The organism is Methylobacter sp. (assembly GCF_023227905.1).
Classification (GTDB): Bacteria; Pseudomonadota; Gammaproteobacteria; order Methylococcales; family Methylomonadaceae; genus Methylobacter_A.
In genome coordinates this window covers 57,672-142,436 of the sequence record NZ_JALOCF010000006.1, presented here as the reverse complement: position 1 = coordinate 142,436, position 84,765 = coordinate 57,672, and the positions used below count along the sequence as shown (strand labels likewise).

The following is an 84,765-nucleotide window of genomic DNA, read 5'->3' as shown; positions in this document are numbered from 1 at the left end:
TCTTTTTGGAGTTATTGCCGTTGCTTTTCCATGGCAATTTCCCCATGTTGCCCGGATTTATTTCTTCAACGACGCCAGCAGGAATACCTGAATATAATCCCAGCATCCAGACCATAAATACCGCTAAACAGCTTGCGAAGAATTTCACCTATACCCGCACCGCTTCGCATCTTTACCCTATTGAAGGGCTGTTTTTAATGGGTAGCGTCGGCAGTATCGCTTTTTCCAAAACCAGCGACATGGATATCTGGTTATGCCATCAATCCAATCTGTCGCTCAATGCCATTGATGAATTGCAAAAAAAAGCTACGGCCATAGAAAACTGGGCGGCATCGCTGGGGCTGGAGGTGCATTTTTTCCTAATGGACAGCAGGCAATTCCTGCTCGGCGAAAATACTCCGATTTCTACAGAAAGCAGCGGCCAAACCCAGCATTATCTATTGCTTGAAGAGTTTTACCGGACAGCCATTTATATTGCCGGAAAAAGCCCTGCCTGGTGGCTGGTTCCCCCTCATGAAGAAAGCAACTACACGGGCTATATCAAACATTTAATAGATAACTTATTCATTCCCGAACATGAGTTTATCGATTTTGGCGGCTTTGATGCGGTTCCAGCTGAAGAATTTATCAGCGCCACTCTTTGGCATCTTTATAAAGCGCTGCATTCACCGCACAAATCGCTGTTGAAACTGCTATTAATGGAATGCTATGCCAGCGAATATCCTCAAACTGAATGGCTGTGCCAGGACATAAAAAAGTCCGTTTATCAGGGCAATTACATGACGGTCGATCTTGATCCGTACTTGCTCATTTATCAAAAAGTCGAAAAATATCTGCAAAAAGCTCACAGCCATGGAAGATTGGCCTTGGCTCGTCAATGCTTTTATTTAAAGGTGATGGGGGCATCCGATAACACTATGGACTCTCGAACAAGGACGCTCAGGGAAACCTATATGCAATCTATTGCTAAAAACCAGAACTGGTCCACATCCACTATTGATAACTTTAAATATCAGCGGCTCTGGAATATAAAAAAAGCAACGTCCGAACATGCCGTTATTGTGCAGCAACTGACCCACTGTTATCGCATGATCATGGGATTCGCCAGAGATCATGTAGCCCAGAACCAGGAAAGCAGTAATGACCTGAAGTTAATCGGCAGAAAGCTTCATTCTTTTTTGGAAAAAAAGCCAGGCAAGATTGAAATCATCACTACGCGCGCTGACGTCCATACAAAAGAAACCACATTATCTATCGTAGAAAATCGCCTTCCGGGCGGAAACGATAGCTGGACCTTATACCTGAAAAGCGTACAGGCGACTAACACTGCGGATTTTGAGCCTATACAAAAAAGCCGGACTTTAATCGAGATCCTTTGCTGGCTAATCATCAACGGCCTCTATAACAAACACTTACAGCTCCAGTTCAGTTCGCATTCACTCGAAATATTGAATGAAGAGCTGCATTCCATCCTGTTCCAAATCAATCTTTTCTTAACCCGAAATTTTAATGATGACCCTTCGCTGGAGACTTACCAAACTCTCAAGACACAGCTTAATTCGCTGCTTATTGTCAATATGGGTATATCGGATGGCGATAACCTGTGCGTTATGAGCGAACGTTCTGATGCGTTGAGCTACGGCATGGGTCGCCAGTGTTTTATCCAAACCATAGACAGGGTTTCACTGTCCAGCTGGGGTGAAATCACAACCAGTCAGACCGAGGGCGCGGAAGGGCTGTTTAACTGCCTAACGGATATCATCAATAACAGCAAAAAGCCGCTGTCTTTAAACGACCTGAAACTTATTTGTCACACTCCGGCTCGAGCCAAAGGCATTCTCCTCCGTATTGAGGTGGTGTTCAGCACCTTGGTTAAACTTTTTGCCAAACAACATCACAATCACTCACCGCGTTATATTTTACCGGGCGGAGCTTCGTTTTATGTCTTTCAGTCTGTAAATAAGGTATTAAGTTACAAAGAAATAAAAACAAAAAAACTACTATTAAACGAATTAGCCAGCCCCCAGGAACAGTTCAGTCCTATTCATTTTGATCCAGCCGTACTCGAAAACACGCCCATCCACCTTATTTACGCCGTAAATAAGCCCCAGGTAATTCAGTTTTTTTACCATGAAGGCAAGGCGGACACGCGCGTCTTTATTGTTGATGAAAAAGGAGCCTTGTACACGCAGATACATAGCAAAGCAAACTCTAGCCATCTGCTAAAGCAATATTCCACTTTTTTAGAATCGCTTATAAACCGCAATCTTTTTGAAACGCTTCTGACTATTGAATATTACGAAATCAAGAAAAGCCCAGCAGGCGTTTATTCTTACAATCCGGTGCAACTGAAGACGGCGTCTTCAAATCAGGAATTAAGTTTACGCATCGCTGGGGAAGATACCCCAAAGGGCATTATCTATTCAATCTACTGCAATGAAAAAGAATTTTCCTCGCTAGATCACGGCAATCAGGTTTTTTATGCCGTATATCAACATATACTTCAATTTAGAAACAGCAACATTAGTTATCCGATTCATATTACCGATATTGACTTGCCGCTTTCTGCATTCCACATCGATAGCCCGGAAAAACTACAGACCATCCACTATTTAAAATATAAACAAAAAATAGAAGATAAATTCAATGTTTAATCTCATCCGGCATTTTCTGTTTGCTCGTTGAATCGAATCGCCTGACTAGAGTAGTGCATCAATTTCAGCATTTGCAAAGAACCTCTCCCCTTCTACCAGCGCTTTTTAAATCTTATAAAATTGCGCACAAATGACACGAATTTTGGTCGGGTCACGATGAGCTTACGCTCGGTAAATTCCAATCACTTCTACTATTAAAGCACTTGGAAACTTGTCCGGATTAGCCTTCAATATCAGCACTGAAACGCTATGTCCGACATAGCGTGAAAACGGGCTTTGTGCTTCAGCATCGCCTTGTCATGCTTAATTATATACTCTACCAGGAATAAAAAGGCTGTGAAATGGCCCCGAAGCAAATGGCAGGCTCCACGGAACCGATAACCTCGAGGTTCTCCACAATACAAAGAAAAACAAGGAGTATTGGTTTTACATAATTTTCGATTTTAATCTTTAAATCCAGCAGTGCATTATCTCTTCTTGGCTTCAGGCCAAACCCTGAACATGGACAATCGCTGGCAATTATTTGTTTTTGTAGCGGCACTAATATCCGCAGCAGCTGTTTTACGTCAATAGACTAATCACCCTAAATTTTGATATAATTAGGCGGTTTCTCGGAAACCTGAGGGTTATCCGTTTTTGTAAGTTTCATTTCATCACTCTGGAGAAAATCTATGCCAATTAAAGTTGCAATCAATGGCTATGGCCGTATTGGACGTAATATTGTTCGCGCATTATACGAAGCAGGCCGTACTAATGAAATTCAAATTGTTGCAATTAATGATTTAGGCGACGCAGCAACGAATGCACATCTGACTCAATATGACTCAGTGCATGGAAAATTTCCTTTCGAAGTAAGTGTTGATGGCGACTGCATCGTTATCAACGGCGATAGAATTAAAGTTTTCTCAGAAAGAGACCCATCAAAACTGCCATGGGCAGAACTGGGCATTGACGCAGTTCACGAATGCACTGGCTTATTCACCAGCAAAGCCAAAGCATCTGCTCATATTACTGCTGGCGCAAAAAAAGTTATCATTTCTGCGCCCGGCGGCAACGATGTTGATGCGACTATCGTTTACGGCGTAAACCATAATGTTTTGAAAGCATCAGATACTGTCATTTCTAATGCGTCATGCACAACGAACTGCTTGGCACCATTAGTTAAGCCTTTACACGATGCCATCGGCATTGAGAAAGGCTCAATGACCACGATTCACTCGTACACCAATGACCAAGTTCTGACTGACGTCTATCACAGCGATTTACGTCGTGCCCGCTCAGCCACACAATCAATGATTCCTACAAAAACAGGCGCAGCTGCGGCTGTTGGTTTGGTATTGCCCGAACTGAATGGAAAACTGGATGGCTTCGCGATGCGTGTACCAACTATCAACGTTTCCGTTGTCGATTTTACCTTTGAAGCTTCTAAAAAAACCAGCAAGGAAGAGGTTGATCAAATCCTGAAAACTGCATCCGAAGGCCCATTAAAAGGCATTCTTGAAATTAACACCTTACCACTGGTTTCAATGGACTTTAATCATAATCCTGCATCGTCAATTTACGAAGCATCGCTGACTAAAGTTATGGATGGCAACCTTGTAAAAGTCTTATCCTGGTATGACAACGAATGGGGCTTTTCAAACCGTATGCTGGATACGACAATTGCTTTAGTCAACGCAAAATAACGGATTCCCCACATAAAATGTTAAGAAGAACCAAAATTTTAGCAACACTGGGCCCCGCTACGGATAAGCCCGGTGTACTTGAAGGCATGTTTGCAGCAGGCCTTGACTTTGTTCGCATGAACTTTTCACATGGCTCTGCTCAAGACCACATCAACAGAGCCAACGCCGTTCGTGAACTTAGCAAAAAAACCGGCAGATTAGTTGGCATTTTGGGCGATTTACAAGGCCCTAAAATCCGCATTGCCCGCTTTAAAGATACCAAAGTGTTTTTAAATGAAGGACAAGATTTTGCGCTGGATATCAATCTTGACCCTATGGCTGGCGATAACACTCAAGTTGGCATCACTTACGAACCGTTGGCTCTTGAAGTCAAACCCGGCAGCAGACTGTTACTGGATGACGGCCGAATTGTACTTGATGTAGTCAATGTTAAAGATATGCGTGTTAACTGTACCGTTATCGTTGGCGGCGACCTATCCAATAATAAAGGCATTAACCTGTTAGGTGGAGGCCTTTCTGCCGCCGCGCTAACTGACAAGGACAAGGAAGACATCAAAACAATAGCGCAAATAAAATGCGACTATGTAGCGATCTCCTTTCCCCGCACAGCAGAAGATCTTCATGAAGCACGCCGCTTGTTACTTGCCGAGGGCTGTCATGCCGGCATCGTGTCTAAAGTTGAGCGAGCCGAAGCCTTGGATGTTATTGACGAAATCATCTTGGCATCGGATGCCGTCATGGTTGCTCGCGGCGACCTCGGCGTTGAAATTGGCGACGCCAATCTACCTGCCGTGCAAAAAATGCTGATCAAGCGCACCAGAGAACTCAACCGTGTTGCTATTACCGCTACACAAATGATGGAATCAATGATCGATAATCCGATTCCTACTCGTGCCGAAGTATTTGATGTCGCCAATGCAGTATACGATGGCACCGATGTTATTATGCTTTCTGCTGAAACCGCATCTGGCAAGTACCCAATTAAAGCAATTGAGGCAATGGATCGCGTTTGTATTGAAGCCGAAAAGCAACCTAAAGTTCGTGTTTCCGGACATCGTGTTGAGCTTCAATTTGAGCGCGTCGACGAAGCCATTGCAATGTCTGCCATGTATTTAGCTAACCACTCCAAGATTCATGGTATTGCTGCACTTACCGAGTCAGGCTCTACAACATTATGGATGTCCAGAATCAGTTCCGGCATTCCAATCTTTGCACTCAGTCCTCGACAAGAAACACTTGGTAAAGTCACTTTATACCGCGGTGTCTTTCCAGTGCTTTTCAATCATGATCAAAACGATCATGTTGAAGTAAACAAAGCTATCATTGCAGAATTGAAGAAACGCGGAGTTGCCGTGGACGGCGACACATTCATTATTACTCAAGGTGATCTGAAAGGAATACCGGGCGGCACTAACGCTTTAAAAGTTATCACTATTGGACAAGACTAACTCCTTAGAAGCTTTTTGGCTAACTACTCGACTAGCCTTAATCCAAGCCCGAAATCGCGTTTACAAAGAGGATAACATCCTAATTAATAGCCTGGAAGCTTTTGCTTTTCAGGCTATTTTTTTAACAAAAATTTTCGACCTACTCAAAAGTAAAATTGACACCAGTAGCAAAGCTTTTCTGACATAGTTGTTTAGCAAACTCTGAATAAGATTTTTAATGAATTACGTGTGGCAATTGATTAAGAAGTACTTGATAAAATCAAACTATGCAACCTGAGTTCGGGATAAGCCAATAAGCTGAATGCAAGAGATTGACCTTGGACAGAGACAACGTAGGCTTGTTGTCGGACAGGCAATGGCCGTAATGCCCGCCATCAGGTTGACCGCAAAATTAAAGTGGGGGCGGTGCCGCGTGTGCTCAATCTGGCAGAGATTCTTTAATTCATCAAAAACGGTTTCAATCAATGAGCGACGGCGCAGGATAGCTTTCTCAAAGTCCGTGCGTGGCACGGGCTTCCTATTTTTCTTGAGGGTCGTGATCAGTTGCAGGCCTTGCTCGATCAATACTTCGGGTGAGCCATTGCGCGATATAGCTTGGTCGGCAAAGCCTTGCCCGAACAGCCCTTAGCACAACTCAGGCATCGGCTTGCGGTCATCGATATTGCCAGGCGTTAGCTTGAGCCGGAGCAGTTCGCCTTTCGAGTTAATGATGGCGTGCAGCTTAAAGCCGTAAAGCCAGCCCATCGACGTCTTACCCCACTCGACACGTCCTTTGAAGACCTTGTGATGCGGAATACGCTGATTATTGCAAACCGCTAAGGTCGTGGCATCGGCGATGGCAATGCCGTCGCAGGACCCTTGAGGTTATCGAACAAAGCCGCCAGCGGTGTGCCGCAGCTCCACACAGCGTGTAACTCGGCAGTTTGGGAAATTCGGCGCGCAGATGGCGGCAGACATAACCCAGGTAAAAGGGCTTGAACTGGCGGAAACGCAACTGATGGAACAGAATGGCGAGCGTCATCAACTCCGGTAGACTCAACAGGCTGGGCCGCTGACGCCGTTTCGCCCGCGTCGCCAGTAAATGCCATTCCCATGCCGACTCAAACGCACGGCAAAAATCATCGATCAGGCAATAAAGTTCGGTTAAACTGTCCATGAGCGTCACCTGGTTAGGTTGATATTTGTTTGCGGAAACAAAATCTTACACCAAAAGGGCGGCGCTCATTCTCAGTTTTCTTATCCCGAACTCAGGTTACTTAGGTTTTTTCGAGTTTGTGCATAACGCAAAAAAACGTGGCAAAGCCTTGTTAAACTCGCTGTTAGAACTGATCATGAGCTAGAGCAATTATCTATTACATATAAACAACTCTATTGTTAACACAATTAGGTACTGAGTAGTAAAAAGAGGCACCTTGCTATGCCCAGCCCTTATTCCGAAGGTTTACGGCACCGTGTAGTGAATGCCGTAGCCAATGGCAAAACCACTCGCGAAGTCAGCGCCTGTTTCAAGTGAGCCCTACTTTCGTTTCAATTATTTATCGACACTTGCTCCAAACCGGCCATGTCCACCCTAAGCAGATCGGCGGTTACCGACGGGCTTTTCTGGAGCCTTATGTGGCCTTACTGGGCTGAACAATTATCAGCCCACCCTTCGATGACGCTGAAAGAAGTGCAAGCTTGGTTAGCAAGCGAGCAGGGATTAAGCGTTTCCCTATCCTGTGTCGACAAATTTCTTCGCCAACAATTGGGCTATCGCTATAAAAAAACCGTAGTCGCCAGTGAACAGAAACGAGAGGATATCGCGATGACCCGAGAACAATGGCAAGCGTGGCAACAGAGCTGTGATTGGTCGAAACTGGTTTTTCTCGATGAAACCGGGCTGTCTACGTCTACCGACATGATCCGTCGTTATGGCCGAGCCCTGGGAGGTGCCCGTTGCCAAGATAGCGCTCCAGCCGGTCATTATTGGCAGACCCTGATTTTTATAGCCGCGTTACGTGCGGATAGAATCATGCCCCCCTGGTGTGTGGGTCAGGCCATGAATGGCGAAGCGTTCAAGGAATAGTGTCGCTCTCAGCTGAGGCCGATGTTAAGCCCCGGCGATATCGTCATCTGTGATAATCTCCCGGCTCATAAAGTGGCAGAAGTCCAAGAGACATTATTCAGGCACAAGGCGCTACGCTGAAATACCTCCCGCCTTATAGCCCTGATCTGAATCCGATTGAACAGGTGTTTGCCAAACTCAAGGCCTTGTTACGTAAGACGGCTGAGCGTACATACGATAAACTCTGACAAACCACCGGCCAATTACTTGATCAGTTTCCAGCTAATGAGCGCCTAAACTTCTTCAAGAATTCAGGCTATGTTTACAGGTAAGTGCTCTAGCCCCTGGAATCCAATAAGAACCTTTATTTATTCCAAAAAAAACCCCCGTTCCCTATTGGAAACGAGGGTCTCAATTCCTTAACTGACAACCGAAGTTGTCAGTTAATTATTTCATTTAGATGAAAGATGGAATTAATGGAGCATCTACCATAACCATTTGACGGTTGCCAGCTTCATCAAAGAAGAATAACAAACCAGCAAAACGGCTGTCTGGATCATAGATCAAGTCAGCTAAACGGTAAACTTCCCAAGCTGCGTCAGAAGCAGTAACTTGTACAGTTCTTGAAGTGCCTGGAGCGATTGGGCTATTATCGCTAATAGTCAAACCGTCTTCAGCCAACAAGTCATCTGGATAGCCTGTTTCATCAACATGAACTTTTGAGTCTAAGAAACGAACACCAGCAGTGTTGAACTCACCCAAACGTACAGCTGAATCACCATTATTAGTGATAGTCAGTGTCATTTGCATAGCACGACCTGGTACACGATAAGTTGCATCTTCAACTTTAACGTTGACTGTTTTAGCAGGCATTTCAATTGGTTTCATGCCACGCAACAAACCAGCTTGCAAAGGAGTTGTTACAGGATAAGCTGCGTTTGTGCTGCTCATACCGAAAGCAACAATCGCCATAGTACCTGCTGCAAAACCCATAGCAACTTTCTTGTCAAGAGCAGTAATCAAAGAGTCTGCCTTGCCAGCTTCCATAGCAATATGACGTGGTATGAACATTGGTTTACGAGCCCAATATGCCAACCAAGCCAAACCTAAGGCATACCAAAAAGCGTGCCAGAAGTAAGTGTTGCTCAGATTATACGTTTCCAGGTTGATAGTATCACCTAATAACGTAGTAACTGGGTTAACAAATGATCCCATAGAACCAGTAACAGTTACCCATTTACCTGGACCGATGATTGGACCACCACCTTGTACGTTCATCATAGTGTGTACGTGCCAGTCACCTGGACGACGTGCTTTCAACAATACTTTAAACTCATAAGTTTCACCCAGTTCCAGAGTAACTGAACGAGGAACTAATTGACCGCCGATCCAAGAACCTTGACGAATAAATACAGGTCCAGGAATACCGATGTTCAAGAAAGAAACTTCTGGTTTATCAACAGTTTCAGGCCATCCCGCGAAAACGTGGAACTTACCGGAAATTGTCATAGTGTCGTTAACAGCTACTGTATCTTTTGACCAGTTCAGGTCAAACCAGTGAATTGTACGCATACGCATAAATGCAGCTTGCGACTTTTCACCATGAGCAGATGCAGTTGGTGTGTAAAACATCGCTGCCGTAACAGTTATCAGCAGTGCGACAAAGGATAATTTAGCAACCTTGTCTTTAATTAATTTCATATATCCTCCTCTATAATAGAGAATCTATAGTTTTTAGAGTATCTAATGTCAACAGCCTAATTAGCCTAGCCAACATCAGTCTTTTTGTGTGTTTCTTAAAACCAAGTGCTTACGCGCTTTGGGTGAATCCAGTACCCGCAAACCACTTGCCGAAAAAATGCCACAAGAAGTAGATCAAAATACTCACGAAACCAGAGAAGAACGCTGATACTGGAGCAACGTCTTTACCGAAAGTTCTTAATGTACCTTTTTCAACCATTCTGATGTACTCAGGAGTACCAGTTCTTACGTAGTGGTAACCTTGCAAGTCAGCAAGTGTCATCATCATGCCATTGTATTCAACAGGAACATGTAATGGAGCAATGATTGGCCAGTTGCCAGGATAGAACAACAGACCCCAAGCCAAACCGCCAAGAACAGCAGTCAATGTCATGCTGCCTGACAGCATTAAGATTGCGTCAAGAACGATAGCACCTGGCATCAAGTTTGATGGGAAGCAGAAATTTACTGGGAAATAAGTCCAACCCCAGAAGTTCAAATATCTGTTGACCCACTCACCTAAGAGAAGACCCAGTACACAAACAACAGCGCCGAATGGCAAACGGTAACGCCACCACAAGCACGCTTGAACAGCAGCAGGGAAAGTGATTGAAACGATTGGCGCTACAGTTACCCATAGACGTCTATCTTTCCAGTCAGTCCAGAAATCCCAGTCACCACCGGTTAACATGTAGTGAATGTGATAACCACCTAGTACAACGAAGAACAATGTAAACAGAACTAGCCAGTCGAACGTGCGTGAAACTTTAACGGCTTCAGCGCGTGAACGTACAGCTGATTGAGATGCGCTCATTAGCTTACCTCCTAAAGGATTTAAATTATTTTTATTAATTGACTATCTTCACTTTAGCTGTTTCACTCCGAAAAAAGCGAAACAGCCGGGAGGAGATAGTAATTACAACCAAGACTTAATTAAGCTAAGTCTTTTTTCAGAAGCTTAGCCATTGCTGCAACTTCTGTGTTCACAACCCCTAATATACCTAAAGCAGCCCATCCGAAGAATACGAAGCCGTAGTGTAAAGGAGCAACAAACAGTTCTTCCATAAACCAGAAAGTGTGACCCCACTCATTCAAACCAACATTTGGCAGAATCATGAAAGGACCAACGATCGCAACCATATATTGCAGGTGCAAACCTTGCTGATAAGTAGGAAGTCTGGTTTTTGCATACAAGAAAGCAGCGCCACCAGTGATGATGTAGATTGGATAGCTCAAGTAGAATTCGATGATGTGACTTGGTGTAAAGTCAGTGTCACGAACGATAGTTTGATGCCATGTACCATCTTGCTCTGTAAAGTAGCTAGCGCCGTAGTAAATAGCGAAAGCATACATTACCAACCAAGTCCAATGAGTAAAGTGTCTTCTCAACTCTTCTCTTGGTGTGATTGACATTACTTTACGGTCACGAGTTTTCCAGATGTAACCCCACAGGATACCTGCAGTTGCAACTTCTAAAACGAACTCGATATAAAGAAAGTTCATCCAATATGTTTCGAATTCAGGTGCGAATGAATCCAGACCAGCTGACCAGCCATAGACGCCTTCATACCAACGAACCCAAGCATAGAACACTACATATAACAGTGATCCGAGGATCATGTTTCTTTTGTTTAACAGCGGTGCTTCCGCAGCATCAGCTCTCACTGATTCAGTTGTAGCTGCCATTTCTACCTCCAAAAATTATCAAATCCCCAACTTGTGATAGCTAGGGGTTATAGTTACAACTCCTTTTTTTCACCGGAACCATAAAAACTTTAAGGACCAATGACACTAAGTCAATTTAGTGAGCTGTCAGTCTACCAGCTCAATTAGCCTTGTCAAGTCAAAAACAAACACCAAATTAATTTCCTTGACCTCGGACTTTGCCTGGTAAATTCCTCTACACTTAAAACATTGATTCCTGTTAGAATTAATTTCAATTTTACTTTTTCGAAACCGAATCCATGAAGAAATACACCCTCTTATTTTTTATCGTTAGCTTAGGAATCTTGCTTTTAGTGCAAAGCAAAGTTGTCATGCCCCTCGTTTATAAAGTGATTCAATCAGACTTATTTCTTGTTGACAGCAAAGACCAGGGCGGACAAGACCCTATATCCAACTCATTAACTAAGCTCGCTTTCTCACACTGCAATAACTTCATCAGATCCAAGCTTGGTTCTGATGTATCTGTTAATTTTCCAGAAAAACCTCTTAATGCATGGAGCCTAGGAAATTACCAATATGTCGTTAATGCCGAAATCGACATCACAAGCGCCACCGCAAGCACTGTTACTAAAAAATATGTCTGCCGCATTAATTATAAAAACGGCGATAATGAAGAAGGCTCTGTTGATTTTGCCAACTGGTCTATTGAAGGTTTGTCTGGCTTAGATTCTTTTTAAAATAGTTCTTTGCTGGCATCACCACGCAACAGCACTTCCCCTGCTTTAACAAATCAGCTATTGCATGGACTCTTTACTTAAGCCCAATACATAAAGAAGAGCCGGGAAAGGAGTCGTGAAACCAATATCTCCAAAAGCTAACAGCCATAAAGCAGAAAGCCAGTGCAACATTTGTTGCACTGGCTTTCTGCTTTATGGCTGCCTACAAAATCAAAACGGTTAACATACCTTTTTGCATATATGCATCAAAAATACCAATCCATATATTTACTAAATTGCGGCATAACGAACTTTTTGTGGCAATGCTAGGATCAGCTGCCCAGCATAAGTCCACAAAATTTATTTGCCGTATTTTTTACGGAATTTATCTACTCGCCCCGCTGTATCAACAACGCGCTGTTTTCCTGTATAAAAAGGATGGCATGAAGAGCAAACCTCAACCTGCAAATCCTTACCCAATACAGAACCGGTTTCAAATTTATTACCGCAACCACAGGTTACAGTAATTTGTTTATATTCTGGATGAATTTCTGGTTTCATATCACTTTCACATTACCCACAAGGGCTACGACTTATTAGAGAACCCCGTATAATACGTATTTCATTTAAAGTTCGCAACTCAATTATATTTATGCGTATTATTACTTTAGATGCGAACGGCATCCGCTCCGCGGAGCACAAAGGTTTCTTTACATGGATGCAGCAGCGAGACACTAATATTATTTGTATATAAGAAACGAAATGTCAGCTGGATTAACTTAGCTTTGATCCTTTTTCCCTTCAAATTATCATTGTTTTTATCATGATTCTTAAAAAGGCTACAGTGGAATTACTTTATATTGCAAAAAAGAGCCCGATCGAATTATCAACGGCAGACTGACAAGGAATCGATATGAAAGGTCGCTTTATTTGCTCTCCGACTCACCAAGAGAACTCCAAACCTTAAGGTGTAAATTCATGGAAAAACTTGCGCCTTATTCACAAAATCACCGCAACCACATAATCTGAGATAGCTGGAGCATAACTCATAAAAAAATCGACTTAAGAAACTCAAGGCAATTGCTTTTTACCGAAAGAAAGAGCCTGGTTGGACCAATTATTAGCTGATAGTCAATGGATAGATACATCCAACCCCTTATAACCAAGGGGCTGAACAAGACGCATGGAGATCAAACAGAGGCCACTCTTGGGTAAAAATTGCTGGCTGGCACATTGGTTATCAAATAACCAACCCTGTCTTTAAAGATAGAATAAACGCAACATCTATTTATAAAGATGAGCGATTCTCCGATCACGCTCTACTGATTATGGATTATAGCCATGATCAGTAGAGCGGCTTTGATAACGCATCAATAAAAGCACCAGCACGATTGCCGGTAGACCTACTGTTGACGCATAAATAAAAAAAACCGTGTACCCATAGCTATCTACAACTATCCCGGAAAATCCGCCTAATAGTTGTGCCGGCAAAGTCATCAACGAACTGAACAACGCATATTGAGTAGCAGTGTAAGCAGTGTTAGTTAGACTGGAAAGGTAAGCGATAAACACTGCCGTGGCGATACCGCCGCTTAAATTGTCCGCACTTATAACACCTGACAGCAGCAGCAAATTGGGCTCGCTGACCGCCAAAACGGCAAACAGCAAATTAGTAGCCGCCACCATAACCGCACCCAGCAATAAAGGGCGCATAACCCCATACTTGACAACCAATACTCCACCTATTGCAGCGCCGGCAATAGTCATAAAAAAACCAAAAATTTTGCTAATATCTGCAATATCTTTTTTACTAAAGCCTAAATCAAGATAAAACGGATTGGCCATAACCCCCATCGTGATATCGCTCATTTTGTAAAGAGCAATAAGCATCAAAATCAATAAACCGATTTTGCCATTGCGCTCAAAAAACTCTACAAAAGGATTCAATACAGCACCTGCGATAGCTGTCGACAATCTCCGCCAAATACTCCACTGACTTGCATCAGCATCTTTGCGCAGTCGCCCGTCAAATTGTTTATGCTCTGGCTCTTTAATACAAAGAGTTGCAATCAACCCCACAGACATGGCAGCTGCCATCACAAAGTAAGACACTTTCCAACTGGCATATTCCGCAATATAAAAGGCGCCTGCGCCCGCCATCAGTAACGCAATCCGATACCCCAGCACGTAGGTCGCCGCCATAGCACCTTGATATTCAGGATCCACAGATTCAATGCGATAAGCATCAATAACCACATCTTGCGTAGCTGAACAAAACGCTACCCACACTGCAAACAATGCGATCTGCTGCAATTGACTGTGCGAATCCGAATATCCCATGCCAATCAAGCCAATAATAATGCCTAATTGCGCAAGCAGCATCCAACTGCGCCTTTTACCCAAAAATTTAGTTAAGAATGGCAAAGGCAACCTGTCTATAACGGGAGCCCAAAAGACCTTTATTGAATAGGTAACCCCGACCCAACTGAAAAAACCTATAACGGATCTCTCCACACCCTCATCCCGCAACCAGGCTGATAACGTCGAAAAAACCAATAAGAAAGGAAGCCCGGCGGAGAAACCAAGAAAAATCATGCCGCGCACTTGCGGCTGAATATAGATTGAAAAGGCTGAGCGCCAGCTTTTATTGCCAGCCATTGACCTCACCCAACAACCGTGACCGCACTGACAGAAATATTTGGCGAGAACTGCCTGCATAATCCACATGGATTATGCAGGTGTCGAAACCACGTCCTGAGCAGCTGCCGAGCACCGCACGAAACGTGCAGTGCATGCTTGAATTATCAACCATTAATTAGATAGTGAACAACAATACTTGCTACGTAACCGCCAGCAATTGCAGGCGTCCACTTTAAATGGCTAAAAAATGTATATTTATGGTCAGACTGCCCCATCAACGCCACACCGGCAGCAGAACCAACAGATAATAACGACCCACCAACACCAGCAGTTAACGTCACTAATAACCATTGATATAAATCCATATCCAGATTCATGTTCAGCACCGCAAACATAACAGGAATGTTATCAACAATTGCTGAAATCACACCCACTAAAATATTTGCCGTTGTCGCACCTAATCCGTCGTACATAGCACTGGACAGCAACTCAAGGTAACCGATATAGCCTAATCCGCCAACCGCAAACACTACGCCGAAGAAGAACAACAAGGTATCCCATTCCGCATGACGCACCTTATCGAAAATGTCAAACGCGTCATCACCTTCAACACGGAAAACTGTTTTTAAGCGATAGCCATAAAGCATCAACGCAGAAAGTCCGACCATCATTCCCATAAACGGTGGCAAATGCAGAGCTTGTTTAAAACTTACCGCCGTAACGATAGTCAACAAGAACATCACGCAAATCTGTACCGCACCTGGTTTTAACTGCACGGCCTCTTCTGTGGTGGCTTTAGGTTGCTCATCAGGAACCGCAAAATACATCACCGCTGCCGGCACAGCGTAATTCACCATCGATGGAATAAACAACTTGAAGAAATCAAAAAACTCAGCGTACTCAGCCTGCCACACCATCAAGGTTGTGATATCGCCAAAAGGACAGAACGCCCCTCCCGCATTAGCTGCAACCACTAAATTAACAAAGCCGATACTGACAAATTTAGGATTATCAGCCCCTACCGCCATCACAACCGCACCGACTAATAAAGCCGCCGTCAAGTTATCAGCCACAGAGGACAAAAAGAATGTGATAACGCCGGTAATCAAAAACAGCTTGCGATAGCCAAACTGCTTTCTTACCAACCAAGAACGCAAGGCCTCAAACACGTTACGTTCGGCCATTGAATTAATATAAGTCATGGCAACCAGCAGGAATAACATTAACTCTGCATATTCTTTTAAGTTGTACTCGAAAGCCTCATGCATATCCTCAGCAGAAACACCGGCTTGAGCAGCCAAAACAGCCGCATTCGCCCAAATAATGCCAGCGGCTAAGATAACCGGTTTGGATTTACTTAGATGCGTAAATTCTTCTGCCATAACAAAGCCATAGGCAATGATAAAGATCAGAACCGTATAAATACCCCGCTCTGTTCCTGTCAAGCCGAGACTTTCAAAACCACCTGCCATTGCCATTCCAGGCAACAGCAATAGAGACAACACCACAAACAATGACCGTAACAAAATAACCCCCTAACTTTTATCTCAAAAATTAACCAAAAAACACCCAAAATTCAGCCGACAATCTTAGCATCATACAATAACCTTTGTCATTTTATGACCCACAGTATATGATTAATGGTTGTAATTAATTGCCTATACAAGCGCTCAGCGCTCACTTATGTACCAGTATAATAACAACGACCAAACACTCATTGAAGAACGGGTATCCCAATTCAGAAAGCAAACCGAAAGCTTTTTGAAAGGCGAAATTTCAGACGATCAATTTCGCGCATTGCGCTTAATGAATGGTCTTTATGTGCAGACTCACGCTCCGATGTTGCGGGTAGCCGGCCCTTACGGCCTGATTAACTCCAAGCAATTCAGAAAACTGGCTCACATTGCCCGTACCTACGACAAAAACTACTGTCACTTTACGACTCGGCAGAATATCCAGTTTAATTGGCCTAAATTGGAACAAGTGCCCGACATTCTTGAAGAATTGGCCAGCGTCCAAATGCACGCCATCCAAACCAGCGGCAATTGTCTTAGAAACACCTCAACTGATCATTTGGCCGGCGTTTGCATCGATGAAATTGAAGATCCCCGACCCTATTGCGAAATAATCCGTCAATGGACAACCCTGCATCCGGAATTTGCTTATTTGCCGCGTAAATTCAAGATTGCCGTCAGCGGCGCAAAGCATGACCGTGCGGCGACTCAACTTCATGACATCGGCTTGCATCTGGTAAAAAATGATGCCGGAGAAATCGGTTTTAGAGTGCTGGTCGGCGGCGGATTGGGACGCACGCCTATCATTGGGCAAGTCATCAAGCCCTTTTTGGAAAAGAAACACCTGCTGTCTTACCTGGAAGCCATACTGCGCATTTACAACCTGTTCGGACGCCGTGATAACAAATACAAAGCGCGTATTAAAATTCTGGTTAAAGAATCCGGCATGGAGCAATTCTCCGAATTGGTCGAAAACGAGTGGCTGCTGATCCGGAATAACCTGGAACTTGACGCCGCGCGCATTGAAGCCATCAAAGCCCAGTTCGCATTACCCCCCTACGAAGCAGATGCAGCGCATGATACCGGATTTGCACAGCACCAACTCGAGAGCAAGGCTTTCGCAACCTGGGTTAAATACAATACAGCCGATCACAAAGTGCCCGGCTATCGCGCTACATTTTTGTCGTTAAAAGCACCGGACTCACCTCCCGGCGACATGACCGATACGCAACTTGACGCTGTTGCTGACCTAGCTGACCGCTACACCTTTGGTGAAATCAGAAGCACGCACAGGCAAAATCTTGTTTTTGCCGACGTCAAACAGGCCGATCTGTTCGAGTTGTGGCAACAGCTAGATGCATTGAAACTGGCTACGCCGAATAACGGCACTGCAACCGACATGATTTGCTGCCCCGGCCTCGATTTTTGCTCGCTCGCAAACGCCGGTACAATCAGCATCGCCAAAGAAATCAATGAAGCGCTCGATGACCTGGACTACCTCCATGACATCGGCGATGTAAAAATCAACATGTCCGGCTGCATGAACGGCTGCGCGCACCAAAGCGTCGGCCATATAGGCATCCTCGGCGTTGATAAAAAAGGCGTGGAATGGTACCAGCTGACTTTAGGCGGCTCCTCTGAAAACGAGGCAGCTATCGGCGAACGGCTCGGCCCTTCCATTGCCAAAGATCAAGTCACCAAAGCCGTCACTACCATACTGGATGTTTACATCAAGCAACGCCTGGATGACGAGTCTTTTTTGGACATGGTAAAACGCGTTGGCATCACCCCATTCAAAGAGCAAGTCTATGCAAATAATTAAAGACAAACAGATTGTTGACGACAACTGGAGCTATGTTGCCGATGACGCCGATCTGAAAAACGGCGACATCAGCGTTTCCTTAGCCCGATGGAAAAAAGACAAGCAACAGCTGCTTAAGGCTAACGGCAAAATAGGCGTCAGGATCGGCCCCGCCGACTCGGTTGAAGACATTGCTGCCGACTTGAAAGACATCCAATTAATCGAGCTGAATTTTCCCGCCTTTGCTGATGGCCGCATATTTTCCCATGCTTGGCTGCTCAGAGGCCGCTATAACTACCAAGGTGAAATCAGGGCAACAGGCCACTTCATGCGGGATCAGGTGTATTACTTATCTCGCGTCGGCGTTAATGCCTTTAACCTGGAAAAAACCGAAGATTTGCCTGCGGCTCTGTCTAACCTGAATGACTTTAGCGTCAATTATCAAAAATCGATCCGTTAATACGCATTAATTCACCACGAAGACACGAAGAGCACGAAGTGGTGTAGGATGAGTAGAGGCGATAGCCGAAACTCATCCCATCCAACACCCATCTATGTAATGGGTTTCACTATGCTCGACCCCTCCTACCACGCCTCACCGCTTTGTTATGTCAAACCTGCCCCTTCTTTAAACCAACTAGGCATTGACTCACCCCATACCTCCCCAGAAACTTTTTCAATGGCGTCTATAACCCACTTCACTCCTTCGGCATTCAACTTTTCACCAACAAAGCGACTTCTTGAATTGTGAGGTTCAGAGTGGGCAACAGCTATTCTTGCATCCCAAATTGACCTAACTTCCGAAGACTCATACCCTATAAGTCTTTTAAATTTGTCAGGTGGGCCAACCTTTAAATAACTTCCTCTCCCTCTTTGTTTATATAACTCTGGTTTTAGCACATAAGCAGCCTCTGACAATAAAGCCTCTAAAGCTGCCGCCCCCATCAATATGGTTGCTGTTGCCAGCGCAACAACTTTATATTCGTTTGTTTCTTCTTCAGTCATCCTGACCAGCATTTTTGCATGCGCCACAAGTCCGGCAGACTGGAATACTGTAATTATTATTTCCTCTGTTGCAGTTACTGAATCATTTGTTTGCATGCTTTTTCAACTCTGCCCATCTAAAGGCATAACATAAAAGTGCTGTATCTTATCGTATTAAAGAACTGCACGATTAAAATCGTAATCTTCCCCAACAAATTCAATGCATAAAAAACCCGGATTCCAGCAAACATTTACATTTGCTGGAATCCGGGTTTGGGATTGCCGTTATAAACTATAAGCTTATTTTTTCATAATACTAATGCCTTTCAGCAAGGTCAGAGCCTGATACAAAGGATAATCTTTTTCCAAGGCTTCCTTCTCTTTCTCCTGCGCCGCTTCCTTACTCTCCTTGCCTTTTCCGTTTTGCAAATGATGCGACAAATCGGCTTCCTTGACCGGCTTGAACTCGGATTTTTCCAACTCCTCCAATTTGACGCGAGCTAAGGCAATATCCGGCTCGATACCCTCAGCCTGGATGGAGCGTCCTGAAGGCGTGTAGTATCTAGCTGTGGTCAACTTGACTGCAGAACCACCACTGGTTGGCAATATGGTTTGCACCGAACCTTTACCGAACGATTTTTCACCCATGATCACCGCGCGTTTTTGGTCCTGCAAAGCTCCGGCCACAATCTCAGAGGCCGACGCGGAACCGGCGTTAATCAATACGACTATCGGCGCACCGTCAAGGAGATCATCGGCAGCGGCATTAAAACGCATTTCCGAGTTCTCAATACGACCCTCGGTGTAAACAATGAGACCGCTCTTGATGAAGGCGTCACTCACCTCAACGGCTGCATTCAATACTCCGCCTGGATTATTCCGCAAATCCAAAACCAGGCCTTTTAAGTTGCCTGCATTTTCCTTTTTCAACGCGGCCAGGGCCTCTTTCAGGCTTTCACCGGTTCCTGATTGAAAACTACTAATACGCACATAGCCGTATCCTTTTTCCAACATCCGGTTTTTTACGCTTTTAACCTTTATGATGTCCCGGGTTATGCTTATTTTTAAAGGCGCTTCTACCCCTTCACGAACAACGGTAAGTAAAATTGTGCTGCCCGGTTCGCCACGCATAAGCTTGACCGCCTCAGCTAAGGTCATGCCTTTTACCGGCTGATCATCAAGCCTGACAATCAGGTCTCCGGTTTTGATCCCGGCCCTCTGGGCGGGAGTATCATCAATAGGGGAAACCACTTTGACAAAGCCGTTTTCCATTGTTACTTCAATGCCTAAGCCGCCGAACTGGCCGGTTGTGCCTTCTTTTAATTCCTGATACTCCTCGGCAATCAAATAAGCGGAATGGGGATCAAGTCCGCTCAACATGCCGCGAATAGCATCTTCCAATAATTTTTTGTCGGAAACGGGTTCTACATAGTCCCTTTTAATTCGGCCAAAAATCTCCGTAAATGTGCGCAAATCTTCATAGGGCAGAGCTTCCGCTGTATCAGCTACCGGCTCGACATTATCCCGCTCGGCAAAAACGCTGCCGCAGATTCCCATAAAAACACCCAACATAATCCCTAAGGACAAAATGAAAATATTTTTCTTTTTTAACATGTATCTTAAAACTCCAACATTCGATTTCCTAAAAACACGGCCGTTAAGCAGTTAATTGACTTGATCCCGACTACTTCCGACACCACTCAAGCGGATCAACCGGCTTACCATTGTTGCGTATCCCAAAATACAGCCCGGGCCGGCTACGACCACCGCTTTGCCCCACTGAAGCAACGACTTCGCCGGCGTCTACCCATTCACCAACTTGTCGATATAAACTTTGATTAAATGCGTAAAGAGTCATGTAGCCCTTGCCGTGATCAATAATAATCAACAAGCCGTATCCGCGTAGCCAATCAGAAAAAACTACTTTTCCGCTGGTAATCGCATGGATCTCCGTTCCCTCGCTAGCGTCAATTAAAACTCCATCCCAAATGTTCTCAGTACTTTCAGCCCGCACGCTGCCGAACTTATTAGTCAACCGCCCCTTAACAGGCCATGGTAACCGACCTTTAAATGAAAAAAAATCACCTTCAAGCTTAGGAAAATTATCCTTGGAATTCAGTAAGTCTTTGCCAGGTTCTTCGGCCGGAACCTCGGCAGTTTTGTGCAATTTTTTTGTTTGCTCAACTTCAAAAGTAAGATCATTAGTCGATCTTTGTAATGAAGATACCAGATTTCTCAACTTGTTTTCACTTTCTCTCAAGTGAATTATTTGCTGTTCATTTGAAGAAAAATCACTTTTTAATTGCGCCAGCAATTTAGCTCTTCGTTTTTTAACGTCGTCTACCGCTATCTGTTCCGATTTCTTTTGCTCAAGACTTTTCTCTAAAAGTTCGGTTTCGTGCTGCTGCTGCTTACCAAGCCGCTCCAGATGATGCATAGACTCTGAAATGTTAGCCAGCTTTGCCAGGCGAGCCTTGTTAAGGTAATCGTAATACACCAGCATCCGGCTGGATAATGCAGGATCTTGCTGATTTAGCAGCAACTTCAATTGTTCCTTTTGCCCCATTGCGTAGGCTGCCTTTATTTGACCCGCCAATTCTACGTTCTGTTTAGCGACTTCATCCTGAAGGCTCTGTTTTTCCTGATGAATCTTACTCAAATTCTGGCGTTTTTGTTCAACTTGAGCCTGCAATGTCTTCAATAAAGCGGCCGTCCTTCCGTAGAGCTTCTCAACTTCACCCAACTGCGAGTTTAAAGTGTTTTTTTGCAGTTGAATGCGCTGCAAGTTTTCGCCGGCCGCTTTAATTCCTGATTGAACTTTAGTTAGCTCTTCACTTCTTTCCGAGACTTCCGCCCTACCCTCATGGACGAACGCACTCAGCAAAAAACAAAAAACCAACTTCTTTCTCATCCACAGATTAAACAACTTTAATAAGCGATCGACCAGTCATTTCAACAGGTTGCTCAACCCCTAGCATTGCCAATATTGTTGGAGCCAAATCCGACAAACTGCCGCCTGCATCTAATGCTTTGTCCCCACCGACATAAACCAAAGGCACAGGATTTGTAGTATGCGCTGTGTGCGGCTGCCCGGTTTCTTTATCAACCATTTGCTCAACATTGCCGTGGTCGGCAGTTATCAACATCTGCCCACCCACAGATTTTAAGGCGTTAACTACGCGCTGCAACGAAGCGTCAACCGCTTCCACAGCCACAATTGCCGCATCGATTATGCCGGTATGCCCAACCATATCGCAATTAGCATAATTACATATGATGACATCGTATTTACCGCCGGTAATGGCAGCGACCAAATTATCGGTAACTTCTCCTGCATTCATCTCCGGTTGCAGATCATAGGTCCTGACCTTGGGTGAGGGCACTAATATTCTATCTTCTCCAGGAAAAGCCGTGTCTATGCCGCCGTTAAGGAAAAAGGTGACATGCGCATATTTTTCCGTTTCCGCCAAGCGCAATTGGGTCATGCCCAGATTGGACAAATACTCGCCGAGACAATTTTTTAAATCAGTCGGAGGGAAAGCCACATCATAGTCAAAATCCTGTTGGTATTCCGTTAACGTACAGTAATAGCCCGTGTGAGGCGCGCGACTTCTCTCAAATGCATCGAATGTTGGTGCCGTTAATGCCACAGAGATTTCGCGAGCACGATCGGCCCGAAAGTTCATAAACACAACCGAATCTTCGGGATCAAGAGCAACCGTCCGATGTTCGGAGTCAAAAATAGTGGTCGGCAAAACGAACTCATCTGTTTCGCCTCGCTCATAAGCCGCTTCCAAGGCCTGTATTGCAGAGTCCGCGCTAAAAGCGCCCTCGCCTTTGGCGATCAGGTCATAGGCCTGTTTTACGCGATCCCAACGATTATCCCTGTCCATTGCATAAAAGCGACCCACGATTGAAGCAATCCGGCCTACGCCAAGCGCCGCAAATTTTGCATCCAATAACTTCAGGGAAGCCATTGCGCTCTTGGGTGGGACATCGCGTCCATCTAGAAAGGCATGCAGGTAAATTTTATCGAGTCCGCGCTTGGCGGCTAATTCGACCATCGCGGCAATCTGCTCTTCATGGCTATGCACACCGCCAGGAGACAGCAATCCCATGACATGCAAAGCTTTATTTTTTTCTTTGGCAAGATCCGCTGCTCGGCAAAGAACAGGATTAGAATAAAAACTGCCGTCGATTATTGCATCGTTAACCTTGGAGAAATCCTGCGGAACATAGCGGCCCGTACCGATATGAATATGCCCAACTTCTGAATTACCCATTTGTCCGCTAGGCAATCCTACGACATTGCCGGAACAACTGAGCAGCGTCACGGAACAATCTTTTTGTAACTGATCCCAGCAAGGTGTCTTAGCCATTGCAATGGCATTGTATTCTTTATCCAACGAGTAACCGAATCCGTCAAGGATCAGCAATACCACCGGCTTTGGTCGATTTACCATCTTTAAATTTATCTCCGATACTAAAAAAAATCCGCATCACTACTTCTATGCAAACAAATCACTTTGTGCTTCATTGGATTCTTCATTACCCAAAATGGGCGTAGTGATGTATTATTTTGCCAGATTCACTGGTTTTTTATACTTGGCAACATGCCAATCACGCAATCAAGTGGTCATTATATTAATACACGTTGACAACAGTTGTGTATAAATAATTCTTCACGGGTTCTTTTTAATCGTCAATAAACCAGAAATATTAAGCAGACCTATGAAAACGAAAAATCCGCACAATTTGTATGACGATACCGACATAGCCAAAGCGGCTCTCTGCTTAAAGGCAATGTCACATCCATTGCGCTTAAAGATATTATGCGTTCTGGGCAGTGATTCAGTCTGCGTACAACAAATTGTCGACCAGGTTGGCACCAGTCAGAGCAATATTTCCCAGCATCTGGCAATTCTCAGGGAAAAAAATATTCTCGGCTCCAAAAAACAAGCCAACCGTGTTTATTATTTTATTGACGATGCCCGTATGCTGTTGCTCATTAAAATGATGCGGGATGTCTTCTGCTCTAACTACTAATTCATCTTTTCACTTAAACTTTACAATCTATCCATGGACCGCTATCTAGAATTCATTTTAAATCACTACATACTCTCTCTCGCTCTGGCTGTAGTAACTTATTTATTAATCCAGGAATTATTCGATACCGCATTCAAAAAATTCAGCTCCGTTTCCCCGTTGCTGGCTGTCGCCAAAATGAACGACAGCGATACAATAGTTATCGATGTACGCGAACCGGAAGAGTTTCTTAAAGGCCATATTGAAAATTCAATTAACACGCCATTGGGTAATTTGCCCACTCACCTGTCAAAATTGGAAACACACAAAAACAAACCTGTCCTTATAGCCTGCCAAACAGGAACACGCTCAGCCTCAGCCGGAAAAATATTGACTAAAGCAGGATTCGAGCAGGTTTTCGTTATTACCGGCGGCATGCAAGCTTGGGAAAACGACTACAAACTGCCGATAAAATCGCCAGGCAAGCACAAAAACTAAATTCGTGCTCGATATATACGGCTCTCACATTAAACCCTACTTATAAAATTCATTATGGCTGAAGAAACCAACCCAGTAGAAAAACAATTTTCGATCCAGAAAATTTATACCAAGGACATGTCTTTTGAGACACCTAACTCGCCTAAAGTATTTACCGGAAAATGGGAACCCACTGTCGACTTTAATCTAGGCACTCAAGTTGCGCCTTTAGAAGACTCAATGTACGAAGTAACCCTCATGGTAACCATCACCGTGAAAAACGAAGATGCGACAGCCTATCTTGTTGAAGTCAATCAGGCTGGGATCTTCTCTTTAGCTGGTTTTACGGATGCAGAAATGGGACCGATGGTTGGCAGCTTCTGCCCTAACATTCTGTTTCCTTATGCAAGAGAGGCCATTTCAGACCTCGTCACAAAAGGCGGCTTTCCGCAAATGATTTTAGCCCCGGTAAATTTTGACGCCTTATACTCACAACATTTACAGCAAGCACAACAAACGCCCGGCTCTGACGCTATTAACTAATTCGCTCGATGAATAAAAAAATAGCCGTCCTTGGCGCCGGTTCATGGGGCACGGCCCTGGCAATCCTGGCAGCTAGAAATGGTTGCCGGACGCTGTTGTGGGGACATAATCCGGAACACATGGCATCGCTGGCACAAGATCGTGAAAACAAACGCTATTTACCCGGCCTGATTTTTCCTGAGAACCTTACCCTTACTTCCGACTTGGCTGAGGTCGCCGGGTTTAGCAGCCTCATACTGGTTTCCGTGCCCAGCCATGCGTTTAAAGATACGCTTCTTAAGCTCAAAGCGCATTTATCCAACGACGTGCAAATAGCTTGGGCAACCAAAGGCTTTAATCCTGATAACGGCTCCCTGCTTCATGAAGTTGTAGCCGATATATTTTCTGCGCAAACACCGGCGGCCCTGCTTTCAGGCCCCAGTTTTGCAGGCGAAGTCGCGGCTGAACTGCCGACAGCCATTACCATTGCTTCAGCGCAGCCGGATTTTGCAGGCCTTTTGACTGACATCCTGCACAGTGAACGTTTTCGGACTTACACAAACTCGGATCTGATTGGCGTAGAAGTAGGTGGGGCGGTAAAGAACGTCATGGCTATTGCCGCCGGCATTGCCGATGGGCTTGGCTTTGGGGCAAACACCCGAGCCGCGCTGATTACTCGAGGACTCAATGAAATCATTCGACTCGGCGTCAAACTTGGCGGCAAGCAGGAAACCTTTATGGGGTTGGCAGGCCTCGGCGACCTGATACTGACTTGCACCGACAATCAATCCAGAAACCGGCGTTTTGGTCTAGCCTTGGGACAAGGCAAGGATACAGCTGCCGCTACAGAGGAAATCGGCCAGGAAATTGAAGGTATTTCAGCGGCAAAAGAAACTTTTTTGCTCGCTAAAAAATACGGCGTGGACATGCCTATTACCGAACAAACCTACAAGGTGCTATATGAAGGCTTGGCTCCGCTAACCGCTGTACAAAACTTATTGGCTCGAGAGCAAAAAGCCGAATCATAGAGAGAACTTTAATTCACCACGAAGGCACGAAGAGCACGAAGTTTTATTCCTTCGTGCTCTTCGTGCCTTCGTGGTGAATTCATATCTATTTTATCATCGCATCCGCAAAACCCATCTGCCGCCAAGCCTCGTAAAGGACAATAGAGACCGTATTGGACAAATTCAAACTCCTGCTTTCCGCCTGCATCGGCAAATACAAGCATCGATCGGAGCCTAGCTCAGACAACACCGCCGCTGGCAGACCGCGCGTTTCAGGACCAAACAAAAACGCATCCTGAGACTGGAATGTCACCTCACTGTAAACCTTCGTGCCTTTTGTGGTCAGCGCGAAAATCCGCCCCGGCTTAATACTGTCGACAAACTCAGCCAATGAATCATGCTCTTTCACAGCCACCCATTCATGGTAATCCAGTCCCGCCCTGCGCAATTTCTTGTCATCCAACTCAAAACCCAGCGGTTTGATTAAATGCAACTGCATGCCGGTATTCGCGCAAAGCCGGATGATATTACCGGTATTAGCGGGAATTTCCGGCTCAAACAAAACGATATGAAACACGATCAGGACTTGATGCTGACCGGCGTCAGTTTCCAGATGTCGTTGTTGTAATCGGTGATGGTTCTGTCGGTAGAAAACTTACCGCTGGCGGCGCAGTTTAAAATACTCATTTTGACCCAATGCTCCTGGTCCTGATAAGCGGCTTCCACACGTTTTTGCGCGTCGATAAAACTACGGAAATCGGCTGCCGTCATCCAGGGGTCATGAGGGCTTCTTATCGAGGCCAGAATATCGTCAAAAATTCCCGGCTCGAACTGGCTAAAATGCCCGCACTCAAGCAGCTTCATGACCCTATTTAAATCTTCATCCTGATCGATGATCGCATTAGGATCATAGTGATGTCTCATTTCTTCAACCTGCTCCTCGGTCAAGCCGAACAGGAAGAAATTCTCATCGCCGACTTCTTCGCGAATTTCAATATTAGCCCCATCCAGCGTGCCGATCGTCAACGCGCCGTTCATCATAAATTTCATATTGCCGGTGCCCGAAGCTTCCTTGCCGGCGGTGGAAATTTGCTCGGAAAGATCCGCGCCCGGACATATTTTTTCCATCGCGGAAACCCGATAGTTGGACAAGAACACCAATTTTAATTTTCTGCCCACATCAGGATCGGAATTCACGACGCTGGAGACATTATTGATCAGCTTGATGATTTTCTTCGCCATGTAATAGCCCGGCGCAGCTTTTCCGCCAATCAGTACACAGCGGTCCGTCCAGTTCGCCGTATCGCCACGCTTGATACGGTCATACAGATGTATCACATGCAACACATTCAGCAGTTGACGTTTATATTCATGAACGCGCTTGACCTGCACATCAAACAGCGCATCTACATTAAAATCAACATCATATTCAATCTTTTTGAAATCAACCAGCCGTTGCTTGGCGTCTTGCTTGATTTCATGCCAGCGCTTGCGGAACTTCTTGTCGTCAGCGTAAGGTTCAAGCTTCTTTAACAACGACAAATCCGTCAACCAGCCGTCGCCTATGGTCGCAGTGATCAGTTCGGCCAGTTCGGGATTACAAGCCGCCAGCCAACGGCGCGGGGTAACCCCATTGGTTTTATTGTTGAATCTGTCCGGCCAGAACTCATAAAAATCCCGGAACAAGCCCTGCTGCAATAATTTCGAATGCAACGCGGCAACGCCGTTAACCGAATAGCTGCCGACTATCGCCAAATAGGCCATTCTGACATATTGCTCATGACCTTCTTCAATAATAGACATGCGGGTTAACCGATCGGTATCGCCCGGCCAGTGTGCTGAGACTTCGGCCAAAAAATGGGCATTGATATCGAAAATGATCTCCATCAGCCTTGGCAACATCTGCGTGAACAGATTAACCGACCAGCGTTCCAGCGCTTCCGGCAACAAGGTATGGTTGGTATATGCCATTGTCTTACGGGTGATAGCCCAGGCATCATCCCAGACCAGGCCGTGAACATCCAACAACAAGCGCATCAATTCCGCTACCGCGATGCTCGGGTGCGTGTCGTTTAACTGGAAGGTATTCTTCGCCGCAAACTCGGAGAAATTATTACCGTGGCGACCAACCCAAGTGCCGATCACATCCTGCAAACTGGCTGACGCCAGCATATATTGCTGACGCAAACGCAGCGCTTTGCCGTTTTCATTGGCATCATTCGGATACAGCACCATAGTGATATTTTCGGCGGTATTCTTTTCCGCTACCGCTTCTGCGTAATCGCCGGCGTTAAACTCCTGCAAATCAAATTCTTCAGTCGCCTGCGCTTTCCATAAACGCAAGGTATTCACCGTGCCGTTCCGGTAGCCGGGAACCGGCGTATCATAAGGAACCGCGAGTATATCCTGCGTCTCTACCCAACTGGTTCTTTTATTACCGATCTCATCAATATGCGACTTGGTATAACCGCCAAATTTGATCCTGACCGTGTACTCAGGACGTTCAATTTCCCATACGTTGCCGTTACGCAGCCAGTGGTCAGGTTTTTCGACCTGCTCGCCATTAATGATATCCTGCGAAAACATCCCGTATTCATAGCGCAAACCGTAGCCGGTCACCGGCAATTGCAAGGTTGCGCAACTATCGATAAAACAGGCCGCTAAACGCCCCAACCCCCCGTTGCCCAAACCGGCATCCGGCTCGTTTTCAATTAACTCTTCAATCTCAAGCCCCAGATCATACATGGCTTTTTCAACCGTGTCGGTAATGCCCAGATTCAGCATGGCATTACTTAAGGTGCGGCCCATTAAAAATTCCATCGACAAATAGTAGGCTCTCTTGCAATCCGAATCTTTGTAGGTATTGAAAGTTTTTTTCCATCTTTCTATCAACCGATCACTGATCGCCATCGACAGCGCCTCATAGGCATAATGCGGCGAAGTATTGTGCTCATCCCGGCCCAGACGGTGGCTGTAATAGCGCTTGAAGTCGGCTACAAGATGTTGTTCGTCCATGCCCAATTCAGGAAGCATGGTAATTGTGGATTTTGGCTTGCTAGTTTTGAAGCTTCTATGTGGCATATTTTTTTAAACTACAGAGTTAATGTTATGTTGATGTTAACTACTTTTCTTTATTTAACCAAAATATTCCTTTCCCCTTACGTTTAGCAATCCTTGAAAATCTATCGCAAGTTTTTTTCCCAGCGGCTTACGAGCGCGGCAGCGATGCTGTTGCCGAACACATTGGTGGCACTACGGCCCATGTCCAGCACTTGGTCGACGGCCAGCAACAACAGCAAACCGGCCTCGGGAATATGAAACATCGACAGCGTGGCGGCGATAACAATCAGCGAAGCCCTGGGTACGCCGGCCACACCCTTGCTGGTAAACAGCAGCGTTAGCAGCATGATCAGCTGGTCGCCCAGCGTCATATCGATGCCGTAGGCCTGAGCGATAAACAGCACCGCAAAGGTCATATACATCATGCTGCCGTCGAGGTTGAACGAATAGCCCAGCGGCAGCACCAGACCGCAGACTTTTTCGTCGCAACCGAAACGCTCCAGTTGCTGCAACAGTTTCGGGTAGGCGCTCTCGCTGCTGGCGGTACCGAACGCCAGCAGCATCGGCTCGCGGATATGACGGATCAAAGACAGGGTTTTGCGCCCCAGAATCAAGAAGCCGACGCTGCCCAACGCAACGCACAGCAGCAGCAACCCGAGATAAAATTCCCCGATAAACCGGCCGTAAGACGCCAATACGCCAATGCCGTTTTGCGCGATGACTGAAGCCACGGCCGCAAACACCGCAACCGGTGCGGTATGCATCACGTAGCCAGTGACTTTCAACATGATATGCGTCAATGAATCGAGCAACTTGACGGTAGGATGAGCCAATTCGTCCAGCGAGGCGCAGGCCATGCCAAAAAACATCGAGAACACCACGATCTGCAAAATCTCGTTGGCCGCCATCGCTTCGATAATGCTTTTCGGGAACATATGCGCGACAAAATTAGCCAGCGTCGGCACAGCTTCCGGCAATCCCGTTTTCGCCCCGACCTCGGGCAGCGCCATGTGCAGCGAACTGCCCGGTTCAAACCAGTTCACCAGCAACATGCCCAGCAGCAGGCTGAAAATAGACGCCGAGAAAAACCACAGCATCGCCTTGATGCCGACCCGCCCAACGGTATGAATATCGCCCATTTTCGCCATGCCGACTACCAGCGTGGAAAAAACCAGCGGCGCGATAATCATCTTGACCAGCCGCAGGAAAATATCGGTCAGCGCGGCGAAAATCCCGGTTATCGGCTTCATGGCTTCGGTTCCTCCCAGGGTCAGGCTAAGCAGCTCGCCAACGATGATGCCGAGCACCAGCGCTATAGCAACATAGAGCGTTTGGCGATTTGGATGTGATGTGTGGGTTGTCATAAATTTAAAAGGGCTTAGTTAAAATTATCGTCGCCAATCAAATGCTGAATTTGTCCGTTATCAAATTGCCGGTGATAATTTTCAAAAGACCGCATATTACCGAACCAATTGTAAAACTTGTTGCGATTCGATGCGGCTTGGCTTCTGCTGCCGAATCGTTTGATAGGAAGAATAAGGGTAAGTGCGAAAATCGTCGGTAAACCCGTGTTTTTGCGGGTTACGATCAATATAGCTGACCAGATGAATGAAATAGCGGTCTGTGTCGATCAGGATACGGTTGAAGTTTTTCTCGAATAAACTGCCTGAACGGTCGTAAGCCTTGTTGATTGCTTTGGTGTACGCGTTAAATAAATTTGAAAAAGATTGCGAATAATTGCGCGACGTAAAACCTTCCAGGTCTTGAAGACCTGGAAGGTTTGGTTCCCTGCCCAGATTTAGACCTTCCAGGTTTTTAAAACCTGGAAGGTCTGGCTTGGGATTAATCCTGACCAACAAATGAAAGTGGTTTTTCATCAAGCAATACGCGTAAGTATCGGCAATCGGATAAATATAACGGATATAAAGTTTGAGGAAATGGCGATAATTTCGTTCCTCCGGAAACAAGTTTTCGCCGTTATTGCCGCGATTATAGATATGGTAATAGTGGCCGTTGAGTAAGGGCGTTTCTTTTGACATATTTAACCTTGAGAGTAAAACCTTCCAGGTCTTCAAGACCTGGAAGGTTTAGTTTCCAGCCCAAATTTAGACCTTCCAGGTTTTAAAAACCTGGAAGGTCTGCTCAGACTAACAACACCGCTTAACCCCATTCCACTTTTCATCCTGCCACTGCTTGAAAAACGCTTCTTTGCTTAACGGCATTTCGGCTTGATGATGCTCTGCATGATGCTGTAAATAGCGCTCGTAAGCATCATCCCCGGAAAGGCGACGCACTAGCCGCCAAAGCGCTTTGAGTTTGCTAAGCATCAATCCCTCACCCAGTCTTCAATCAAACGGCTCGGACTATGCGGCGATTCCGCCAGCGGCAGCACCGGCTTTCCGGCCAGATAACGGCTGCAAACGCGCAGCATGTCGAACACGATCAACCATAACAAAGCCACAAAAAACAGCGTTATCCAGCCGTCCAGATGCAGATTGAAGATCAGTTGAGGCGCAACGGCCGCTTTTTCCGGCGGCAACGCGCCTGCCGCCAGCTTGTCGGCCAGATCATTGGCCGCTGAAAAGAAACCGATGCGGGTATTGTCGCTGGCGATTTTTTCCCAGGCAGCGGTGCTGGTGATCGTCACCAGCCAGGTCAGCGGCAGGCCGGTCACCCAGGCGTATTTGAGCTTGTCGGATTTGATCAAAATGCCGGTCGCCACGCACAGCGCAATCGCGGCCAGCATTTGATTGGCGATGCCGAACAGCGGCCACAAAATATTGACCCCGCCGTTCGGGTCGATCACGCCGATATACAGAAAATAGCCCCACCCAGCGACCACCAGCGCGCTGGTCAAAACGACCGACGGCGTCCACGAGGTTTCGGCCATTTTCGGCCAGATATTGCCGAGCATGTCCTGCAACATGAAGCGCCCCACGCGTGTTCCGGCATCGAGCGTGGTCAATATAAAGATCGCCTCGAACATGATCGCAAAGTGATACCACAAGGCCAGCATGCTTTCGCCGAACGCGCTGCCGAAAATGCTCGCCATGCCCACGGCTAAAGACGGCGCGCCGCCGGTTCTGGCAAACAACGTCGCCTCACCCATTTGACTGGCCAGCAGCTGCATTTGGTCAACCGTGACCGGAAAGCCCCATGAAGAAATTTTAGCGACGGCATCGACAGCCTCTTTGCCGACCACGCCCGCCGGGCTGTTGATTGCAAAAAACACGCCGGGATCGAGCACGGTTGCTGCCATCATCGCCATGATCGCTACAAAGGATTCCAGCAACATGCCGCCGTAGCCTATCATGCGGATATCGCGTTCATTGCTGAGCAATTTCGGCGTGGTGCCGGAAGCGATCAGCGAGTGAAAACCGGAAATCGCCCCACAAGCGATGGTGATAAACACGAACGGGAACAGCTTGCCGCCGAAAATAGGCCCGGTACCGTCAATGAACTGCGTCAGCGCAGGCATTTTCACGGTCGGTTGCAGCATGATAATCGCCACTGCCAGCAAAGTGATCGTGCCCAGCTTCACGTAAGTCGACAGATAATCGCGCGGCGCCAGCAACAACCAAACCGGCAAAATCGCCGCCGCAAAACCGTAAGCCATCACACACCAAGCCAATGTCAAACCTTCATGATCGAACCAAGTGCGCAAGGTAGGATTGTCGTCGATCCAGCCGCCGCCCATCACGGCCAGCAACAATAAAATCACGCCCAACGCCGAAGCTTCCAGCACTTGGCCGGGACGAAAACTACGCATATACAAACCGACGATCATCGCAATCGGAATCGTCGCCGACACCGTAGCCGTCGCCCACGGGCTGTGCTTCATCGCGTTAACCACCACCAGACCCAGCACCGCAATCAGGATGATCATGATCGCAAACGTACCGATCAGTGCCGCCGTGCCGCCCAATGCGCCCAGCTCGTCGCGCGCCATCTGCCCCAAGCTTTTGGCATCGCGCCGGGTCGACAAAAACAGCGTCACCATATCCTGCACGCAACCGCCCAGCACCGCACCGAACAAAATCCACAACGTCCCCGGCAAATAGCCGAACTGCGCGGCCAGCGTCGGCCCCACCAACGGCCCAGGCCCGGCAATCGCAGCAAAATGATGGCCGAACACGATCCATTTATTGGTCGGCACGAAATCGCGGCCGTTGTCCAAACGCTCGGCCGGTGTCGCCCGCGTCTCGTCAACCGCCAGCACCGTCGCGGCAATCCACGCCGCATAAAAGCGGTAAGCAATCGCGTAAACGCATAAAGCGGCGGTTATAAACCACAACGTGTTGATGTGCTCGCCGCGGTTTAAAGCAATCCCGCCGACAGCTGCCGCACCGAGCGCGGCAATCAGTACCCAGATTGAGTTTTTCAGTAGATTATTCATTAGGCATCTTCTATTTATTATTGATGTTTTGTCTCGGCGTTAACCGGTTAGCCGTTTTTGAGAAATAAATGACTTCCGGTAAGTCCTTAAAATGATCATCCGCCGTTATCAGCGGCACATCAACCAGTCTTGCGGAAGCATAAATAATTGCGTCGGCAAACGATAATCGATGTTGCAAAGCCAGGTCTGCCGCATAAAGAGACAGCCGGGTAGTCAATGGCAAGACCTGTCCTTGTTCGGTTAAAGCGATAACTTCCAAAGCCTCAACCTCACTTTTTTCCCGCTTTGCCCATTTATACAGTTCAAATTGCAGCGTAGTGGGAATGATTAATTCAGCCGGATCGGCCAGATAGGGCGCAAAGGCATCCGCTAACTGACCGTCGGTTAACCATTCTATCCAGCCGCAGGTATCAACCAGACCAGCCATTAAACTCTGTCCTGATGATCCCTGTAACCGTTAGGATTGCTGCCTTTGAAGCTACCTCTGGCAGCTGTTAAAGAGCGAACCGGAACCAGCTCAATAATGTCGCCTTTAGCGATCAGCGTAAACTGTTGCCCCGCTTTTAGATCGAGCTGATCACGGATAGCCTTGGGTATTGCCAATTGGAATTTGCTGGATAATTTAGCTGAAATCATACTAACCTTGTGATGATGCCATCGATCGAGTGAAAGTAAAATCATAGAGGCTACTCAGGATTGAGGCAAGTATTGGTTTGATCGTTAAGGCCGATTTGCTTGGGTGTCGCAGATGGACGGAGAGAACTTTGCTCGCTGCCTCGTTCCCACGCGCTGCGTGGGAATGCGATATGGGACGCGCTGCGTCCTACATTGAGATTCTCTGTATTTCGACGTTTATAGAGAATTGCGGCGCAGCGCGTGGGGACGAGGCAGCCTTGGTTTGTTCTTGACAAATATCAAACCTATTAGATGCCCTAATTTTCTAAATCATATATCATAGACTAAACTAACTAAACTTAACTCAATGAGGTTTATCATGCAGACAGTCAATATCCACGAAGCCAAAACCCAATTGTCTCGCTTAATAGATCAAGCGGTAAAAGGTGAGTCTTTCATCATCGCCAAAGCTGGAAAGCCGCTGGTCAAGGTGACTCGACTGGATGCTCCATCGGGCGAACAAATCCGAAGGCTAGGTTTCATGGAAGGGCAGATCACTGTTCCTGATGACTTCGACAGCATGGGCAGCAAGGAAATCGAGCTGCTTTTTGGCGATGAAGAATGAAGCTACTACTGGATACCCACTTATTGTTATGGGCTGCCGGTTCGCCTGACCAATTGTCAGCAGTTGCACGCCCATTGCTGGAAGACCCGTCGAACGAACTGCTTTTCAGTGCGGCCAGCCTTTGGGAAATTTCCATCAAGCGCGGACTTGGACGTTCCGATTTTCAGGTGGATGCAAGAGTGCTACGCCGTGGGCTGTTAGACAATGGCTATCAAGAATTGGCTATTACCGCTGAGCATGCGGTTTCTATCGACAGTTTGCCACCCATCCATAAAGACCCATTCGACCGCATCCTTGTTGCGCAGGCCACCGTCGAGGGAATCACCTTGCTGACATCGGATACTTTGGTGGCGAAGTATCCAGGACCGGTACGGCAGGTTTAACTCTTAAGCGAAAGAGTACATTAAACGTCTTCAGTTCCCACAGCGTTTTTTCAAATACCAAAAACAATGTAACGGAAAAAACCAAAGCTATGACCGAACCATTCATATCAGCCAAACTGATTAAACCACTTTACAAGAAGTTAACCCAAATATGGGAAACACGGGATAAGGAATTCGACGTGATATCCGACATATTTGGTGATCCGCGCACGCTCGCCCAATACTATATTCAGCCCGACTGTCAGCAACACAACCCTACGGATTACGACGAAGATAGTATCCGCTCCTGCGTGAAGTCTGAGATATTCAAAACCATTAATGATTTCTTGGGACGCGATAAAGTCGAACATGACGGCCGCAATCAGATGTTCATATTAGCCGATGCCGGTATGGGTAACATCTCTCTTTATGATGCTTAAATTGAGCCAAATGCTGCCTTTTTGGCCAAAAGACTACGATTGCCTGCTGTTCAAGCTAGACGAAAACACCTTAGACCGGATAAATACACAACATTATCGATAATATGCTGACTCTTTCTGACCTCGAATCGAGATTAAAATTTAGATATGGAACTGATAATATTCGAATTAAATCGCAAAGACTTAATATGGCTCTTTTGAGAGAACTTTCTTCTCTAGACAGATTAAATGCTGAGAAGCTCTTACATGAAAATGGGCCTTTTTTTCATGTTGCCAGAGACTTGTGATTTTGTTTTGCCCTATGCAGCCTCACCGGGCAACAGTTTTTTCGTTGCCCTACTATTAGCGCATCTGATTGTCGGGCATTAACAGCATGCCCTACCGAAACTAAAACCTCTAACCGTATTAACCATGCCCCAAAACAAACCAGTCCCAAAAATCAAAGGCGAATTTCTATTAGGCAACTTACGCCAGATGAAAGCCAATCCATTCCAAGCGCTTTGCGACTGGCAGCGTGATTATGGCGATTTGGTCAGATTCAGACTGGCTACGCGCCATTTTTATTTAATCAGTCACCCAAAGCTCATCGAGCAGGCTTTAATCAAGCAAAGCGATACCTTTGTCAAAATGTACGATCCTAAAAAACCAACCGGTCTGGGATTGGTGTTAGGGCAAGGATTAGTGACCAGTCAGGGCGAGTTATGGCAAAGGCAGCGGCGGTTAATGCAGCCGGTTTTCCAGAGGAGTAATTTGGCGTCTTTACACGCGCAGATTGTCATGGCCGGCAATAACTTATTAGCTAGATGGCGGCTATTAGGTGATGGGGCGCAGGTTAATCTCGCCGATGAGATGATGCAGGTAACGCTTGAAGTGATCACTCAAACCATGTTCAGCACCAGCGTTCTCGATAAAATCGAGCACATTGCCCCCGCTTTAGACACGGCGCTCCGGTATGCGGCCAAATCGGTCATGAATCCTTTGCGTATTCCGTTATCTATACCCACCCAGGCCAATCGGGAATTCAATGCGGCAAGCGCTCTGTTGGATGAAGTCATTTACGGGATTATCGAGCAGCGCCGTACCCAAACAGCAGTGCACAACGATTTGTTGGCTATGTTGCTGAACGCAAGCGATGACAAGGGTAACCTTATGTCCGATAAACAGATTCGCGATGAAGTCATTACTATTTTTAGCGCAGGCCATGAAACCACCGCGAATTTGTTAAGCTGGACGCTGTATTTACTGGCCCGCCATCCGGATGTATTGGCTAAATTGCGTCAAGAACTCGATACATTAGTGCAAGGCGAAATCCCAACGGCAGAAGACTTGCAGCAGCTTGTTTATACCAGAGCCGTACTGAATGAATCGATGCGTTTTCGTCCGCCTGTCGGCATTATAATGCGCAAGATTATCAAAGACACTGAGATTGACGGGTATTCGTTAAAGCAAGGCGGGCTGGCGATTTTCAGTATTTACAATATCCACCATCACCCGGATTTCTGGCAACAGCCTGAACAATTCGATCCCGAACGCTTTTTGAACGGTGAAAATCGCAGGTTTTCGTTCATGCCATTTGGAACCGGTGAGCGCATCTGTATCGGCAACCATTTTGCGTTACTGGAAAGCCAGATTTTGTTGAGCATGATCGTTCAGAATTTTGATTTGCAGTTGCTTAATACGGATGAGGCCGAAATTGAAATGGCGGTAACGCTGAAGCCGAAAGGTGGGATTCCAGTGAAGTTAACCGCTCGAAGCAGGCATCGTTAATTGTATGTTTTCTGTTTGATACCATTAGGGTGTAATCGAACACATTATCTTACATCTCAAACATATCAACCAAAGTCGATGAGATCATTTTTTGTGCTTTGGCGTCGATAGTCCCCAACTTTTTAACCAATCTGGATTTATCGACCGACCGCAATTGATCCAACAAAACCAGCCCGGTCTTATCTTGGAATTGAAGCTCAACTCTTGAGGGTGCATGAAAACCTTTTGTAGTCATTGGCGCGATTAAAACCGTTTTCAGGCAATTCATTTCATTCGGTGAAACAATAACGCAGGGTCTGGTTTTTTTAATTTCACTGCCGACAGCAGGGTCAAGCTCGATCAAATAAACATCAAACCGATTGACTACCATTCCCACTCCTCTCCGGTCGGAAGTTCCGCACTATGATCCAAATTACTATGGTTTTCATTAAAGTCCTGCTCAGTTTTAGCAGCTAAAATATTTTTAAATTGTTCTTTCCATCCTTGTCTGTGACTTTTTATCGGGGTGATTAACAAACCGTTATCGACGACCTGAATTTCAAATTCCCGATCTTGAAGATTTGCTTGTTTTATAAGTGCTTGTGGAATCCTGATACCTTGGGAATTTCCAATTTTGATTAAGTGCGCCATATTCGACTCCTCTTTATTTATAATTACATTGTAATTACTTTTAAATAGAGCGGTCAAATTAACGCAAAAAAAAGCCCGTCATAAAGACGGGCTTTTTAAACACTCAAACCAACTTAAGATCAGTTTTTGGTTTTATCAACAATCTGGTTGGCTTTAATCCAAGGCATCATGCTGCGCAGTTTTGCACCGACAACTTCAATCGGATGTTCTGCATTCAAACGACGCTTGGCGGTCATTTCAGGATAGTTGGTCATACCTTCCATGATGAATTGCTTTGCGTATTCGCCGTTTCTGATGTTTTTCAACGCTTCACGCATCGCCCAGCGGCTTTCTTCGTTGATGACGCGTGGGCCGGTAACGTATTCGCCGTACTCTGCATTGTTGGAAATGGAGTAGTTCATGTTGGCGATGCCGCCTTCAAACATTAAATCAACAATCAACTTTAATTCGTGCAAGCACTCAAAGTAGGCCATTTCAGGCTCATAACCGGCTTCAACCAGAGTTTCAAAACCCATTTTTACGAGTTCAACTGCACCGCCGCATAATACCGCTTGTTCACCGAATAAATCGGTTTCACATTCGTCGCGGAACGTGGTTTCGATGATCCCTGAGCGGCCGCCGCCGATAGCTGACGCGTAAGACAAGCAAATCGCTTTAGCTGTGCCTGAAGCATCTTGATGAACTGCGATTAAGTCAGGAACGCCGCCGCCTCGTACAAATTCCGAACGCACGGTATGCCCTGGCGCTTTAGGCGCGATCATGATCACGTCCAAATCGGCGCGTGGCACGACTTGGTTGTACAAAATAGCAAAGCCGTGTGCAAATGCTAATACTGCACCTTGTTTGATGTTCGGTTCAATTTCGTCTTTATACAATTTTGATTGGAATTCATCAGGCGTCAGAATCATCACGATGTCCGCGCCGGCAACTGCTTGTGCAACGTCTTGTACGGTTAATCCATGTGCTTCAGCCTTAGCCACTGAAGGTGATCCTGCGCGTAAGCCCACGACAACTGAAACGCCGGATTCTTTTAAATTAAGGGCGTGAGCATGGCCTTGCGATCCGTAACCGATAATGGCTACTTTTTTATCTTTGATGATTGAAAGATCGGCATCTTTGTCGTAATAAACTTGCATGGTTTTTCCTGTTTTTTGGGTGTTTAAAATTAATTGGGCGAAGGGCGAAGGGCGAAGGGCGACTGAGCTATGCTTTTTCGCCTTGAGCCTTTCGCCTTTAACCTTAAGTTTACAAATGCAGCCCTTTTTCGCCTCTTGAGATACCTGTCGGCCCGGAACGAACGACCTCAATAATGGTGTCGGGATCGATAGCTGCGATAAAAGCATCCAGTTTACTGGACGGGCCGGTCATTTCCACGACATAAGTGGTCGGCGTAACATCGATAATCTTGCCGCGAAAGATAGCCGCTATGCCTCTGATTTCTTCGCGGGTGTGTTCGGTGGTCTTGATCTTGACCATCATCAGTTCCCGTTCAATATGATCGGATTCGGCCAAGTCTATCAGTTTAACCACATCAATCAGTTTATTCAGCTGCTTGGTGATTTGCTCGATAATGTCATCGTTGCCGCGAGTGACCAGGGTCATACGCGACAGGCTGGGGTCTTCCGTTGGCGCTACGGTCAAGGATTCGATATTGTAGCCGCGCGCGGAAAATAAGCCTGCCACCCGCGACAACGCACCGGATTCGTTTTCAATCAGGATAGAAATAATATGTCTCATTTTACGCCAATTCCCTATCGGTTGATGTGCCTTCCGCGACTCTTAAGGTCATATCATTATGCGCTTTACCTGCTTCAATCATCGGGTAAACATTTTCGGTTCGGTCGGTCAGGATGTCCAAGAACACCGTGCGGTCTTTCATCGCAAAAGCTTCTTCCAGCGCCGGTCTGACGTCCTCGGGTTTATCGATACGCATGCCGACATGACCATAGGCCTCTGCCAGTTTGACGAAGTCCGGGATGGTGTCCATGTATGAATGCGAGTAACGGCTTTCGTAGGTAAATTCCTGCCATTGGCGAACCATGCCCAGGTAGCTGTTGTTCAGGTTGATGATTTTTACCGGCGCATTGTATTGCAATGCGGTCGATAATTCCTGAATGCACATCTGGATGCTGCCGTCGCCGGTCACGCAGGCAACTTCCGATTCAGGAAACGCCAGTTTAACGCCGATGGCCGCAGGCAAACCAAAGCCCATCGTGCCCAATCCGCCCGAATTAATCCAATGCCGCGGCTTGTCGAACGGGTAATACTGGGCCGCCCACATTTGATGCTGGCCGACATCCGAAGTGATATACGCCTCGCCTTTGGTGACTTCATACAACTGTTCAATCACGTATTGCGGCTTGATCAGTCGGCTGTTGCGGTCGTATTCCATACATTTGACGGCCCGCCATTGGTCGATTTGGTTCCACCAGCTTTCCAAGGCTTTCTTGGACGGTTTCTTTTTGCTTTCACTGATCATTTCCAGCATCTGTTCCAATACCGGTTTCACTTCGCCGACGATAGGAATCGCGACTTTAACGGTTTTGGAAATGGACGCCGGATCAACATCGATATGGATAATCTGGGCGTGCGGGCAAAACTGATCCAGTTTGCCGGTAACGCGGTCGTCAAAACGCGCGCCGATAGCAATAATCACATCACTGTCATGCATCGCCATGTTAGCTTCATAAGTGCCGTGCATCCCGAGCATGCCGACGAACTGCTTGTCGGTTGCCGGATAAGCGCCCAGGCCCATCAAGGTATTGGTGACAGGAAAACCCAGAGTGTGGGCGAATTCGGTCAATTCCTTGCTGGCTTCGCCTAAAATCACGCCACCGCCGGAATAAATGATCGGCTTTTGCGCGGTCAACAATAAATCCACGGCTTTTTTAATCTGCCCCTTGTGGCCGGTAACCGCCGGATTATAAGAACGGATAGTGACTTTTTTAGGGTATTTATACGGTACTTTTATTCTGGGGTCGGTGATGTCTTTAGGCACGTCAACAACAACGGGGCCGGGACGTCCGGTGGTCGCCACATAAAAGGCTTTCTTGATAGTTTCAGCCAGCTTGGTGACGTCTTTGACCAGGAAATTATGCTTCACGCAGGGGCGGGTAATGCCGACCATGTCGACTTCCTGGAACGCATCGCTGCCGATGACCGGTAACGGCACCTGGCCCGAAATAACCACCATCGGGATTGAATCCATATAAGCGGTGGCAATGCCGGTTATCGCATTGGTGGCGCCCGGTCCCGAAGTGACCAGGACGACGCCGGGTTTGCCGGTTGCACGGGCATAGCCGTCCGCAGCATGGGTCGCGCCTTGTTCGTGCCGGACTAGAATGTGTTTGACCTCATCCTGCTGGAAAAGGGCATCGTACAAATGCAATACCGCCCCGCCGGGATAGCCAAAAATATATTCTACGCCTTCGTCCTTAAGACTCTGAATTACAATTTGTGCGCCGTTTAGCTCCACGCTAATACCCTCAAAATAGAGTTTCGAATTAAGCTGATTATATGTACTTTAAAAATTCAAGACCCAAATACTCGTGTATTTTAAAGAACGTCATATAGACTGCTGCTGGTAGTTGCCTTTTTGCAGGCAACATAATATAAGCATTTTACTAGGTTTTAAGGCCGATTGTACATGCATCTCTTATCCTTTTAGTTCCTGCTTGGCTGGTACCATCAGATGTTGGTTATCGTTAAAAAGATATTATTCGTGATGCGGACCATGACTCAGTACATTAAATTAAGAGTCATTTGCCTAGACAGGCACTACTGCTGCAAAAGCTCAACCTCATAACCGGCAAACTTGCGGATATTAATGACGCCGGTATCCAGCAATAAATACTGGCCTTTAATGCCATGCAGCACCCCGGACACTTCGGCGTCCTTATCAAAGTTAAAGGACTTGACCTTGAGCGGGTAGCTGTCCACCGGAAAATGAATATCCACAACCGGCTCATCGGTTAACAACTCAACCGCTTCCGGCCCGAAGCGCCGGGTAATTTCATCCAGCTCCGCTTTACAAACAGCAATTAATTCATCCCGTTTTGCAACCAGGTCGATAGGCTTTGCCTTACTTTTAAGCATTTGCTGCCAGCTGGTTTTGTCGCTGACATGCTTGGCAATAGCGATCTCAACCAGTCCGGAAATATAGCGCGACTGTACTTTAAAAATCGGCAGCGCCATCACTGCACCTTGATCTATCCAGCGTGTTGGAACTTGTGTCTGCCGGGTGATGCCAACCTTAATGCCGCTGGAATTAGCCAGATAAACTACATGCGGCTGAAAGCAAAACTCCTCTCCCCATTCTGGCTGGCGGCAAGTACCGGCCTCATAGTGGCAGGTTTCCGGCTTCATGATGCACATGTCGCATTGCGCCAACGAAACAAAGCACGGATAGCAATAACCTTGGCTAAAACTCTTTTTAGTTAGCCTGTTGCAGTGCGCGCAAAAAATTTTACCGGTATACACCAGCTTAATTGACTTACCGATCAGCGGATTTAAAGCAATCAACTGATCGCCTAGCGGCAGCTCGTACTGAACCGGCTTTGAGCTATCCAGCTCGAGCCTGGCGTGCATTTTTCTTAATTGTCCCTGCATTTTGGTATTTCCTAAAAATATAACCGTAACTGAATGAAGATTGAGAAAACTTCGTCCATGAAAGCCAAAAGTAGGCGACACGAAAAGGACGAAAATCTTCAAAAAGAAGCCAAACTAAAGATCCCCAGCCAAATGAATTAACACAACGCTATAATCATTTTTCGTGGCTTTCGTGCTTTTCGTGGACAAATTGCTAAAGATAACCGTCCGTATTTTTTACCAGCCAACGTTCGGCTTCGGATTTTAACAGCTCCTTTTTCCAGAAAGGCGCTCTCGACTTTAACGCCTCCATGATGTACCGGCTCGCATCAAACGCATCGCCTCGATGCGATGTCCAAACCGCTACCAACACGATCGGCTCATTAGGCAGAATATCGCCGACCCGATGCACCACCAACACGTCAATAACCGGCCATTGCCGCACGGCTTCGGCAACGATTTTTTCCAGCTGCTTTTCAGTCATGCCGGGATAATGTTCCAGGGCCATGCCCTTAACGTCATCGCCTTCATTGAAATCGCGCATCGTGCCTATAAAGATGCTGGTCGCGCCAAACTTGCCGGCCATCTCTTTTGCCGAATGCTGGTGTTCCTGAATTTCTTGCCAGGGATCGAAAGGTTCCGGGCAAATTTTTATGCCCATACTCAGCCCCCGGTCACCGGCGGAAAAAAAGCCACTTCATCGCCATCCTTAACCGGATTGCTTAAACCGACATACTCCATATTCACCGCTATCAATATATTGTCCGGCAGAGCTTTGTTCGGATTAGCGCTATGCCATACATCCCCGACTGTAGCCAGTCCTGAAGACTCCAGATTGTCTTCCGAACGGCCGATACTTTCTTTCAAGCTGGCAAAATAACGAACCTTAATTGACATGATCAGTCACTCAGTCACAAAAAATAGCATTGGCACAAAGTGCATTTTATGGGCGATCTGTCGACCGCCTTTTTAGTTTTCTTAACCGGCAGTTGTTATAATAAAAACGTGCCTATCTTTTCATTGCTAATTTTACAGAAAAATGACTGCATTAACCCACTTTAATCAATCCGGCGAAGCTCACATGGTTGATGTCGGTGATAAGGCGATCACCCAGCGTACTGCCGTCACCGAAGGCTATATTGAAATGCAGCCGGAAACGCTCAAGCTGATCATGGATGGCGGACATCAAAAAGGCGATGTATTGGCTGTCGCAAGAATAGCAGGCATCATGGCTAGCAAGAAAACTGCGGACCTGATCCCGCTCTGTCATCCGCTGCCCCTAACTCATGTAGAGATCAAACTAAGCCCGGAAATCGACAGCAGCCGAATACGTTGCCAAACTACCGCAAAAACCAACGGACAGACCGGCGTAGAAATGGAAGCGCTAAATGCCACGCAAATTGCTTTGCTCACTATTTACGATATGTGCAAAGCCGTAGACAGAGGAATGGTTATCCAGTCAGTCCGGCTACTGGAAAAAGATGGCGGCAAGTCAGGACACTGGCAGAAAGCTACCGGGTAACTCAACCGCGACATCAGGGAATAGGAATACAATAATATTCAAGCAGCTGGCCCTGCCATACTGGCAAACAACCAGCCAATACGGTTGTTTATTGGATTTATTACACTAAACTTAAATTTTCAACAATGTGCCGACTGCTTGGCGCCATTCAGAATAACAGCAGAGACAACTATGCCGATTACATTAAAAGAACTTGCCGATTTTTGCAGTGCGCGAATTGAAGGAGGCGATTTATCAGCAATCATCCATTCAGCAGCAGATATTACCTCTGCGCACCAAGGCCAAGTGACGCAGCTGACCAACAGCCGCTATACTCGGCACATCAAAGATTCAACGGCTTCGGCCTGCTTTATTGCAGAAGGCTTTAGTGTTGATAATGTACCTGAAAACATGGCGCTGTTGATATGCCCCGATCCCGAGCTAAGCTTTATTAAAGCGGTTGAATTGTTGCACCCTGCCAGAACTTATACGCAGCAAATTGCGCCGCAGGCAGTACTTGAAGCTAATGTAGCATTGGGCAACGAACTGTATATCGGACCCTACGCCGTCATTGGAGAACACTCAAGCATAGGCGATGGCAGCCAAATACACGCGGGCGCTTATCTTGGTAAAAATGTCAAAATAGGCAAAAACTGCCGCATTTATCCTTATGCTGTCATTTATGATGATGTGATCATAGGGAATAACGTCATTATTCACTCAGGGGCGATCATTGGGGCCGATGGTTTTGGTTATAAATTCAGAAATAATCAGCACGTCAAAGTTCCCCAGGTTGGTAATGTGGTCATTGAAGACAATGTCGAGATTGGCGCCAACACCTGCATAGACAGAGGCGCATTGGGAAGTACCTTGATAGGCGCGGGCAGTAAAATCGATAATCTGGTGCAGATTGGGCACAATAACAAGGTCGGGAAAAACGTAATCATGTGCGGCTTAACGGGCGTGTCCGGCTCCTGCAACATTGAAGATTATGCGATTTTGGCGGGAAGTTCAGGTATTGCCGATCACGTTACGATTGGTCGCGGCGCAGTTGTTATGGCGCGTTCCGGCGTAGCTGGCGATGTCAAGGCAGGCACACAGGTCTTCGGCAGCCCGGCAAAAGATAAAAAGACAGCTTATAAAGAGCAGATAGCAATCAGCAAATTGCCTGAGCTGTTAAAAAGAGTAAAAATGTTGGAAGAAAAGCTCCAAATACTGGAAAAAGACTAAGCCAATGGACCGGACAAGCATTTTGCCCGCTACATGCGCTATGTAGATAAAAGACGTACCCGGTACAAGCCGCATGTACGCTTACTTAATGGCAAGAGAACTTAGTGCCGTGGCAACTGTTCGAACACATCTGCTCGAATCAGATGTTAAAGTAAGAAGATATTGAAACAAAAAAATATGGAATAAAAAAAGCACCTCCCGCCAATACGAGAGGTGCTTTTTATTTACTGCATTTCCAGCATTAATTACTCAGCAGTTTTGTTGCCTGTTTTTCTTTTCTCGATATTAGAGAAAGTTTCTGCTTGCAACTGCGCTACGCTACCACTTTGTAAATGCTTTGTTTCGTCTTGTTTTAACAGTACTACTAAAACAATAACAGCAGCAATAGCAACGCCAGCGTACAACCATGTGTTGTCTTTTTCTTGTTCTTCAGCCATTTTAAAATCCTCGTATAGTTTATATTATTTTATTTAGTTCCCTTTCCTCAAAGGGGCAACCCAGTAAATTGCTTTATTGAGTTACTTGTCGAATTAACTATTAAACGACAGGTTACTTTTTATCATGAGATACGACGTTGTGTCAAAGCTATAAATAAAAAAATACCAATCGCGTTAGGGTTAGTAATGTAACGTAGGCGACTAACAATAGTAAAACCGCAAAAGCCAACATAACAAGCCATTGTAATTAAAAACAAATTTCTATAACGCTCACAACAACGCAGTTGCTAAGAGAAAGACATCAAGGACAATTAAGTGCTGTTGATTACCGCATGATAGATTGACATCGAGTTAGCGCAATTAGAGGAAATTGCGCTTAAAATTTCGGGACCAAGGTAGCGAAATGCCATAAGCAAAGACTGAATCAAGGGCACAAAGCGACCGATGTTTTCACCAAAAAACTGGAACTGTATCTTTCCGACGCAAAGTCGACCAGTAAGGCGCGTTATCGACCTACCATCGGTGCATCATGCACTTATGAGTTGAATCCAAGAAGAGAAAAGTAAAACTTCTTTAAACTCACTATTCTCTCACCGGCTTCTTATCCAGCTTCCTTTGCAACGTGCGCCTGTGCATGTTTAATGCCCTGGCGGCAGCCGAAATATTGCCGTCGTGCTGCATCAGTACTTTTTGCAGATGCTCCCATTCCAGGCGCTTTACAGACAGAGGGTTTTCGCTGATGGAAACCGATGAGTCGCCTTCATTTTTATGCAAAGCATTGACAATTTCATCCGCATTGGCCGGTTTGGTTAAATAATGCGTAGCACCCAGTTTTATTGCCTCGACCGCCGTAGCAATACTGGCAAAACCGGTTAACATGACACAAGTGGTATTATCATCCAACGAAATCAATTTTTTCACCAGCTCCAGGCCCGATTCAGGCCCAATACGCAGATCAATCACCGCATATTCAGGTAAATAGCGTTCGGCAAATGCTATCCCGGTTTTGACATCGTTAGCGACCAATACTTCATAATTTCTTTTTTCCAAGGCGCTCTTTAACACCTTACAAAAAGTCTCATCATCATCCACCAGCAACAGCCGTGGTTTATCCGTTTCCTGGGTTGTCATTTTCGTTCTCTGTATTTAAAAGAGGAAGAGTAATTTCCACGCAGGCGCCGCCCGATTCGCTATTGTAAAAGCTAGTCTTACCGCCCAAACGGTTAATCGTGGAATAGGCTAAAAATAATCCCACACCCAAGCCACGTTTTTTGCTGATTACGGGTTGCTTGCCGGCAAAATCGATGAGTTCCGGCGGCAAGCCGGGGCCAAAATCCCTAATTTTAATAACGGCGTAATTTAAATCCCAAGTCGCATGGAATTCGATACCCTTTTCCGGCGGAGACGCTTCAGCGGCATTATTCAGTATGTTTATAATCGAGTGGGTCAGCGTGAGTTCGGCGATAATTTTTGCATGCGTTGCGACCTCAGGATCGATAAAGAAGCATAGCTTTGCCGATGGTTTGTGAGTCCGCCATTGATTGATTACCTCGTCAATATAATCAGTCAACAGCATGGCGCTACCGGATTCGGCACGCATCTCGCCTGCAGAGGCTGACATCACCGATAGCGCTACTTTGCAGCGGTCGATCTGTTGCTGCATAATTAGTACTTTCTCATGCAGATCAGCGAATCGATGAACAGGATACTCCTGTTCAAGTTCATGAGCGACAATAGCAATGGTGCCCAATGGCGTTCCCATATCGTGAGCGGCACTGGCAGCTAAAGTTCCCAATGCAACAACTCGCTCATCCCTTAACGCGTTCTCCCGTGCTTCAGCCAGATTTCGTTCCTGGGTCTTTAGCGTTTTAGCCAGCTCAACCACAAAGAATGCGACTAAGCCGGCGCTGAATACAAAACCGAACCACATGCCAAAAATATGCAGATTAAAATAATGGCTGTCGCTCATGGCATGAACCTGCTGTAGCAGTTCATAATTTTTTACGTCGGAATATTGCATTTCCGAGCGGGGCATGTGGGGCTCTATCGACGGCAGGGGAATGTTGTAGGCCATTAATGCCGTATACATAGACGTAGTCAAAATCACCATATACCAGGCATAGGATTGGTGAAGCATGATGGCTGTGATAATAAGCGGTAATAAAAATACCCAAGTAATAGGGTTTGATGCGCCTCCGGTCAGGTACAGCAATGCTGCAATACCAAAAACATCAATGACTAGCTGAGAAAAAATTTCCAATTCAGTAACAGGATCCGCTGTCTTTAAGCGCATGGAGGTATAAATATTAACCACACCTATAGACAATACTACCAACCAGAGCTGCTGCTCCGGTAGACGAATATTAAGACCGTATACTGATAAAACAATGAGTATAACTTCGCTGAGCATCATCAAGTTTCTTAGTATAAACAGCCACTTAAGGTTTTGTCTGGCAGAGAATTCTGACTTGGGCGCGGCGTATGAGAGCATTTTATAAAGATAGTGTGAGAATTAGAAATAACTTAAATAAGAAATTAGGCTATTTAAATATATTATGGGGATATTAATTAAAAATGAAACTGCGACAATATGTCACATTTTGTGTTGTATTATTTATTGATATTATAAGCCTAACTTTTAAAGCTCTTGTAGAGCATCATAGCTGAAAAGTTGCGTCATATTCTTCCTAAATAATTCCAAGGCGGTTTTTTAAATCGCCTTTTTTTTGTCTTTTATAATCAAAGACTAATCAGAAACAACGCCTAACCCTCCTAAACCGCAATAACCCATAGGATTCTTAGCCAGATATTGCTGGTGAATATCCTCGGCATAATAAAATTCTTTTGCCGGCATGATCTCGGTAGTTATTTGTTCGAAACCTGCTTGAGTGAGTTGCTGCTGGTAATGTTGTTTTGATTCAAGCGCCTCATCCAGCTGTTGCTGGGTATAAGTATAAATTCCGGACCTGTATTGCGTACCGATGTCATTGCCTTGCCTCATGCCCTGCGTGGGATCATGGGATTCCCAGAAAATCCGTAATAAGTCACGGTACGAAATGATAGCCGGATCATAAATAACTTTAACGGCCTCGGCATGCCCTGTTAAGCCTGTGCATAATTCTTCGTATGTCGGGTTAGGCGTATAGCCGCCCGTATAACCGACAGCGGTGCTAAATACGCCCCGGCATTGCCAAAATTTCCGCTCTGCACCCCAAAAGCAGCCCATTCCGAACAAAGCCTGTTCAATATTTTCCGGAAACGGTGGAACTATCGGATTACCTGTTACGAAATGCCTGTTGGCAACAGGCATTGGCGTATTTCGGCCTGGTAAAACTTCTTTAGGGTCAGGTAAGGTAAGTTTTTTTGATGAAAAAATCATAGCCTGTGGTATTTTTATGACACTGTTAGATCAAGGATTATTATGATCCTGATGTCCAAAAATGCACGACTTTTTTAACTGGAGAGACATGATAGAGCAAGATATATTACGCCGTTTTTTATTTGAAGAGCTGGGCGTTCGCGGAGAATGGGTCAAATTAACCAACAGCTGGCAAGCGGCAAAACTTCATCAGCGCGGCTCTGAAAACATGCAACAGCAACTGGGACAAGCGCTGGCTGCCGTAGTCATGCTGTCCGCGACCGTCAAGTTTAAAGGCTCGATGATTCTTCAGGCCCAAGGCGATGGCGACATTAAGACATTGGTTGCTCAGGCAACGGATCAGCGAAAAATACGAGGCTTGGTCAGAGGCAAAGAAAATATAACTGCCGGCCCGATGGAAACTATGTTCGGTCAAGGGCGATTGGTACTAACCATCGAAATGGAAAATGGCGCTCCTTATCAGGGTATTGTTCCACTTCAAGGCAGTAACCTGGCCGCCGTTCTGCAAGCTTATTTCGAACAATCCGAGCAACTTAAGACCCGCTTATGGCTATTTGCTAATGCAACCCATGCCGTGGGGCTGTTTTTGCAGGAACTGCCGGCACAGGAAAACTATAAAGCTGATTGGGAGCATATCGAAATACTGGCCAATACGGTGACCGAGCAGGAACTATTCGATCTGGATTGTGAACAACTGCTATATAGATTGTTCAATCAGGAAAAAGTCAGACTGTTTGACCCCGAGCCGGTTGAATTTAGCTGCGCCTGTTCACGGTCAAAAATTGAAAAAACGTTATTTGCCATGGGGCGAACTGACTTGGAAGAAATTCTGGCGGAACGGGGAGTTATTGAAGTAGTCTGCGAATTCTGCAGCGAGCAATACCACTTTGATAAAGTTGATGTGGAGAATATCCTGTCTCGGGAAAGTACCGCTCCAGAATCCACAACAAGGCATTAATCAATAACTGTATGAAAGCCGGAATAATTAAACGAAGTCTTCGCGTTATTTTCTTGCTGGTTCTGGCCGGCTCGTTATCCGGTTGCATATACTGGATCCGGGCATATCAAGTTTACCTGCAAATGAATGAATTCGATCGCCACTTTTCTGTAGAGTCCAGCGATGAATTTACCTTATACTTCAAAGACCCCATTCTTTACAGCAAAGACTTTGTTTCTTTATCCAAACTTTATGCCAGCCAAGACGATCCTACACCGGAAGGCAGGCGCTGGCGATACTGGTTTCGTAAGGTTGACGGCAATAATTTACTGATCAAACCGGAAGTAAAATTCTATTCCGACTTAAGTTTTAACAAAGAAAATCGCCTGGTTGCCTGGTCATTTTCTCCGCTTTTTCTGGCGATTGCGCCGCCCAAATTTCTAGAGGTTTCTTTACGGTCCATAGGTGGTGCCGAGATCGACAAAGACAAAAGACAGCTTAAAGCCAACTCCGCATTGCTGGATAAAATATCTGAGGATCTACCTAGAAAACCGGCTGTTCTGGCGCAGTTGGGTGAGCCTTTTGAAATCAAGGATGAGGGGGAATTCGAGGTGTATATCTACCGTTTTCTGCTTGAAACCCATCGTATAGAAGAAGGTTATGAGGATCGCGCCTTAAGCGAAGTTAAAATCAGCTTTGATAAAAAAACTCAAGAGTTGGTGAGAATGGCCGGGCGCTTCGCAGGACTTAAGGTTTCAATTAATTATCGAAAGTTTCTGAACATTCCGCAAGATGATTTCGTACAAAACAAGCCGGAATAATAACGCCTCTTTTTTTATTACCACGGCATAAGCTTTAACTGACACTTATCCTCTAGCCGCATCGTCATTTACCGCCACCTCATTCTTTTATTCTTTCCCGACGCAATAAAAAAGGCTTGGACATTAGATGTCCAAGCCTTTTTTATGTCGGGCAGGACGGTTAAACCGTCCCTGCAAACTATGGCTTACAGCTTATCGGCATTTTTATCCAGATATTCTGCAACACCGGCAGGGTTTGCATTCATGCCTGAGTCGCCTTGACGCCATCCGGCTGGGCACACTTCGCCATGCTCTTCGTGGAATTGCAAAGCATCAATCATACGCAACAACTCATCCATATCGCGGCCTAAAGGCAGATCGTTAACAACCTGATGACGAACCATACCGTTGCGGTCGATCAGGAAAGTGCCACGGTAAGCCACAGCTGGCGCAGCTGCTTCTACATCATAATCTTTACAGATTGAGTGCGAAATGTCAGCAGCCATAGTATAACGAACTGGGCCGATACCGCCTTTATTGACGGGTGTATTGCGCCAGGCGTTATGAGTGAAATGAGAGTCTATAGATACGGTAATGACTTCAACATTACGGCTTTTGAATGCATCCATACGGTGATCCAAAGCGATCAACTCGCTTGGGCAAACAAACGTAAAATCTAACGGGTAGAAAAACACTACCGCATATTTGCCGTTAGTGGCTTCAGAAAAACTAAACGAATCAACTATTTGACCATCACCTAAAACGGCAGGAACCGTAAAATCAGGTGCTTGTTTACCGACTAATACGCTCATTGATTATCTCCAAATAAATAATGAAAAAACAAAAGACTGCTAATTTTAATGTTAGCCACTGATGCAGTGGATTGTTGAAATTGTACACTAGATTAGTAGGAAATAGCGAAATTGTTGTTATTTTTAGCTTGCTTTAATTTTAATTTTAGCCATAATTTGTCATCTATAGCTTACAATAGCGTCAGGGGATTACTCTATTTGGGCTTTCATAAAGCCTGTCGCCCTAGCTTGGCTGTTAAATCCATTTAGTTCACTTGTTTGATGGAATCCTATCATGGCAAAAAATAAACATATTACCGAACCCGATGTGTTTGGTTTTCAGGTTCGCATCGTAAGGCGCGGCAAAGAAAGCAGCCGTTATTTTTCTCACAAATTGTGGGGCAATAAAGGCAAATCTTTAAAAGCTGCAATTACCTGGCGTGACCAGATGCTGACCGTTTTAAAAGGCAGCAAGACACGCTTCCTTAAGCCGCCCAAAAATAAGACCACCACCGGCGTCACGGGCGTATCCAGAACGATCAAATACGATCATCGTAAAGATAAAAGCTATCTTTGCTATACCGTATTTTGGGTCAGTAACGGCAAATCAAGAAATAAAACCTTTCAGGTTGGCAATGTTGACAAAGTAACGGCAGATGACGAATTGCATGCTTTCCGTACCGCCAAGCTGTTTAGAAGTTGTTACGAATTTTCAATTGATAATGATCTTGAATTTTATGACAGCAAATTTACCGGCTGGAAGAAAGCACGCTTATATGAAGACGAGCATCTGAATGCAGTAGCGGTATAAACGAAGACTTCGCGTTAGAGCTTGGCAGCGGATTTTTGTGAAAGCAAACCCTAATCAGTCCGCAGTAAGAAACTGACTTGATTAGCAAAAAAGCCGTTAACTGGCTCACTAGAGCTCGATCCGAATACCCAGCTCAATGACGCGCTCAACGGGAATTTTGAAAAATTCAATCGCGCTTGAGGCATTGTGAAATAAAAACCTGAATATGGGTCTGCGCCATTTGGGCATGGGACTTTTTCTCCTGAAAGAGACCCTTTCACTACCGATAAAAAACGATGTCTGATTGAAATCGATGTTCAAGCCTTCCTGAGCGCACAACTCTAACGCGTGCCTCACATCAGGGTTTTGCTTGAATCCGTAATAAAGTTTAACGCGGTAGAAATTGTTGTCATTGCCAAAGGCGCGAATTTTGATCCGGTGTGCCACATCCACGTAAGGCTCATCCTTGGTGACAATGGTTAACACCATGATTTGCTCGTGCAATACATGGTTATGTTCAAAATTGTGCAAAAATACCTGCGGCACACCATGCAGGCTTTTAGCCAGATAAATGGCCGAGCCTTTAACAATTGCGGCTTGGCGGCTTATTATCTTATCTTCCAGATCCTCAAACAGCACGCGCCTCTCATCCATATATTCCGCTAACAAGGCACGCCCCTGAATCCAAGTTGTCATCATCAAGAACAGCACAATCCCGATAACCAAAGGCAGCCAGCCACCGGTCGGTATCTTTAAGCTATTAGAAGAAAGAAACAGAAAATCTACAGTTAGAAAAATTGTCAGGAAAATAATACTGGCCGATTTTTTCCATTGCCAGATCCCTTTAATGACGATAAACGCCAGAAGAGTATCGACAATCATGGTGCCGGTCACGGCAATGCCATAAGCGGAAGCCAATGCCGAGGAAGTATGAAAACTCAATACCACCACAAACACCGAAACCATCAATAACCAGTTGATTGCAGGAATATACACCTGCCCCATTTCCCGGCCCGAGGTATGCAAGATATTCATGCGTGGACAGTAGCCAAGCTGTATTGCCTGTCTTGTGACCGAGAATGCGCCGGATATGACCGCTTGGGAAGCAATAGCTGACGCCAGTGTTGCCAAAATCAATAACGGATACATCGCCCAAGCCGGCGCCATTAAATAGAATGGATTTTTTACCGCCTCAGGATGCTCAAGCAGTAACGCTCCCTGCCCGAAATAGTTAAGCAGCAAGGCGGGAAAAACAAAGCTAAACCAAGCATAACGGATGGGCTTTAATCCGAAATGCCCCATATCCGCATAAAGCGCCTCGGCACCGGTTATAACCAGAACCAGCGCCCCCATAATTAAAAAGCCGTGCCAGCCTATCTCATACAATAAATGAATCGCGTAATAAGGGTTAATCGCGACCAGCACCCCGGGCGCATGGATAATATTAGTAAGACCAAGAATACCCAAGATACCGAACCATAGACACATGATAGGCGAGAACATTTTTCCTACCGCCCCCGTACCTCTGGCCTGCACAATAAATAGAGCGCTGAGCACAGAAATTGCAATCGGCAATATATAATGACTTAACTTGGGCGCGATTATTTGCAAGCCTTCGACCGCGCTTAATACCGATATTGCCGGGGTAATGATGCTGTCGCCGTAAAACAAAGCGGCGCCGAGCAAACCGATGGTAATGATAAAGCGTGCTTTTTGTGGATTGTCCTTAGCGCTTTGCAATGCTAAAGCCATCAGCGCCATAATGCCGCCCTCGCCTTTATTATTGGCGCGCATAATAAAGATGGTGTATTTGGTTGTTACCACCAGAGTCAATGCCCAAAAAATCAGCGACAGTACGCCTAGCACATGAAGCTTATCGATCGGCAAATGGCTGCCAAAGATTTCCTTAACCGCGTATAAAGGACTAGTGCCGATATCGCCGAACACCACGCCGGTTGCACTTAGCGCGAGAATTGTTGTCTGTTTTTTGGAATGACTTTGTGAATTCGACGGCATAGTAGATATTGAATTAAGTTAAAGAATCGACGAGGCTCATATCCAATGCAAGACCTCGAATTGCAGATACCAGAAGCAAAAAGAGCCTAAAAAGTTGACCAATACTGCCGGCAGAAAATGTAAGTGCGTCGCAAAAGTATAGCTTTTGTCGATAGACATAACCATGCCTCCCGTCGACGAACTAGGCACGGTCAAGCTACCACCGGTAACGATCATCACCAATTGATCATCGCCAAGCCGAATTAAGGCACTCAACACGATGAGCCCAACTGATGAAAAGGATGAATGACGATGGCCTAGGGCTCCAGTCAAAAAAATTGGTATTTTTAATATATGTTTAGTCGATGGGCAAACAGCCCTTGCGCGATGCGGCTAAATTTCCCAGCCTATGCACAGCTAATCAATGAAAGAACTGTATACAGAGTGTATACAGAGTGTATACAAAAACATTAGCAAGCCACGAAGATACAGGGCTTTTCTCGTTTCTTCGTGGCTTTATGTGGGGGAGACTGCGCTACTGCTTTTCAGTCACGAACGCTATTTTAGTAAGCCCGGCATGCTGTACGGTTGCCATGACTTCCGCGACTTTTGAATAAACGACATTTTGATCCGCATATAAATGCAAGGCAATTTCAGGATTTTTTACAAGCTCAGCTTTCAACGCTGCTTCCAGTGCGGCCAAATCGGCTATAGGCAGTTTGTTCAGGGAGATAACCCCTTGCGCATCGACACCCAATTGCAACGGTTGCTCTTTCGTGTCCGCCGTGGTCTCGGCGGTTTTCGGCAGGGTTACATGCACCGATTGCGTCAGTAGCGGTGCAGTCACCAGCAAAATAATCACCAGCACCAGCATCACATCGACCAGCGGCGTGACGTTAATTTCGCTCAGCGCGCCTTCGTCTTCCGATTGCGGTTTAAAAGCCATGTCTACTCCTTACCGCTAGCGTTCGCGCTTGGGGTGACATGCAGAAAACTGGTGACAAAGTTTTCCAGGCCGGCACGTTGCTGTTTGACCTGACGCAGGAAAAAGTTATACGCCAGCACCGCAGGTACCGCGACCGCGATACCGATGGCGGTCGCGACCAAAGCGTCGCCGATCGGACCGGCCACCACATCCAGGCTGGTCGAACCGCTGGCGGTAATCTCGTGCATCGCATGCATGATACCCAGCACCGTACCGAACAAGCCGACAAACGGCGCAGTACTACCGATGCTGGCAAGCATGGTCAGGCCGCCTTCCATACAGTGCTGCTCTTTCTGCATTTGCACCAGCAGCGAATGTTCCAGCAATTCATCCGGAATGCCGCGATACTTAAGGCTCTTGCCGGTAGACTGCTGGCTTTCGTTCATCCATGCAAACCCTTGTTGTGCAATTCGCGCTTGCGGACCTCTGGCTACCTCTGCGGGTAAGGCTTTTGCCTGATCCAGAGTGGCCGCATCCCAAAATGCCTGGCTAAAGCGCCGGTTATAGTGGCTATTCTTGGTGAATTGCCAGATTTTGAAAAGAATCACCGTCCATGTCGCCACAGAAAAGGCCACTAAAGTATACAAAGTACCGTCGATAATAACGGTGGGTGAAATATGATGGGGCATTCCCCTCTCCTTATTTAATAATTAAAAATGAAACCCTGGCCGCAACCATTAAGCTGACTGGCCCAGGCAGGGCCAATGGCAACCCTAATAAAGTTGCGAACCGATTATTGTGTTAATTTAAATTGCAGCGTCTGCACAGCACGCTGTTCAACCGCTACACCGTTAACTGTCTTTTCTTTAAAGGTCCATTGATTAATGGCCTTCAATGCAGCATCGTCAAAGATTTCGGGGGGCTCCGCTTCAACAACTACCGCATTTTCAACTTCACCGCCGGTAGTAATAGTAAACTCGATTTTAACCCAGCCCTCGATATGACGACTAGCCGCCCTTGCCGGGTACTTCGGCGGGACTCGCTCCAATGGAACGACGCCGGTGCTGATCCTCGGCTCGCTCTTCGCTACCGTCGGCGCAGTAGCAGGTCGACTTACAGTTTGCGGCGCTGAAACCGAAGGTGCCGGCGCAGGATTAACGGGCGCAGGCTTTTCTTCAGCAGTAGCCTGGGGTTTCGGTAACTCCGCCTGCTTGGGAATAACCGGCGCTTTTTTCTTGACCGGCTGTTTAACAGGCTGTTTTTTCGGTGGTTCAGGTTTTGGCGGTGCCGGTTTTGGTGGCGCCGGCGGCGTAATTTCGGCTTTTTGAGTCGGTGCAGAAACCAGCGAGACCTCCATAATCACCAACGATGGGGTTTTAGGCTGCTCGTCTGCTTTTAACAGCCAGATAATCGCCACCATGTGCAACAGCAGCACTAGAGTCAACAGTAACCCCCCCATAAAGCGCGGGTTTTCTTCTCCGGTTAAGGCTATAAACAATGATCGCTTTTTCTGCATTAACGTACTTGCCTCATCCCCCGAAGATTTTAAATTCGGGCCGGCCAAATCGCCTTCATGACTGTTAAATAAAAACATAAGAATATTTACCTTTTAAACATCGATGGTGCGTCTGTTATGTTCAGATTCCGGGCAACGCCGTATTTTTCTTAGCACGGTCACGATAATAATTACAGAAATTCAAGCTCTATATGGATTGAGGCTGCTTTAACAATTTAGCTTTCACAAAATGCCAAACCATCGGCATGAATGACACAAAAACAATGCCTAATACAATCTTTTCGAAATTGTGTTTGACCCATTCATTCGAGCCGAGAAAATATCCCGTCAAAGTTATGCTGCTAACCCATAATGTGGCGCCGATGATGCAAAAAATGATGTATTTCGTGTACTTCATGCTGCCCGCGCCGGCCACAAAAGGAGCAATGGTGCGAATGATCGGCACGAAGCGCGCCATGATAACGGCTTTTCCGCCGTGTTTCTCGTAGAAATCCTCGGTTTGGGTAATGTATTCCCGTTTAAAAAACAAAATTTTCTCACGGGATTTCACGAGCTTACTGAAATGCTTGCCGACGAAATGATTGAGATTATCGCCCAGCAAGGCCGCGCCAATCAGCAACGGAATGATGATTTGAATATCCAATTTACCGGTCGATGACGCCAGCAGCCCCACGGCAAACAGCAATGAATCGCCAGGCAGCAACGGCATGATGATTAAGCCGGTTTCGACAAAGATTATCGCGACCAGGATCGCATAAGTGAGCATCTCATAGTGCGCCAGAAAATCTTGCAGCGTCGTCAGCGGGTCTTTTAGCAAGTGCAATAAAAAGTAAATAATTTCCATAAGGGCACGTTTATATCGTTAAAATGGACAAGCATAAAGTACGCATCATGCTTTGGCGATTATTTCTCATCGATTGATATTAAACCGTAATCTTGGTGTTGCGTTTTCCAGGAAAGATAGGTCTTTTGCCCGTCATTGACCAGGAATGGCTGATCGTCGGATTTGGCTGTTTGCGCAATCACTTCCGGCTTCGACCAAGTCTTGCCGTCATCGGCGGATTTCATCAGCTTGATGACATTATTGGTGCCGTCGAATTCCTGCCAAACCACATTAACCTTCGCCCCTAAAGCCAGCAGATGCGGATGGCCTGCGCCTTCCTTAGCGAAATTAACCGGCATGGAAAAATGCCTTCCTGCGTCAGTCGAATAGGCATAAAACAGGCCTGGATTGGCGGGAGAACCGCTAAACCATACCGCATGGTAAATACCGGAATCGGAAATCGACAGGCCGGGGCCGTGATGCGGACAGGCATCGATTTTCCAGTTATCCCTGCCTAAGCGATGGGTATCGCCCGGAGTATTCCAGTCGCTGAATTTAACCAGCCCATGATCGCGAATGCCGCCGTCAAAAACGTGCCGCCAGGTGATGACCGGGGTGTTGTCCGGCGCTATCGAGGTATCCAGCCGACAGCACTGGCAGGTGTGCGCGGCGATTCTTTTATTTGGATAAAAATGCTGACCGCCATCGTCCGACCAGCTGTAATACAGCGAAGTTCCTTCAAATTTCTTACCGGCTTTTTTTGCCTCTTCAAAGTCGCGGGCATCCAGCCAGGCGATAAAAATTTCGCCGTTTTTACCGATCGCCATGCTGTCAAAGCGGTGGCCGATATTGTCCAGATTATCGTTGACGGTAACCGGCGCGGAAAAATGCTGTCCGCCGTCAGTTGATCGGCTAAAACGGATATGGCCGCTATGACGGCCTTCCAGCTTTTGCGTCCAGCTTAAATAAATGTTGCCCTTGGCATCCGGCTTTATTTTCGGGCGGTATTCGCCTTTGGCTTCGATCTTCTCGGCAACGGAGTTGACCATCACCGGTGCGGTAAAGCTTAGCCCCTTATCGTCCGACGATTGCACATAAACATGATCATTGTTCGCCCAGGTAATCCATAACACGCCCTTGCCGTCAAAAGCGGCGCTTATTGTTTCAGCGCATTGGTTCGATGCCTGCGCACCGGCATCGGCGCAAGCGCCTTTTGCCTCATTAACGTGTTGGTGCTTAGCATCGTCTGCGGTTTTTACCGCCGGGTCATTTGCACAGCCCGAGACGGCCAGCGTTGCAAGAAATAGAAATGGGGTTAGGGATTTCATGGGTTACACCAAATTTAAAGAGTCGATCCGGATTATAAAGAAAAATGGCGGTAATATCTTTCCAGCCTTTATGCAGCAAAGCCGGACTCGCAACAAGTCCGGCTTTTGTTTTTCTTATTAAGTCATCAATAATTATACTTCAACTCGGCAAAGTAGGTGCGCGATGGAAAAGGGTGAAACAACCAGACCTGTTGATCAGTGACGTTATCAATACCCGCTGAAGCGCTGATCTGCTTGGTGAATTGATATTTGGCTTTCAAATCGACGATGAAGTATGCGTCGCCGCCCCCGCCGTAAGTCTCTGCATTGATATCGCTGTTGTTCAGTTGACTAAATTGCGCACTGCTGTAACGGCCGCTTACCGAAGTGGTCAACTTGTCAATCGGACGATAGGCAACGGTTGCACTGGCGCGCCACTCGGGAACCCTGGGCTGGCGTTTGCCGGTTGACGGCTGATTGGCGTTGGGGTTGGCTGTAGTCGAACCTGCTGCTGCCGCGGCCGCATCTGCCGCACCGTTCTCGGTAATTTCGGAATCAACCCAAGTGGCAGTACCGTAAAGGTCAAGCCCTTGTATGCCGACATCATTGGCTTCGCCCGCAAATTCGACGCCGTATGTCTGAATTTCGCCAACATTTGATGGCGTGCTGGCAATAGCGCCGGTAGATAAAATGGTTTGCTGAGAAAAAATGGCGTCCTTTATCCGCTCCTGGAACAAGCTAAGGCGCAATTTGCCTTGATCCAGGAAATATTCCCCGGAAAGTTCGGAAGACAGCGCTTCCTCGGGCTTGAGGTTGGGATTCCCATTAACAATAGTTTGTACCCCTCCCACAGTCGTCGTAGTCGTTTGAAACAATTCTGTTACGGTAGGAAAGCGATAGGCCTGGCCGATGGCTAAACCTGTTTGTACGCGATCCATAGGTCTCCAGGTCAACTTGGCCTTGGGCGAAAATTCCAGTTCACTCCGGTCTTCCTGATTAAGCGTTCTAAGCGCTCCGCCAACGGTAGCTGCATTATAGCCCTCATAAGCCTGCCAGTTTTCCAAACGCCCGCCTAAAGCCAAATTCCAATCCTTGTTAAAGTCCCAGGAGTCTTGAGCCCAATAACCCTCAGTCTGGGTCTTGCCTTGTGAATCGGAAAAAATGCTGCCGCTATCGCTGGTTTGCCAGTTAGTCGCGTTATAAACCGGATTATCCAAATTGTATAAATCATGGTGAAAGCCAAAGCTCACTTCGTGCTTGCCCAGCAGATCAACGCCGGGACGCCATATCCCCTTGGCATCGGCGGTATGCCAGCCGGTTCCAGTCAAACTAGTCACCCTGCCGGCGCCGTTGTTAGCGGCTTGCGCAGGCGTTTGTGTCGACGTGCGGCTCAGATCGGTGCCGTAATCGACCACGCTGCCCGACAAATCCCAATCGAATACGCCGCCGGTAGTGGATTTTAGATTCATGCCATGCGACCAGTGCATCTGTTCGGCTCTGGTTTCTGCGAAATTGGCTGCGTAGCGCCTTCCGCCAATATTAACGTTACCGCTGTTGACGACAGCGCCGGTGTTGGCATTGCGCAGGAAGCTGTTGAATCCTGCATTAGCATCATTCTGCCATAATCCCAGTGTATACGCCGCGTGTATGGTCGGGGTAAAGTCATAGCCCAGCTTCCATTTGAAATTGTCCTGCACCGTGTGATTGAGTGCAGACTCACCCAGCACTTGAGCGTTAACCCCGTACGGGTTTGAGTTTGCAATAGCCCCGGTCACTACCGTGTCCGCACCCGTTGCATTACCGGTTGAAATAGGGTTCACAAAAGCGATAGGCTGGCTGTGGCTATCCAGATGGCTGACATCAAAACGGAACGACAGGTCTTTATAACGATCACCGACATTGAAAGAATACTCCTGGCTGTCGAAGGTCTTTTTCTTGCCGTAGAAACTGTAATCCTGCCAAGTCGATCTTATATCGCCACCGGCCTCGAATTTTTCCGGCATTTTTGTAGTGATGTCGATCACGCCACCGATCGAATTGCCTGAATGCGCAGCCGAAAACGGCCCGTACATCACGTCAACCCGTTCAATTTCCGAAGGCGACACCATATTCCAACGCGGTGAGCCGGTATTGCCGTTGTTATTACCCAGCAAAGAAGACAGCATGATGCCGTCGGCATAAATCAAGCCGCGGGCGCTCTGGCTGGTGCCGGAAGTACGCCAACCCACCGGCGCATTGGTATCGCCGATATAGCGTTTGCGCACCTGAATGCTGGGCAAATATTTAATAGTATCCTCGGCAGTCATGGCATTGATGGTGTTGTCGATTTTTTCGCTGGTAACGCTCTCTGTCGTTGTCGGAAGCTTGTATGTTTCCTTGGCAGTAGGCTTTATTTTTTCCGTTACCGTCATATCCGCCATTACCGCTTTGGATTTATCGGCCGGGGCTTTTTTTCCATCAACGTTTTGCTTGGTTTCAGCCGCAGCGAAAGGGCTGGCTAATATCAGCATGCAGATTAAAGCGCGCTTGGGATCAAGCGGATATGGCGGTTTGGAATGTGTCATAGAATCCTCGTAATTTATTATTATTTAAGGTGCCGCGTCTGAAGGATGCACACCCTTGTGCTGATCAATCAGCTATCTTTCGTGTTGCGGTTAATATTTCAGCGATGCACTAATAAAATAGGTGCGTTGCGGGTAAGGATGGTTTTCAAAGGCATTGGCATCAAAAACATTATCAATCCCCGCTGAGATGGTGCTTTTCAGTTTGGGATTAATCGGCAGCCTGTAAGTGGTTTTCAAATCGACAAAAGTTGACTCATCGGTACCGCCCATCACGTTGGCCGCCGTATCGGTATTGGCCAAGGTTTGAAACGAGTCGCTGCGGTAACGCACGCCCACCGACGCATCCCATGGCTGCGTAATATGATAAGTTGCCGAGCCGTTGATTTGCAGTTGCGGTATGCGGTCCCATTCTTTGCCGGTGTAGTTGACGCTGTTAACCCCGATAGGATTGTGCTTGGTAATCTGCTTATCCATTATGGTGGTGTTCGCCATTAAATCGATAGGCAGGTCAAAGACCTCATACTGTTGATAAGTTAAATCAACGCCGACAGCCTCGGTTTGGTCGATTGGCTGAAAAGTTGTTGTCGTCTGGCCGTTAACGGTGACCTGGGTGCTGTTGATTTCATTGTTGATTTGGTCAAAAAAGAAATTGGCGCGAACATAACCTCTGGGAATATCGTACTGGGTCATAAAGTTATGGAAGTAACCCGCCTCAGGTCCTAAACCGGGAGCAGCAAAAGTCGTGCTGTTAAGCCTGGATAAGCTGGCGAACATTTCTTCGGCAATCGGGAATCGATAGGCTTTGGAAAACGAATAGCGGAAAGTCCATTTGTCAGGCGAATATTCGAGCGACGCTTTAGGCGAAAAACGGGAGGCGTCGCGGTCTGCGTAGTTCTGTACTCTCAAGCTAGGATTGGCATTTGTGAAATTGTAAACATGGCCGTCAAGCGCTTGCCAATGATCAAATCGTCCACCGGCCATTACGCTCCAATCGGGAAGAAACCGCCATTCCAGCTGCGAAAAAGCGCTGTTGGTTTGAGTGGCGCCGCCGCTGTCGTTGGTTTTAGCCCCAACAGATCCAGCCCGGTAATCATTGCTGTCATAAACATCCAGATTCAGACTGGCATGGTTAAACTGATAGCCGCCCATAAAGGATAAATCTTTCCTGCCCATGAAGTTATCGGTCGCCAGCTTCAGGTCGTAAGTGGCCCACCAGGGTTTTTCATCGGAAATCTGGCCTCTGTTTCGGTTTAGCGGGTGATTGGGATTGAGAGTTGAACTGATGGTTCTATCCTTGAAGGCGTCGTAATAGCTGGCGGTGGTGTCGATACTCCAGTTATCCGAGATTTTGCCTTTCAAGCCCAGTCCGTAGTTTAACGCCTGGCGCTCCGAGTCGCTGACCGAGAAAACCGAGCCGGGAACGGCAAAGCGTTGTCCATCGGCAGTTCTGTAGTTTTGGTTGGCTGACAGCCCTGCTGCGGTGGCGCCTCCCCATACTCTGTTGCCTGCCGCATCTCTTAATAAAGTGTTCGGGTCGTCAACTTTTCCTACCCGGTCTTCATAGGCAATGGTAAAGCGTCCTTGCAGCTCTTCGGTAAAGTCATAAGCGAATTTGGCTTTGAATAAGTCCGTCGTTTGCTGGGCAACGCCGATGTCACCGTAGGCAATCGACGGCGCTTCCGTCGTTGTTTGATAGCCTTCACCGCCGGTGATTGGCGTTCCGCCTGCGGCCCTGGTTAAAGCGGCGGCATTGATGGTCTGCGGCTGGCCTTCGTTTTCAAAACGGTTATAGGAGGCCCAAACGCTGAATCTATCGATCCGGTCCCCGGCAGAAATAAAGGTTTTATAGCCCGTTAAAGTTTCATTACGTCCTGACCGATGCACATCCTGGAACATGCCGGTGGCGTCCATTTGGGCTTCAAATTTTTCCGGCATTTTAGTATTCAGGTTAATTACGCCGCCCATCGAGTTGCCGCTGTATTGCGATGAGAACGGCCCGTAAAGCACTTCCGTGGATTCAACTTCGCTCGGAGACACCATCGACCATCTGGGAGCCCCGTTAAACGTGGTGCGCAAGGGGTTATGCAACGGCATGCCGTCGGCGTAAACCATGCTGTGCGCTGTTTGAAAGGTATTTGAAGAGCGAATACCCAAGTTGCCATTCGGATCGCCCATAAAACGCTTTCGTATCAATACGCCGGGAGCGTATCGGATAGTATCCTCAACCGTTGTGGCGTTAACCTTAGTTTCAACATCCGTTTTATCAATTGTATAGGTCGGCGTTGCCTTGGCGGTATCCGGAAATGTTCTATCGGTTGAAGTCCCGAAAGTGACCATGTCCGCGCCCTGATATTTGTCGCTTTTTGTCTGGGCCTGCTTATCTGTAGTTTTAGTCTTGCTTGGTTCTGCCGCAACTCCGCAGCCTAAATACGTTATTCCCAGTAATAGTAGATACTTGTTCATTTTGTATTTTTTATTTTTATAGTTAGGGACGGTCTGTTCATGTGAGCACATTGCATGCCAAGCCACAGTTCCCACGATGCCACTATCAGCCAAGGCTACGGCCTTTGACTTTTTAATTTTTAAGAATCAACTACTTACTATTTATCTATCAATCAGCTTCGCTTGCCATTATGCTCATACGCTTGCCCGGTGCGCTCCCTAAGCTTTTATCAATCGCTGTGTTTTAACAAAAGTGAGTCATATGACCTATTTTAAGTGCGTTAAATAACACAGTTTAATTAAGAAACAGACTTACTCGACCGACCGCTAAGCCTCCACTCCCAAACACGGCTTAATAAAACGCCCGGTTTGCTTTCCCGCTGATCTAATGGGTATAAATTGAAAGTAGCCTGGTTTAACGCGCCAAGAACTCTAACAAAAGAACTTTAAAATCGGTTAAAATAGGCAATTCTGATAATAATCCTGCAACGGGTTGATAGCTTTCATGCATACAAAATATATTACTGATGACCTGAGAATTTGCGAGACTAAAGAAGTCATTGCACCGGTTCAGGTTCATACCGAAATGCCGATTAGCGAGACTGCGGCGCAAACGACTGCACTGGCCAGGTTGGATATACATAAGGTATTGGCCGGACTGGATGACCGGCTGGTTGTGGTGGTGGGGCCTTGCTCGATTCATGATCCGGTAGCGGCGCTTGACTATGCCCAGCGTTTGAGAGCAATTAAAGACGAGTTAATTGATGACCTGGTAATCGTGATGCGGGTCTATTTTGAGAAACCGCGCACTACGGTGGGCTGGAAAGGCCTGATTAACGATCCCGACCTGGATTCCAGTTTTAATATCAACAAGGGCCTGCGCATCGCCAGACGTTTGTTGCTGGATGTCAATGAAGCGGGCGTTCCCGCCGCAACCGAATACCTGGATTTGATCACGCCGCAATACGTTTCCGACTTGATCGCCTGGGGCGCAATCGGCGCCAGAACTACCGAAAGCCAGGGGCACCGCGAATTGGCTTCGGGCGTATCTTGCCCTATCGGCTTTAAAAATTCCACCGACGGCACCATTAAAATCGCCATTGATGCGATTGGTGCGGCGATGAGTCCGCACCATTTTATTTCACTGAACAAAGCAGGCCATTCGGCGATTTTTTCAACTACCGGCAATGAAGATGTGCATATCATTTTAAGAGGCGGCAATAATTGCCCTAACTATGATGCCGTCAGTGTGGAGCAGGTTGCAGAAGGCTTGGTGAAGGCAAATCTAAAACCGAATATCATGATCGATTTCAGTCATGCCAATAGTTTAAAACAGTGCCAGCGGCAATTAATTGTCGGTGAAGATGTTGCCGGACAAATCGCTACTGGCGATCATCGCATTATGGGCGTGATGATCGAGAGCCATCTTAAGGCAGGCAGCCAAAAGGTTGCTGAAGGCCATCCGCTGGCCTACGGCCAAAGCATTACCGATGCCTGTTTGTCCTGGGATGATACTGTTCCATTGTTAAGAGAGCTGGCACAAGCGGTGCAAAAACGCAGAACCGTGGACACCAGCCGGAGTTTAAGCAAATGATAGTTTATGTTAACGGCGAAACCCGTGACTGCGCCGAAAACAGCCGGGTCGCCGATGTGGTTGCCGATTTGGGTTTAACCGGTAAGAAAATTGCGATTGAACTGAATAAGGAAATTTTGCCGTTTCAACAATATGATTCTCAGGTGTTGCAGGCCGGGGATCGTCTGGAGATTGTCCATGCGATTGGCGGCGGACAGGACGATTCTTTCATGCTCGCTGGCGTCAAGTATCACTCAAGATTGCTGGTTGGCACCGGCAAATATAAGGATATGGAAGAAACCCGCCTGGCTATTGAGGCCAGCGGCGCGCAAATTGTGACCGTGGCGATACGCCGCACCAATATCGGCCAGAATCCCGATGAGCCTAATTTGCTGGATGTTATTTCTCCTGACAAATACACCATTTTGCCTAATACCGCCGGTTGTTATACCGCAGAAGACGCAGTAAGAACCTGCCGCTTGGGCCGAGAATTGCTCGGCGGGCACAAGCTGGTCAAACTGGAAGTGTTGGCCGACCAGACAACTCTGTTTCCTGACGTAGCGGAAACTTATATCGCCGCTGAACTGCTGGTTAAAGACGGCTTTAATGTGATGGTATACACCAACGATGACCCGATTGCCGCCAAACGGCTGGAAGAGATCGGCTGCGTGGCGGTCATGCCGCTGGCAGCGCCGATTGGTTCGGGTTTGGGAGTGCGTAACCCCTATAACATTCTAACTATCGTTGAAAATGCCAAGGTACCCATTTTGGTCGATGCCGGTGTCGGCACAGCCTCTGACGCTGCAATTGCGATGGAACTGGGTTGTGACGGGGTGTTGATGAATACTGCGATTGCCGCCGCCAAAAATCCGGTATTGATGGCTTCGGCCATGCGTAAAGGCATCGAAGCCGGCAGGGAAGCGTTTTTGGCCGGCCGCATGCCGCGTAAGCGCTTTGCCTCTGCATCATCGCCGATAGACGGCTTATTCTTTTAATTTTGTTGGGGCGCCCGGCTTAGGCGCCCTTTATGTCTTAGTTATTATGCCCGCTCCCGAAAAAATTCCCTCACGCAGAATCCGCAGCTTTATCCGTCGGCAAGGCCGCATCACCCAAGGTCAACAATTGGCTCTGGATAATCATTGGGATAGGTACTGCCTCGACCCTAATGCCGACTATGATTTCAGCCAGGTTTTCGGCCGCACCGCGCCGTTGATTGTGGAAATAGGTTTCGGCGCTGGCGATAGCCTGGCGAAAATGGCGGCCGCTAATCCCGACAATGACTATATCGGCATTGAAGTACACAGGCCGGGTGTCGGGCATTTAATGCTGTTGTTGGATCAGCAAGGCCTGACTAACGTGAGGATTTACTGCCACGACGCCATTGAAATTATTGAGCGCAAAATTGCCGATAACAGCTTGGCCGGAGTGCATCTGTTCTTTCCCGATCCCTGGCCGAAAAAGAAACATCATAAACGCCGCATCGTCCGCCCCAGCTTTGTTGAATCATTAACCAAGAAATTGCAGTCGGGCGGCTATTTCCATGCGGCGACGGATTGGCAAAATTATGCGGAAAATATGCTGGAAGTATTGTCTGCCGGCACCGGCATCAGCAATACCAGCGATACCGGCGACTATTGCGAACGCCCCGAATACCGTCCGTTAACAAAATTCGAACAGCGCGGCATACGCTTGGGGCATGGCGTATGGGATTTGATTTTCAAAAAAGCGTGAAATGGCTCAAGCTATAATAGCTTAAGCCTTGCGCAGCTTAGCTTTCCACATCCAGATGCATGGCTTTAATGATAATAGCCAATTCATCGCGTTGACGCTTTAAAGGCTCCAGTTCCGCTTCAAGACTGGCAATGTTTTCCACAATGCTGCCTTTTGATTCGTTGATTTTTCTCAGCATTTGCAGACGGCCTTCAATCTGTTTTTTATGATCTTTAATTTGATGCATCAACGGCGTTAAAACCCCGTTACTCCAGGTTGTAGCATCTGCATGCGCCTGCCTGAGTATGTTTCTGGCTCTGGCGATCAGGGTACTGTAAAGTTTGTTGATAACAATGCTTTGTTCCGACATCGTGGTCTTGGCGCTGGAACGAAATTCTTCGCCCTCATCAAAAATCCGTTCCAATTCAATCTGGTACTGCTTGATCGAAAACAGCTGCGGCTCGATTTCCTTGAAGCCGTACTCATCCTTGAATTTTTTGTGTATTGCTTTTACCAAGCGCCGGGTTTCATTGGTAATATCGACGGAGTCCTGCAACAGGTCGCGCAATTCATCGAACAATTTCCGGATGTTTTGCTTCATGCCATAGGTTGTCAGGCTTTTTGACATATCATTTTTGGTAGCTTTAATAATGCTATCAATTTTTTCTTTAGCGAATGAATCAATCAGAAGCTGGGCTTGAACGGCAAAAACGCGGCGGCTGGCCTGGAAGTTTTCGACATTGGCCATGTATAGGTTTTGTCGATCCCGCGTCTCGGCCATCAACTTGCTGGTCATGTCCTCGTTTTGGAAATCAATCTTTTTGAACTCTTCAAGCTGTGCAACAGCATTTGTCAGCGAAGAGGCCGCTAAGCTGGACGACTCATTAACCAAAAAGCCGATATCGCGAGTAATGGTCCCAAGTAAGATATTTTTGCGCTGTTTTAAGATATCAGTGGCAAGATAGTTTTCCAACGCGCCCAGACGGCTTTTCTCAAGCAAAGATTTATCGTCTTTAACCTTGGCAAGCAGGGCTTGTTTGGCTGAAACCGGGAAAATCACATCCTCGTTTATTTTTAACGTAATCGCCGAAGTTTTTATTTGCGAGTGTATGGAGTCGTCATAACCGTTTTCACCGGCAAGGTCATCCCACATGGCATCAATTTTGTTCATTACCACAGCCAATCCCTGCTTACTGCCGCCGCGATTATGGCAAACATGGTTACGCCACATTTCCAGGTCGCTTTTGGTAACGCCGGTATCGGCAGCGAGCACGAAAACGATGGCCTGGGCGCTGGGCAACATGCTTAAGGTAAGCTCCGGTTCGGTTCCCAAAGCATTTAAGCCGGGCGTATCAAGTATTGACAAGCCCTCTTTTAACAACGGATGAGGGAAACTGATCAGGGCATGACGCCAACAGGGAATTTCAACTTTTTCCGGATTGATAATGCCCTGCTCTGCCGCTTCACGCTCATTCCACAAACCTAGTTTGTCGGCAATATCCCGGTCAACCATCTTGGTGGCGACCAGCTCCTTAAACGCTTCCTGCATTTGCGTGGGCGAGTCACAGTCCAGGTCAATCTGGGTCCAACGATCCGGATTCCTTTTAAACTCAGCCAGCGAAATATCTTCAAGGCGGCTTTCGATATTGAGCAAACGGATATAATTGCCGCCTTTTTCATCATGGAAAAGTTCGGTGGGCGACATGGTGGTACGGCCAGGCGAAGACGGAAGCAACCTGACGCCTGTTTCGGCAAAAAACAGCGAATTGATCAGCTCGGTTTTGCCGCGCGAAAATTCAGCAACAAAAGCCAGCGTGATCTTGTCCGATTGCAGACCATTCAGAATATTTAAAATAGTATCTGTGCTGTGCGCATCATTCGTACCATAGCGATTACGCCATTGGTGATACATTTCTATAGCTTGAACCAATTTTGCACGCCATTGCGAATATTCGTGCATTTGCTCTTTAAATTCCATATTTCCCATGGTCTGCCTTTTTGTAGCTAACGTCGTTATAGTTAGTCGAGAATGTCCGCAATTGCTCCTGCATCTTTGGGTAGCTGCTCTTATTATTCTACCTTCTGCATCCGTGCAGTCGCCAAGCGGCGATAATTTTTAAATAATTGTAGTCTATATCGTAAGAACTTAAAGTGTCAGGGTCCATTATCAGCAGTTCTAATTTAGCCAATTGTTTTTAATTATTGGTCAGGAACCCGAGAAGAGCGGAAAATTCTTCGGCATTTTATCTCGTGAAAGTTGTGTTCTTCCTAGTTGAAATTTAAAACGACAATTAGCGACTCATTATAGCTCATATGAATCGCAACTTTTTTTGGATTATAAAGCCTGGAGATACGACGTATTAGATTCAAATTGTAGTGTCTGCACAAAGAACCATGCACATGGATATCTTGCCAAAGGAACCGCATCGCCCAACTGAGCTTTCAATTCACCTCATACGCCGGAGATAATAATCTGGAATACCTGCCGGGCGCTTTCAATAAAAATACCGATCTGCTTTACAGCATCCGGACTTTAATCCGTTGCCATAAATAACTTGCCACTAATATATTGATTTCTTAATTTTTCAACTTTCTTCTTAATATTACTAAAAAAATAAAGGGAAATACTCTATTCTTAATCTGATTAGATTAGGGGACACAGATGAATAGAGCGAGTGAGTTGATCTTCATCGATCAAGCACTTTCAAATCAAGAGATAGCAAACGAAGATTTTTGGCATTTCTCCAAAGATGCCGTTCAATTGTTCGATACGCCTCTTCAAGATCGTGAACGGTATATATCGGAACTTGTCTACGAGATTCAGAAGTATCCTAAAAATTTAGTAGCGCACATTCAACGAATTACCTGTTGTTATCAAGAAGGTTTAACCGATCCTCTTTTTGCCGCGCTCGTTGATTTTTTGATTATTCTTAATAAACGTGGCAAGGCAATCAGCCGAAGAATGGTCACAGGTACAGTGACAAAATTGTCGAGTCGGCAACAAGCTCTGCTAAAGTCTGTAATAAACGAAGAGATAGACGATATTTCACTAATTGAAGGCAATTGTTACAGCATTTTTTGCCAAGGACTGTCAGGAACCGTCAACCTCATCGAAAAAATAGATGCTAATGAGTCAACTCATCACAGTCCGCTTAAATTGGCTCAGGATGCTGTCGAATATTGTCAATTGGATGAAGCGATGCTCATTTTGGAAGCCGCACTTGTTGAGCAACCCCAATGGATAGAACTCCATGAATCCTTGTTAGAACTGTATAAATCGACCCATAATCAAACTAGGTTTGAAAGTACGTTGACCCATCTACGTAACATGGAAAGTTTTATGGCCAACAGCAGCATTCAGAAAAGCTGGGATCAATTAAAAGATTTTTTTGAACAAAAGTATCACTAACAATATGCAGGATAATCAGAAAAAAAGTTTAAAAGTAGCCCTGCCGGGAATGAGCGAGAGGGCTCAAAAAATGTTGGCCATGTATTTGCTGGGGCCTTGTAAAAGTGCCGGCGTTGTTATTGTCGATGGCAGTGACGCCGAAGTGGATATTATCGATATCGATTTGCCTGATGGAAAAGTCATCCTGGAAAAAAAGCAGGTTACCGAATCGAATACCCCTTCTATTATCTTGTCATTGACGAAGATTAATAGCATTACATCCGGCGCTAACTTTTATATAAAAAAACCTATTACTCAAGAGGCTATGTTAAATGCGCTCACCACTGCTAAAGATCATATCCTCAAAAATTCCAATAAAACCAAGAGTCGGCCTGAAACGGAACCCAGTTTACTTGACGAACCGTTATTAGCCCCTATCGTTCAAGACGTAGTAAGCGAGCCGGCCAAACCGCCGTCGTTAAAGCACTATGTTGCCGATATAAACGATAGGGATAAAACATCCAAGCATAGAACTGCAATGCAAATGGATGAAAAAGGTTTTGCCGCCTATATGGGCATTATGGAGTCTTTAGACATTACTAATGCAGCGCAATTAAAGCAGGCCCATTATAATCCCAGAGACTACTTTCAAGGTTATTTGCAGTCGGCATTAAAAGTTGCTTCAGCGCGAAATCAGATAGTGCAATTGAATTCAGGCTGGAAACCACTGTTAATTTTTCCGCACAACCATGAAATCTGGCTAAATGCCGATGACAAGCAGTTACGCGCTTTTGCGGGGATAATCATAAACAAAGGCGGCGATTCCCATAAAAATATGTCGTTAACACCTTTGGATTCTAATTCGGCAGCTACCTACGACTTGGACAAGTTTCAAAGTATGGAGGTTCTAGTGTGGAAACTGGCATGCTGGACTTCAAAAGGCCGTTATCCGCAACAGATAGACATTGATTCTCCGGTTTTTCTTAAACATTGGCCCAATTTTACCCGTTTGCTTATAACGCCTCACGCCATGAGAATTGCCGCGCTGCTGGCCGACAAACCCCGAACTGCGGCTAGTATCGCCTTAGCTTTAAAAATCAAGCCGGAATATGTATTTATTTTCATTAGCGCCGCCTTTGCTATTGGTTTGCTGAGCCAAGTTGCCAAAAATACCGATATTGCAGCGGCGCCACAAGAGATCAAACCTGATAAAAAACATAGTCTGTTCAGCCGGATTATCAGCAAACTACGAGCAAATAACGAATAACGGAAGAGCACATGAGTCAGTATAAAATAATTTTTGCAGGCCCTGTCGGCGCAGGGAAAACCACTGCTATTCATTCTATTAGCGATGTTCCCCCGGTTAAAACCGACGCTACAGCCAGTGACATGGCAAAAGACAGGAAGTCTGCCACCACCGTTGCTATGGATTACGGCATTATGAATCTTCCCGGCGGCGAAAAATTGCATTTGTATGGAACGCCGGGGCAAGAGCGTTTTAACTTTATGTGGGATATTCTGACGGAGGGAGGTATAGGTCTGATTTTGTTACTGGACAATACCAGGGCCGACCCTTTCCTCGACATGAAATTCTTCCTGGACTCTTTTTCACAGTTTATTTCCAAGACCACTGTTGCAATAGGCGTCACCCAAATGGATCTGAGCGATAAACCGACTATCGCCGATTACCAGATAAAACTCAAAGAGATAGGGTTAAATCGGCCGGTTTTTGCGGTTGATGCCCGAGTGAAAAACGATATTTCTATTCTCGTTCAGTCACTGCTTTATTCGCTGGACCCAGTCATGGAGGAATGATATGCCTGGTTACCGGCTTGCCGATGGACTTTATTTATATCCGACTCCTGCGGGCGCTTATTATGCCGCGTCGTCGAAAGATAATGACAAGCCTAGGCAATTTATTAGAGCTCTCTTTCAACAGCCCGAAACGCCCGAATTATCAGTAGGACAATTGCAGCATTTGACTGACGGCAATGACGCTGAAAAATGCCTGGAGTTACTGTACCACTGTCAGAAGCTTGGACTAGTTCAAGGCCTGGACACAAAAATAGAATCACCTGCCGGAACGCTGGAGCAATTACTGCCTACTCTACTGAGCAAAATCTCGGAGAACGGTAAAGTGCTACTGGCAGATAACCAGGGATTCTACCTGGCTAACCACGGGTTTGTGCATGAGGTCGCTGAAGAGTTATCGGCATTGTGCGCAGAAATCGCAATCATCCATGAACGCCGTTCGGGTTTGTTACTCAATAACTTGGGTATCGGCAGCCACGCATGGGCAATAGTCAATGCAGGAGGAAACAGCCAAGTCGGGTTTTGGCCGTTACTGATAGGAGATACCCGCTTTGTTATAGCGATATTGGGTGTGCCGCATTTTAATCAACCCGAGTTCGTCGAGCTGGTTTGGGCGTTAAGTAGGCGCTATGCAGCAAACCGTAAATAATTTGAATTGATGTTAACCGTTATAGATTAAGAACAAGAAAAGGAGAATGTAATGCGAGCAGACCTGCTAACTTCAGTGTTAACAGAACTAAATGGCACTTCAGCCGATATCGAAGCATCTGGAGTGATTTCAACCGATGGCTTGATGATGGCTAGCGTATTGCCTGCAAATATGGACGAGGATAGAGTCGGTGCGATGAGTGCCGCCATGCTTTCACTTGGCGACCGGACCGCTCATGAGTTGGGACGAGGTACGCTGGAACAGGTTTTAGTTAAAGGCGACAGAGGCTATGTCTTGATGACTTATGCCGGCACCGAAGCGGTACTGACTGTTCTTGCAAAACCGAATGCAAAGCTCGGACTTATCCTTTTGGATGTCAAAAGAGCCGCTCAAAGTATTTCCGAAATGCTCTAGTGCTATACAAAATATAGGCGATCAACATGATAAACGATATGCAACCGGAACATATAATCGGCGATTACAAAGAAGTAACGCTGGATTTGTACGGCGGAATGCGCCGCAAGATTTTATACACTGAGATTGAAACACCTTACCCGGACGGCAAGCTCATTGTTTCTACTACAAATCCTGACGGCGTTATCACCCATGTCAACCAATCGTTTGTAGAAATGTCAGGCTACACGGAAGATGAGCTTATCGGCTCCCCTCACTCAATATTAAGACATCCGGACATGCCGCCGGCCGCATTTAAAGATCTATGGGATACAGTAAAGACAGGCGAAAAATGGCAGGGGTTCGTAAAAAATTTACGTAAAGACGGAGGGTATTACTGGGTCAAAGCGACCGTAATCCCCAATATAAGAAAAGGTGTCGTAGTGGGCTATACCTCAGTTCGAAGAAAACCCTCCCGAACTAAAGTAGAAGAATGCATCCAGTTGTATCCGACAATGTTTTAACAAGGAGTCGCCATGTCATTTATCTTTACCGTTAGCCCCGACTTTACTCCGGACCATCTATCCGGTTGGTATATTTTTAATACGTGGTTGCAGAGGCAAACCGATGTTTCGATCCATCTGGAAATGTACAATAATTTTAATGATCAAAGAGAGGCAATCCGTAACGACAAGGTCAGCCTGATTTATGCCAACCCTTTCGATGCCGCGATGCTGGTCAGAGAAAAAGGTTTTCTACCTCTGGTCAAACCGGCTGGCGCTTCCGACGAAGCCATTATTGCAGTCAATGCGAATAATCCTATAGATGACGTAGCGCGTTTGGCACCGGGCATCAAACTGGCCTTTACCGATGATCCGGATGTAAAAATGATGGGCATGATCATGCTGGAACCCGGTGATCTCGATACGAGTAATGTGCAAGGGATTTCCTGTGATACTTACGTACTTGTGGCAAAGCATTTACTGCGCGGAGAAGCGGATGCCGGTATTTTTCTGGCTGAAGCTTTTGACGGTTTGTCCGACATGATTAAAAAACAACTGAGAATTTTAGTCCGCAGTCAAATCAGTGTCATCCATCATTCTTTAATGATCGGCCCCAAGTTACTGGAAAGGAGAGATGAGTTTCAAAAATGCCTGATAGAAATGGATAATGACTCTAAAGGCCAGGGTGTTTTAGAGAGCCTGGGCTTTAAAGCATGGGAAAAAGTCGATGATGAAGAAATGCAATTTATGATCGATTTGATGGATACATTGAGTATTTAGTAACGGGCAAGTATCAGGAGAATAGCGGAGTCGATGCATACCCACTCATCATGCACAAACTTCTTCAGACTCTCGCTGGTAGAAGATCAGCCCTGTAACTTGGCATAGAGATGGCCGCAAAACTTCAGCTCTTTGATCAGCCATCCAGTGACAGCGCATATTACAAAACTGACTTTAAAAGCCAGTAGTACTGGGGTTATCAATTCATAGAGAACCTTCTAAATCAATTATATTGATTTAGAAGGTTGAATTTTACGGCATTGTTAAGCAAGATAATTTGTTCTTAGCTAAGCTTGCGCATTTATTTAATACCGTAAAGACGTTGATATTCTTTTATCGCGTTAAGCTGCTCGCTGCCGTCGGCCGTTAAATATTCAATAATATTCGCCAGGGTAATGATGGCAATCACAGGCATTGCGAATTGATCTTCAACTTCCGAAATAGCAGAAACGTCATTTTGGCCTTTTTCTTGTCTATCCAGCGCAATTAAAACGCCAGCAGGCATTGCGTGGGCATTTTTTATGATCTCAACCGACTCCCTGACTGAAGTCCCGGCAGTAATCACGTCATCAAGGATGAGCACCTTGCCTTGCAGCGGCGTACCCACCAGGCTGCCGCCCTCGCCATGATCTTTAGCTTCTTTGCGGTTGAAGGCGAAAGGGATATCCTCACCGGTTAACCGGGCATAAGCAATCGATGTCGCACTGACCAGCGGGATACCTTTGTACGCAGGGCCGTAAAGAATATCCGGCTTAATATCGGATTGAATCAATGCCTGCGCATAAAACTCTCCCAGTTTACCAAGCTGGGCGCCGGTATTGAACAAACCGGTATTAAAGAAATAAGGACTGGTGCGGCCCGATTTCAATTGAAATTCGCCGAATCTGAGAACACCGCAATCCAACGCGTAGGAAATAAAGTCTTTTTGATAATCAAGCATGATAAATTCTAAATAGTTGATTTATTAAGGGATGAAATTTTCTAAAATATTGTCCAGAAAGTTCCAGCCTTGTTCTGAGCAATAGTAGTGATTGTTTTGCCGTATCAGCAAGTTTTGTTGCACGCAAGCGGATAAAGCCGGCTCCAGCGTAGCGGGAGCAAGACCTGTCGCCGCTTGATAGGCTTCCTGACTAAAACCCTGCTTCAGCCGCAAATGGTTCATGATAAATTCCAAAGGCAATTCGGCTACAGCAATAGCCTCGGACCCGCCGTTTTGATGCGTATCGCTTAAATACTGTTCCGGACTTCTGGGTTTAAAAGTTCGAATAATCGATTGCGGCAGAATTTGGGAGATTTTCCCATGAGCCCCCGCGCCTATGCCCAAATAATCGCCGAATTGCCAATAATTGACATTATGCCGGCATTGCATGCCTTGTTTACTGTAGGCCGAGACCTCATATTGCTGATAATCATGATCCGCCAATATCCGCTGACACTCTTTCTGCGTTCGGAAGATGGTTTCGTCATCAGGCAGCTTGGGCGGAAACTTATGAAACCAGGTATTAGGCTCCAACGTTAGCTGGTAAAAGGAAATATGGGTGGGCTTGAGGCTAATCGCCGTTTCTATATCCGTTTTGCTGTTTTCGGGAGCTGCGCCCGGCAAGCCGAACATTAAGTCCAGATTGAAGTTTTCAAAACCCGACTGATGGGCGATCTCGGCGGCACGCATGGCTTCCTGCGCCGAATGAACGCGGCCCAGCTGTTTTAATAACGAGTCGTTAAAAGTTTGGATGCCGATCGATAAGCGGTTAATGCCCAGCGCCCTGAACTCGGCAAATTTATGGCTTTCAAAAGTGCCCGGATTAGCTTCGAGAGTGATTTCCGCCCCCTCTTCAAGCTCCAACTGTTGCTTTATGCCGCGCAATAGCCGGTTAATCGCTTCCGGCGAAAATAAACTGGGCGTGCCGCCGCCGATAAAAATGCTGTGTATCGGCCTGTTGATATCATAGCGCTGTATGTCGAGAGCTAAATCATTGAGCAATGCCGTTATATAGGCCGATTCAGGCAGTTCCGATTTAGCCGCATGCGAATTAAAATCGCAATAAGGGCATTTTTTAATACACCAGGGGATATGGATATAGAGGCTAAGCGGCGGCAAGAGATTTTTTGCTATATAGTTTAAAATAGGCGTCAGTTTAACACGTGAGCCTCTGATTAATAAGACTCCATGGCGATCAGCCACTTAAGTGGAACTTAATTTTGCTTAATTACGCTTATAGCCATTTGTTGATAACTAACTACTTTAAAGCGAGAACATATGCGACTATTACTGGTGGAAGATGATGAAATACTGGGTGATGGGCTGGTCGAAGGCTTAAAAATGGAAGGTTATGCGGTTGACTGGTTAACCAACGGCAAGCTTGCCGACGAGGCTCTAAAAACCAATACCTATGAGCTGGTCGTGCTGGACCTGAACTTGCCGGACATGGAAGGCCTGGACATATTGAAAGCGCTACGAGGGCGTAAAGACGAAACGCCGGTGATGGTCTTGACCGCCAAGGATACTATTCCTGATCGCGTAATAGGCTTGGATAGCGGTGCCGATGATTTTGTGATCAAACCGTTTGAATTGGATGAAGTGTGCGCCCGGTTAAGAGCATTGGCGAGAAGGAACGAAGGCCGCAGCGTTCCCAATATTGAATATAAAGGTATTGTTTTGGATCCGGCCTCGCGCCAGGTTACCTGGAATGATGAAAAGATTGATCTGTCGCAAAAAGAATTTGAGATACTGAGTTTTTTAATGAGCAATATCGGCCGGGTTATTTCCCGCGCCCGCCTCGAAGAAAGCATGTACTCATGGGATTCGGACGTCGAAAGCAATACCGTCGAGGTCCATATCCACCATTTGAGAAAAAAGCTTGACCCGTCCATTATCCGCACCGTCAGGGGTGTGGGGTATATCATTGATGAAGATTAGGATTAACTTTAATAATGGAACACGGATAAAGAAGGCGAAAGGCAAAGGACAAAGGGCAAAAAACACTTGTCGTCCTTCGCGCCCTTTGCCTTTCGCCTTTCGTCTTGTGCCTTATCAGTGCTTACCAATCTAATCCACGTTCCATTTCCCTAACTGCCAAAGTCACCACCGAGAATTAATGAACTATTCGCTACGCCAACTGTTGCTGTTTGGCCTGCTCTCCGCCTCCATGTTGATCTGGGGAGTGACGGCCTATATGAGTTACAAGGTCACCCGCGACGAAGTCGCCAGCCTGTTTGATGCCGAATTGGCGCAGTCGGCCAAAGTACTGCATGTGTTTGTGGAAAGCCTGGTCCGGGAAGGTTCACTGTCCAAGCACTGGGCGCAAACACAGACCGATAGCCAGTTGCATCCTTATACCGGGCGTAAAAATAAAAGCGCTTTTCAGCTCTGGACTAAAGGAGACAGCTTGTTACTGCGTTCGGAAAAATCGCCTGAGTTTGCGGTGCATGGATTCAGCAAGAAAAATATCGACGATCAGTTATGGGATGTATTCGACGGGCTTCTGGAAGCCAACGCTTTAGGCCATAAGTATGAAAGAAAAGTCGCTTTCCAGCTGTGGTCCAAAAATGACGGCTTGCTGTTGCGCTCGGAAAGCGCGCCAACGTTTGCGTTTTCTTCGGCGACTAACGGCTTCAGTGAAACCAATATCGATAAACACGTGTGGCATGTGTTCAGTATTTCCAGCTCAAACGGCGAATATGTGATTCATGTCGGCCAAAAAGAAGAAATCCGCGCCGAATTAACCGATGAAATATCAACGCAATTGGTGACGCAATTTCTGGTGGGCTTACCGATTTTAGGCATCGTTATCTGGATTATTGTCGGGCATGCCTTAAAGCCGCTTAATCGTTTGGAAATAGCCCTATCCAGGCGGGAAGCCAGTTTTCTCAAACCGCTATCCAGCAAAAAACTGCCCAAGGAAATTATCCCGGTCGTCAATGAGATCAACAATCTGTTTGCCCAGCTTGAGCAGGCCTTTGAACATGAGCGCCGGTTTACCGCCGATGCCTCGCACGAATTAAGAACGCCCTTGGCCGGACTGCTGACCCAGGCCCAGGTTGCCATGCGCACCCGCGACGAAACCGTCCGTCATCAGGCGCTCAAGCGAATCGAGCAAGCCGTCAACCGCATGACCTACATGGTGCAGCAATTGCTGACCTTCTCACGCATTGAATCCGGCACCGAGTATTTAGCCAAAGAAATGACGGTGCTTAGCCGTGAAGTGCCGCGAACCATTGCCGAACTCGACCCCGAAGCGCATAAAAAACGGATTCACATGGAATACGATGAAATCAATGCAGTGCCCATCGTAGCGAACACCCTGCTGATCAATATCCTGATCAGGAACATTATCGACAACGCCATCAAATATACCCCGGCTCAAGGCATGATCCGGGTCAGCCTGATAGGAACCGAACACCAGTTGCGGCTGTGCGTTGAAGATTCGGGACCGGGCATCGCGCCGGATCAATATGAAAACTCGCTAAAGCGGTTTCATCGTTGCGTCGAAACCGCCAATAAAGCGCAGGGCACCGGCCTGGGTTTTTCCATCGTGCAACGCATTGCAACGATACACGATGCCGAGCTTGTGCTGGATGAATCCGAATTTGGCGGCTTGAAAGTAACCGTTATATTTACCTTGCCGACCAGAGCGGCGGTTAAAAAGAATCTCAGCAAATTAAGCTTTTTTACCATCAAGAAAAGCGCTTGAGGCACAGCTACAATTTTCGCCACGAACAGTACGCAGTTTTGTATATTTTCTTCGTATCGCGCTATTCGTGGTGACTTTGCAATACATCAGTTCATACGTAGCCAATTATCCGGCTCATCAATAACCGGATTAACCAGCGTCCCAATACCCTCAATCTCAATCCGGGCAATTTGTCCCGGCAACATGTAGCCGCGCGGCTTCATTTTTACGCCGACCCCGGCAGGCGTGCCTGTGGCAATAACGTCTCCCGGCTCCAGCGTCATCGCTTGCGACAAATAGGCGATCATTTCATAGCAGTTAAAGATCATATTGCGGGTATTGGAGTTTTGCCGCAGCTCATCATCAATCCAGGTTTTAAGGTCCAGATTATGCGGATCGCCGATTTCATCGCTGGTCACCAGCCAAGGCCCTAACGGGCCGTGGGTATCGAATGATTTACCCAAGGTAAAAGTCGGCGAACGAAACTGCCAGTCACGCACCGAAACATCATTGGCAATGGTAAATCCGGCAATGACTTGATGAGCTTTGTCGACAGGCACATGGCGACAGCGCGTGCCGATAACAAAAGCCAGCTCGCCTTCATAATCCAACTTATCGGAAACTTTCGGCCGATGAATCGCATCGCTGTGTCCGATCACACAGGTGCCCTGCTTGGTGAAAAAACTGGGATATTCCGGCTTATCCAGGCCGGTTTCTTCGATATGATCGTTATAATTCAGACTGATGGCCAGATATTTACCGGGTCTTGGCACCGGCGCCAACAGCTTGACCTGATCCAGAGCGATACGGCCTTCGCCGCTGTCGATTTGTCGCTGCATCGCATCTAACGCGGCGGCACCTGCGCTTAGAAATTCAAGCATGGTTTCCGGGATTTTAGTATTATTTTTGCCGTCAACAACAAAGCCATCAACGACAGCGCCTACACGGGTTTTATCATTATGAATGAAGGTTACCAGTTTCATGAGTTAAGCTTATCCGTATAATTTCAAGTGCAGCTATTATAAACCCAAGCGTAAACATAAGAGTTTGCGTAAAAAGAAGATATAATTAATAATTTTTTTAATTCACGAGGATCATAAAATGAACGAAAACTGGATTGCGCCCTCCATTCTGTCAGCTAATTTCGCCAAATTGGGTGAAGAAGTTGATAATGTTTTAAAAGCCGGCGCCGATGTTGTGCATTTTGATGTAATGGATAACCATTTTGTACCCAACCTGACCATCGGGCCTTTGGTTTGCGAAGCGCTGAGAAAACACGGCGTTACTGCCCCCATTGACGTGCATTTAATGGTTGAGCCTGTTGATCGTCTTATTCCCGATTTTGCCAAAGCCGGCGCCAGTATCATTACGTTCCACCCAGAAGCGTCCGTGCATATCGACCGCACCCTGCAATTGATCAAAGACAACGGCTGCAAGGCTGGACTGGTATTTAATCCCGGCACGCCGCTGCATTATCTGGATTACGTCATGGACAAGCTGGACATGATTTTGTTGATGTCGGTTAACCCCGGCTTCGGTGGCCAGTCTTTCATCCCTTCAGCGCTGGATAAACTGCGTCAAGTCAGACAAAGAATCGACGACAGCGGCTTGAATATCCGCCTGGAAATCGACGGCGGCGTTAAAACCGATAATATCCGGGAAATTAAAGCAGCCGGCGCCGACACTTTCGTCGCAGGTTCAGCGATTTTCAGCCAACCTGATTACAAAAAAGTAATCGATGAGATGCGCGCTGAATTGGCTAAAGCGGGTTAATCGTGTTTGCGGATTGGGTTTCAAAAACCCAATCCGGCGAGTTTACTTATTGGAGCTATATCTATGAAAACTTCGCTCAATTTGTCTGATGAATTAATTAAAGAAGCCATGCGACTGACTGATGCTAAAACAAAAACAAAAGTCATTGTTTTGGCATTGCAGGAGCTGATTAAGAAAAATAAAGTGGCGGGATTAAAGTCTTATAAAGGCGCAATCGGTCTGGAGATGGATATAGATACGCTAAGAAACCGAAATGCGCATTTTGATTGATACATCTATTTGGATCGACTATTTCAAAAGTGGTGCCAACTCAAGCGGGCTAGATACTTTAATAGATGATAATTTAATTGTTATTAACGATATTATCCTTACAGAGCTGGTTCCTTTTTTGGCTATTAAAAAAGCAATTTAAGGTTATTGAATTGCTGAATAACATAACACTATTGCCCTTACAGCCCAACTGGGCTGAAATTATTAATTGGCAAACGGCTTGTTTAAGTAAGGGTCATAACGGTATCGGCATTCCTGATTTGCTGATCGCTCAAAATTCAAGACAACAGAATTGTAAAATTTATTCGCTGGACAAGCATTTTCGCCTCATGACCGAGGTGATTGAAAATATACAACTATCCGACTAACACCATGACCCCAGAACAATTCAATCACTATGCCCGGCAGGGCTACAACCGCATCCCGGTTTGCCGCGAAGTATTGGCCGATTTGGATACGCCGTTAAGCGCTTACCTTAAGTTGGCCGACGGCCCTTATTCCTATTTATTCGAATCGGTGCACGGCGGTGAGCAATGGGGTCGTTATTCAATTATTGGTTTGCCCTGCCTTACTGTCGTCAAAATCACCGGCAGTCAAATTCGCCTGGAACAAAACGGCGAACTGCTGGAAACGATAGCCCACGATAACCCGCTGATCTGGATAGAACAGTTCAAGTCGCGCTATAACGTTCCCGACATTGACACCCTGCCCCGCTTTAACGGCGGCCTGGTCGGCTATTTCGGCTATGAAACCATCGGCTATATCGAGCCAAAGTTGCGCGGCACAGAAAAGTCCGATCCGCTCGGCAATCCCGACATCCTGCTGATGGTGTCGGAAGAAATGCTGGTGTTCGACAATTTGTCCGGCAAAATGCTGCTGCTGACTCACGCCAATCCTGAAGAACCTGACGCCTATAACCGTGCCGTCGCGCGAGTGGCTGACTTGGCTGTAAAACTACGCGAGCTGCAAGCCAAACCTAAAAACCATCATGCCCCCAGACAGGTCGAAGAATCCGATTTCATCTCCGGCTTTACCCAACAAGGCTTTGAAAATGCAGTATTGAAAGCCAAAGAATACATCACCGACGGCGACATCATGCAGGTAGTGCTGTCGCAACGCATGTCCATTCCTTACACCGCCTCGCCACTTAATTTATACCGGGCTTTGCGCTGCCTGAATCCTTCGCCGTACATGTTTTACCTGAACCTGGACGACTTCCATATTGTCGGCTCGTCGCCGGAAATACTGGTCAGGCTGGAAGACAACATGGTCACGGTACGCCCGATTGCGGGTACCCGTCGCCGTGGCTTAACACCTGAGCAGGATCTTGAGCTGGAAAAAGACCTGCTGGCCGATCCCAAAGAGCTGGCCGAACATCTAATGCTGATCGACCTGGGCCGCAATGATGTGGGCCGGGTTGCAGAGATCGGCACCGTACAATTAACCGATAAAATGATCGTCGAGCGCTATTCGCACGTCATGCACATCGTCTCCAACGTCACCGGACAACTGCAACAAGGCGAAAACGCCTTTGACGTGCTGGCCGCGACCTTTCCGGCCGGTACCGTCAGCGGCGCGCCGAAAATACGCGCGATGGAAATCATCGACGAGCTCGAACCCGTCAAACGCGGCGTTTACGCGGGCGCAGTCGGCTACATAGCCTGGTCCGGCAACCTCGATACCGCCATCGCGATCAGGACCGCCGTGATTAAGAACAACATGCTACATATACAAGCCGGTGCCGGTATCGTCTACGATTCCGTGCCCGAAAACGAATGGGATGAAACCATGAATAAAGGCCGCGCCATTTTCCGCGCTGTGAATATGGCCGAAGCAGGCTTGGAAGGGGAGCAATCATGAGTGCCGTCAAAGTCGTCATGGTCGATAATTACGACTCGTTCACTTACAACCTGGTGCAATATTTTGGCGAGTTGGGCGCCGATGTGACCGTGGTGCGTAACGACCAAGTCACAGTAGAAGATATAGAAAAACTCGCACCCGACAAACTGGTGATATCACCCGGCCCTTGTACCCCTAAGGAAGCCGGCATTTCCGTTGAAGCCATTTTAAAATTTGCCGGGAAAATTCCTATTCTGGGGGTTTGCCTGGGACATCAAAGCATCGGTTATGCATTCGGCGGCAATATCGTCCATGCCAAAAGCATCATGCACGGCAAAACCTCGCTGGTTTATCATCAGGATCAAGGCGTGTTCAAAGGGCTTAACAACCCATTTACAGCCACCCGTTACCATTCGCTGGTCATAGAACAGCAAAGTATTCCCGATTGCCTGGAAATAACCGCCTGGACACAGGATGCGGCGGGCAAACTCGATGAAATCATGGGTGTAAGGCACAAAGAACTGGATATTGAAGGCGTGCAATTTCATCCCGAATCGGTCCTGACCGAGCATGGGCATGATATGTTGAGGAATTTTCTGGAGAGGTGATTGTTTCCATACGCTATCATGGAACTGGACATGTTCTGTAGATTGGATGCCTAAATGAGTCCAACAGTATTTAAAGAAAATGGTTATCGGTTCTTTTTCTTTTCCAGAGAAGAGCCCGGAATGCATGTTTATATTGTTTCAGGAGACGGAGAAGCTAAATTCTGGCTAGAACCGGAAATTGAATTGGCTAAGAATTATCAATATTCAAGAAAGCAGTTAAAAGAAACCGAATTACTTCTGGAGGGACATTACGGTGAGCTCATTAGCGCATGGCAACAACACTTCCCCGGTTGAAGTTACGCATATATCAACCCACGGGGTCTGGCTGCTAACTCATGATGAAGAATTATTCATGTCCTATGACGATTTTCCGTGGTTTAAAAGTCAGCAGATTAAATCAGTCATTAATGTTGAAGAACAATCGCCGGGGCACTTTTATTGGCCGATATCGATGTCGATTTAACACTGGAAATCATCAAGCATCCGGCACGCTTTCCATTACAGACAAAAACTGTAACCCCGGATAAGCCAGTTTGAGCGAATGCGAAACCCGGCTTATCCAATACACCGCACAGATTTCCGTAAACGCCTGACCTACGCCACTCGTGGTCGGCCTTACTCCGGCATACCACCCGACATTAATCAGGAGTGCATTATGAGTCGTATCGTCTGGCTATTTTTAAGCGCCGTATTATTCGCATCGGTCACGCAGGCAAAACCGTTAACTCCCGAACAGGTGCCGGAGCCTCTCAAACCCTGGATAGCCTGGGTATTGCACGATAGCCCGGAGCCCATCTCCTGCCCTTTCATCTACAACAGTTATGAACAAAAACGCTGTAGCTGGCCTACTCAAACACAGCTGGATTTAACGCACGATAAAGGCATCTTCTCGATGAGCTGGCTGGTGTACCAAGACAGCTGGATCAGCTTGCCGGGCGATAAAAACCACTGGCCGC

At 46.6% G+C, this 84,765-nt stretch carries 84 protein-coding genes and 1 pseudogene (1 of these 85 cut by a window edge); 41 read left to right on the top strand and 44 right to left on the bottom strand.

Annotation, left to right across the window (positions count from 1 at the left end; genetic code table 11):
• The 3 genes from M0R47_RS04390 to pyk form a co-directional block, all read left to right on the top strand.
• Positions 1-2,654: class I adenylate cyclase (locus M0R47_RS04390; protein ID WP_292550840.1), on the top strand; the 2,654-nt coding region annotated here is incomplete at its 5' end.
• Positions 2,655-3,325: 671 nt separating this feature from the next.
• The gene (gene gap / locus M0R47_RS04385) at positions 3,326-4,339 is read left to right on the top strand and encodes a type I glyceraldehyde-3-phosphate dehydrogenase (protein ID WP_292550837.1); all 1,014 of its coding nucleotides are present in this window, start codon (positions 3,326-3,328) and stop codon (positions 4,337-4,339) included.
• A gap of 17 nt (positions 4,340-4,356) precedes the next feature.
• Positions 4,357-5,787 carry a pyruvate kinase gene (pyk, locus tag M0R47_RS04380; protein WP_292550834.1) on the top strand — a complete coding sequence of 477 codons (1,431 nt, stop codon included), beginning with the start codon at positions 4,357-4,359 and terminating at the stop codon, positions 5,785-5,787.
• Between the two features lie 259 nt (positions 5,788-6,046).
• On the opposite strand, the pseudogene M0R47_RS04375 reads toward pyk, so the two are convergent.
• Positions 6,047-6,943, bottom strand: a pseudogene (locus M0R47_RS04375) (IS982 family transposase).
• A gap of 456 nt (positions 6,944-7,399) precedes the next feature.
• Here M0R47_RS04375 and M0R47_RS04370 point away from each other — a divergent pair.
• Together M0R47_RS04370 and M0R47_RS21860 are read left to right on the top strand one after the other, a co-directional pair.
• The gene (locus M0R47_RS04370; RefSeq protein ID WP_292550831.1) at positions 7,400-7,852 is read left to right on the top strand and encodes a hypothetical protein; all 453 of its coding nucleotides are present in this window, start codon (positions 7,400-7,402) and stop codon (positions 7,850-7,852) included.
• A gap of 92 nt (positions 7,853-7,944) precedes the next feature.
• Positions 7,945-8,079, top strand: a complete 135-nt coding sequence (locus M0R47_RS21860; RefSeq protein ID WP_366513166.1) for a transposase — start codon at positions 7,945-7,947, stop codon at positions 8,077-8,079.
• Positions 8,080-8,287: 208 nt separating this feature from the next.
• Here M0R47_RS21860 and amoB read toward each other — a convergent pair whose 3' ends face one another.
• The 3 genes from amoB to amoC all read right to left on the bottom strand — a co-directional run bounded on the left by amoB (position 8,288) and on the right by amoC (position 11,257).
• Positions 8,288-9,532 carry a bacterial ammonia monooxygenase, subunit AmoB gene (gene amoB / locus M0R47_RS04365; protein WP_292550828.1) on the bottom strand — a complete coding sequence of 415 codons (1,245 nt, stop codon included), beginning with the start codon at positions 9,530-9,532 and terminating at the stop codon, positions 8,288-8,290.
• A 109-nt stretch (positions 9,533-9,641) separates the two neighbouring features.
• Positions 9,642-10,385, bottom strand: a complete 744-nt coding sequence (gene amoA, locus M0R47_RS04360; RefSeq protein WP_292550825.1) for a bacterial ammonia monooxygenase, subunit AmoA — start codon at positions 10,383-10,385, stop codon at positions 9,642-9,644.
• Positions 10,386-10,504: 119 nt separating this feature from the next.
• Positions 10,505-11,257: a bacterial ammonia monooxygenase, subunit AmoC gene (gene amoC, locus M0R47_RS04355; RefSeq protein WP_292550822.1), complete on the bottom strand. Its 753-nt coding sequence runs from the start codon at positions 11,255-11,257 to the stop codon at positions 10,505-10,507.
• Between the two features lie 278 nt (positions 11,258-11,535).
• Between amoC and M0R47_RS04350 the strand changes: the two genes are divergently transcribed.
• Positions 11,536-11,973: a hypothetical protein gene (locus M0R47_RS04350; protein WP_292550820.1), complete on the top strand. Its 438-nt coding sequence runs from the start codon at positions 11,536-11,538 to the stop codon at positions 11,971-11,973.
• 339 nt (positions 11,974-12,312) lie between these two features.
• Here the strand turns inward: M0R47_RS04350 and rpmE are convergent, their stop codons facing one another.
• From rpmE to nhaD, 3 genes are all read right to left on the bottom strand, one after another.
• Positions 12,313-12,513, bottom strand: coding sequence for a 50S ribosomal protein L31 (gene rpmE / locus M0R47_RS04345; protein ID WP_006891794.1), 201 nt, complete (start codon positions 12,511-12,513; stop codon positions 12,313-12,315).
• 765 nt (positions 12,514-13,278) lie between these two features.
• The gene (locus M0R47_RS04340; RefSeq protein WP_292550814.1) at positions 13,279-14,610 is read right to left on the bottom strand and encodes an AmpG family muropeptide MFS transporter; all 1,332 of its coding nucleotides are present in this window, start codon (positions 14,608-14,610) and stop codon (positions 13,279-13,281) included.
• Between the two features lie 146 nt (positions 14,611-14,756).
• Positions 14,757-16,064: a sodium:proton antiporter NhaD gene (gene nhaD / locus M0R47_RS04335; RefSeq protein WP_292550811.1), complete on the bottom strand. Its 1,308-nt coding sequence runs from the start codon at positions 16,062-16,064 to the stop codon at positions 14,757-14,759.
• A gap of 211 nt (positions 16,065-16,275) precedes the next feature.
• Between nhaD and M0R47_RS04330 the strand changes: the two genes are divergently transcribed.
• Both M0R47_RS04330 and M0R47_RS04325 read left to right on the top strand, forming a co-directional pair.
• Positions 16,276-17,928: a nitrite/sulfite reductase gene (locus tag M0R47_RS04330; RefSeq protein ID WP_292550808.1), complete on the top strand. Its 1,653-nt coding sequence runs from the start codon at positions 16,276-16,278 to the stop codon at positions 17,926-17,928.
• Positions 17,915-18,367, top strand: coding sequence for a DUF934 domain-containing protein (locus tag M0R47_RS04325; protein WP_292550807.1), 453 nt, complete (start codon positions 17,915-17,917; stop codon positions 18,365-18,367). Before M0R47_RS04330 ends, M0R47_RS04325 begins: the two co-directional genes overlap by 14 nt.
• A 146-nt stretch (positions 18,368-18,513) precedes the next feature.
• Here M0R47_RS04325 and M0R47_RS04320 read toward each other — a convergent pair whose 3' ends face one another.
• The 4 genes from M0R47_RS04320 to gpmI form a co-directional block, all read right to left on the bottom strand.
• Complete coding sequence (locus tag M0R47_RS04320) at positions 18,514-19,008, bottom strand: hypothetical protein (RefSeq protein ID WP_292550806.1); 495 nt, start codon at positions 19,006-19,008, stop codon at positions 18,514-18,516.
• A gap of 183 nt (positions 19,009-19,191) precedes the next feature.
• A complete protein-coding gene (locus M0R47_RS04315; RefSeq protein ID WP_292550805.1) occupies positions 19,192-20,505 on the bottom strand; it encodes a S41 family peptidase in 1,314 nt (437 codons plus the stop codon).
• A gap of 70 nt (positions 20,506-20,575) precedes the next feature.
• Positions 20,576-21,802, bottom strand: coding sequence for a peptidoglycan DD-metalloendopeptidase family protein (locus M0R47_RS04310; RefSeq protein ID WP_292550804.1), 1,227 nt, complete (start codon positions 21,800-21,802; stop codon positions 20,576-20,578).
• A 7-nt stretch (positions 21,803-21,809) separates the two neighbouring features.
• Entirely contained in the window at positions 21,810-23,354 is a 1,545-nt protein-coding gene (gene gpmI, locus M0R47_RS04305; RefSeq protein ID WP_292550803.1) for a 2,3-bisphosphoglycerate-independent phosphoglycerate mutase, read from the bottom strand.
• 268 nt (positions 23,355-23,622) lie between these two features.
• Here gpmI and M0R47_RS04300 point away from each other — a divergent pair, with 268 nt between their 5' ends.
• Genes M0R47_RS04300 through M0R47_RS04285 form a run of 4 tightly spaced genes read left to right on the top strand, consistent with a single transcriptional unit; the run spans position 23,623 to position 25,943 of the window.
• The gene (locus tag M0R47_RS04300) at positions 23,623-23,937 is read left to right on the top strand and encodes a metalloregulator ArsR/SmtB family transcription factor (protein WP_292550802.1); all 315 of its coding nucleotides are present in this window, start codon (positions 23,623-23,625) and stop codon (positions 23,935-23,937) included.
• Between the two features lie 33 nt (positions 23,938-23,970).
• Positions 23,971-24,414, top strand: coding sequence for a rhodanese-like domain-containing protein (locus M0R47_RS04295; RefSeq protein ID WP_292550801.1), 444 nt, complete (start codon positions 23,971-23,973; stop codon positions 24,412-24,414).
• Between the two features lie 54 nt (positions 24,415-24,468).
• Entirely contained in the window at positions 24,469-24,936 is a 468-nt protein-coding gene (gene secB / locus M0R47_RS04290) for a protein-export chaperone SecB (RefSeq protein ID WP_292550800.1), read from the top strand.
• 8 nt (positions 24,937-24,944) lie between these two features.
• The gene (locus M0R47_RS04285) at positions 24,945-25,943 is read left to right on the top strand and encodes an NAD(P)H-dependent glycerol-3-phosphate dehydrogenase (RefSeq protein WP_292550798.1); all 999 of its coding nucleotides are present in this window, start codon (positions 24,945-24,947) and stop codon (positions 25,941-25,943) included.
• A gap of 85 nt (positions 25,944-26,028) precedes the next feature.
• Here the strand turns inward: M0R47_RS04285 and trmL are convergent, their stop codons facing one another.
• The 8 genes from trmL to M0R47_RS04245 form a co-directional block, all read right to left on the bottom strand.
• Complete coding sequence (trmL, locus tag M0R47_RS04280; protein ID WP_292550795.1) at positions 26,029-26,499, bottom strand: tRNA (uridine(34)/cytosine(34)/5-carboxymethylaminomethyluridine(34)-2'-O)-methyltransferase TrmL; 471 nt, start codon at positions 26,497-26,499, stop codon at positions 26,029-26,031.
• Positions 26,500-26,501: 2 nt separating this feature from the next.
• Positions 26,502-29,003, bottom strand: a complete 2,502-nt coding sequence (locus M0R47_RS04275) for a glycogen/starch/alpha-glucan phosphorylase (RefSeq protein ID WP_292550792.1) — start codon at positions 29,001-29,003, stop codon at positions 26,502-26,504.
• Positions 29,004-29,104: 101 nt separating this feature from the next.
• Complete coding sequence (locus M0R47_RS04270; protein WP_292550788.1) at positions 29,105-30,346, bottom strand: dicarboxylate/amino acid:cation symporter; 1,242 nt, start codon at positions 30,344-30,346, stop codon at positions 29,105-29,107.
• Between the two features lie 96 nt (positions 30,347-30,442).
• Positions 30,443-31,021, bottom strand: a complete 579-nt coding sequence (locus tag M0R47_RS04265; protein ID WP_292550786.1) for a hypothetical protein — start codon at positions 31,019-31,021, stop codon at positions 30,443-30,445.
• Positions 31,022-31,129: 108 nt separating this feature from the next.
• Positions 31,130-31,309, bottom strand: a complete 180-nt coding sequence (locus tag M0R47_RS04260) for a YbdD/YjiX family protein (RefSeq protein ID WP_292550784.1) — start codon at positions 31,307-31,309, stop codon at positions 31,130-31,132.
• A complete protein-coding gene (locus M0R47_RS04255) occupies positions 31,309-33,378 on the bottom strand; it encodes a carbon starvation CstA family protein (protein WP_292550781.1) in 2,070 nt (689 codons plus the stop codon). The genes M0R47_RS04260 and M0R47_RS04255 overlap by 1 nt, the downstream gene beginning before the upstream one ends.
• 10 nt (positions 33,379-33,388) lie before the next feature.
• Entirely contained in the window at positions 33,389-33,805 is a 417-nt protein-coding gene (locus M0R47_RS04250) for a type II toxin-antitoxin system VapC family toxin (RefSeq protein ID WP_292550779.1), read from the bottom strand.
• Positions 33,805-34,014: an AbrB/MazE/SpoVT family DNA-binding domain-containing protein gene (locus M0R47_RS04245; RefSeq protein WP_292550777.1), complete on the bottom strand. Its 210-nt coding sequence runs from the start codon at positions 34,012-34,014 to the stop codon at positions 33,805-33,807. Before M0R47_RS04245 ends, M0R47_RS04250 begins: the two co-directional genes overlap by 1 nt.
• Before the next feature lie 358 nt (positions 34,015-34,372).
• On the opposite strand from M0R47_RS04245, the gene M0R47_RS04240 reads away from it, so the two are divergent.
• From M0R47_RS04240 to M0R47_RS04225, 4 genes are all read left to right on the top strand, one after another.
• Positions 34,373-34,618, top strand: a complete 246-nt coding sequence (locus M0R47_RS04240; RefSeq protein WP_292550774.1) for a type II toxin-antitoxin system prevent-host-death family antitoxin — start codon at positions 34,373-34,375, stop codon at positions 34,616-34,618.
• Positions 34,615-35,001: a type II toxin-antitoxin system VapC family toxin gene (locus M0R47_RS04235; protein WP_292550772.1), complete on the top strand. Its 387-nt coding sequence runs from the start codon at positions 34,615-34,617 to the stop codon at positions 34,999-35,001. The genes M0R47_RS04240 and M0R47_RS04235 overlap by 4 nt, the downstream gene beginning before the upstream one ends.
• 89 nt (positions 35,002-35,090) lie before the next feature.
• The gene (locus tag M0R47_RS04230; protein WP_292550769.1) at positions 35,091-35,420 is read left to right on the top strand and encodes a hypothetical protein; all 330 of its coding nucleotides are present in this window, start codon (positions 35,091-35,093) and stop codon (positions 35,418-35,420) included.
• A 411-nt stretch (positions 35,421-35,831) separates the two neighbouring features.
• Positions 35,832-37,187, top strand: coding sequence for a cytochrome P450 (locus M0R47_RS04225; RefSeq protein WP_292550767.1), 1,356 nt, complete (start codon positions 35,832-35,834; stop codon positions 37,185-37,187).
• Positions 37,188-37,236: 49 nt separating this feature from the next.
• Here the strand turns inward: M0R47_RS04225 and M0R47_RS04220 are convergent, their stop codons facing one another.
• The 8 genes from M0R47_RS04220 to moaD form a co-directional block, all read right to left on the bottom strand.
• Positions 37,237-37,557 (bottom strand): type II toxin-antitoxin system PemK/MazF family toxin, encoded by a 321-nt coding sequence (locus tag M0R47_RS04220; RefSeq protein ID WP_292550764.1) that lies wholly within the window; start codon positions 37,555-37,557, stop codon positions 37,237-37,239.
• A complete protein-coding gene (locus tag M0R47_RS04215; protein WP_292550761.1) occupies positions 37,551-37,817 on the bottom strand; it encodes an AbrB/MazE/SpoVT family DNA-binding domain-containing protein in 267 nt (88 codons plus the stop codon). The genes M0R47_RS04220 and M0R47_RS04215 overlap by 7 nt, the downstream gene beginning before the upstream one ends.
• Positions 37,818-37,936: 119 nt before the next feature.
• Entirely contained in the window at positions 37,937-38,953 is a 1,017-nt protein-coding gene (gene ilvC, locus M0R47_RS04210; RefSeq protein WP_292550758.1) for a ketol-acid reductoisomerase, read from the bottom strand.
• Between the two features lie 109 nt (positions 38,954-39,062).
• Complete coding sequence (ilvN, locus tag M0R47_RS04205) at positions 39,063-39,554, bottom strand: acetolactate synthase small subunit (RefSeq protein ID WP_292550755.1); 492 nt, start codon at positions 39,552-39,554, stop codon at positions 39,063-39,065.
• Position 39,555: 1 nt separating this feature from the next.
• Positions 39,556-41,292 (bottom strand): acetolactate synthase 3 large subunit, encoded by a 1,737-nt coding sequence (locus M0R47_RS04200; protein WP_292550752.1) that lies wholly within the window; start codon positions 41,290-41,292, stop codon positions 39,556-39,558.
• Between the two features lie 302 nt (positions 41,293-41,594).
• Positions 41,595-42,425, bottom strand: coding sequence for a DUF2797 domain-containing protein (locus M0R47_RS04195; protein WP_292550749.1), 831 nt, complete (start codon positions 42,423-42,425; stop codon positions 41,595-41,597).
• A 193-nt stretch (positions 42,426-42,618) separates the two neighbouring features.
• On the bottom strand, positions 42,619-43,065 hold the full coding sequence (locus M0R47_RS04190; protein WP_292550746.1) for a molybdenum cofactor biosynthesis protein MoaE: 447 nt from the start codon (positions 43,063-43,065) through the stop codon (positions 42,619-42,621).
• A 2-nt stretch (positions 43,066-43,067) separates the two neighbouring features.
• Positions 43,068-43,301: a molybdopterin converting factor subunit 1 gene (gene moaD / locus M0R47_RS04185; RefSeq protein ID WP_292550743.1), complete on the bottom strand. Its 234-nt coding sequence runs from the start codon at positions 43,299-43,301 to the stop codon at positions 43,068-43,070.
• A 142-nt stretch (positions 43,302-43,443) separates the two neighbouring features.
• Here moaD and moaC point away from each other — a divergent pair, with 142 nt between their 5' ends.
• Both moaC and lpxD read left to right on the top strand, forming a co-directional pair.
• Positions 43,444-43,926, top strand: coding sequence for a cyclic pyranopterin monophosphate synthase MoaC (gene moaC, locus M0R47_RS04180; RefSeq protein ID WP_292550741.1), 483 nt, complete (start codon positions 43,444-43,446; stop codon positions 43,924-43,926).
• A 171-nt stretch (positions 43,927-44,097) separates the two neighbouring features.
• Positions 44,098-45,135, top strand: coding sequence for a UDP-3-O-(3-hydroxymyristoyl)glucosamine N-acyltransferase (lpxD, locus tag M0R47_RS04175; RefSeq protein ID WP_292550739.1), 1,038 nt, complete (start codon positions 44,098-44,100; stop codon positions 45,133-45,135).
• A 245-nt stretch (positions 45,136-45,380) separates the two neighbouring features.
• Here the strand turns inward: lpxD and M0R47_RS04170 are convergent, their stop codons facing one another.
• From M0R47_RS04170 to msrA, 4 genes are all read right to left on the bottom strand, one after another.
• Positions 45,381-45,572 carry a hypothetical protein gene (locus tag M0R47_RS04170; protein WP_292550737.1) on the bottom strand — a complete coding sequence of 64 codons (192 nt, stop codon included), beginning with the start codon at positions 45,570-45,572 and terminating at the stop codon, positions 45,381-45,383.
• A 582-nt stretch (positions 45,573-46,154) separates the two neighbouring features.
• Positions 46,155-46,703 (bottom strand): response regulator transcription factor, encoded by a 549-nt coding sequence (locus M0R47_RS04165; RefSeq protein WP_292550735.1) that lies wholly within the window; start codon positions 46,701-46,703, stop codon positions 46,155-46,157.
• Complete coding sequence (locus tag M0R47_RS04160; RefSeq protein WP_292550733.1) at positions 46,681-48,063, bottom strand: ATP-binding protein; 1,383 nt, start codon at positions 48,061-48,063, stop codon at positions 46,681-46,683. Before M0R47_RS04160 ends, M0R47_RS04165 begins: the two co-directional genes overlap by 23 nt.
• A 255-nt stretch (positions 48,064-48,318) precedes the next feature.
• Positions 48,319-48,951, bottom strand: a complete 633-nt coding sequence (msrA, locus tag M0R47_RS04155) for a peptide-methionine (S)-S-oxide reductase MsrA (protein WP_292550730.1) — start codon at positions 48,949-48,951, stop codon at positions 48,319-48,321.
• Between the two features lie 88 nt (positions 48,952-49,039).
• Between msrA and hslO the strand changes: the two genes are divergently transcribed.
• Positions 49,040-49,909 (top strand): Hsp33 family molecular chaperone HslO, encoded by an 870-nt coding sequence (gene hslO, locus M0R47_RS04150; protein ID WP_292550728.1) that lies wholly within the window; start codon positions 49,040-49,042, stop codon positions 49,907-49,909.
• A gap of 11 nt (positions 49,910-49,920) precedes the next feature.
• On the top strand, positions 49,921-50,709 hold the full coding sequence (locus M0R47_RS04145; protein ID WP_292550726.1) for a hypothetical protein: 789 nt from the start codon (positions 49,921-49,923) through the stop codon (positions 50,707-50,709).
• A 185-nt stretch (positions 50,710-50,894) separates the two neighbouring features.
• Here the strand turns inward: M0R47_RS04145 and M0R47_RS04140 are convergent, their stop codons facing one another.
• Positions 50,895-51,500, bottom strand: coding sequence for a peroxiredoxin C (locus M0R47_RS04140; protein WP_292550724.1), 606 nt, complete (start codon positions 51,498-51,500; stop codon positions 50,895-50,897).
• Between the two features lie 274 nt (positions 51,501-51,774).
• On the opposite strand from M0R47_RS04140, the gene M0R47_RS04135 reads away from it, so the two are divergent.
• The gene (locus tag M0R47_RS04135; protein ID WP_292550722.1) at positions 51,775-52,290 is read left to right on the top strand and encodes a hypothetical protein; all 516 of its coding nucleotides are present in this window, start codon (positions 51,775-51,777) and stop codon (positions 52,288-52,290) included.
• A gap of 108 nt (positions 52,291-52,398) precedes the next feature.
• Here M0R47_RS04135 and M0R47_RS04130 read toward each other — a convergent pair whose 3' ends face one another.
• From M0R47_RS04130 to M0R47_RS04095, 8 genes are all read right to left on the bottom strand, one after another.
• Positions 52,399-54,285, bottom strand: a complete 1,887-nt coding sequence (locus M0R47_RS04130; protein WP_292550719.1) for a potassium transporter Kup — start codon at positions 54,283-54,285, stop codon at positions 52,399-52,401.
• A gap of 514 nt (positions 54,286-54,799) precedes the next feature.
• Positions 54,800-55,210 (bottom strand): biopolymer transporter ExbD, encoded by a 411-nt coding sequence (locus M0R47_RS04125; protein ID WP_292550717.1) that lies wholly within the window; start codon positions 55,208-55,210, stop codon positions 54,800-54,802.
• A gap of 2 nt (positions 55,211-55,212) precedes the next feature.
• Positions 55,213-55,878 carry a MotA/TolQ/ExbB proton channel family protein gene (locus tag M0R47_RS04120; RefSeq protein ID WP_292550714.1) on the bottom strand — a complete coding sequence of 222 codons (666 nt, stop codon included), beginning with the start codon at positions 55,876-55,878 and terminating at the stop codon, positions 55,213-55,215.
• A gap of 104 nt (positions 55,879-55,982) precedes the next feature.
• The gene (locus M0R47_RS04115) at positions 55,983-56,783 is read right to left on the bottom strand and encodes an energy transducer TonB (RefSeq protein WP_292550711.1); all 801 of its coding nucleotides are present in this window, start codon (positions 56,781-56,783) and stop codon (positions 55,983-55,985) included.
• 109 nt (positions 56,784-56,892) lie between these two features.
• A complete protein-coding gene (locus M0R47_RS04110) occupies positions 56,893-57,549 on the bottom strand; it encodes a VTT domain-containing protein (RefSeq protein WP_292550707.1) in 657 nt (218 codons plus the stop codon).
• Between the two features lie 59 nt (positions 57,550-57,608).
• Positions 57,609-58,856 carry a sialidase family protein gene (locus M0R47_RS04105; RefSeq protein ID WP_292550704.1) on the bottom strand — a complete coding sequence of 416 codons (1,248 nt, stop codon included), beginning with the start codon at positions 58,854-58,856 and terminating at the stop codon, positions 57,609-57,611.
• A gap of 125 nt (positions 58,857-58,981) precedes the next feature.
• On the bottom strand, positions 58,982-61,399 hold the full coding sequence (locus tag M0R47_RS04100) for a TonB-dependent receptor (protein WP_292550702.1): 2,418 nt from the start codon (positions 61,397-61,399) through the stop codon (positions 58,982-58,984).
• Between the two features lie 90 nt (positions 61,400-61,489).
• A complete protein-coding gene (locus M0R47_RS04095; protein WP_292550698.1) occupies positions 61,490-63,862 on the bottom strand; it encodes a TonB-dependent receptor in 2,373 nt (790 codons plus the stop codon).
• 484 nt (positions 63,863-64,346) lie between these two features.
• Here M0R47_RS04095 and M0R47_RS04090 point away from each other — a divergent pair, with 484 nt between their 5' ends.
• The 3 genes from M0R47_RS04090 to trmB are packed head-to-tail and all read left to right on the top strand — an operon-like array spanning position 64,347 to position 67,145.
• Positions 64,347-65,435, top strand: coding sequence for a 3-deoxy-7-phosphoheptulonate synthase (locus M0R47_RS04090; protein WP_292550695.1), 1,089 nt, complete (start codon positions 64,347-64,349; stop codon positions 65,433-65,435).
• Entirely contained in the window at positions 65,432-66,409 is a 978-nt protein-coding gene (gene thiS, locus M0R47_RS04085; RefSeq protein ID WP_292550692.1) for a sulfur carrier protein ThiS, read from the top strand. The genes M0R47_RS04090 and thiS overlap by 4 nt, the downstream gene beginning before the upstream one ends.
• A gap of 46 nt (positions 66,410-66,455) precedes the next feature.
• Entirely contained in the window at positions 66,456-67,145 is a 690-nt protein-coding gene (gene trmB / locus M0R47_RS04080; RefSeq protein ID WP_292550689.1) for a tRNA (guanosine(46)-N7)-methyltransferase TrmB, read from the top strand.
• Between the two features lie 37 nt (positions 67,146-67,182).
• On the opposite strand, the gene M0R47_RS04075 is transcribed toward trmB, so the two are convergent.
• Entirely contained in the window at positions 67,183-69,111 is a 1,929-nt protein-coding gene (locus M0R47_RS04075) for a dynamin family protein (RefSeq protein ID WP_292550687.1), read from the bottom strand.
• Between the two features lie 675 nt (positions 69,112-69,786).
• Here M0R47_RS04075 and M0R47_RS04070 point away from each other — a divergent pair.
• From M0R47_RS04070 to M0R47_RS04040, 7 genes are read left to right on the top strand one after another with little or no spacing between them, the layout of a single operon-like run.
• Positions 69,787-70,533 carry a hypothetical protein gene (locus M0R47_RS04070; protein WP_292550684.1) on the top strand — a complete coding sequence of 249 codons (747 nt, stop codon included), beginning with the start codon at positions 69,787-69,789 and terminating at the stop codon, positions 70,531-70,533.
• Positions 70,514-71,779 carry a hypothetical protein gene (locus tag M0R47_RS04065; protein ID WP_292550681.1) on the top strand — a complete coding sequence of 422 codons (1,266 nt, stop codon included), beginning with the start codon at positions 70,514-70,516 and terminating at the stop codon, positions 71,777-71,779. The genes M0R47_RS04070 and M0R47_RS04065 overlap by 20 nt, the downstream gene beginning before the upstream one ends.
• Before the next feature lie 11 nt (positions 71,780-71,790).
• Positions 71,791-72,327, top strand: a complete 537-nt coding sequence (locus tag M0R47_RS04060; RefSeq protein WP_292550678.1) for an ATP/GTP-binding protein — start codon at positions 71,791-71,793, stop codon at positions 72,325-72,327.
• A gap of 1 nt (position 72,328) precedes the next feature.
• A complete protein-coding gene (locus M0R47_RS04055) occupies positions 72,329-72,973 on the top strand; it encodes a hypothetical protein (protein ID WP_292550676.1) in 645 nt (214 codons plus the stop codon).
• Positions 72,974-73,024: 51 nt separating this feature from the next.
• Complete coding sequence (locus M0R47_RS04050; protein ID WP_292550674.1) at positions 73,025-73,387, top strand: roadblock/LC7 domain-containing protein; 363 nt, start codon at positions 73,025-73,027, stop codon at positions 73,385-73,387.
• Positions 73,388-73,413: 26 nt separating this feature from the next.
• Positions 73,414-73,890 (top strand): PAS domain-containing protein, encoded by a 477-nt coding sequence (locus tag M0R47_RS04045; RefSeq protein WP_292550671.1) that lies wholly within the window; start codon positions 73,414-73,416, stop codon positions 73,888-73,890.
• Positions 73,891-73,902: 12 nt separating this feature from the next.
• Complete coding sequence (locus M0R47_RS04040; RefSeq protein WP_292550669.1) at positions 73,903-74,649, top strand: phosphate/phosphite/phosphonate ABC transporter substrate-binding protein; 747 nt, start codon at positions 73,903-73,905, stop codon at positions 74,647-74,649.
• A 301-nt stretch (positions 74,650-74,950) separates the two neighbouring features.
• On the opposite strand, the gene pyrE is transcribed toward M0R47_RS04040, so the two are convergent.
• Positions 74,951-75,589, bottom strand: coding sequence for an orotate phosphoribosyltransferase (pyrE, locus tag M0R47_RS04035; RefSeq protein WP_292550666.1), 639 nt, complete (start codon positions 75,587-75,589; stop codon positions 74,951-74,953).
• Between the two features lie 24 nt (positions 75,590-75,613).
• On the bottom strand, positions 75,614-76,747 hold the full coding sequence (gene hemW, locus M0R47_RS04030) for a radical SAM family heme chaperone HemW (protein ID WP_292550664.1): 1,134 nt from the start codon (positions 76,745-76,747) through the stop codon (positions 75,614-75,616).
• A gap of 159 nt (positions 76,748-76,906) precedes the next feature.
• Here hemW and M0R47_RS04025 point away from each other — a divergent pair, with 159 nt between their 5' ends.
• Together M0R47_RS04025 and M0R47_RS04020 are read left to right on the top strand one after the other, a co-directional pair.
• Complete coding sequence (locus M0R47_RS04025; RefSeq protein ID WP_292550662.1) at positions 76,907-77,566, top strand: response regulator; 660 nt, start codon at positions 76,907-76,909, stop codon at positions 77,564-77,566.
• Between the two features lie 178 nt (positions 77,567-77,744).
• The gene (locus tag M0R47_RS04020) at positions 77,745-79,340 is read left to right on the top strand and encodes an ATP-binding protein (RefSeq protein WP_292550659.1); all 1,596 of its coding nucleotides are present in this window, start codon (positions 77,745-77,747) and stop codon (positions 79,338-79,340) included.
• An 86-nt stretch (positions 79,341-79,426) separates the two neighbouring features.
• Here the strand turns inward: M0R47_RS04020 and M0R47_RS04015 are convergent, their stop codons facing one another.
• The gene (locus M0R47_RS04015; protein ID WP_292550655.1) at positions 79,427-80,302 is read right to left on the bottom strand and encodes a fumarylacetoacetate hydrolase family protein; all 876 of its coding nucleotides are present in this window, start codon (positions 80,300-80,302) and stop codon (positions 79,427-79,429) included.
• A gap of 118 nt (positions 80,303-80,420) precedes the next feature.
• Here M0R47_RS04015 and rpe point away from each other — a divergent pair, with 118 nt between their 5' ends.
• The 8 genes from rpe to M0R47_RS03975 form a co-directional block, all read left to right on the top strand.
• Positions 80,421-81,092: a ribulose-phosphate 3-epimerase gene (gene rpe / locus M0R47_RS04010; protein ID WP_292550652.1), complete on the top strand. Its 672-nt coding sequence runs from the start codon at positions 80,421-80,423 to the stop codon at positions 81,090-81,092.
• 63 nt (positions 81,093-81,155) lie between these two features.
• Positions 81,156-81,362, top strand: a complete 207-nt coding sequence (locus tag M0R47_RS04005; protein ID WP_292550649.1) for a type II toxin-antitoxin system VapB family antitoxin — start codon at positions 81,156-81,158, stop codon at positions 81,360-81,362.
• A 77-nt stretch (positions 81,363-81,439) separates the two neighbouring features.
• Positions 81,440-81,730 (top strand): hypothetical protein, encoded by a 291-nt coding sequence (locus tag M0R47_RS04000; protein WP_292550646.1) that lies wholly within the window; start codon positions 81,440-81,442, stop codon positions 81,728-81,730.
• Between the two features lie 4 nt (positions 81,731-81,734).
• The gene (trpE, locus tag M0R47_RS03995; protein WP_292550643.1) at positions 81,735-83,222 is read left to right on the top strand and encodes an anthranilate synthase component I; all 1,488 of its coding nucleotides are present in this window, start codon (positions 81,735-81,737) and stop codon (positions 83,220-83,222) included.
• A complete protein-coding gene (locus M0R47_RS03990) occupies positions 83,219-83,809 on the top strand; it encodes an aminodeoxychorismate/anthranilate synthase component II (RefSeq protein WP_292550640.1) in 591 nt (196 codons plus the stop codon). The genes trpE and M0R47_RS03990 overlap by 4 nt, the downstream gene beginning before the upstream one ends.
• A 54-nt stretch (positions 83,810-83,863) precedes the next feature.
• On the top strand, positions 83,864-84,103 hold the full coding sequence (locus M0R47_RS03985) for a DUF4160 domain-containing protein (protein ID WP_292550638.1): 240 nt from the start codon (positions 83,864-83,866) through the stop codon (positions 84,101-84,103).
• Positions 84,063-84,272, top strand: coding sequence for a DUF2442 domain-containing protein (locus M0R47_RS03980; protein WP_292550842.1), 210 nt, complete (start codon positions 84,063-84,065; stop codon positions 84,270-84,272). Before M0R47_RS03985 ends, M0R47_RS03980 begins: the two co-directional genes overlap by 41 nt.
• A gap of 192 nt (positions 84,273-84,464) precedes the next feature.
• A protein-coding gene (locus tag M0R47_RS03975) for a hypothetical protein (protein ID WP_292550635.1) crosses the window boundary here: on the top strand, positions 84,465-84,765 show its beginning. 3,782 nt of this gene lie beyond the right edge of the window; the window shows 301 of its 4,083 coding nt (coding positions 1-301); the start codon lies at positions 84,465-84,467; its stop codon lies off the right edge, out of view.

Excerpts from the sequence above, each read along its gene's own strand:
- gap (WP_292550837.1), top strand. The coding sequence starts at position 3,326 with ATGCCAATTAAAGTTGCAATCAATGGCTATGGCCGTATTGGACGTAAT.
- pyk (WP_292550834.1), top strand. The coding sequence starts at position 4,357 with ATGTTAAGAAGAACCAAAATTTTAGCAACACTGGGCCCCGCTACGGAT.
- M0R47_RS04370 (WP_292550831.1), top strand. The coding sequence starts at position 7,400 with ATGTGGCCTTACTGGGCTGAACAATTATCAGCCCACCCTTCGATGACG.
- amoB (WP_292550828.1), bottom strand. The coding sequence starts at position 9,532 with ATGAAATTAATTAAAGACAAGGTTGCTAAATTATCCTTTGTCGCACTG.
- amoA (WP_292550825.1), bottom strand. The coding sequence starts at position 10,385 with ATGAGCGCATCTCAATCAGCTGTACGTTCACGCGCTGAAGCCGTTAAA.
- amoC (WP_292550822.1), bottom strand. The coding sequence starts at position 11,257 with ATGGCAGCTACAACTGAATCAGTGAGAGCTGATGCTGCGGAAGCACCG.
- M0R47_RS04350 (WP_292550820.1), top strand. The coding sequence starts at position 11,536 with ATGAAGAAATACACCCTCTTATTTTTTATCGTTAGCTTAGGAATCTTG.
- rpmE (WP_006891794.1), bottom strand. The coding sequence starts at position 12,513 with ATGAAACCAGAAATTCATCCAGAATATAAACAAATTACTGTAACCTGT.
- M0R47_RS04340 (WP_292550814.1), bottom strand. The coding sequence starts at position 14,610 with ATGGCTGGCAATAAAAGCTGGCGCTCAGCCTTTTCAATCTATATTCAG.
- nhaD (WP_292550811.1), bottom strand. The coding sequence starts at position 16,064 with ATGGCAGGTGGTTTTGAAAGTCTCGGCTTGACAGGAACAGAGCGGGGT.
- M0R47_RS04330 (WP_292550808.1), top strand. The coding sequence starts at position 16,276 with ATGTACCAGTATAATAACAACGACCAAACACTCATTGAAGAACGGGTA.
- M0R47_RS04325 (WP_292550807.1), top strand. The coding sequence starts at position 17,915 with ATGCAAATAATTAAAGACAAACAGATTGTTGACGACAACTGGAGCTAT.
- M0R47_RS04320 (WP_292550806.1), bottom strand. The coding sequence starts at position 19,008 with ATGCAAACAAATGATTCAGTAACTGCAACAGAGGAAATAATAATTACA.
- M0R47_RS04315 (WP_292550805.1), bottom strand. The coding sequence starts at position 20,505 with ATGTTAAAAAAGAAAAATATTTTCATTTTGTCCTTAGGGATTATGTTG.
- M0R47_RS04310 (WP_292550804.1), bottom strand. The coding sequence starts at position 21,802 with ATGAGAAAGAAGTTGGTTTTTTGTTTTTTGCTGAGTGCGTTCGTCCAT.
- gpmI (WP_292550803.1), bottom strand. The coding sequence starts at position 23,354 with ATGGTAAATCGACCAAAGCCGGTGGTATTGCTGATCCTTGACGGATTC.
- M0R47_RS04300 (WP_292550802.1), top strand. The coding sequence starts at position 23,623 with ATGAAAACGAAAAATCCGCACAATTTGTATGACGATACCGACATAGCC.
- M0R47_RS04295 (WP_292550801.1), top strand. The coding sequence starts at position 23,971 with ATGGACCGCTATCTAGAATTCATTTTAAATCACTACATACTCTCTCTC.
- secB (WP_292550800.1), top strand. The coding sequence starts at position 24,469 with ATGGCTGAAGAAACCAACCCAGTAGAAAAACAATTTTCGATCCAGAAA.
- M0R47_RS04285 (WP_292550798.1), top strand. The coding sequence starts at position 24,945 with ATGAATAAAAAAATAGCCGTCCTTGGCGCCGGTTCATGGGGCACGGCC.
- M0R47_RS04275 (WP_292550792.1), bottom strand. The coding sequence starts at position 29,003 with ATGCCACATAGAAGCTTCAAAACTAGCAAGCCAAAATCCACAATTACC.
- M0R47_RS04270 (WP_292550788.1), bottom strand. The coding sequence starts at position 30,346 with ATGACAACCCACACATCACATCCAAATCGCCAAACGCTCTATGTTGCT.
- M0R47_RS04265 (WP_292550786.1), bottom strand. The coding sequence starts at position 31,021 with ATGTCAAAAGAAACGCCCTTACTCAACGGCCACTATTACCATATCTAT.
- M0R47_RS04260 (WP_292550784.1), bottom strand. The coding sequence starts at position 31,309 with ATGCTTAGCAAACTCAAAGCGCTTTGGCGGCTAGTGCGTCGCCTTTCC.
- M0R47_RS04255 (WP_292550781.1), bottom strand. The coding sequence starts at position 33,378 with ATGAATAATCTACTGAAAAACTCAATCTGGGTACTGATTGCCGCGCTC.
- M0R47_RS04250 (WP_292550779.1), bottom strand. The coding sequence starts at position 33,805 with ATGGCTGGTCTGGTTGATACCTGCGGCTGGATAGAATGGTTAACCGAC.
- M0R47_RS04245 (WP_292550777.1), bottom strand. The coding sequence starts at position 34,014 with ATGATTTCAGCTAAATTATCCAGCAAATTCCAATTGGCAATACCCAAG.
- M0R47_RS04240 (WP_292550774.1), top strand. The coding sequence starts at position 34,373 with ATGCAGACAGTCAATATCCACGAAGCCAAAACCCAATTGTCTCGCTTA.
- M0R47_RS04235 (WP_292550772.1), top strand. The coding sequence starts at position 34,615 with ATGAAGCTACTACTGGATACCCACTTATTGTTATGGGCTGCCGGTTCG.
- M0R47_RS04230 (WP_292550769.1), top strand. The coding sequence starts at position 35,091 with ATGACCGAACCATTCATATCAGCCAAACTGATTAAACCACTTTACAAG.
- M0R47_RS04225 (WP_292550767.1), top strand. The coding sequence starts at position 35,832 with ATGCCCCAAAACAAACCAGTCCCAAAAATCAAAGGCGAATTTCTATTA.
- M0R47_RS04220 (WP_292550764.1), bottom strand. The coding sequence starts at position 37,557 with ATGGTAGTCAATCGGTTTGATGTTTATTTGATCGAGCTTGACCCTGCT.
- M0R47_RS04215 (WP_292550761.1), bottom strand. The coding sequence starts at position 37,817 with ATGGCGCACTTAATCAAAATTGGAAATTCCCAAGGTATCAGGATTCCA.
- ilvC (WP_292550758.1), bottom strand. The coding sequence starts at position 38,953 with ATGCAAGTTTATTACGACAAAGATGCCGATCTTTCAATCATCAAAGAT.
- ilvN (WP_292550755.1), bottom strand. The coding sequence starts at position 39,554 with ATGAGACATATTATTTCTATCCTGATTGAAAACGAATCCGGTGCGTTG.
- M0R47_RS04195 (WP_292550749.1), bottom strand. The coding sequence starts at position 42,425 with ATGCAGGGACAATTAAGAAAAATGCACGCCAGGCTCGAGCTGGATAGC.
- M0R47_RS04190 (WP_292550746.1), bottom strand. The coding sequence starts at position 43,065 with ATGGGCATAAAAATTTGCCCGGAACCTTTCGATCCCTGGCAAGAAATT.
- moaD (WP_292550743.1), bottom strand. The coding sequence starts at position 43,301 with ATGTCAATTAAGGTTCGTTATTTTGCCAGCTTGAAAGAAAGTATCGGC.
- moaC (WP_292550741.1), top strand. The coding sequence starts at position 43,444 with ATGACTGCATTAACCCACTTTAATCAATCCGGCGAAGCTCACATGGTT.
- lpxD (WP_292550739.1), top strand. The coding sequence starts at position 44,098 with ATGCCGATTACATTAAAAGAACTTGCCGATTTTTGCAGTGCGCGAATT.
- M0R47_RS04170 (WP_292550737.1), bottom strand. The coding sequence starts at position 45,572 with ATGGCTGAAGAACAAGAAAAAGACAACACATGGTTGTACGCTGGCGTT.
- M0R47_RS04165 (WP_292550735.1), bottom strand. The coding sequence starts at position 46,703 with ATGACAACCCAGGAAACGGATAAACCACGGCTGTTGCTGGTGGATGAT.
- M0R47_RS04160 (WP_292550733.1), bottom strand. The coding sequence starts at position 48,063 with ATGCTCTCATACGCCGCGCCCAAGTCAGAATTCTCTGCCAGACAAAAC.
- msrA (WP_292550730.1), bottom strand. The coding sequence starts at position 48,951 with ATGATTTTTTCATCAAAAAAACTTACCTTACCTGACCCTAAAGAAGTT.
- hslO (WP_292550728.1), top strand. The coding sequence starts at position 49,040 with ATGATAGAGCAAGATATATTACGCCGTTTTTTATTTGAAGAGCTGGGC.
- M0R47_RS04145 (WP_292550726.1), top strand. The coding sequence starts at position 49,921 with ATGAAAGCCGGAATAATTAAACGAAGTCTTCGCGTTATTTTCTTGCTG.
- M0R47_RS04140 (WP_292550724.1), bottom strand. The coding sequence starts at position 51,500 with ATGAGCGTATTAGTCGGTAAACAAGCACCTGATTTTACGGTTCCTGCC.
- M0R47_RS04135 (WP_292550722.1), top strand. The coding sequence starts at position 51,775 with ATGGCAAAAAATAAACATATTACCGAACCCGATGTGTTTGGTTTTCAG.
- M0R47_RS04130 (WP_292550719.1), bottom strand. The coding sequence starts at position 54,285 with ATGCCGTCGAATTCACAAAGTCATTCCAAAAAACAGACAACAATTCTC.
- M0R47_RS04125 (WP_292550717.1), bottom strand. The coding sequence starts at position 55,210 with ATGGCTTTTAAACCGCAATCGGAAGACGAAGGCGCGCTGAGCGAAATT.
- M0R47_RS04120 (WP_292550714.1), bottom strand. The coding sequence starts at position 55,878 with ATGCCCCATCATATTTCACCCACCGTTATTATCGACGGTACTTTGTAT.
- M0R47_RS04115 (WP_292550711.1), bottom strand. The coding sequence starts at position 56,783 with ATGTTTTTATTTAACAGTCATGAAGGCGATTTGGCCGGCCCGAATTTA.
- M0R47_RS04110 (WP_292550707.1), bottom strand. The coding sequence starts at position 57,549 with ATGGAAATTATTTACTTTTTATTGCACTTGCTAAAAGACCCGCTGACG.
- M0R47_RS04105 (WP_292550704.1), bottom strand. The coding sequence starts at position 58,856 with ATGAAATCCCTAACCCCATTTCTATTTCTTGCAACGCTGGCCGTCTCG.
- M0R47_RS04100 (WP_292550702.1), bottom strand. The coding sequence starts at position 61,399 with ATGACACATTCCAAACCGCCATATCCGCTTGATCCCAAGCGCGCTTTA.
- M0R47_RS04095 (WP_292550698.1), bottom strand. The coding sequence starts at position 63,862 with ATGAACAAGTATCTACTATTACTGGGAATAACGTATTTAGGCTGCGGA.
- M0R47_RS04090 (WP_292550695.1), top strand. The coding sequence starts at position 64,347 with ATGCATACAAAATATATTACTGATGACCTGAGAATTTGCGAGACTAAA.
- thiS (WP_292550692.1), top strand. The coding sequence starts at position 65,432 with ATGATAGTTTATGTTAACGGCGAAACCCGTGACTGCGCCGAAAACAGC.
- trmB (WP_292550689.1), top strand. The coding sequence starts at position 66,456 with ATGCCCGCTCCCGAAAAAATTCCCTCACGCAGAATCCGCAGCTTTATC.
- M0R47_RS04075 (WP_292550687.1), bottom strand. The coding sequence starts at position 69,111 with ATGGGAAATATGGAATTTAAAGAGCAAATGCACGAATATTCGCAATGG.
- M0R47_RS04070 (WP_292550684.1), top strand. The coding sequence starts at position 69,787 with ATGAATAGAGCGAGTGAGTTGATCTTCATCGATCAAGCACTTTCAAAT.
- M0R47_RS04060 (WP_292550678.1), top strand. The coding sequence starts at position 71,791 with ATGAGTCAGTATAAAATAATTTTTGCAGGCCCTGTCGGCGCAGGGAAA.
- M0R47_RS04055 (WP_292550676.1), top strand. The coding sequence starts at position 72,329 with ATGCCTGGTTACCGGCTTGCCGATGGACTTTATTTATATCCGACTCCT.
- M0R47_RS04050 (WP_292550674.1), top strand. The coding sequence starts at position 73,025 with ATGCGAGCAGACCTGCTAACTTCAGTGTTAACAGAACTAAATGGCACT.
- M0R47_RS04045 (WP_292550671.1), top strand. The coding sequence starts at position 73,414 with ATGATAAACGATATGCAACCGGAACATATAATCGGCGATTACAAAGAA.
- M0R47_RS04040 (WP_292550669.1), top strand. The coding sequence starts at position 73,903 with ATGTCATTTATCTTTACCGTTAGCCCCGACTTTACTCCGGACCATCTA.
- pyrE (WP_292550666.1), bottom strand. The coding sequence starts at position 75,589 with ATGCTTGATTATCAAAAAGACTTTATTTCCTACGCGTTGGATTGCGGT.
- M0R47_RS04025 (WP_292550662.1), top strand. The coding sequence starts at position 76,907 with ATGCGACTATTACTGGTGGAAGATGATGAAATACTGGGTGATGGGCTG.
- M0R47_RS04020 (WP_292550659.1), top strand. The coding sequence starts at position 77,745 with ATGAACTATTCGCTACGCCAACTGTTGCTGTTTGGCCTGCTCTCCGCC.
- M0R47_RS04015 (WP_292550655.1), bottom strand. The coding sequence starts at position 80,302 with ATGAAACTGGTAACCTTCATTCATAATGATAAAACCCGTGTAGGCGCT.
- rpe (WP_292550652.1), top strand. The coding sequence starts at position 80,421 with ATGAACGAAAACTGGATTGCGCCCTCCATTCTGTCAGCTAATTTCGCC.
- M0R47_RS04005 (WP_292550649.1), top strand. The coding sequence starts at position 81,156 with ATGAAAACTTCGCTCAATTTGTCTGATGAATTAATTAAAGAAGCCATG.
- trpE (WP_292550643.1), top strand. The coding sequence starts at position 81,735 with ATGACCCCAGAACAATTCAATCACTATGCCCGGCAGGGCTACAACCGC.
- M0R47_RS03990 (WP_292550640.1), top strand. The coding sequence starts at position 83,219 with ATGAGTGCCGTCAAAGTCGTCATGGTCGATAATTACGACTCGTTCACT.
- M0R47_RS03985 (WP_292550638.1), top strand. The coding sequence starts at position 83,864 with ATGAGTCCAACAGTATTTAAAGAAAATGGTTATCGGTTCTTTTTCTTT.